A 103195-nucleotide genomic window follows, 5' to 3' on the forward strand; every position below is an offset into this window, starting at 1 on the left:
GACATGGCGAGCAGTCCGGTGGTCATCGCCAACGCCGAGACCGTGGCCGCGAGCTTCTTGTTCACGCGCATTCTCTGTCGTTCCCCCTTGCGAGCCCTGAGGCTCATGCGGTCGATGACGGAAGTCTCGACCGGGGGAGCGGGGTGCGACCATCCTGGACAACAGAGGTTGACCGGCCCGCAGAACGCCTGCTAGTGCCTGCCGGCGCCGGCGTCAGCCCTGGTAGACGGTCAGTACCGCGCCGCCCATCTCCACCCGGCGTCCCGCCCGCATCCCGTCCCTGCGCAGGGTGCGCAGGCAGGTGTGGAAGAGGGCCAGCTCGTCGGCGTCCAGGATCGCGGCGGCGAGGTCCACGAGTTCGGCGACCGACTCCTCGGTGAGCTCGTCGGGCAGTTCGCCGGAGAGCAGGACGACCGACTCGCCCGCGGGACCGCGGACCACGGCCGTGGCCGGTCCGCCGTGCACGAACAACACATTTCCCCCCGGACAGGCGCTATAGCCCGTGGTCGTGCGGCTCTCGCTCCTCGGGCAGGACGAGAGACTAGCGGGGGATCTCGGTGGTTTCGGGCGCAGTTGAATTCTTTTTCCGACTTGACGGAAGTGGGACCCACCCAGGTCGTCGGACGGCGCCGCAGGCTCCGGGAGCGGTCACTTCTCCGGTGCGCGGGGGGTGGAGCGGTCGAGCAGGGACTCGACGAGGGCGGCCACATGGCGGCGGTCGTCGGCCGACAGCTGCTGGACGCTGGCGATGAGCAGGTCGACCTCGGGGTCGGCGGAGCCGGCGGCCGTGCCGGTGGCGTCCGAGCCGGCCGGCGGGCCGTACACATGGATGCCGCAGGCCTCCGCGGCGGCGCGGCGCACGGTGTCCAACGGCAGTTCCAGGCCCTTGGACAGGCCTTCCAGGGTGGCCGACTGGGGCATGCGGACCACGCGCTCGGTGGTGGCCAGGTGGTGGACGGTGGAGCGCGGGACGCCACCGCGGCGCGCCACGTCACCGTAGGACCAGCCTCTTCGGTCGAGGCGCTCGCGGATCAACTGCTGCAGTGCGTTGGCCACTGGTGCGTCACTTCCTGCTTGCCGCTCACTGGATCCGTGCATGTCGGAGGCGATTCTACGGGCGGGTGTACGGGCCGCCGAAAGAGTGATTCCCCGAACGGGTTGCGGAGCGTGTCCCCGAGGGCCTAGTGTCCAATCTCGTTGGACAGCACGTCCGACCAGATTGGACGGAGTCTGGGGGGAACCTGACTCCGTCCGATCGGAACTGCTTATCCCTGAGGGGGAACTGATCATGATGGACGCCCACGAGCTTGAGGCCGAGTCCGCCGAGCTGCTGCCGGGCCGCGAGGCCCTCGGAAAGCTGAAGTTCAGCTTCAACCGGACCACGAACGTCACCAAGCACGTCGCCAACATCGAGGCGGCCAACCAGTCCGCCGCCGTCAACGACCACTCCTCGTGGTCGGCGGCCGACTCCGGCGCCGCGCAGAACATCACGGTCAAGCAGTAGCGCTCGCGCTCCACCTCGAGCAGAACCCGACATCCACCGACATTCCGAGAGGACATCCATCATGAGCATGGACATGCACGAGCTCGACACCGAGTCCGCGGAGCTGCTGCCGGGCCGTGAGGCGCTGGGCAAGCTGAAGTTCAGCTTCAACCGCACCACGAACGTCACCAAGCACGTCGCCAACATCTCGGCGTCCAACGAGTCGCTGGCCCTCAACGACCACTCCGCGTACTCGGTGGCGTCGTCCTCGGCCGCGCAGAACATCACCGTCACTCAGTAGCGGTACGGCCACGGGGGCGGACCGCACGTTGCCTGCGAGGCGGTCCGCCCCCGTGGCGTTTCAACCGGGGGGAACCCGCCGCATCCGGGGGGACGCGGCGCGGACTTGGGGGGAGAACCACAATGACGGTGCTCGGAGACGGGCCCACGGCGCTGTACGGCACCGGGCCCGTGCCCGGTCCGGGCGGCCGCCCGGTGACCTACGAACAGGTCGCCACGGGCAGCGTGCCGGTCGTCGGACAGTCGCTGGTACCGCGGCTGAGCGCGGGGTTGCAGCTGCACGGCGAGTACCAGGGCTCGGGTTTCACCGAGCCCAAGTACATCGCCCGTCGGGGGGACGGGCAGGTCGTGCAGCTGTCCCGGCTGCTGTACCTGGTGGCGTCGAGCGTGGACGGCGTCCGCGACATCGAGACGATCGCCTACCGGGTCAGCGCGCGCTTCGGCCGCGAGGTCAGCGGCGAGAACGTCCGCTACCTGGTGGAGAAGAAGCTCGAACCGCTGGGTGTGACGGTCCCCGACGGTCAGGAGGACGACGAGGTCGACGCCCCGCGCTCCGACCTGCTGCTCGCCCTCAAGGGCCACCGGGTGATCTTCAACGAGCGGCGTACGGCGGCCATCGCGAGCGTCTTCACCTGGCTGCACCGGCCGCCGGTCGTCGCGGTCGTGCTGCTGGCGGCCGTCGTCATGGACGTTTGGCTGTTCGGCTTCTTCGGGGCGATCGAGCCGGTGCTCGAAGTCCTCGACCAGCCGGTGCTCATCCTGGTCGTGTTCGTCCTCACCGTGGCCTCGCTCGTCTTCCACGAGTTCGGCCACGCCTCCGCGTGCAGATACGGCGGTGCCCGGCCCGGCTGCATCGGGTGCGGGCTGTTCCTGATCTGGCCGTCGATGTACACCGACGTCACCGACGTCTACCGGATCGGGAAGGCCGGGCGGCTCCGCACCGACCTGGGCGGGGTGTACTTCAACGTCGTCTTCATGCTCGCCATGGCCGGGGCCTACTTCGCGACGGGGCAGCCGTTCTTTCTCGCGGCGGTCTACCTGGGCCACTTCGAGATCCTGGAGCAGCTGATCCCGGCCGTCCGGCTGGACGGCTACTACATCCTGGGCGACCTCGCCGGCGTGCCCGACCTCTTCGGCAAGATCAAGCCGATCCTGCTGAGCCTGCTGCCCGGGGCGAAGGGGCGGGCGGCCCGCAAGGAGGTCGCCGGACTGAAGAGGTCGACCCGGCGCATCGTCTCCACCTGGGTGCTGACCATGGTGCCGCTGCTCATCGGCGAGCTGGGGTACGCGCTGTGGAACCTGCCGCGGATCCTCGCCACGATGACGCGGTCGCTGACCGAGCAACTCGTGGGCACCGGTTCGGCGTACGCCGACGGGAAGTTCGTGGAGGCGCTCGTCGGGACGCTCGGCAGCCTCATGCTGCTGTTCCCGATGGCCGGAATCGTCTATCTGTCCGTGAAGATGGGCGGCCGTCTGGTCCGCACCGCGAAGAAGTCCACGGCCGGCCGCCCGCGCCTGCGCATCGCCGTCTGCGCACTGGCGCTGACCGGCCTCGCGGGCCTCAGCTACGCGTGGACCTCGGGGATCGCGCCCCAGCCGCTGCCGAAGCGCCCGCCCATCGCGCCGATCCTGCAACCCGGGGTCTCCACGCAGGAGCCCGAGCCCCGCAACGCCTCGACCTCAGACGGAAGCGCTTCGAACGGCCCCTCGGACAGCGCCGGTTCGGCATCGCCGTCGACACCGGGCGCGAGCGCGGGCCCGGGCGCCGACCCGTCGCCGGGCGCGTCCGGGAGTACGAGCGTCTCGACGTCCGGCTCCCCGTCCGCACCGGCGTCGGCCCCGTCGTCCGGCCAGGCCTCCCCGAACCCGGCGGGCCCCAGCCAGGCCCCTTCGCAGGGCGACCCGGAACCGTCGTCCCCGGGCTCGGGCGGCGAACCCTCCACCCCTGAACCCACCCCGACCCCCTCGGAAAGCGTCCAGCCCACCCCGTCCGACGCCCCCTCGACCCCACCGGCCAGCGATCCGCCGACGTCCTGAGGGAGCGTCAAGCAGCGGCGGGGGCACGGCCGATGGACCGACGGCGACGGAACTCCGCCCGTGCGGCGGGCCGTTCGGCTCCGGCCGACAGCGAGAGCCGACAGCGAGAGCCGACGACGGGAGCCGGCCGGGAGGCGAGGCCCCGGGGGCGCGGTCCGGTTCGGCCGGAGACCGCAGGGCCGGCAGGGCAAGTCGGCGGTCCCGCAGGCGAGTTGCGCGGCTGGTTCTGGTCCCGGGCGCGAGACGCGCGCCCGGAAGTCCGTACGGACGATTCACTCAGCGAGGAGATGCCTTGAACAGCCATCGAAAAACCCGTACCCCAAGTCCACTCACCCGGCGAGCCGTCCGGTTCGGGCTGTTCGCCGCCGGGATCGCCGGGGCGGCGACCGCGGTGCCGGCGCAGGCCGCGACCGGGACGACGCACTTCGCGTTCGCCGAGGACCATGTGTTCACGCAGGCCAACCGGGCCCGCCACACCCAGGCGAAGGACTCCTTCACCGTCCGGCAGTTCGGCACGACGAAGGCCGCCGCCGTACGCAACCAGGCCAACGCGGCCTCGGTGGGCTGCTCCGTCGACGACCACTGCCGCTCGGTGGCGCTGTCCTTCCAGATCGTCACCATCGCCGGCGAGCAGACACGGCTGAACGCCGTGAACCTCAGTGACGCCGCCAACAAGGAATGCACCGGCTGCCAGACCCTGGCCGGCGCCTACCAGTTCGTGGTCTCCACGCCCAAGGCATTCGCTCTCGACGCCGGCTCCAAGCGGCAACTCGCCGACATCCACCGCCGGTTGGACGCGCTGACCCGGTCCAAGCTGCCCGCGACCGAGCTGAAGAGCCAGGCCGACGCCCTGGCCGCCGAGGTCACCGGCGTCCTCAAGAATGCCGTCGCGCACGCCCCGAAGGGCGAGGAGAAGCCCGACGTCACCATGCACCGCCACCTGGACGGCTGGCCGGGTCGCTGACCGCACCGCCGCCGTCCGGCCGAGCCGGTCGCCCCGCCCGAGATCGCCCCTTCGCGGGCAGGGGGACCGGCCACGGTCGGGTCCGCCGACACCGACGCGGACCGTTGACATCGGGAGAGCCTCGGCGCACACTCGCAGTGATCGAGTGAATAAAACTTCACTGTACGAACACTCGCGAACTCGTCGGCCGCACAGAGGCCCGCCCCGAAGGGAACGCCCGATGCGTACCACCGTCGGCATCATCGGAGCCGGCCCCGCCGGTCTCCTCCTCGCCCGCCTGCTGCACCGCGCCGGCATCGACTCGGTCGTCCTCGAAAGCCGCGACCGCGCCTACGTCGAGCAGCGCCAGCGCGCCGGGATCCTGGAGCAGGGCACGGTCGACGTGCTGCGCGCGGCCGGCGCCGGCGGGCGCATGGACCGCGACGGACTGCGCCACGACGGCATCGAGCTGCGGTACGCCAGGAAGCGCCACCGCGTCGACTTCCCCGGCCTCACCGGCGGCCGGTCCGTGACCGTCTACGCCCAGACCGAGGTCTGCAAGGACCTCATCGCCCTCCAGCTCAAGGAGGGCGGCCCGCTGCTGTTCGGGGCGGAGGCGGTGAGCGTCGAGGGGGCCGAGGGCGAGCGACCGCTCGTCGTGTTCCGGTACGAGGGGCGGGAGGACGTCCTCGACTGCGACTACGTCGTCGGCTGCGACGGCTCCTGGGGCGTGGCCCGGAAGGCGATCCCCGCCGAACTGACCCGCGTGTTCGAGCGGACGTACCCCTTCGGCTGGCTCGGCATCCTCGCCGACGTGCCGCCCTCGCACGACGAGCTGGTCTACGCCCGGCACGACCGCGGCTTCGCCCTGCTGTCCATGCGCTCCCCGTCCGTCTCCCGCCTCTACCTCCAGGTCCCCGACGGCACGGACGCCGAGGCATGGAGCGACGACGAGATCTGGGCGGAACTGGAGCGCCGCTTCGAGACCGCCGACGACTGGCGCCTCGAGCGCGGCCCGATCACCCAGAAGTCCGTCACCCCCATGCGGTCCCATGTCCACGAGCCCATGCGGCACGGCCGGCTCTTCCTCGCCGGCGACGCGGCGCACATCGTCCCGCCGACCGGCGCCAAGGGGCTGAACCTGGCCGTCGGTGACGTCGTGACCTTCGCGCGCGCACTGACGTACAAGAAGGAGACCGGTTCCGAGGACCTCCTCGACGCCTACTCGGCGACCTGCCTGCGCCGTGTGTGGCAGGCCGAGCGGTTCTCGTACGACATGACGACCATGCTGCACCGCGCTCCCGACGCCACTCCCTTCGACGATCGGCTGCAGCTCGCGCGGCTGGAGCGGATCGCGTCGTCCCGGGCCGCCGAGACCGACCTGGCCGAGGGATACACGGGCTTCGCCCTATAACTTCTCTGTCCCAGGTCTGTCATGATCGGGCCTCCCGTGGTGGCGGGAATCACCCGGCCACGTAGCGTGTTGCGCAGCACGAGCAGGGAAAGATCCTCCCCAAGCAGTAGGGTCAATCCTTTGCCTACCTATTACTCTTGAGCCAAGGCCCACGAAGGTGGCCATGGAGGAGTGAAATGAGGAGCAGAAACCCGGTCTTCTCGCGACGGGGGTTCAGCCGCGACAACGGCTACGCGGGCTTCAACGCCTCGCCGCAGGCCGGGGGTCCCGCTGTCGGCACGCAGGCCAACCCGTACGCGCAGGGGAACCCCTACGCGAACAACCCGTACGCCCAGACTGACCTGCAGAACGGCGCGCCGCCGCAGGCGCCGGCCACCACCGGCCGGATGACCATGGACGACGTGGTCCTGCGCACGGCGACCACGCTCGGCACCCTGGTCGTGACGGCCGCCCTGGCCTGGGCGCTGCTCCCGGTCGACGACGCCAACATCAACCGGTCCTACGGGATCGGCATCGGCGCCGCGCTGATCGGCATGGTGCTGGCGTTCGTCCAGTCCTTCAAGCGCAAGGCCTCGCCCGCGCTGATCCTGTCGTACGCCGCGTTCGAGGGCGTGTTCCTCGGGGTCGTCTCCAGCGTCGTCGACAACCGCATCGCGAGCGGCGCGGCCATGCAGGCCGTGATCGGCACGATGGCGGTGTTCGCCGGTGTCCTGATCGCCTACCGGGCGGGCTGGATCCGGGTCAACCGCCGCTTCTACGGCTTCGTGATGGCGGCCGCGCTCGGCTTCATCCTGCTGATGGTGGTGAACATGCTGTTCGCCGTCTTCGGCGGCGGTGACGGCCTCGGCTTCCGCAGCGGCCCGCTCGGCATCGTGTTCGGCGTCATCGGCATCCTGCTCGGCGCGTGCTTCCTCGCGCTGGACTTCAAGCAGGTCGAGGACGGCATCGCGTACGGCGCCCCGAAGGAAGAGGCCTGGCTCGCCGCCTTCGGCCTCACGCTGACGCTGGTGTGGATCTACCTCGAGTTCCTGCGGCTGATCGCGATCCTCAACAGCAACGACTAGTCGCCGACGGCCGTGCGGTAGTCACGCCACAGGTCGCAGCAAAGGGCCCCGGGTTCGCTCCCGGGGCCCTTTGGCGTGGTCCAGGTGCGCGCCTAGAGGAATTTGCGCGCGGCCCTCCTCAGGTCGTACTCGTGGATGAGCGCCTTCGCGTGGCCGTACGCGAGGTTGTGTTCGTGGCGGAGCCAGCTGACCTTTTCCTCGAAGCGGAAGAGGGCGGGGCCTTCGTCGACGGTGCGGAGCCAGTCGGACACTTCACGACCGGTGCAGTGAGGGATGCGGGCGAGCATGTTGCGGTGGGTCTCCTGGGAGAACACTTGGGACATCGGCGCCTCCGGACGCAAAGGGGATGTAAGCCGGTCCTTCACGTCACCGTGCCTGAGCGTTGGCGTGTTGGCAACAGTGCGGCGCCGCGTACGCTCGGTCCCGTGGTTGATACGACGCCTTTGACGCGAGCCGTGGATCACTTCGCCGACCGGCTGCGGGCGGCTCCGCAGAGCCGGTTGCAGAGAAGCGGTGCGGCGGAGGCGCTGGCGCTGGCCAGGGAGTTGGCACTGCGTGCCCAGCGGATCGAGGATCCCGCGTGTGTGCCTCGGGAGATGCCGGATGCGGGGATGTTCGCCGCGGCCGATCAAATCACCGTCGCCGTGCATGATTTGGCCCTCGTGCTGTCGGACGAGGGCCAGGTGGAGGAAGCGGTTCGGTTGGTCGAGGAGGCGCAAAAGAGGGCGGGGGTCTGAGGTGCGTTGGCGGGTGCGGGTTCGCTGTGGCTGGTCGCGCAGTTCCTCGCGCCCCTTGGGGGCGTTGGCCCTGGACGGCGTTTGAAGGCGTAGCCCCTAAAGCGACGCTATGACCCGGTCCGCCAGGATGTAGACGTTCTCCTCGCCGCACGCGAACGTCAACGTGTACGCGCCCGAGACTCCCGAACCGCCCAGCAGGATCGGGGTTTCGCCGGTGCGGAGGGCGGCGGAGAGGCGTTCCGCCGTTTCGCGGTGGCCCGGGGTCATGCACAGGGTCGTGCCGTCGGCGAAGACGTAGACGTCGAGCGTGCCCAGCGGCCCCGGGCGGACGTCGGCCAGTTCGACCTGGGACGCGGCGAGTTCCTCGAGCGTGGCGACCGTGCGTTCGTGGTCGTTCACCACCGGTGACTGGACCGGTACGAAGTCCGGGTGGGAGGGGTGACGGCGGCGGGCCGCGGCCAGTTCGGGGGAGTCGCCGGCGAACGTGCCGTCCAGGGACGTGCCGCCCGCGAACTCGTCCGCGTCGGCGCCGGCCTCGGTCACCGACTCCAGCGGCTCAAGGCCCACGAAGTCGCTCTGGCGGGGCAGGAACAGCTCGCTGTCCGGCAGGCCCAGCAGGGTCGGCGCATCGCCGTCACGGGCCTCCTGGGCGGCCCAGAAGGCGCGCGCCTCGGCCAGTTCACGCTCACGTTCCTCGGCGAGCGCCTCCGCGACGGCGGCGCGTATCTCGTCGGCCTCGGCCGAGAGGCGGGCGGCGGGCACGAATCCGCGCGCGGTGCTGTGCTCCGCGAGCTGGGTGTGCAGGACCGCGACCTCACGGCGCAGCACCAAGAGGGTGCGCAGCACGGCGACGCCCACGGCGCCGGTGGCGACCGTGGTGAGCAGCAAAGCGATCGGCATAGCGCTCACTGACGTACTCCCGGTTCAAAGTCGACCCCCGACTTCCTACATCAGCTTGAAGGGCGGACTAACCAGCTGTCAGTGCGTAACGTCACGAAACGGACAGGACTTTGGGCCTGGGGTTTGGTGCTGTAACGGCTCTGACCTGCGGAAAACCCTCCACTTGGGAGATAGGTCACATCCTGGGGGAGATTGGATCACAAAACGGCCCGGAGCCCGGCGAATTCCCGGACTCCGGGCCAGAGGCTCACCGTTGGTGCCTCGGCGGTTACGGAGCGGTTCAGCTCAGGCGCTCGATGACCATCGCCATGCCCTGGCCGCCGCCGACGCACATCGTCTCCAGACCGAACTGCTTGTCGTGGAACTGGAGGGAGTTGATCAGCGTGCCGGTGATGCGGGCGCCGGTCATGCCGAAGGGGTGGCCGACGGCGATCGCGCCGCCGTTCACGTTCAGCTTCTCCAGCGGGATGTTCAGGTCGCGGTAGGAGGGGATCACCTGGGCGGCGAACGCCTCGTTGATCTCGACCAGGTCGATGTCGTCGATGGTGAGACCGGCGCGGCGCAGCGCCTGGTTGGACGCGTCGACCGGGCCCAGGCCCATGATCTCGGGGGACAGGCCCGAGACGCCGGTGGAGACGATGCGGGCGAGCGGGGTCAGACCCAGCTCGCGGGCCTTGGTGTCGCTCATGATGACGACCGCGGCGGCGCCGTCGTTGAGCGGGCAGCAGTTGCCGGCGGTGACGAAGCCGTCGGGGCGGAAGACCGGCTTCAGGCCCTGGACGGCCTCCAGGGTGACGCCGGCGCGCGGGCCGTCGTCCTTGCTGACGACCGTGCCGTCGGGGGTGGTGACCGGGGTGATCTCGCGCTCCCAGAAGCCGTTCTTGATGGCTTCCTCGGCGAGGTTCTGCGAACGGACCCCGAACTCGTCCATGTCCTGGCGGGTGACGCCCTTGAGGCGGGCCAGGTTCTCGGCGGTCTGGCCCATCGCGATGTACGGGTCGGGGACCAGGTCGTCCTCGCGCGGGTCGTGCCAGCTGTCGGCGCCCTGCTCGGCGACCTGGGCGGTGCGGGCCTCGGCCTCGGCGAACAGCGGGTTGTGCGTGTCCGGGAGGCTGTCGGAGTTGCCCTTGACGAAGCGGGAGACCATCTCGACACCGGCCGAGATGAAGACGTCGCCCTCGCCGGCCTTGATGGCGTGCAGCGCCATGCGGCTGGTCTGGAGCGAAGAGGAACAGTAACGGGTGATCGTGCAGCCCGGCAGGTGGTCCATGCCCATCTGCACGGCGACGATCCGGCCGAGGTTGAAGCCCTGCTCGCCACCGGGGAGGCCGCAGCCGAGCATCAGGTCCTCGATGTCCTTCGGGTCCAGCTCGGGGACCTTGGCGAGGGCGGCCTGGATGATCGTGGCGGTGAGGTCGTCGGGCCGCAGGTCCTTGAGGGAGCCCTTGAAAGCGCGGCCGATGGGGGATCGGGCGGTCGAGACGATGACTGCTTCAGGCATCACGGCTCCATTGGCGTACGGAAGCGGGCAGGGCTTCTTTGGAAGTTACCCGTACGTACGGTCAGGGTCACGGGTGGCGCGGTGTGACCCTGACCGCAGTTTCCAAGCGCTTGCTTTCCGGTCGGCCTTCCCGGAGCCAGGATTCAGGCAGCAGCCACATGGAAGGTCACGGAGTCACCCGTGCGGAAGGAGCAGAGCTCGCCTCCGGTGCCGGTTCGTGCACCCTGCGCCTCTTGCGTCGCTTCAGCAGCGCCCATGGACCCCGCGGACCCGTCGGCATCGCCGCCGTGACCTCCGTACCCGCCTCCGACGCGGCCTCCGCGGCTGCTCGGGCCACCGGCAGGAAGCCCTCGCGGCGGGAGACGTCCGGGCGTTCCTCCTCGGCCGGCCACAGGCCCAGGGTCGCGCAGACCGTCGGGAGGACGGCCATCGCGGCGGTCGCGTAGCCCTCGGCGGAGGGGTGGTAGTGGTCCGGGCCGAACAGCTCGCGCGGGTTCGCCTCGAACTCGGGGCCCAGCAGGTCGCCCAGCGACACCGTGCGCCCGCCCTGCTCGACCGTACCGATGGTCTGCGCCGCCGCCAGCTGGCGGGAGGCGCGGCGGGCCAGCCAGCGCAGGGGCTGCTGGACCTGCTCCACCGTCCCGAGGTCGGGACAGGTGCCGACGACCACCTCGGCGCCGGCCGTGCGCAGCCGGCGGACCGCGGCCGAGAGATGGCGGACCGAGCGGGTGGCCGGCATGTGGTGGGTGACGTCGTTCGCGCCGATCATGATCACGCAGACGTCCGGCAGCCGGGTCGGGTCCGCCAGGACCAGCGCCACCTGGCGGTCCAGGTCGTCGGAGGTCGCGCCGGGCAGGGCCACGTTGTGCAGGGTCACCTGGCGTTCGGCGACCGCCGCGAGGCCCGAGGCCAGCAACGCGCCCGGGGTCTGCCCGGCCCGGTGCACGCCCTGGCCCGCGGCCGTGGAGTCACCCAGCATCGTCAGGCGCAGCGGCGGTTCGTCGGGGACCGTGTACGCCGTTCCGTACCGGCCGTCCGCCACCGGGACGCGCCCGCTCGTGCCGTTGCCCACCTGCCGCTTGGCCATCTGCACCTCGGCCAGCAGCAGACCGACGGCGGCCGCGCCGGCCAGCCCGATCCCGCCACCGCCGTAGGCCGCGCCGGCCGCGATCCGCCGGGCCACCCGGGCCCTCGACATTCTCGTCATGCGTCGCCGCCACCTCCTCTTGGTCGTACACCCACTCCTTGCCCCGTACAGACGGTCCGCCAATCTCAACGGGGAGTGAACGCCCGCTCTTCGTCAGCTGCGGGCCTTAGGCTGGCGGAACCAATGACGACCAGTCCTTATGCAAGCAACCGGAGACAACGGTGCATTTCCACGACTCGATGATCAGCCTCGTCGGCAACACCCCGCTGCTGAGGCTCAACAGCGTGACCAAGGGCATCCAGGCGACCGTTCTGGCCAAGGTCGAGTACTTCAACCCGGGCGGCTCCGTGAAGGACCGCATCGCCCTGCGCATGATCGAGGCCGCGGAGAAGAGCGGGGAGCTTCAGCCCGGCGGCACGATCGTCGAGCCCACCAGCGGCAACACCGGCGTCGGGCTCGCCATCGTGGCCCAGCAGAAGGGGTACCACTGCATCTTCGTGTGCCCCGACAAGGTGAGCACCGACAAGATCAACGTCCTGCGCGCGTACGGCGCCGAGGTCGTCGTCTGCCCCACGGCCGTGGACCCCGAGCACCCCGACTCCTACTACAACGTCTCCGACCGGCTGGTCCGCGAGACGCCGGGCGCGTGGAAGCCGGACCAGTACTCCAACCCCAACAACCCGCTCTCCCACTACCACTCGACCGGCCCTGAGCTGTGGGAGCAGACGGACGGGCGGATCACCCACTTCGTCGCGGGCGTCGGCACCGGCGGCACCATCTCCGGCACCGGGCGCTATCTGAAGGACGCCAGCGAGGGCCGGGTGCAGGTCGTGGGCGCCGACCCGGAAGGGTCCGTGTACTCCGGCGGCTCCGGGCGGCCGTACCTCGTCGAGGGCGTGGGCGAGGACTTCTGGCCCACCGCCTACGACCGGACCGTCGCCGACGAGATCGTCGCCGTGTCCGACAAGGACTCCTTCCAGATGACCCGCCGCCTCGCCAAGGAGGAGGGGCTGCTGGTCGGCGGCTCCTGCGGGATGGCCGTCGTGGCGGCGCTGCGGGTCGCGGAGCGGCTGGGCCCGGACGACGTCGTCGTCGTACTGCTGCCCGACAGCGGTCGCGGGTACCTCAGCAAGATCTTCAACGACGAGTGGATGGCCGACTACGGCTTCCTGGAGGACGAGGGCCCCAGCGCCCGCGTCGCCGACGTCCTCAGCGACAAGGAGCACGGCGCGATCCCCTCCCTCGTGCACATGCACCCCGAGGAGACCGTCGGCCAGGCCATCGAGGTGCTGCGCGAGTACGGCGTCTCGCAGATGCCGGTCGTGAAGCCGGGCGCCGGTCACCCGGACGTCATGGCCGCGGAGGTCGTGGGGTCGGTGGTCGAACGGGAGCTGCTGGACGCGCTGTTCAGCAAGCGGGCCTCGCTGGAGGACCCGCTGGAGAAGCACATGTCCGCTCCGCTGCCGCAGGTCGGCTCCGGTGAACCGGTCGGCGACCTGATGTCCGTGCTCGGCGACGCCGACGCGGCGATGGTCCTCTTCGACGGGCGGCCCACCGGGGTGATCAGCCGGCAGGACCTGCTGGCCTTCCTCGCCAAGGGCGGGAAGTAGCGGAAACGTCCGGTGAACGGGGCGTGACGGAGGCGAAGTTGCGGTGGCCGGCCCCGGGGTGGTCCGCGGGCCGGACTCCGGAGCGGACTCCGGAGCGGACTTCTCGGAAGTGGTACGAGGGCGTCACGTCCGCGCAGCACACGCTTAACACGGGTCCGGCACATTAGTGGGTGTCGGCAGGGCGGGAGCGGCTCCCCGCCTCGGCCGACACCAAAACGTCCAAGGACCTCCGGAGCGGCTCCCGGACCTCCATGGACGCTGGATGTGGCCCGGGCCTGACCCGACCACGTCCCTCGCGGGGACCGCCGTCGTCCCGCCCCCCGGCAACGGGGGTGCGGCGGTCCCCGCGACAATCTTTTCGGCGGGGTGTTGTGGCCCTCGCTTTGTCGCTCACCGGCGTTGGTGCTGGGGGCTGCCGCCCCCAGACCCCCGCTGTCGGCCTGAACGGCCTCGTCCTCAAACGCCGGACGGGCTGGTTCAACTACCGGCGTTCACCAGTGACCAGGCACGATTCCCTCAGTCCTCCCAGTCGTCCGCGGCCTTCTTGTGGCGCCTGCGGCCGAACAGGTCCGGGTTCACTCGCAGGGCCTGGAAGGCGTTGACGCCCACGATGCCGGCCCAGGTGACGAGGAGGCCGGGGAGGTGGGCCACTCCGCCGCCGATGCCCGAGAGGGGGATCGCGAGGACCAGGGAGACGATGCCGAAGCCGAAACGCTCGCCGAAGGAGTCCGTCGACTTCGAGGCCCGGGAGCCCCGGGCGACCACCATCTGCTGCTCGGCCAGCTGCCGGCGCACCCGGCGCTCCACCGCCCCGTCGATGCGCTGGTCGACCTTCTCCAGGAAGGAGTCGACCAGCGCGGACTCGTAGTCCTCGCCCAGCTCCCGGCGGGCCTGCAGAGTGGCGTTGAGTTCCTTTTTGAGCTCGGCGTCCCGCGCGTCCATCATGGTCTCCATTCCCGTCATGGGAAACCACGTTAAGGAGCCGGGGCGCCCGCCGCACTGGGGATAGCCCCCCTGTTGGAATTCGGGTTCGCAGCGACCACCCCCAGGGACTCCAGGACCTTGCGGTGACCGTGCTCGACGCCCGTGATGCGGACCTCGATACCCCGGCCGCGCAGCTCCCCCACCGCGTCCTTCAGCGCCAGCGCACCCGTCGCGTCCACCGCCGTGAGCCCGGACAGCCGCAGGTCGACCGCGCTGACGCCGTCCACGTCGGCGAGGCTGCGGCGGAACCGGTGCGCGGCGGCGAACAGGAGCGGGCCGTCGAAGCGGTACGTCACCGTGCCCGAGCCGGTGCCGGGGAGTTCGTCGGACGCGGCGGGGGTCAGGCGGGTGGCGCGGGTCGCCGCGTGCAGGGCGAGGAGGACGGCGACCCCGAGGCCGATCAGCACCGCCTTCACCAGGTCCAGGGCGAGCGTCGAGGCGGCGGTGAGGACCATCACCAGGGCGTCCCCGCGGGTGGCGCGCGCCATGGCCCGTACCGCGTCCGTCTCCACCATCCGTACGGCCGTCGCCAGCAGCACGCCCGCCAGTGCCGCCAGCGGGATACGGCCCACCAGCGGCGCCGCGACCGCCACGATCGCGGCGAGGATCACGGCGTGCGCGAGCGCGGCCAGGCGGGAGGCGGCGCCGGTGCGGACGTTGACCGCCGTCCGCGCGATGGCGCCCGTCGCCGGGACACCGCCGAAGAGCGGGGCGGCGAGGTTGGCGATGCCCTGGCCGAAGAGTTCCTTGCCGGGGTCGTGGCGTTCGCCGGGGCGCATCGCGTCCGCGACCGAGGCGGAGAGGAGCGATTCCAGGGCGGCCAGTGCCGCCACCGCCGCCGCGGGCAGGAGCAGGGTGGGGATCCGGGACACGTCCAGGAAGGCGAGGGAGGGCGCGGGGAGCGAGGACGGGAGCGTGCCGAGGCGGGTGACCGGGAGGTGCAGGGTCTCCGCCACGACCGTCGCTGCCCCGACTGCCGCCAGGGAGAAGGGGACCGTCGGCTTCCAGCGCGCCCCGGCCAGCATCAGCGCGGCCGAGCCGAGGGCGAGGAGCAGGGCCGCCCAGTGCGGGGTCGCGTCGAACTCCTCCGCCGCGCGCGCCGCGACCACCGCCACCTGGTCACCGCTCGGGACCGGCACCCCCAGCGCCGACGGCACCTGCTGGAGGCCGATCACCCCCGCGATCCCGATGGTGAAACCGGCGATCACCGGCGCGGGGACGTACGCCATCGCCGCTCCCGCGCGGGCGAAGGCGAGGGCGAGGGCGAGGAGCATGGCGCCGGAGAGCAGACCGACCGTCAGGACGCCGTTCGCGCCGTACTCGTGGACGATCGGGACGAGGACCACCGTCATCGCGCCGGTCGGGCCGCTGACCTGGCGCGCGGAGCCGCCGAACAGCGCGGCGAGCGAGCCCGCGACGATCGCGGTGACGAGGCCGGCGGCCGCGCCGAGGCCGGACGTGACCCCGAAACCGAGGGCCAGGGGGAGGGCCACGACCGCGACCGTGAGACCGCACAGGAGGTCGCGGCGCGGGGCGCGGGTCATGGTGCGGAAGTCGGTGGGGGTGGGCAGGACGGAGAGCACGCCGTTCATGGTCATGGGCTTCTTCGTGTGGGGGGGGAGGGTTACGGCAGCAAGGACACGAGGCCCGTGTCGAGGTCGAAGCGTGCCGCCGCCACCTGCGCGGAGGTGAAGGCCGGGTCGGCGCGGATCGCGTCCCGTACCCAGGCGGTGTGGGCCCGCATGGTGTGCTCGGCCCAGTCGCCGGGCAGGGCGCGGGTGCGGCGCGCGGCCGGGGCGATCTCGTCCACCAGCAGTTCCAGGTGGCCCGGGACCTCGGCGCCGGTGCGCAGCTGGTCGAGGGTCGCCGCCACCGCCCCGCAGCGCTCGTGGCCGAGCACCAGTACCAGGGGGATGCCCAGTTCCTCGACGCCGTACTGGATGGAGGCGAGCACCGCCTCGTCCAGTACCTGGCCGGCCGTCCTTATGCACAGCAGGTCGCCGAGGCCCTGGTCGAAGACCAGCTCCGGCGGTACCCGGGAGTCGATACAGCCGACGATCACCGCGAACGGGTGCTGTGCGGTGGCCAGTTGGTGGCGCAGCGGACGGCTTTCGTGCGGGTGGTGGGAGTGGCCGGTGGCGTAGCGCCGGTTGCCGGCGAGCAGGTCGGCCAGGGCGGTCCGGGCGGTGGGCTGGTGGGCGGGGGTCTTCGGGGCGGGGGCCGCCGACGCGGGGGCGGCGGCCAGCGCGCCGACGGCGGTGGCCGTCAGGAAGGCCCTGCGGTTGGAGGCCATGACGCATCCTCAGGGGTTGTGCTGATAGCGCCCGTTCACTGTACGCACGCGATCAGTCACCCTAAGTGCCCGTTTAACGACGCTTGGTTGATTCGTCGTCAGATCATCGCCCCCGGCATACCCCTGCTTGATCAGGCCAGACCGTGCTGCTTCGCGTACGCGTTCGCGACGTCCTCCGGGTCCTTCTTGTCCTTGTCCACCTGGCGGTTGAGCTCGGTGAGCTGGGCCGTGGTCAGCACGTTGCCGAGGCGGGCGAGGGCCTTGCGGACGGTGGAGTCGGCCTTGCGGTCGGCGATGAGCGGGACGATGTGCTGGCCGGGGATGAGGTTCTTCGGGTCGGTGAGGACCACCCAGTCGTTGGCCTGGATGTCGGTGTCGGTGGTGAAGAGGTTCGCCACGTCCACGTCGCCCTTCTTCAGGGCGCCCTTGACCAGCGGCCCGGAGGAGTCGAGCGACTTGAACTCCTTGAACTCCACCCCGTAGACGTCCTTCAGGCCGACCACGCCCACCTGGCGCTTCTTCACCTCGGGCGCCGCGCCGATGACGAGCCTGCCGTTCTGCTTCTTGAGGTCGGCCAGCGAGGTCAGGCCGTATTTCCTGGCCGTCTCCCGGGTGACGACGAAGGCGTCGGAGTCCTCGGCCATGCCGTACGGCAGGACCTGGAGGCCGGCGGGCAGGGCGATGGCGAGGGCGTTCTGCATCGCGCCCTCCTCGGTCGCCGTCGCCTTGGGGTCCAGGTAGTGCAGCAGGGCGCCCTGGTACTCGGGGAGCAGGTCGATGTCGCCGCCCTTGAGGGCGGGGATGAGGATCTCCCGGGTGCCGAGGTTCGGGCGGACCTTGGTCTTCACGCCGGCCGACTCCAGGACGGCCGCGTACAGGTAGCCGAGCACCTGGTTCTCGGTGAAGTTGGCGGTCCCGATGGTGACTCCGCTCTTGCTGGAGCCGCCGCCACCGCTGGTGGAGCCCTGGCTGTCGAGGGAGGTGATGCCACCCGCGCAGGCGGACAGGACGGGGACGGAGGCGACCGCGAAGAGGCCGCCGAGGACGGTACGACGATTCATTTCGGTGATCCCTACGCGGTGCGGTGGCGGAAGAGGAAGCGCTGGAGGCCGGACAGGCCCAGGTCGAGGACGACGGCCACGACGGCGACGAGCACCGCCCCGCCGAGCACCTGGACGAGGTCGCGCTGGGCGAGTCCGTCGAAGACGTACCGGCCCAGGCCGCCGAACGAGACGTACGCGGCGATCGTGGCGGTGGCGACCACCTGGATGAGTGCGAGGCGCAGGCCCGTCATGATCAGGGGGAGCGCGAGCGGCAACTCGACCTGGAACAGCACCTGGTGGCCGCGCATGCCCTGGCCGCGGGCCGCGTCCTTGACCTCCGGGTCGACGGCGGTCATGCCGGCGTAGGTGTTGGTGACGATCGAGGGGACCGCGAGGGCGACCAGGGCCACGTAGACCGGCAGCATCGACAGGCCGCCGGCCAGGAAGACCAGGACGACCAGGCCGACGGTCGGCAGGGCGCGGCCGAAGGAGGCGAGGTTGATCGCGACGAAGGCGCCCTTGCCGGTGTGGCCGATCAGCAGACCGAGCGGGAGGCCGATCGTGGCCGCGATGAGCGTGGCGAGCAGCGAGTACTGGAGGTGCTCGGCGAGGCGGTGGGCGATGCCGTCGGAACCGGCCCAACTCGCCCCGCTGGTCAGCCAGTCGCCGAGGTTCTTGAAGAGTTCGTACATCTCAGGCTCGCCTCCTGCGCCACGGGGTCAGGACGTACTGGAGGGCGACCAGCAGTGCGTCCGCGACCACCGCGAGCAGGATCGTGAGGACCACGCCCACGATCACCGGGGTCGGGAAGTTGCGCTGGAAGCCGTCGGTGAAGAGCTGGCCGAGGCCGCCGTCGCCGATGTAGGTCGCGACCGAGACCAGCGAGATGGACATCACGGTCGCGATCCGGACGCCCGCCATGATCACGGGCAGGGCCAGCGGGAACTCGACCGTGAGGAGCGTGCGCAGCGGGCGCGTGCCCATCGCCTTCGCCGCCTCCTTGGTCCTGGTCGGGACCGAGTCGAGGCCCTCGACCGTGTTCCGCAGCAGCACGACCAGCGTGTAGACGGTCAGGCCGATCACCGTGGTGGTGCGGGTCAGACCGCTGATCGGCAGCAGGAGCACGAAGATCGCGATCGACGGGATCGTGAACAGCACGTTCGACAGGCCCAGCAGGAAGCCGCGCAGGGGGCGGACCCGGTGGGCGACGACCGCGAGCGGGAGCGAGATCAGCAGGCCGAAGAAGACGGCGGACAGTGCGGCCTGGAGGTGGGAGACCGTGAGGCTGGTGAGGTCGTCGGTGTGGTCGCCTATCCACGACCAGTCGATGGTCATGCGGCGACCTCCGTCCCGGGCTCGGTGCGGGTGCGGGCCGCGGTGTGCGCCCGGCCCGCGTGCTCGTGGATGTCGTCGCGGGCGGAGACGCCGGTGAGCACGCCCGCCGCGTCGACGCGGGCTATCAGGCCGGTGGGGGAGGCGATCGACTCGTCGAGCGCGGCGAGCAGCGAATCGCCGTCGCGCAGCGGTCGTACGGGAATCTCGGCGCCCTCGGTGTCCTTCGGCGCCCAGTGCAGCGGCTTGCGTGCCTCGTCTAGTACGAGGGTCCAGGCGCCGCCTTCCGGTGCCGGGCCCTGCGGGACGTCGGCGAGGGTCTGCAGCGAGAGCAGCTTCAGGCCGCGCTCGGCGCCGAGGAAGTCGGCCACGAAGTCGTCGGCCGGGCGGGCGAGGAGTTCGGCGGGCGCCGCGCACTGCACGAGGTGGCCGCCGGTGCGGAAGATCGCGATGCGGTCGCCCAGCCGGACGGCCTCGTCGACGTCGTGCGTGACGAAGACGATGGTCTTGTTCAACTCCTTCTGCAGGCGCAGGAGTTCGTCCTGGAGCTGGGTGCGGACCACCGGGTCGACGGCGCCGAAGGGCTCGTCCATCAGGAGCACCGGCGGGTCGGCGGCCAGGGCGCGGGCGACGCCGACGCGCTGCTGCTGGCCGCCGGAGAGCTGGTGCGGGTAGCGGCGGCCGGACTCGGCGGTCAGACCGACCGTCTCCAGCAGTTCGGCGGCGCGGGCCCTGGCTTTTCGGCGGCCGTGGCCCAGCAGCAGCGGCACGGTGGCGATGTTGTCCAGCACCGTGCGGTGCGGGAAGAGGCCGGCCTGCTGGATGACGTACCCGATGGAGCGGCGCAGTTCGGCCGCGTCCTGTCGGGTGACGTCCTTGCCCCCGACCCGGATCGTGCCCGACGTCGGCTCTACCATCCGGTTGACCATCCGCAGGGTGGTCGTCTTGCCGCAACCGGAGGATCCGACGAGGACGGTCACGCCGCCTTCCGGGATCTCCAGGGAGAGATCGTGGACTGCTGTCGTGCCGTTGGGGAAGCGCTTGTGGACCGCATCGAACTGGATCATGAGTTGTCCCTTGCCCGGCTGTATAACGTCATGCAGAGTTCTTGGTGTCTGAATAGGTTGTCAACGGGTTGGTGTTAATCCGAGGTAACGGATGACCGAAAGGCAAGATCAGATGTCCTGATTGAGGGGAGTTTGAGCTTTATGTCGTCTCGGATCGTGGACACGCCGACGGGCGCGTCGGTCGGCGCATCGGTCGGCTCGGCGGTCGGCCACACCGGCCTGGTGGTCCTCGACGGCGTCGGGCTCGGCATCGAGGACGTCGTCCGCCTCGCCGACGGAGCCGCCCGGCCGGTGCCCGGCACCGACGCGATGAAGCGGGCGGGGGAGTCCTGGGACGCCGCCCGGCAGATCGCCGCCACCGGACGCGTCTACGGCCGCTCGACCGGCGTGGGCGCGAACCGGAACGAGGACGTGCCCACCGAGGCCGCCGCCGAGCACGGCCTGCGCCTGCTGCGCAGCCACGCCGGCGCCATCGGCGACGAACTGCCCGCCCGCCAGGTCCGCGCGATGCTCGCCGTCCGCGCCAACCAGATCCTCGCGGGCGGCGCCGGTCTGCGCCCCACCGTCGTCACCGCCCTGTGCGAGGCCCTGGAGAACGGCGTCTACCCACTGGTCAACGAGTTCGGCTCGGTCGGCACGGGCGACATCGCGGCACTGGCGCAGATGGGGCTGGCGCTGGCGGGGGAGCATCCGTGGCGGGGTGGGTCACCAGGTGGCGCGGCGGGTGGAAACGGTGCCGGGCCCTCGGCGGGTGCCGTGGCGGGGGCGGAGGCCGGTGGCGGGCCGGGCGCCGTGGCCGGAGCGGAGACCGCCGGCGCACCGGGCGATGCTCGCGGTCGACGGGGTGCCGCCGTCGGGGCGGGCGGGCGGGGCGGCTGGGATGCCGTCGCCGCAGCAGGCGCCGGTGGCGGGCCGAGTGCCGCCGCCGGGGCGGAGATCGCCGGCGTGCGGAGTGACGCTCGCGGGGGGTCGGGCGCGGGGGTGCGTGGCGGCTCGGCAGCCGTCGCCGGGGCGGGTGCCGTCATCGGCGTTCCCGAGGCGCAGTCGCTCGACAACAATGACGCGCTCGCCATCATCAGCAGCAACGCCCTCACGCTCGGGCAGGCCGCGCTCGCGCTGCACGAGCTGCGCGGTCTTGTGGAGGCCACGCAGGTGGTCGGTGCGTTGTCGATGCTGGCCGTCGACGGGTCGCACGAGCCGTACGCCGCGCCCGTGCACGCCGCCCGGCCGCACCGGGGGAGCAGTGAAGTCGCCCGGCGGATGCGGGAGTTGATCGGTGCCGCCGACCGGCCCACCCCGCCGCTCGGCCGGATCCAGGACCCGTACGGCTTCCGTTGTCTGCCGCAGATCCACGGTCCGGCGCACGACGCGGCCGACGCGCTGGAGGCAGTGCTTGCCATTGAGATCAACGCGGCCGCCGAGAATCCGTTGATCTCCCCCGAGGACATGGCCGCCTACCACCACGGCGGCTTCTACCAGGCCCAACTCGTCCTCGCCCTGGACCACTTCAGGCTCGCGCTCACCCAGGTGGCCCGGCTGTCCACGTCACGGCTCTCGTCGCTCAACGAGCCCGCGTTCACCCGCCTCAAGCCCTTCCTCGCCGACCAGGAACCCGCCTCCTCCGGCGTGATGATCCTGGAGTACGCCGCCGCGGCGGCCCTCGGCGACCTGCGGGCCTTCTCCGCTCCCGCCTCGCTCGGGCACGCTGTACTCTCCCGGGGCGTCGAGGAACAGGCCAGCTTCGCCTCGCTCGCCGCACGCCAGACGCTGCGCGCCTGTCGTGCGTACCGTCTCGTCGTCGGCTGCGAGCTCGTCGCCGCGGTGCGGGCGCTGCGCCAGCGAGGGCTGCGGCCCGAGCCGGACCTTCCGGTGGGCCGTGCGCTGGAGCTCGCCGAGTCGGTGCTGGCGCAGGACCAGGCCGACCGGCCGCTCACGGACGACGTGACGGCGGCGGCCGCGCTGCTGGACCGGTTCACGGACATCTGGAGGGGGAACGCGTGACGAACGCGGAGAGGGGCACGACCGTGACGGACACTCCGGCGGGGCGGCTGCAGACGCTCTTCGAGGGGCACCGGCTGACACCGACCCAGCGGCGCATCGCGCACAGCATGGTGCGGCGCGCCGCCGACGTGCCGTTCCTGTCCAGCGTCGAGCTCGCCGAACTGGCCGGCGTCAGCCAGCCCTCGGTGACCCGCTTCGCCGTCGCCCTCGGCTTCGACGGCTACCCCGCGCTGCGCAAGCACCTGCGCGAGGTCGCGCCCACCGAGCAGTCGGCCGACGCGGGCTCCTACAACGAGTACCAGCAGGCCGTCGAGGCCGAGATCGAGAACCTCAAGCACCTCGCCGAACTGCTCGCCGACCCGCGCCCGTTGCAGAAGGCGGGCCGTCTGCTCGCGAACTCCCGCCCGCTGCCCGTCCTCGGCCTGCGCGCCGCCGCCTCCCAGGCCTACGGCTTCTCCTACTTCGCCGCCAAGGTCCATCCGGACGTACGGCTGCTGAACGAGGGCGGCACGATGATCCACGACCGCATCGAGGCCGCCGTGCGCGCCGGGGCGACCGCCCTGCTCTGCTTCGCGCTGCCCCGGCATCCCCGCGAGGTCGTCGACACCCTCACCTTCGCCAAGGCCGCCGGCCTGACCGTGGTGACCGTCGCCGACTCCGCCTTCGCGCCGGTCGCCAAGGCCTCCGACCTCCTGCTGCCCGCCGCCGTCGGCACCGGCCTCGCCTTCGACACGGCCTGCGCCCCGATGCTGCTCGGCCGGGTCCTGCTCGAGGCCATGTGCGACGACCTGCCGGACGCCCAGGCCCGCCTGGAGGAGTTCGACGCGGGGGCGGCGGCACGGGGGCTGTTCGTGGAGTGAGACGGGCGGTCCAGCCAGTGGGTTCTCAGCTTCGTCTCACGTTCGCTCACTAGTCTCCCGGCCGGACGGGACTGTGCCGTGACGATGAGGAGGCGCGACGTGGCGCGCGGAGGTGGAGATCGCAGAGCCCAGGGTCTGACCCGGGTGGCTGTAGTCGTTCGGGCCGGGGCCGGCCCACTGTGGTGGTCCGGGGTGTTCGCGGCCGGTGTCGGCGTGCTGCCGCCGGGCATCACCGGGCGCCGGATCGGGGTGATGGCAGGGGCCGCGCTGTTCATCATCGCGGCGATCGTGGTGTCGTACGGGCGTCGTAAGCGTTACCTCGCCCTCGCCCGCGGAGCGGCCCGCGCCGGTAAGCACGACGTGCTCCAGGACCGCGCGGTCGGCGTGCGCAACTGGCGCCGCGGACACCGCTGGTGGCTGCTGCTGGCGTTCCTGCTCGCGGTGGGCGCGTCCTTCGCCGTGCCCGCGGCGGGCGGCATGCTGCTGGCCGGCGCCGGTGTCGGGCTGCGCCTGAAGGCCGCCTGGCTGGGCCGGCGCGAACGGGCCGAGGACGCCCTGCTGTGGGTCCGCGTCGACTGGCTCGCCGGCAACGGCGGCCGTCCGGCCGGCAAGTCCGTCAAGGCCTACCGCAGCACGGGCATCGCGGCGGGCGACGCGGCCCCGGGCGGGACCCGCCGCCGCACCGCGGCGCTCGTCTAGCGGTCGTAGGCCGAGCCGCCGCCCGTCAGATCTCCAGGTCCTCCTCGATCTTCTTCAACTGGTGGCGGGCCATCGCCAGGTTGGACCTCTTGGCGTCCAGCACCAGGTAGAGGAAGAGACCGTTGCCGCCGCGCCCGCTCATCAGGCGCAGCAGGTGGTACTGGTCGGACAGCGTGATCAGGATGTCCTCGATCTGGCCCTTGAGCCCGAGGTGCTCCATCGTGCGCATCTTGGCGCGGACGACGTCCGTGTTGCCGGCGGCGGCCACGCCCAGGTCGAAGCTCTTGCTGCCGCCCAACGTGCCGAGCGCCATACCGCTGGTGTAGTCGACGAGCGCGACCCCGGTCGCGCCCTCGATCGAGGCCAGGCACTCTTTCAGCGAGGTTTCGGTGTTCGCCATGACTCTGCTCCTTGGGTTCCTGTCAACTTTCCGTGGTGGTGCGCGCGCTGGTGTTCGTGGTGCGTGGAGCGCGCGCCGTTCTGGTCCGTGCGGGGGTGGCCGGCTTGAGGGCCGGCTTCGTGGGCTTGGGGACCGCCTTGGCGAGCGCGGCGGCCCGGGCGTCGACGAGTTCGCCGACGCGGACTCCGGCCCGGCGGCCCTCCAGCAGCAGCCGCCCGACGTTCACCCGGTCCTGGGCGAGCAGCGTCAGCACGGCCCCGCCGCCGGCCGCGTACGTCGCCACATAGCCGTACACACCGCGTACGAGCACCTCGCGGACCTCGCCCTGGCCGGTCGCGTCCGCCAGCCTGGCGGCGGCCGTGTGCGCGGTCGCGGCGAGCGCGGCCATGCTCTCCGGGTCGACGCCCGGGGTGTCCTGGGCGAGGACCGCCCCGTCGACGCCGGTCGAGAGAGCGCCGGTGAGCTGGGGGACGCGGGCCCTCAACCGGCGCAGCTCGTCCAGGATTTCGGGCTCGGCGGCCATCCGGTGTCTCCTCTCAAAGGGCCTCCAGCGCATCCCTGAGCCTCTTCAGCAGCGTGACGTGGGGATCGGGTGGAAGCTGTCCGGCGGCTGGGTCCTCGGCGGCGGCCGGCTCGGCGGGTTCGGGGCCGCGGCCCGGCCGGCGGGTGCCGACCGCGCCGGCCGCCGTCAGCCGCCGTACGTCCACCAGGGTGTGGAAGGCCGGCCGGCCCAGCGCCCGGGCGATGTCCGTCGCCGTGCGGACCCCGTCCACCAGGGCCAGCACCGACCGCTGGCGGCGGGTGAGCGCGGGCACCTCGGGGCGGTCGGCGCGGGTCAGCGGCGCCTCGTCGGGGCCCGGGTCCGGCCAGAGCCGGTGCAGCAGATCGCGCCGGCGCAGCGTCTCGCGCTCCAGGGCGGCCACCGGCACCGGATGGACGGGGCGCAGCTCGTGCGCGGAGCCGTAGCGGAACCGGCCCGGAGCGCTGCTGGGCCCCAGCGTGAAGTACGCCGCGTCGTACACCGCCGCCAGATGGCACAACTCCAGTGCTCCGGCGGCGAGTTGTCCGCTGTCGACCAGTCGGCGGCCCACGTGGTAGCGGTCGCCCGCGTCGGTCAGCGCCTGGTGCCAGACCTCGGGGGTGAGCGTCCCGTGCGCCGTCAGCAGGACGTCCAGACCGGGGGCGGACGCGCTCTCGGCGTGCACCACCAGGCCTTCGGCGAGGTAGAGCGAGCCGCGCTCGCGGACCAGGACGCCGGTGGCCCGCTCGGCCGCGAGCCGGGTCAGCATCGGTGAGACACCGCCCCACCCGCGGTCGCTCGCGGCCGCCTTGTCCCGTACCGGCAGGCGCGGCGGCTCGGTCGTGCTCACGGCGCTCACGCCAGCACCAGCCGTTCCGCCATCTCGGCGAGCCGGATGCGGGCCAGCGCCAGATTGCCCTCGGCGCGGGCCAGCCACAGGTGCAGGAAGACGCTGCCGTCGAAGGACGCGCCCACGAACCTGAGCACGTGGTAGCTGTCCCGGTTGCTGATGATCAGGTCCTCGACCGGCGGGTCCGCGTCGGCCGCCGGACCGGCCCCGGGGTCGTCGTCGGGTGCGAAGGCGTGCTGCTCGGCGGCGAGCCGGGCGAACTCGGCGGCCTCCACGGCGGCGACCTCGTGGTCGCCGCCGGGCGACTCGCCCACGGTGCCCAGGGCGAGCCCACTGGTCCAGTCGACCAGTGCGGCGCCCCGAGCACCGGGCAGTCGCATGGCTTCCAGCAGACACTCGTCGATTCCGGGCACCGTGGCTCCCCTCCTGCCTTGGTTTCGGCTGAGTGACGCCGAAACTACGCACCGTGTGCGTGAGGGGTGAGGGATCTGGCATTTTCCGGCGGAACATGCGGCGGGGGATTAGGGTGGGTCAACTGTGCCTGTTTTCTCCCCAGTTGAACATCATGTTCCTCGGGACACGTCAACCGCGCCCGGGTGCGCGCCGGGTGGTGAGCGCATCCACGTGCGCCCCTCCGGATTCGGCCACGATCTCGTCGAGGCGCTGCGCCGTCCGCACCGTCGCGAAGGAGACGCTCCCGCCGGGCCCGTCCTGCGTGAAGCCGTAAATGCCGGGCCGGGCCAGGGAGTTGTAGGCGTAGTGGTGCGCGAAGTAGTACGCGCCCGTGTCGAGCGCCGCCGCGTAGTCCCCCTGCTCCAGGAGGGGCAGCGCGCGCCCCTCGGCGAGCAGGTCGCCCGCGAAACAGGCCGGCCCGGCGACGTCCTGCACCACCGGCGCCCCCGTCCTGGGCCGCCCCTTCCCGTCGTACGCGGCGATCCTGAGCGGCCACGACCCCGGTACGTACACCGTCCGCGTCGCCACCTGCACGCCCGCGTGCGTGACCGCGACCGGCCGCCCGCCCGCGCTCTTGGCGTACTCCACCCGGGCCACCACCGTCCCGTGCTTGGCCAGCAGCGACCGCCCGAACTCGGTCACCAGCCCGTACCGCCCCGAGAACAGCCCCGGTACCGCCTCGCCGAGGAGCCGCGCGTACTGCGCGTAGGTCGGCGTCTCCTCGTCCGAGCCGAAGTTCACCGGCAGCCCGCCGCCGATGTCGAGCGTGTCGATCTGCGGGCGCCCGATGCGCCGGTTGATCTCCTCGGCCAGCGCGTACGTCTGTGCCACGCCCTGCGCCAGCAGCGAGAGCGGGATGCCCTGGGAGCCGGTGTGGGCGTGCAGCCGGGTCAGCCACGGGCGCTCCGCGTACGCCCGCACCACCCACTCGCGCGCCCCCTCGTCGCGCAGCGCCACCCCGAACTTCGAGGTCGCCGTCGCGGTCGAGGTCGCCCCGATCGACCCGCCGCCGACCTGCGGATTGACCCGGATCCCGAGCGGCGAGCGGCTGGTCGCCGACCGCATCAGACCGTCGATGCGGTCCAGCTCCTGCGGGTTGTCCGCGTTGACGGCGATCCCCAGCGCCAGCGCCTCGCGCAGCTCGGCCGGCGTCTTGGCGGGCGAGTCCAGGACCGTACGGCTCGGCGGCACCCCCGCCGCCCGCGCCAGCGCCAGCTCGCCCGGGCTCGCCACCTCCGCGCCGATGCCCTCCTCGAGCAGCAGCCGCAGCACCGGCACCAGCGGGGTCGCCTTCACCGCGAAGGCGTGCAGCACGGGCGTGCCGGGCGCGGTGACCGCGTCGAACGCCGCCCGCAGGGCCGCCGCCGACTCCCGGATGCCGGCGACGTCCAGCAGGCCCACGATGGGGGTGTCCGGCCCCAGCAGCCCCTGCTCCACGGCGGCCCGCACGGCCTCGTCGCGGCGCGCGGGCCGTCCCTCCTGGCCGTCGATCCGGTCCGACGGTTCCCCGCCGACCTCCCTGCGTGTATCCCTGTCCACAAGGTCCCCGTCCTGTCGTCGCCCGTGCCCGTGCATCCAGCCAAACATCCACAGTCCACCCGTAGTGACGCCGGGAGGTGTTGACTAGTTCTATTCAGGAAGTCAGGATGTGAATAACCGCAGTAAAGATGTGCCGTAGACATCCGCTGATCGCAGTCCGCTAGGAGGCAGACCATGTCAGGACCCCGCCCCGTACGAGCACCGCGCGGTACGGAACTGAGCGCCCTGGGATGGCAGCAGGAAGCCGCCCTGCGGATGCTGCAGAACAACCTCGACCCGGAGGTCGCCGAGCACCCCGACAAGCTCGTCGTCTACGGCGGCACCGGCAAGGCCGCCCGTGACTGGCGCTCCTTCGACGCCATGGTCCGCACGCTGCGCACCCTGAAGCAGGACGAGACGATGCTCGTCCAGTCCGGCCGCCCGGTCGGCGTGATGCAGACCCACGAGTGGGCCCCGCGCGTCCTCATCGCCAACTCCAACCTGGTCGGCGACTGGGCCAACTGGGAGGAGTTCCGGCGCCTCGAGGCCCTCGGCCTCACCATGTACGGCCAGATGACCGCCGGTTCCTGGATCTACATCGGCACCCAGGGCATCCTCCAGGGCACCTACGAGACCTTCGCCGCCGTTGCCGCGAAGAAGTTCAACGGCACCCTCGCCGGGACGATCACCCTCACCGCGGGCCTCGGCGGCATGGGCGGCGCCCAGCCCCTCGCGGTCACCATGAACGACGGCGTCGCGATCTGTATCGACGTCGACCCGCGCGCCATCGAGCGCCGCATCGAGCACCGGTATCTGGACGTGCGCGCCGACTCGCTGCAGCACGCCCTGCAACTCGCCGTCGAGGCCCGTGACGCGCGCCGCCCGCTCTCCATCGGCCTGCTCGGCAACGCGGCCGAACTGCTGCCGCAGATGCTCGCCGAGGGCGCCCCCATCGACATCGTGACCGACCAGACCTCGGCTCACGACCCGCTCGCCTACCTGCCGGTGGGCATCGCCTTCGAGGACATGGCCGACGCCGCCGCGAAGGACCCTGCGGGGTTCACCGTCCGCGCCCGTGAGTCCATGGCCACGCACGTCGAGGCGATGGTCGGGTTCATGGACGCCGGCGCGGAGGTCTTCGACTACGGCAACTCGATCCGTGGCGAGGCCCAACTCGCCGGGTACGAGCGGGCGTTCGCCTTCCCCGGCTTCGTCCCCGCCTACATCCGCCCCCTCTTCTCCGAGGGCAAGGGACCCTTCCGCTGGGCGGCACTGTCCGGCGAGGCGTCCGACATCCACAAGACGGACAAGGCGATCCTCGACCTCTTCCCGGAGAACGAGTCGCTCCACCGCTGGATCAAGCTGGCCGGCGAGCGGGTCCACTTCCAGGGCCTCCCGGCCCGTATCTGCTGGCTCGGCTACGGCGAGCGGGACAAGGCCGGCGAGCGCTTCAACGACATGGTGGCGAGCGGTGAGTTGGCGGCGCCGCTGGCCATCGGCCGCGACCACCTCGACTGCGGCTCTGTTGCCTCCCCGTACCGTGAGACCGAGGCCATGCTCGACGGCTCCGACGCGATCGCGGACTGGCCGCTGCTGAACGCGATGGTGAACGTCGCGTCCGGGGCGTCCTGGGTGTCCATCCACCACGGGGGTGGGGTCGGCATGGGCCGGTCCATCCACGCGGGGCAGGTCTCGGTGGCCGACGGTACGAAGCTCGCCGGCGAGAAGATCCGGCGTGTGCTGACCAACGACCCCGGCATGGGCGTCATCCGGCACGTGGACGCCGGGTACGACATCGCGGAGCGGGTTGCGGACGAGCGGGGTGTTCGGGTGCCGATGCGTGAGGGTGGAGAGGCGTGACCTTCCACAGCATGTGGGCGGAGTTGCTGCCGATCGGCCGTGACTCCGCCTCCGGCGGCTACCGCCGCTACGCCTGGACCGGCGCCGACGCCGAGTGCCGGGACTGGTTCAGGGCGCAGGCCGAGACGCGGGGTCTGGTCTACGAGCTCGACCGGAACGGGAATCAGTGGGCCTGGCTCGGGGATCCGGGCGCCGGGGACGCTGTTGTCACCGGGTCGCACCTCGACTCCGTGCCCGACGGTGGGGCCTTTGACGGGCCCCTCGGGGTCGTCTCGTCCTTTGCCGCGCTGGACGAACTGCGCCGCAGGGGGGTGCAGTTCGGGAAGCCCCTTGCCATCGTCAACTTCGGGGACGAGGAAGGTGCCCGGTTCGGGCTCGCCTGTGTCGGGTCGCGGTTGGCCGGTGGGCAGCTCACCGTCGAGAAGGCGCGCCTGCTGACCGACATGGACGGCGTCACCCTGCCGCGGGCCATGGAAGCCGCCGGGTACGACCCGGACGGCATCGGGCCCGACCCCGAACGGCTCGCCCGGATCGGCGCCTTTGTCGAGCTGCACGTCGAACAGGGACGGGCGCTGGACCTGAGCGGCGACCGCGTCGGCATCGCCAGTGCCATCTGGCCGCACGGGCGGTGGCGGTTCGACTTCCGTGGTGAGGCCAACCACGCCGGTACGACCAGGTTGGTGGACCGGCGGGACCCGATGCTCTCGTACGCCGAGACCGTGCTGGCCGCCCGCCGCGAGGCCGAACTCGCCGGTGCCGTCGCCACCTTCGGCAAGATCGCCGTCGAACCGAACGGCGTCAACGCCATCCCCTCCCTGGTGCGCGGCTGGCTCGACTCCCGTGCCGAGGACCAGGAGAGCCTGGATCAGGTGGTGGGTGGCATCGAGAAGGCCGCCCGCGCCTACGCCACCGCGCACGGCATCGACCTCGACATCGTCCGTGAGTCCTTCACGCCCGTCGTCGAGTTCGACCACGCCCTGCGCGACGAACTCGCCCGCATCCTCGGCAAGGACACCGACCTCAAGGTCCCCGTCCTCGGTACCGGCGCCGGACACGACGCCGGAATCCTCTCCGGGAGCATCCCGACCGCCATGCTGTTCGTGCGCAACCCCACGGGCGTCTCGCACTCCCCGGCCGAGTTCGCCGCCGAGGACGACTGCGTGGCCGGGGTGACCGCACTCGCCGACGTACTGGAAGGACTGGCCCGCAGGTGACCGGGACCCGCACGTACTGGCTGGAGCACGCCTGGCTCGACACCCACGTCGAGCCGGGCGTCGCCGTCACTGTGTCCATCAGCGGCTCCGCCGCGGGCTCGGACGGCAGGATCACCGCCGTCCGCACGGACGTCGCCGCGCCACCACCCGGCGCCGAGATCCTGCACGGCCTGACCCTCCCCGGCCTGGCGAACGCCCACTCGCACGCCTTCCACCGCGCCCTGCGCTCCACCGTCCAGGTCGGCTCCGGCACCTTCTGGACCTGGCGCGAGGTCATGTACTCCTTCGCCGACCAGCTGACCCCGGAGACCTACCACGCCCTCGCCCGCGCGGTGTACGCCGAGATGGCGCTGGCCGGGATCACGGCGGTGGGCGAGTTCCACTACGTCCACCACCAGCGCGGCGGCACCCCCTACGCCGACCCCAACGCCATGGGCGAGGCCCTCGTCGCGGCCGCCGCCGACGCCGGGATCCGCATCACCCTCCTCGACACCGCCTACCTCGCCGCCGGCATCGTGAGCGAGCACCGCGGCGAGCCGCCCAACGCCCACCAGTTGCGCTTCTCCGACGGCACCGCGGAGGCCTGGGCCGAACGCTGTTCACTTCTCAAGGAACGGGATCACGCGCGGATCGGAGCGGCCGTCCACTCGGTGCGGGCCGTGCCCGCCGGACAGCTCGCGACCGTGGCCCGGTGGGCCGAGGAGCGGCGGGCCCCGCTCCATGTGCACCTGTCCGAGCAGACCGCCGAGAACGACGCCTGCCTGGCCGCGCACGGGCGCACACCGACCCGGCTCCTCGCCGACCACGGTGTCCTGGGACCGCGCACCACCGGCGTCCACAACACCCACCTCACCGACGAGGACATCGCCCTGATCGGCGACAGCGGCACCGGCACCTGCATGTGCCCGACCACCGAACGGGACCTCGCCGACGGCATCGGACCCGCCGTCGCCCTCCAGCGCGCCGGCTCCCCGCTCTCCCTCGGCTCCGACAGCCACGCCGTCATCGACCTGCTCGAAGAGGCCCGCGCGATGGAGCTGAACGAGCGCCTGCGCACCCGCACCCGGGGTCACTGGACCGCCGCCGCCCTGCTGCGCGCCGCCTCCGCCGACGGCCACGCGGCGCTCGGCTGGGACGAGGCGGGCACCATCGAGGCAGGCGCGCTCGCCGACCTCACGACGATCGCCCTCGACTCGGTCAGGACGGCCGGGCCGCGGTCCAGGCTCGGCGCGGAGACCGCCGTATTCGCCGCGACGGCAGCGGACGTACGGCACACGATCGTGGGCGGACGGCACGTCGTACGCGACGGGGCGCACACCCTCGTACCGGATGTGCCGCAGGCGCTGGCCGCCGCTGTGGAAGCCCTCCGCGCCTGACACCACTGACCGTCACCGAAGCCCCCCTCGACGAGGACACGATGAGCAGCAGCACCGGCACCAGCACCGTCATCACCAACATCGCCACGCTGGTCACCAACGACCCCTCCCTGGGTGACAGGTCCCCCCTCGGACTGATCCAGGACGCGGCGCTCGTCATCGACGGCGACCGGGTCGTGTGGACCGGTGAATCCAGCAAAGCACCCGCCACTGACAACCGGGTCGACGCCGAGGGACGTGCGGTGCTGCCCGGGTTCGTCGACTCGCACTCGCACCTCGTCTTCGCGGGCGACCGCACGCAGGAGTTCAACGCCCGGATGTCCGGCCGCTCCTACACCGCGGGCGGCATCCGCACGACGGTCGCGGCCACCCGGGCCGCGAGCGACGAGGCGCTGGCGGCGAACCTCACCCGCTACCTCGCCGAGGCCCTGCGCCAGGGCACCACGACCTTCGAGACCAAGTCCGGCTACGGCCTGACCGTCGCCGACGAGGCCCGCGCCCTGCGCATCGCCGCCGCCCACACCGACGAGGTCACCTATCTCGGCGCGCACATCGTGTCGCCGGACTACGCCGACGACCCCGCCGGTTACGTCGCCCTCGTCACCGGCGAGATGCTCGACGCCTGTGCGCCGTACGCCCGTTGGATCGACGTGTTCTGCGAGAAGGGCGCCTTCGACGGCGACCAGGCCCGCGCGATCCTCACCGCGGGCAGGACCAGGGGCCTGCACCCGCGCATCCACGCCAACCAGCTCTCCTACGGTCCCGGCGTGCAGTTGGCCGTGGAACTGGACGCGGCCAGCGCCGACCACTGCACCCACCTCACCGACGCGGACGTCGACGCCCTCGCGAGCGGCGACACGGTGGCCACGCTGCTGCCCGGCGCCGAGTTCTCGACGCGGGCCCAATGGCCGGACGCCCGGCGGCTGTTGGACGCGGGCGTGACCGTCGCCCTGTCCACCGACTGCAACCCGGGCTCGTCCTTCACCTCGTCCGTGCCGTTCTGCATCGCCCTCGCCGTACGGGACATGGGCATGACCCCCGACGAGGCCGTCTGGTCCGCCACGGCCGGCGGCGCCCGTGCCCTGCGCCGCGACGACGTCGGCCGCCTCACCGCGGGCGCCTACGCCGACCTCACCCTCCTCGACGCCCCGAGCCACGTCCACCTGGCCTACCGCCCGGGCGTCCCCCTCGTCACCGGCGTCTGGCGCCGAGGCGTCCGCCAGGTCTGAGTCGGAGGCCGGCCGGGGCCGGTCTCAGGCCGCCCCCGCCCGCCACCGCTGCTCCGCACCCCCGCTGAGCGGCTCCATCCCCACCCCGTCCCCGCCCTCCGGCGTCACGGCGGTCAGGATGGCGATCGCCGGGCGGATCACCCCGTCGGAGTCCACGGTGAAGGTCAGGTTGTCGCCGTTGTCCCCGTCCACCGAGTCGCACTCCCAGATGCCCACGCCCTTGTCCACGTCACCCCGGTTGTCGAGGCAGAAGTCCGGGTCGGCGGCCGACTGCACGACCCCGCGCCCGGCGTCGACCCGCCAGCGCTGGGTGCTGGACCCGGAGCAGGGGGCCGTGATCACGTCCGTGCCCTTGGAGAGGTCGCCGTCGCGGATGTCCAGGCAGCGGCCCGAGGAGACGTTCACGACCTGCGCGTAGGTGCCGTTCGGGGCGTGCGCGGCAGGGGCGGTGGGGGAGGGGCGGGTCGACTTGGTGGGGGTCGGACTCGGCTTCGGGGACGGGGAGTTCGACGGCTTGCCGGTGGTGGCGGAGGGCGACGGCGTGGCCGACACCGTCGCCGTCACCGTGACCTGCGGGGCGCTGCTCGGCGTACCGGCCGCGCCCGCCGCCTGCCCGGACGTGGGGGACGACGAGGTGCCGCCCCGGGTGAGCAGCAGGACCAACAGCGGGGCCAGTGCAACCCCGAGGGCGGCCGAGGTGAGGACGATCCGCCGGGACGGTGGCCAGGAGGACGGCTTCACCAGGGCCTTGGGGCGCGGGGGCGGCTCGCTGCCGACGTACGCCGTGCCCGCCCACGGCAGCAGGCCCTCGGCGAGCGTGGTGCGCGGGGTGTCGCGCAGGGCGCACAACTCCTCGTGGGCGGCGGTGCAGTGCGGGCAGTGCGCCATGTGGGCGTGCAGGTCGGCGCTGTCGCGGGGGTGGGGCCGTACCGACTCCTCGATGAGCCGGCGGAAGTCGCCGCACCGCGGATCGTCGGAGGCGGCGAGCCGGGTGCGCAGACAGGCCTGGCCGAGGAGTTGGAGGGCCGCGTCGCTCTCGTACGCCACGTCTTCGGGGGTGATGCCGAGGAACAGGGCTGTCGTGGCGGCGGGTCGGCGTTCCACCAGGCCGTACCAGACCAGGCCCTGGGCCCGGGACGGGAGCGTCTGGAAGGCGGCGGTCATCGGGGGTACGAGGCCGCCGGGGCCGGTCGTGTTGAGGACCAGGAGGAGTCCGGCGTCCAGTCCCGCGGCCCGGTCGTCCGTGGCCCAGGACGCGGCCACGCGGGCGGTGAGCAGCAGCAGGTGGTGGCGCCAGGGGCCGCCGGGTTCGATGCCGCGGGCCGTCTCCCGGGCCGCCGACGTGAAGGCCTGGGCGGCGAGTTGGCGGGCGGAGGCGTCGCCGGAGGCGCACAGGCGGGCATAGGCGAGCACCGACTCCTGGTGGCGGGCGCGCAGTTCGTGCAGGGCCGGGTAGGCCGTGGCGGTGCTGGTGCGCAGCAGCTCGGTCAGCCGGGCGTCGGACGCGCCCGTGTGCACCCCGGTCTCCACAGAGTCCTCTTTTCCCGCCGGGCTCCTGACGTACCGGCCAGTTTGTGGGGACCATAGTGAGGCACGGGGACCGGTGGGAGAAGGGGTTTCTGTGGGTAACCCGGGAACGCTGCGGGAACGGCCCGAGGACTACCCGGGCGGCCGGGTGAACTCGTTGCGCAGGTCCGCGATCAGACCGTTCCCGTCGAGCGTCGCGTGCTCCACCCCCGCCACCGTCACGAGCCGGTCGTCGGCCGTGCGCGCCGCGCACACCCACTCGGCCCGCAGGGTGCCGTCGTCGAGCACGGTGCTGTTCCAGTAGTGCTTGGTGTCGGCGAAGGAGGCGAAGTGCGCGCGGTAGAACGCGACGACGGCCGCATGACCGTGGACCGGCTCCGGGCCGATCCGCACCGTCGCCTCGGGGGCGAACAGCGCCAGGAGTTCGGCCAGCGCCGACTCGTCGTGCACCGCGCGGTCGGCCAGACCGATGTAGCGGTCGATCGCGGTGCCGGTGCCGGTGGAGTCGGAGGTGGCGTCGGTGGTGCCGGTGTCCCTCACTTCGTCGAGCCCCCCTCGTTCGCCGCGACCGCCTTCGCCAGCAGGGCCGGGTCGGCCAGCGTGGCCGGGTGGCGCAGCATGTAGGAGACGTCGTGGAAGGCGCGCGTGACGTCCCCGTCGGAGAGGGTCGCGACGGTGATCTGTTCCATGGCCCAGCGCTGTCGCCGTACCTCCTTCGGCACCTCGGTGCCGTTGAGCGCGTCCAGGCGGGCCGCGTCACCCCCCGCGGAGACCATCCAGGCGGCGTCCACGACAACCTGCTGGAGCCGGAAGAACTCCCCTGCCGCCGTGCCGAGTTCGGGGCTGCCGCCGAGGTAGGAGGCCAGGCAGGAGGCGTGCAGCGCGGCGGAGCTCATGCCCTGGCCGCGGATGGGGTTGAAGGACGCCACCGCGTCGCCCACGCTCACCAGACGGGCGGGGAAGCGGTTCACCTCGGTGAAGTGCCGCCGTCGGCTCTCGGCCTGGTGGTAGGTCACCACGTCGCCGGTGACGGCGCCGGCGGTGGCGGCGGCGAAGACCGGGGGCAGTTCGGCGCAGGCCGCGCGGAACTCGTCGAGGGTCCGGCCGGGCCGGCTGTCCCCGTACCCCATCAGCATGACGAGCCACTGCCGGTCCTCGATCGCGTTCGCCGCCGCGACGGACACCTCGCCCGAGGGGAAGTCCGGCGTGAAGATCCCCAGGGCGCACGCCGTCTCCAGGTCGGCGAACTCCGCCGGCCGCTCGAAGAGGGCCGTGGCGTAGTTGATCGGTGCTTCCAGGCGCTCCAGCCGGGGATGGTCGTAGCCGCTCTCCTTCAGCCAGGTGGACAGCCTGCTGGAGCGCCCCATGGCGTCCACGACGAAGTCCGCGTCCAGCACGTCCGGGTCCCCGCCGGCCGGGACGTGGTGCACCCCGCCGACGGCGTTGTCGCGGTACCGCAGCCCGGTCGCCCGGCCGTGCAGGACGGACACGTTGGGCAGCGACGTGACCCGGTCGCGGATCAGGGACTCCAGCAGGGGGCGTCCGATCGCGAGCAGGTGGTGGTCCTCGCCGTCCCACGCCTGCGGTACGCCGTTGAGGGCGGTGACCTGCTTGTCGGGACCGGCGAAGGAGGCGCCGCGTGCCTGCGCCTCCTTCGTGATCCCCGGCAGCCAGCGCTCCACCCACCGCTGACCGGCCGGCAGCAGCGTGTGCACCTGCTGGTCCTGGGGCACGCCGGTCCGTGACCCGGTCGCCGTGGAGATGTCGTCGCTCTCGAGGACCACGACCCGGCGGGCCCGGTCGGCGAGCACCCGCGCCGCCAGCAGCCCCGCGATGCTGCCGCCGAGCACACAGGCCGTGTCGAACAGCACGGGTACGTCGTCGGGCGGGTCGGCCTGGACGAGCTTCTCGAAGAGCGCGATCACGGACTCGGTCATGGAACTTGCCCCCGTGGGTGAGGGCAGGGTGTGCGGACAGGACATCAGGACTGGGCGTGCGGAGACAGGGCGTGAGCGCGGGGCGAGGACACGTGCGCGACGCACGGCGCGAACCCCCGTGACGGCCACTCTCGCCGTCGCCGCCCGTCCGGGTCTTGTGCCGTCCGGCCACCTGTCCGGTACCTCCCTGCCAACCCCGCCGCCCCCGGGTCCCACGGGCGCGCCCCTTGGCGCCGCCCCGGCGCGCCCGCCTACCCTGGCCGCGTGGAGAGCGGCGGCATATCTGCCTGGCGGATCGGCGGTGACGGGCCGCCCCTGGTCGACGTCCGCGTGCCCTACGCCGACGAGAACCGGAACCATGTCCTGGTCAGCGAATGGCGACGCCAGTCGAGCGACATGGTGCCGCCGCCCCCGCTGCTGCTGCCCCGGCACAGCGAGGGGGCGTACCGGGTCCGCATCCGGGCCCAGCGGATGCTCGATCTCCAGGTCGAGGACCTGTCCAGCCACGCGATCTCCGGGAGCACCGGCGGTCCGGGCGGGCACCAGGGGGACGGGATCGTCACGCACGTCACGTTCGGCGGCGAGTGGCGGTTCGCGGCGCGGGGCCGACGGGGCCGGCAGGTCAGGGTGGGAGCCGGGACCCTGTGCGTCCGCAAGAACGTGGAGCCCTGGGACTTCGAGGTCGACCGGAGCACCCGGGCGCTGGCGGTGACCCTGCCCGCGAGCGCGCTCCGCTTCCCGGCGAACACCCTCTCCGTCAGCGCCGAACAGACCTCGCCCGCCGCGCGGTTGCTGCTCGCCCACCTCCGGCTGTTCGCGGAGACGGCCGACCTGCTCGCACCCGCGTCCGCCGCGTCGGCGCGCGAGGCGGCGGTCGAGCTGTTCCGGGGAGTGCTGAACGAACAGGTCGTCGACGACGCGGAGTTCGCGCCGGCGCTGCTCGCGGCGGCGACGGACTACATCGAGGACCGGCTGCTCGACGGCGGAGATCTGAGCCCCCGGGACATCGCGGACGCGCTCCATGTGTCGCCGCGCACGCTCTACCGGGTGTTCGCCCAGCACTCCGCCACGTCGTCGGTGATGGCGTACGTCCGTGAGCGGCGCCTGGAACGTGCCAGGGCGGAACTCGTCGCCACCCGGCTGACCGTGTCCGAACTGGCCGCCCGCTGGCGCTTCGCCGACAGCAGCCATTTCGTCAAGGCGTACCGCAAGCGCTTCGGCGAGACCCCGACCACGACCCGCCGCGGCTGACGGCCAGGCCCTGTCCGGCGGATCGGGTCGGCTGTGAGGTGCGGTGCTTCTTGGCCGGGCCGGGCGGGGTCTCGTGCACGCGGCTGCAAGGCGGAGGAGCTGACATCAGCCGCTGCCACGGCGGGCGACGCGATGGGAGGTTCCCGCGCGAGCGCGGCCGAGCGTGGGGGAGTGCGTGCCAGGGCCCGGCCGGCATGATCCGCCGGCCGGGCCCCGAACGCACTGAGAGCGGCGCACAAGCGCCGCGCTCCGTGGAGGTAACCGGGGCCGGGAAGTCAGTCAAAGGGCTTGGCGGCGGCGGGAGTTGTCACTCCTCGACGGTCAGCCCCTTGCGCAGTCGCACCAGGGTCCGGGTCAGCAGCCGCGACACGTGCATCTGCGAGATGCCGAGCTCGTCGCCGATCTCGGACTGGGTCATGCCCGCCACGAAGCGCAGCGAGAGGATCTGCCGGTCCCGGGACGGCAGCGCGGCGATCAGCGGCTTGAGCGACTCGACGTACTCGATGCCCTCGATGCCGTGGTCCTCGTAGCCGATCCGGTCCGCGAGGGCGCCCTCGGCGTCGTCCTCCTCGGGCTGGGCGTCCAGCGAGGAGGCGGTGTACGCGTTCGACGCGGCCATGCCCTCGACGACCTCGTCGTTGGAGAGGCCGAGCCGCTCCGCGAGTTCGCCGACCGTGGGCGCCCGGTCGAGCTTCTGGGCCAGCTCGTCGCCGGCCTTGGCCAGGTCGAGCCGGAGCTCCTGCAGCCTGCGCGGTACGCGTACGGACCACGAGGTGTCACGGAAGAAACGCTTGATCTCGCCGACGATGGTCGGCATGGCGAAGGTCGGGAACTCCACGCCCCTGGAGAGCTCGAAGCGGTCGATCGCCTTGATCAGGCCGATGGTGCCGACCTGGATGATGTCCTCCATCGGCTCGCTGCGGGAGCGGAAGCGGGAGGCGGCGAACTTGACCAGCGCGAGGTTGAGCTCGACGAGGGTGTTGCGGACGTAGGAGTACGCGTGGGTGCCCTCTTCGAGGGACTCGAGGCGAGCGAAGAGCGTCTTGGACAGCGCTCGTGCGTCGACCGGCCCCACCTCGTCGAACGGGGGGATCTCCGGAAGCCCGGCGAGCACATCCGTTTCGGTGCTCTCGATGGGATCCAGATGTTCCTGTTCCGGAAGGGGTGTCGACGTCGCCTGTGGGGTGTGCGGTGCGTCGAGCCGGGGTGACATGATGTCCTCCATCGTTCTCGGCATATGGCTGCCGAAGCCAGTGCGTGCACTGCGGTGTGCGGCGCCTCCAAAGCCGGCCGTGTCGGTTACGTACCTCTAGCCCTATCCGGTTTCGCACGCCTGCCGCAAGTGCTCTCTGTGTCGATATGTCCGCTTTCAGGCGGTTGTTCGGGTGTCGGAGAGTGTGAGGAAGGCGTAGTGTTCGAGGGCACATCAGTCAGCAGCCACCACGTCGGGAGACAAGACGGCATGGACCGCGGGACGGTCGGCAGCGCACAGTCCGGTCGGCTACTGGTCGAGGTGCGGGAAGAGGGCCACAGTGCCGTCGTGACCGCTGCGGGTGAGTTGGATCACCACACCGCCGACCTGTTGCGCGAGCCGCTGGACGATTGCCTCGACAAGGGATTCAACCGGCTCGTCGTGGACTGTTCACGACTGGAGTTCTGCGACTCCACCGGTCTCAACGTACTGCTCGGCGCCCGGCTGAAGGCCGAGGCCGCCGGGGGTGGGGTGCATCTCGCCGCGATGCTGCCGGTGGTGGCGCGCGTCTTCGAGATCACCGGCGCGGACGCGGTCTTCTCCGTCCACGACACCCTCGAAGCGGCCCTGGCCGGCGAGACGGGCTGAGGCGCGTGCGGGACACCGGCTGCCCGGCACGGGCGTTCCTGTCAGCGGGGGATTTTCCGGGCGTTACGCGTTCTGCGTCACATCGGGGGGTGTTCCGCCGGTTCCGTCGGGCAGGAGACATCCTGAACATGGTCTGCGGGCACAGTGACGGATCGGCCGTCGATGTACGTACTGACTTCTGAATCGTGAACTGGTGAATCGGTGAGGTGAAGCGCTGATGAGCACCACCCGGCCTTACCCGCCGGGCGACCGCGGCCCGGAGCCCGGCGGCGCTTCCGGGGCGTCCGACGGGGGCGTGGCGGCGGCGACCGGGGGAGATGGGGATGCGGCCGTGCCGCCGGCGGCGGCTGCGGCGGCCCCGGTGGGCCGGCAGGTCCGCACGCTGAACTTTGACGGCGCGAGCGGGGTCGTACCCCTCGCCCGTGACTTCGCCCGTCAGGCGTTGTGCGAGTGGGGCTGGCTGCCCGCCGCGTCGGCCGACCGGCGGGCCACCGCGGAGGACGTGCTGCTCGTGGTCTCCGAGCTGGTCACCAACGCCTGTCTGCACGCCGAAGGCCCCGACGAACTCTGGATCAGCGGCGACAGCAAGGTCATCCGCGTGGAGGTCTCCGACCGCGGCAGCGGCGAGCCGGCCCCCCGCACCCCGCACCGCGCGGGCCGCCCCGGCGGCCACGGCATGTTCATCGTGCAAAGGCTCTGCCTGGACTGGGGGGTCATGCGGACCCCGGGTGTGCCCGGCAAGAAGGTGTGGGCGGAGCTGGGCGCCCCGGCCTGACGCTCCCGCACCCAGGAGTACCCTCTCCACTCGAATCCCCTTGCGTGCGCGCCGGATCCCCACAACTCCGGCGCGCATCGTGTCTTCCTTCCTCACGACCCCGGGCGTACCTTGACGGCCGATCTGATGTGCCGTCAGGAATGAGGGGATCGTGTCGTACCACAAACGAACCGCCGCGCTCGCGTCCGTCGCGGCCCTGGCCGGCTCGGCGGTGCTGATGACCGCCCCCGCAGCCAACGCCGAGGTCGTGAGCGTCAACTACCAGTGCAAGACGCCGATCGGTGACAAGAGTGCCGTCTCGCCCATCGACATCAAGGGTGTCGAGAGCGGCAGCGGCTACAAGATCACCATGTCCTGGCAGAAGGGCGTCTCCTCCAGCCCGGTCGAGCTGGGCAAGGGTGCGATGAACCCGAGCGCCACCATCAAACTGGGCGGCGCCGACAGCGGGACGATGAACGTCACCGGACCCGCCAACCAGGCCGCCATCCCGGCCAACACCCCCATAAAGATCAACGACTTGACGGGTACGTACACCCCGAAGGCCACCGGGAAGGTCACGTTCACCCCGGCGATCCTCACCATCAAGGCGCTCGGCACCACCACCACGTGCACGCCCTCCAACAGCCCGGGCGCCGCGCTGACCCTCGACGTGACCGCGGCGGGCGGCTCCTCGTCCACGGGCGGCACCTCCCAGAGCGGTACGGACTCGGGCGGCTCGTCCCTCCCGCAGACCGGCCCGGACGACTCCGCCATCGCGCTCGGCACCCTCGGCGGCACGGTGCTGCTCGCGGGCGCGGCGGGCGCGCTGTGGCTGACCAGGCGGGGCCAGGCGGTACGCCGCTGACGACACCGTCCGTACGACCGCTGGAGCCGCCGGATGCGTGTCCTGTTCCTGTCCGCTTTGCTGCTGCTGGCCGCCGCCCCCACGGCGAGTGCCGCCGAGGGCTGGTCCCTCGCGCCCGCCGGCGGCTCCCGCCCCGCCTTCTACGCCGAGGGCGAGCCCGGCACGCCCCTGCGGGACACGGTGTCGGTGACCAACCGTGGTCAACGACCGGTCACCGTACGGCTGTCCGGCACGGGTGCCGGCGTCCGGATCGCCTTCGCCGAGAGCCGGGTACGGGTGCCCGCCCGCACCCGCGCCGACATCCCCTTCACGGTGACCGCCACCGGCGACCGCACCGGCGAGCTCGTCGCCCGCGACCGGGACGGCCGCCGTGCCACGGTCCCGCTCCGCCTGCGCGCGGCCGCCCCGGCCCTGTCCGCGCTGACCGTCGAACACGTCACCGTGCACGCCGACCACATCGCGTACGAGCTGGTCAACCGCGGTACGACCGTGCTGGTGCCGCGCCTGGCCGTGCACGCGGACGGCCTCCTCGGCCCGGTCCTGGACCGCGCCCCACGCACCCTGCCCGTCCACCTCCGCCCCGGCGAACGCCTCGACCTCACCGAACCCTGGCCCGACCACCCCGCCCTGGACGCGGTCGACGTCCGGCTCACGGCGACGGCGGCCGACGGAGCCCACGCGAGCGCGCACACCTCGGCCCGGTTCGTGCCCTGGGGCGCGGTGGCGGGGGTCGCGGGCGCGGTGGCCGCCGGGGGCGCCCTGATGGTCGTACGACATCGGAGGCGGCGGGCGCGGGCGGGCGGCGGGGTGGATCAACCCTCGCGTACGGAAGCCGAATTGACGGGAGCGGTGCTGTGAGCGGCAAGGTTCGGACACCTCGGCCCAGGGGCCGGATACCCGCGCTGGTCGCGGTGCTCGCGCTGCTGGTGCTGCCCTTGGCGGGCACCGCCGCGGCGGCGGACGGGCCGGTCGTGAAGCTGTCCAAGTCCCAGGCGGGGACCGGTGGTTCGATCACCGTCAGCGGCAGCGGCTGGCGGGCGAACGCGCTGCTGATGGTGCTGATCTGCGGCCAGGCCACACCGGCGCGGGGTGTCGTCGGCGGCACCAACTCCTGCGCCAACAGCGACGGCCGGGCCGTCACCACCGACGCGAAGGGCGCCTTCGGCAAGAAGCTTCCGGTCGCCGAACCGCCCGTGCCGTGCCCGTGCGTGGTGCACGTGGCGACCGTGACCGGCGCGAAGGCACAGGCCGACGCGGTCCTCCAAGTGGCGGGCCACGCGGTCGAACCGCTGCCCGCCGAGACCGCCGGCGGCCGGCTCTCGGTCCTCACCGACACCCGCCTCGACGGCTCCAGCGGGCTGCTCACGTGGTTCGGCGCCCCGCCCTCGCGGACCCTCGACTTCACCGTCGGCAACGTCGGCACCGCCGCGGTGAAGAACCCCGTCTTCCAAGTCGGCACCTCCCACGGCGTGTTCGCCCCGCAGTGGGAGGAACAGGAGTGGCGCGGCACGATCGAACCGGGCGGGAAGGCGCGGATCAAGCTCCCCGTCGACCTGGCCGCGGGCGCGCACGGCGACTACACCGTCTCCCTCAAGTACAGCGGGAAGGTGCTCGCCGAACAGCCCTGGGGCGTGGGCCGGCCGTGGGGCGTGACCGTGTTCTGGATCCTGGTCTGCATAGTCGTGCCGGCCGCGCTGTTCCGTATCGGCATGGCGGTCGTCGACCGGGTCCGCCCGCGCCGCGCGGGAGGCCTGCGCCACCGAGGCCTGCACCTCCCCGAACTCTCCCTGCGCCGCCCGAGGTTCACGATCACCCGGGCGCCCGCCGAGGAGCCCCTCGTCGCTTCGACCCTGCCGTGGTTCACCCCGGACTCCGATCCGGGCACGGCCGGTCGGTTCTCCGCACCGCACGACGACAGCCAGCCGAGTCCTACGGCTCCGGCGAGTCCCACGACTCCCGCGGGTCCGACGACTCCCACCAGGAAGGGATCCACGTGAGACAGCCGAGGAGAGTCACACCGGCCCGGAGAGCGGGGGCGGCGGGCGCCGCCCTGGCCCTGTGTTCGGCCGGCGTCCTACTGGGCATGGCCGCCGCGCCCGCGCAGGCCGCCGAGGTGTCGTACGCCACCCACTGCGTACCGCCCGCCGGAATCGATCCGGTCGACGGCACCACGAAGGTCGAGATCACCGCGCCGGCCACCGCGAAGGTCGGCGACACCGTCGACATCGTCTGGAAATTCACGCAGGCCGCGTCCAAGAACCCCGACATCATCGACCTGCCCGCGAACTCGGTGCAGCCCTCGGGCACGCTCAAGGCGGCCGGCGCGCAGACCGCGTCCGTCGCGATGCAGGGGCCGCGCGAGAACCCGGCCATCCCCAAGGGCGCCACCATGGTGCTGTCCGACATGAAGGGCTCGCTGAAACTGACGACGGCCGGGTCGGTCACCCTGACCCCGGACGCCTACAAGGTCAACGCCTTCGGCACCGACACCCAGTGCGCGCCGACGGTGACGGTGCAGCCGGCGGCGACGATCACGGTGACGGCGGGCGACGGCGGCGGCACGGACACGCCGACGCCGACGGACACTCCGACGGAGACGCCGACCGACACACCGACCCCTTCGGACACACCCACCGCCACCCCCAGCGAGAGCGACGGCACCGGCGGCCAGACCGACTTCACCGGCAAGGAGGTCGACATCCCGTACACCTGCCAGTCGCCCCTGGGTGAGAAGAAGGCGACCTCGCCGATCCAGATCAACGCCAAGAAGGACGGCGGCGACTTCGACCTCACGGTGCAGTTCAAGAAGTCGGTGATGGACAGCCCGGCCGACATCCCGGCGGGCTCGGTCAAGCCGTCGATGGACGTGATCGTGGCCGGCGCCGACTCGGGCTCGGTGCACGTGGAGGGCCCGCTGAACGCGGACGCCATCAAGACCGGCGACCCCATCGCCATCCCCGATCTCACCGGCACCTACAAGCCGGGCGCGAGCGGCTCCTCCACCCTCTCCCCGGGCATCCTCACGATCGAGGCCCTCGGCACGACCACGACCTGCACACCGGACAGGACCGAGGTCTCCCTGACCCTGGACACGACGGAACAGGCGAGCGGAGTGGCGGGCGGTTCGTCGACCTCGGGCGGCAGCACGTCGTCCGGCACGTCGTCGACGGACGGGGGCCTGGCGGCGACGGGCGCGGACGACCACGGCGCGCTGAAGGCGCTGGGACTGGTGTCCGGCACGGCGATCCTGCTGGGCGGGGCCGTCTTCACGTTCATGCCGGGCCGGAGGAGGACCAGGTAGGAGTGATGAAGGGTCACCGCGTCCGGCGAGGGAGGCGGTGACCCTTCGTGGATCTCTGATCCGGGCTTACGTCAGTGCACGTCGCCCATCAGCTCGCGGACCTTCCTGCGGTACATCCACACCGCCGTGCCCGCGATCACCGCGAGCACCGCTTCCAGGGCGACGATGCCCGTCTTGTTGAGGTCGACGCCGGCGATGGAGAGCAGGCCCGTGGTCGCGTCGCCGGCGGTGACCGCCAGGAACCAGACGCCCATCATCTGCGAGGCGTACTTCGCCGGGGCCATCTTCGTGGTGACCGAGAGGCCGACCGGGGAGAGGGTCAGTTCGCCGACGGTCTGGACGAAGTAGATGCCGACCAGCCACAGCGCGGCCGCCTTGTGGCCGCCGTCCGCGATCGCCAGCGGGGCCAGGAAGAGGAAGAAGGACGCGCCGATCAGGACCAGGCCCATCGCGAACTTCGTCGCCGTGCTCGGCTCCTTGCCGCGCCGGGCCAGCGCCAGCCACGCCCAGGCGAAGACCGGCGCGAGCGCCATGATCATGACCGGGTTGACCGACTGGTACCAGGAGACCGGGAACTCCCAGCCGAAGACCGTGTTGTCGGCGGAGGAGTCCGCGAACAGGGACACGGTCGAGCCGCCCTGGTCGTAGATCATCCAGAACACGGCCGCGGCCACGAAGAACCAGATGTACGCGGACATCTTCGACTGCTCGGCGCGGTCGAGGTCCTTGTCCCGCTTGATCCGGGCGATGACCAGCACCGGGATGACCAGTCCTGCCACGGTGATCGGGACCAGCAGCCAGTTCAGGGTGTAGTGGCCGGAGAAGCCGACGACCGCGTAGAAGACGATCGCGACGGCCGCCCAGAAGCCCGCCTTGCGCAGCGTGGCCGCCTTCTCCTCGGCGGACATCGGCGTGGGGACGATGTCGGAGCGCGAGCTGAGGTGGCGGGTGCCGAGCAGGAACTGGGCCAGACCCAGCGCCATGCCGAGCGCGGCGAGCGCGAAGCCCAGGTGCCAGTTGACGTTCTCGCCGACGGTGCCGATCACCAGCGGCGCGGCGAACGCGCCCACGTTGATGCCGATGTAGAAGACCGTGAAGCCACCGTCGCGGCGCGGGTCGTCCGGGCCGTCGTAGAGGTGGCCGACCATCGTGGAGATGTTGGCCTTCAGCAGGCCCGAGCCGATCGCGACCAGGCCGAGACCGCCGTAGAAGGTGCCCGCGCTCGGCAGGGCCAGGGTGAGGTGGCCGAGCATGATGATCACGCCCGCGACGGCGACCGTCCTGCGGGGGCCCAGGACCCGGTCCGCGAACCAGCCGCCCGGCAGGGCGAGCAGGTACACGAGCGACAGGTACACCGAGTAGATCGCGGTAGCGGTGGCCGCGCTCAGGTGCAGGCCGCCGGGGGCGACCAGGTACAGCGGGAGCAGGGCTTTCATGCCGTAGTAGGAGAAGCGCTCCCACATCTCGGTCATGAAGAGAGTGGCCAGTCCGCGGGGGTGGCCGAAGAAGGTCTGCTCGGAACCGGGGGTGCCCGGAGTCACCGAGTCCTTCGTCAGGCTGGACGCCATGGGTCGATCCTTGCTGATGGGGGACAGCCCGCACACAAAAGAGACCTTCAGCCGCAAAGCTCGCTAAAGGTCCCCGGTATCACTACAGGCATTCGCATCACCATACGGCAGGACACTGCCGGATATGGAAGGACTTGAGACACGGATCACAGGCGGCGGCGGAACCGCAAGCTTGTTTCCAAGGCCCCTCCCACGATCGCATCCCACAGACAGAGGTTCGCACCAGAACGCCCAAAGGTAAGAATCATGGGGGCCGATCACACCCCAGCTCAGGTAAAGAGCGGTCTACCATCACCTCATGACCCGTGTACTGCTCGCCGAGGACGACGCGTCCATCTCGGAGCCGCTGGCCCGCGCCCTGCGCCGGGAAGGCTATGAGGTCGAGGTGCGTGAGGACGGCCCCACCGCGCTCGACGCCGGGATCCAGGGCGGCATCGACCTGGTCGTGCTCGACCTCGGTCTGCCCGGCATGGACGGCCTGGAGGTCGCCCGCCGCCTGCGCGCCGAGGGGCACGCCGTGCCCATCCTCATCCTGACCGCGCGCGCCGACGAGGTGGACACCGTCGTCGGCCTCGACGCGGGCGCGGACGACTACGTCACCAAGCCCTTCCGGCTCGCCGAACTGCTGGCCCGGGTGCGGGCGCTGTTGCGGCGCGGGGCGGCGGAGCCGGCGCAGCCGCCCGCCACGCACGGCGTGCGCATCGACGTCGAGTCGCACCGTGCGTGGATGGGTGACGAGGAACTCCAGCTCACCGCGAAGGAGTTCGACCTGCTGCGGGTTCTCGTGCGAGATGCCGGGCGGGTGGTGACTCGTGACCAGTTGATGCGGGAGGTCTGGGACACGACGTGGTGGTCGTCGACCAAGACGCTCGACATGCATATCTCCTGGCTGCGGAAGAAGCTCGGGGATGATGCGGCGAACCCGCGGTACATCGCCACGGTGCGTGGTGTGGGGTTCCGGTTCGAGAAGAGTTGAGTGCGCTCTCGCCGTAGGGGCTGGTGTGCTTCGGCGAGTGCGGGTAGTTCGTGGCTGGTCGCGCAGTTCCCCGCGCCCCTAAAAGACAAAGACAGGGGCATCGACCCGCTGGCGCCCCTTGAAGTCACCGCCCGGAGGAGTTCGTGCGCCGTCGTCTGATCCAGTCCACCCTCGCCGTCGTGCTCGTCGTGATCGCTGTCTTCGGGGTGTCCCTCGTCATCGTCGAGACGCGGACCATCAGCAACAGCGCGCAGGAACGGGTGAGTTCCGAGGCGCAGCGGCTGGCGAGCATCGTGGACAGCCGGCTCATCGGGGCCGGGACCGTGAACGCCGAGGTGCTGCGGAGCCAGGTGACGCAGGATCGGTTCGCCGTGATCCGGATCCCCGGTGAGCCGGTCATCGAGGTCGGCACCCGGCCCGAGGGCGAGGTCATCCGCGGGCACGCCAAGGGGGAAGAGGGCGAGACCGTCGTCGTCGAGGAGCCCCGGTCGACCGTCACGCGCGAGGTCGGCCGGACGCTGCTGATCATCGGCCTGGTCGCGCTGCTCGCGGTGATCGCCGCCGTACTGCTGGCGATCCGCCAGGCCAACCGGCTCGCCTCCCCGCTCACCGACCTCGCCGAGACCGCCGAACGCCTCGGCTCCGGCGACCCGCGCCCCCGCCACAAGCGCTACAGCGTCCCCGAGCTGGACCGGGTCGCCGACGTCCTCGACGCCTCCGCCGAACGCATCGCCCGCATGCTCACCGCCGAGCGCAGGCTGGCCGCCGACGCCTCGCACCAGTTGCGTACGCCGCTGACGGCGTTGTCGATGCGGCTGGAGGAGATCACCCTCACCGACGACCCGGACACGGTGAAGGAGGAGGCCAACGTCGCCCTCACCCAGGTCGAGCGGCTCACGGACGTGGTGGAGCGGCTGCTGACGAACTCCCGCGACCCGCGCACCGGCAACGCGGTCTCCTTCGACCTCGACGAGGTCATCCAGCAGCAGCTCGCCGAGTGGCGCCCCGCCTACCGCAGCTCGGGCCGCGCGATCGTCAGCTCCGGCAAGCGGCATCTGCAGGCCGTGGGCACGCCGGGCGCGGTGGCGCAGGTGCTGGCGGCGCTGATCGAGAACTCGCTCATGCACGGCGGCGGCACGGTCGCGCTGCGCACCCGCGTGGTCGGCAACCAGGCCGTCGTCGAGGTGACGGACGAGGGGCCGGGGGTGCCCGCCGATCTGGGGGCGCGGATCTTCGAGCGGACCATCAGCGGCCGCAACTCCACGGGCATCGGCCTCGCGGTCGCCCGCGACCTCGCGGAGGCCGACGGAGGCCGCCTGGAGATGCTCCAGACCAAGCCCCCGGTGTTCGGGCTCTTCCTCTCCCGCAACCCTCTCAAGCGCCCCCTGGACCCGGACGACGACGAACCCACGACGGTCCGCTAGGGGCTGTCGTTTGGATCAGGCCGGCTGAGAGGCACAGTGCTTCTTGGCCGAGCCGAGCGGGGTCTGGTGCGTGCAGCTGCAAGGCGGAGGAGGGAGTCATGGCGGAGCCATGGCGAGTGACGACAACGCGGCAGATGTGCGTGCCAGACCCCGCGACGCCGGGCTGATCCAAACGACAGCCCCTAGGGGTCGTGGACGTGCCTCAGACGGCGCGCTGCTCCACAGCGGGCCGTACCGCGGTCTCCGCCTCCTCCAGGAACGACTCCGCGCTGGCGACGGCCTCGCGGGCCGGCAGGGCGCGGAAGACCCAGGAGCGGTAGGACCAGAAGCGGAAGAGGGTGGCGATGCCGATGCCGAGGAACTTGAAGATGTTGCTCTGCAGCGGGCTGTCCCAGCCGAAGCCGTAGGTCGCCGCGTACAGCACGCCGTTCTCGATCACCAGGCCGACCGCGCTGAACAGCAGGAACAGGGTCAGTTCCTTCGTCCGCCCGCCCTTGTCGCGGTCTCGGTAGGTGAAGTAGCGGAAGCCGACGTAGTTGAAGACGATCGCCACGACCGTGGCTATGACGCTCGCGCGGACCACCTGGAGGTCGGTGGAGTGCCGCATGAGGTTGAACACGCCGAGGTTGACGAGAAGCCCCGCGCCGCCCACCGCGCCGAATTTGGCGGCCTCGTGTACGAGCCTTCGCAGCCCGGAGGAACCACGTCCCATGGTCGTGCAGGCCCCCATCCGGTCGGTTTCGTCAACCCAGCCATGCTAACCACCCCCTCTTCGTAATCTCCTGTGTACGAGCTCACAGCTGGGGAACAGCTTGGGAAGAGCTGCGGAAATGCCAGGGAAAAGCCGGGTAAGAGCCGATGGAGAGCCGGTGGAGACCGGGAAGAACGGCCGGAAAACGGCGGCCCCGGTCCGGCCGATACGCTAGGAGCGTGACGTTCCCGGTAGTCGGCATGGTCGGCGGGGGCCAGCTCGCTCGTATGACACACGAGGCAGGCATCCCGCTCGGCATCAGGTTCAAGCTCCTCAGTGACACCCCTCAGGATTCCGCGGCGCAGGTCGTCAGCGATGTCGTCATCGGCGACTACCGCGACCTCGACACGCTGCGTGACTTCGCGCGGGGCTGCGATGTGATCACCTTCGATCACGAACACGTACCCGTCGAGCATCTACGGGCCCTGGAGGCGGACGGCATCCCCGTGCGCCCCGGCCCCGACGCGCTCGTGCACGCCCAGGACAAGGGCGTGATGCGGGCGCGGCTCGACGCGCTCGGGGTGCCGTGCCCACGGCACCGGATCGTGGCCGACCCGGCGGACGTGGCCGCGTTCGCGGCGGAGGGCGACGGGTTCCCGGTCGTCCTCAAGACCGTCCGCGGCGGCTACGACGGCAAGGGCGTGTGGGTCGTCGACTCGGTCGCCGAGGCCGAGGCGCCCTTCCGCGCCGGCGTCCCCGTCCTCGCCGAGGAGAAGGTCGACTACGTCCGCGAGCTCGCCGCCAACGTCGTCCGCTCCCCGCACGGCCAGGCCGTCGCCTACCCGGTCGTCGAGTCCCAGCAGGTGAACGGCGTCTGCGACACGGTCGTCGCGCCCGCCCCCGACCTCGACGAGTCCCTCGCCCTCGCGGCCGAGGAGCTGGCCCTGCGCATCGCCAAGGAACTGGACGTCGTCGGCCACCTCGCGGTCGAGCTGTTCCAGACCCGCGACGGCCGCATCCTCGTCAACGAACTGGCCATGCGCCCGCACAACTCGGGCCACTGGACCCAGGACGGCGCGATCACCAGCCAGTTCGCCAACCACGTCCGCGCGGTCCTCGACCTCCCGCTCGGCGACCCGCGCCCCCGCGCCAGATGGACCGTCATGGTCAACGTCCTGGGCGGCGACTACCCGGACATGTACTCCGCGTACCTGCACTGCATGGCCCGCGACCCCAAGCTCAAGATCCACATGTACGGCAAGGACGTGAAGCCCGGCCGCAAGGTCGGTCACGTCAACACCTTCGGCGACGACCTGGACGAGGTGCTGGAGCGCGCCCGTCACGCCGCCGGCTATCTGAGAGGCACGATCACCGAATGAGCCCCGTTGCAGGACCCGTCGTAGGCATCGTCATGGGGTCGGACTCCGACTGGCCGGTCATGGAGGCCGCCGCCAAGGCCCTCGACGAGTTCGAGATCGGGTACGAGGTCGACGTCCTCTCCGCCCACCGCATGCCGCGCGAGATGATCACGTACGGCGAGCGGGCCGACGGCCGCGGCCTCAAGGTGCTCATCGCCGGCGCCGGCGGCGCGGCCCACCTCCCGGGCATGCTCGCCTCGGTGACCCCGCTGCCGGTGATCGGCGTCCCCGTGCCCCTGAAGTACCTCGACGGCATGGACTCGTTGCTCTCCATCGTGCAGATGCCGGCCGGCGTCCCCGTCGCGACCGTCTCGGTCGCCGGCGCGCGCAACGCCGGTCTCCTCGCCGCCCGCATCCTCGCCACCCACGACGAGGAACTCCTCGGCCGCATGCGGGACTTCCAGCAGGAACTGAACGACCAGGCCACCGAGAAGGGCAAACGCCTGCGCGCCAAGGTCGAGGGCGGCGGCACCGGCGGCTTCGGATTCGGCAAGTGACGGCGATGACGTCCCTCGAAGAGGCCCGCGCCCTGCTCGCCGAGTTCCCCGTCGTCGACGGGCACAACGACCTGCCCTGGGCGCTGCGCAAGCAGGTCGGCTACGACCTGGACTCGCGTGACATCGCCGCGCACCAGAACGCCCATCTGCACACCGACATCCCGCGGCTGCGCGAGGGCGGGGTCGGGGCGCAGTACTGGTCGGTGTACGTCCCCTCCGACCAGCCCGAGCCGGTCGCCGCGACGCTGGAACAGATCGACTGCGTACGGCAGTTGCTGGCCCGCTATCCGGCGGACCTGGCGCCCGCGCTGACCGCGGCGGACCTGGAGGCGGCGCGTCGGGAGGGTCGTATCGCCTCGCTCATGGGTGCGGAGGGCGGCCATTCCATCGCCGGCTCCCTCGGCACGCTGCGGGGGCTGTACGCCCTCGGTGTGCGCTACATGACGCTCACCCACAACGACAACGTGCCGTGGGCGGACTCGGCGACGGACGAGCCCGGCGTGGGCGGGCTCTCGGAGTTCGGCCGCGCGGTCGTGCGGGAGATGAACCGCGAGGGCATGCTCGTCGACCTCTCGCACGTGGCGGCGACGACCATGCGGGACGCGCTGGACGCGACCTCGGCGCCGGTGATCTTCTCCCACTCCTCCTCGCGGGCCGTCTGCGACCACCCCCGCAACATCCCGGACGACGTCCTGGAGCGGCTGCCCGCGAACGGGGGCGTGGCGATGGTGACGTTCGTACCGAAGTTCGTGCTCCAGGCGGCCGTGGACTGGACGGCCGCCGCCGACGAGAACCTGCGCGCCCACGGACTGCACCACCTCGACACCAGCCCCGAGGCGATGAAGCTCCACCGCGCCTTCGAGGAGCGCAACCCCCGCCCGGTCGCCACGGTCCCGACGGTCGCCGACCACCTCGACCACATGCGCGAGGTCGCGGGCGTCGACCACCTCGGCATCGGCGGCGACTACGACGGCACGGCCTTCACACCCGACGGTCTGAACGACGTCTCCGGCTACCCCAACCTCATCGCGGAACTCCTGGACCGCGGCTGGTCGAAGTCCGACCTGGCCAAGGTGACCTGGCAGAACTCGGTACGGGTGCTGGGCGCGGCGGAGGACGTGGCGCGCGAGCTCCAGGCGACGCGGGGCCCGTCCAACGCCACGATCGAGTCCCTCGACGGCTGAGACGCCTGAGACGGCCGAGGGGGGCGAAGAGGGCGAGGGGGCGGCGGGTCGCTGAACCGGCCGACCCCCGAACGCCCCACCCACCAGGAAGGCCTCCGGCCCCCGTGCGACGGTGACGGTACCCCCACCGGGACTTTCACGACGTACGGAGCCCGCCATGGCAGACCTCCAGGACGAACTGCACCCCACCACCGAGGTGGGCGCGCTCGACGACCTCCCGGACCCCTTCGAGCCCGGCGAGCCGTACGCCCCCGTCTCCGATCCGGACACCGCGCCCCTGGAGCGCGCCCACGCCATCCTCGCCGCGCATCCCGTCGCCGACGGCTACAGCGGTCTGCCGTGGGCCCTTCGCCACATGCCGTGGTTCGACCTGGAGCTCGGCGAGAGCGCGGTCGACACGGACGTGCCGCGGCTGCGCGAGGGGCACGTCGGCGCGCTGTTCTGGTCCCTGCACCTGCCCGAGGGGCTGGCCGGGGACCGGGCGGTCGGCGCCACCCTGGAGCAGCTGGACCTGGTGAAGACCGTCGTGCACGGTCACCCCGAGGGACTGCGCCTGGCCCGCACCGCCGGGGAGACCACCGACGCCCGGCACTGCGGCCGGGTCGCCGTGCTGCTGGGGCCGGCCGGCGCCTCGGCCCTCGGCGACTCCCTCGGCATCCTGCGCGCCCTGCACGCCCTGGGCCTGCGCGTCCTCACCCTGTCCGGCGCGTCCTGGGCGAGCGAGGCGGGGCTGACCCGGTTCGGCGAGGAGGTGGTACGGGAGATGAACCGGCTCGGCGTGCTCGCCGACGTCTCCGGCGCCTCCGAGGAGACCGCCCGCCGTGCCTTCGCCGTATCCAAGGCGCCGGTCGTGTGCACCCGCTCCGCCGCCCGCGCCCTGCGCCCGCACCCGTCCAACCTCCCCGACGGCCTGCTCGCCGCGCTGGGCGCCGCCAAGGGCCTGTGCATGGTGCCGCTCACCGCCGAGCAGACCGGGCCGTCCGTCCGCGACGTGGCCGACCATCTCGACCACGTGCGCGAGGTCGCGGGGCCGGAGTGCGTCGCCCTGGCCGGGACCTACGACGCCGGCACCGCGCACCCGCAGGACCTCGGCGACGCCTCCTGCTACCCGTACCTCATCGCCGAGCTCCTGCACCGGGGCTGGACCGAGTCCGACATCGCCCTGCTCACCTGGGGCAACGTCCAACGCGTCCTGCGCGGCGCCGACTTCACCGCCCGCGCGGCCCAGCAGCGCCGGGATCCTTCGACGGCGAAGATCGCCGAGCTGGACGGTTAGGGCCTGTCCGGCGGATCAGGCCGACTGTGAGGTGCGGTTCTTCTTGGCCGAGCCCAGGGCCCGCGACGCCGGGCTGATCCGCCGGACAGGTCCTGGTCAGGGGTTGTCGGCCGGTCGCGGGTTCTCGATCCGGCAGAGGCAGAACGGATGCCCGGCCGGATCGGCGTACACCTGGAAGTCCTTCTCCTCGCGGTCCTCCAGGTCCAGCGGCCGGGCACCCAGCGCCATCACCCGCTCGTGCGCCGCGTCGAACTCCGCCCAGGTCGGGCCGGCGTCGAGGTCGAGGTGGAACTGCTGGCCGTTGTCGCCCTCGCGCGGCCAGGTCGGCGGCCGGTGACCGAGGTCCTGGCTGAAGGCGAGGCGCGGTACGCCGGGTGCCTCCAGGACGACCCAGTCCTCGTCCTCCACGCGGGGTGTGCCGCCCAGGATCGCCGCGTAGAACTCGGCGAGTGCGCGCGGGTCGGGGCAGTCGAGCACGACGGAACGGAAACGGGCCACGGGCATGACGGGTGCCTCCTGGTCGACGGTCGGTTCAACGGGCCTTGGAGCCTCTTCTCAGCACGCGCACAGGCAGAACGGGTGCCCCGCCGGGTCGGCGTACACACGGAACGTCCGTGAGCGGTCGTCCGCGTCCAGGGTCTTCGCGCCGAGCGCCAGTACGTCCGCCTCGGCCGCGTCCAGGTCCTCGACGGTGAGGTCGATGTGGAACTGCTGGGACCGGTCCGGCGCGGGCCACTTCGGCGGTACGTACCCCGGGGCCTCCTGGAACGCCAGCGACTGCCCGTCGGGCACCTTCAGGTCCACCCAGTCTCCCTCGCCCTCGACGGTGCCGCCCAGGATCTCGGCGTAGAAGCCGGCGAGCGCGCGGGGGTCGGGACAGTCCAGGACGACGGCGCCCAGCTTGGCGATGGCCATGACTACTCCTCACTAGTTGCTTGTAGCCGGTTACCTTTAGAGCGGTGCAAGAGGTAACGGTTACTGCATGCTCCCGTATTGGAGGTAACGTCGCAAGCATGAGTGAGAGAGTTCCGGCGCCCGGCGGCCTGGTCCTGGTCCAGGGGCTGGTGAACACGCTGGACCTCGAGGGGGGCGTCGACGGACTCGACACGGCGGACGGCCGGGCCCGTTTCGGACTCACGACGGCCGAGGTGCCCGGGGCCCGTGACCTGCGCGAGTCGCTCCGCGTCACCCTGCTCGCCCACGCGGGCCACCCGCCGCACCGCGAGGTCACCCCGCTCGGCGTCCTGCTGGCCGGGGCCCCGCTGCTCGTCACGATCGACACCGACGACGGCTCCGCGCGCCTCGCCCCCGCCGACGGGGACCCCCTGCTCGCCCGCGTCGCGGCGGCGATCGCCGACTCCCTCACGGCCGGCACCTGGACCCGCCTCAAGGCCTGCGAGGCCCCGACCTGCCACTGGGCCTACTACGACCGCAGCCCGGCGGGCCGCGGCCGCTGGTGCTCGATGCAGGTGTGCGGGGCGCGGGCGAAGATGCGGCGGTACCGGGCCAAGTAGCTCCCAAGGCCGAGTGGTTCCCCGCCTGCGGGTGGGTCCGGTGGTGCAGAATGCAGCCAGACGCCGGTTCGGCCGACTGAGCCTCGGCCGAACCGGCGTCGCCTGTGTCCGGCTGTGGGGTGGGGCGCTGCGACACGCCGTCGGGCGGGACCCGTGCCGGCTCCGCCGCGTCCGTCCCCTGGGGCGCCTGCGAGGCGGGTGTCTCGCGGCGCTGGTCGTTCCCGTCGGCCCGTTGTGCCGTCGGGCGTGCTTCGCGCCGTCCGCCGTCACGCCCCGGGACCGACGTGGCGCCGCACTCGTCGGCTCACCGCACAGGCCTTCCCGCTAAGCCGTCGGACGGCCCATCGCCCGGTACGTCCAGCCCGCCTTGCGCCACAGTTCCGCGTCGAGGGCGTTGCGGCCGTCGAGGATGAGGCGGTGGGAGGCGACCGTGCCGAGGGCCGCCGGGTCGAGGTCGCGGAACTCCTGCCACTCGGTCAGGTGCAGGACCACGTCGGCGCCGCGGACCGCGTCCAGGGCCGTGTCGGCGTAGCCGAGGGTCGGGAAGAGGCGGCGGGCGTTGGCCATGCCCTTGGGGTCGTACACCGTGACCTGGCCGCCCTGGAGGTGGATCTGGCCCGCGACGTTCAGCGCGGGGGAGTCCCGGACGTCGTCCGAGTCGGGCTTGAAGGCGGCACCGAGGACACCGACCCGCTTGCCGAGGAAGGAACCGCCCCCGAGCGCCTCCCGGGTCAGCTCCACCATGCGGCCGCGCTGGCGCATGTTGATCGAGTCGATCTCGCGCAGGAAGGTCAGCGCCTGGTCCGCGCCCAGCTCACCGGCGCGGGCCATGAACGCCCGGATGTCCTTGGGCAGACAGCCGCCGCCGAAGCCGATGCCGGCCCGCAGGAACTTCTTCCCGATCCGGTCGTCGTAGCCGATCGCCTCGGCGAGCTTGGCGACGTCGCCGTCGGCGGCCTCGCACACCTCCGCCATCGCGTTGATGAAGGAGATCTTGGTGGCGAGGAAGGAGTTCGCCGAGGTCTTCACCAGCTCGGCGGTGGGGAAGTCGGTGACCACGAACGGCGTCGCGTCGGACAGGGGCGTCGCGTACACCTCGCGCAGCAGCTTCTCCGCCCGCTCGCTGCGCACGCCGACCACGATCCGGTCGGGGTGCAGCGTGTCCTGGACGGCGAATCCCTCGCGCAGGAACTCCGGGTTCCAGGCCAGCTCGGCGTCCGCACCCGCCGGCGCGTTCGCGGCGAGGTAGGCGGCGAGCCGGTCGGCCGAGCCGACGGGCACGGTCGACTTGCCGACGACCAGGGCGGGCCCGGTCAGGTGCGGCGCGAGGGAGGCGATCGCGGCATCGACGTAGGACATGTCGGCCGCGTACTCCCCGTGCCGCTGCGGGGTGTTCACGCAGACGAAGTGCACGTCACCGAAGGCCGCGACCTCCGCGAAGTCCATGGTGAAGCGGAGCCGCCCGCTCGATCCCTCGATGCCGGCCACGTGCTTGCGCAGCAGTTCCTCGAGACCGGGCTCGTACATCGGGACCTCGCCCCGCTTGAGCATCTCGATCTTCTCGGGCACGACGTCGAGCCCGAGCACTTCGAACCCGAGCTCGGCCATGGCCGCGGCGTGGGTGGCGCCGAGATAGCCGGTGCCGATCACGGTGATCTTGAGGCTCATGGGGGCTCCCGAGAGGTACGGCTGCTGCTGCGGTGCCCGAGCATAACCGGGGCGTGGAAAGGGCCTTCGACGGGCACCTTTCCCTCTGTCGCCAAGCTCACGTATGCGTCCCGTGGGCGGGCCCCTAAAATTTGAGTTACTTAACGGTAATTAGCACCGTCACCACAGTGCGTCAGAAGCGTCCTTGGAGCGTGAGAGACCTTGGCCGGATCGGCTGACTTCGACCTGTACCGCCCGTCCGAGGAGCACGACATGCTCCGCGACGCGATCCGCTCACTGGCCGAGGCGAAGATCGCGCCGTACGCCGCCGCGGTGGACGAGGAGGCCCGCTTCCCGCAGGAGGCCCACGACGCCCTCGTGGCCAACGACCTGCACGCCGTGCACGTCCCCGAGGAGTACGGCGGCGGGGGCGCCGACGCGCTCGCCACGGTCATCGTGATCGAGGAGGTGGCCCGCGTCTGCGCCAGCTCCTCCCTCATCCCCGCGGTGAACAAGCTGGGCTCGCTCCCGGTGATCCTCTCCGGCTCCGAGGACCTGAAGAAGAAGTACATGACCCCGCTCGCCAAGGGCGACGGCATGTTCTCCTACGCCCTGTCCGAGCCGGACGCCGGTTCCGACGCGGCCGGCATGAAGACGAAGGCGGTCCGCGACGGCGACCACTACGTCCTCAACGGCGTCAAGCGCTGGATCACCAACGCGGGCGTCAGCGAGTACTACACGGTGATGGCGGTGACCGACCCCACCAAGCGCTCCAAGGGCATCAGCGCGTTCGTGGTCGAGAAGTCCGACCCGGGCGTCTCCTTCGGCGCCCCCGAGAAGAAGCTCGGCATCAAGGGCTCCCCGACCCGCGAGGTCTACCTCGACAACGTCCGCATCCCCGCCGAGCGCATGATCGGCGAGGAGGGCACGGGCTTCGCCACCGCGATGAAGACCCTGGACCACACCCGCATCACCATCGCCGCCCAGGCCCTCGGCATCGCCCAGGGCGCCCTCGACTACGCCAAGGGCTATGTCCAGGAGCGCAAGCAGTTCGGCAAGCCGATCGCCGACTTCCAGGGCATCCAGTTCATGCTCGCCGACATGGCCATGAAGATCTCGGCCGCCCGCGCCCTGACCTACCAGGCCGCCGCCGCCTCGCAGCGCGGCGACGCCGACCTCACCTACCTCGGTGCCGCCGCGAAGTGCTTCGCGTCGGACGCGGCGATGGAGGTCACCACGGACGCGGTCCAGCTGCTCGGCGGGTACGGGTACACGCGGGACTACCCGGTGGAGCGCATGATGCGCGACGCGAAGATCACGCAGATCTACGAGGGCACCAACCAGGTCCAGCGCATCGTCATGGCGCGGAACCTTCCGTAACAGCCGCGGAGGGGGCCGGCGAGAGCCGGTCCCCCGTCAGTCGTCCAGGCCCTCCGCCGCCCGCTTCTCCCGCAGCTCCATGATCGCCCGCCGCCGCGCCAGCCGGTGCGTGCGGCGGATCTGGGCCTCCTGGTTGCGGCGCTCGTCGCGCTCGGTCTCCGGAATCACCTGCGGCACCCGCCGCGGCCTGCCCTCCGCGTCCACGGCCGCGAACACCAGGTAGGCCGAGCCGACCTGGGTGGCCGGGGTCGACTCGTTCCAGCGCTCGGCCAGGACCCGTACGCCGACCTCCATGGAGGTCCGTCCGGTCCAGTTGACCTGCGCCTTCACATGGACCAGGTCGCCGACGCGGACCGGCTCCAGGAACGCCATCTCGTCCATGGACGCGGTGACGGCGGGCCCGCCGCTGTGCCGCCCGGCCACCGCGCCCGCCGCGTCGTCGACCAACTTCATGATCACGCCGCCGTGCACGGTGCCCAACAGGTTGGTGTCGGCGTTGGTCATGATGTGGCTCAGCGTGGTCCGGGACGCCGAGGTGGGCTTGCCGGGGATGCGCGGAGTGTCCGAGGTGTCCGGGGTCTCCGGGCTGTTCGACTCCGCGGTGGGGACCAGATCTGTCATGACCGTCACCCTATGCCGAGGTGACTTCCGGGGACTTTGTGTCGGGTTGGCAACAGCAGTGCCCTGATTTTCCGACGACCCTTGTAAAGGACATGGCCGCGGACGGCACACTGGGCCCCATGAACGATTGGCCCGAGGAATGGTCCGACAACAACCGCGGCGGCGGGTACGGACGAGGCAGCGCCAGCGCACAGCCCGACCCTGCACGCGTCATGCGGCAGGTTCGTCGGCCCGCCTCGGGCGCCTATGGCGCCTCCGGCCCGTCCGCACCGCCCTACGGCGGCTCCGTGCCGCAGCAGCCGGGATACGGCGATCAGGGGTACGGCGACGGCCAGGGGTACGGCGACCAGGGCTACGGCCAGGGCTCCGCCAACGACGGCTACAACACCGGCCAGGTCTACGGCGGCGGGGGCTCCGGTGGCGGTGGCTACCAGGGCGAGCGGCCCCGGCCGAACTGGCGCCGCCGCATCAAGTGGACGGCCATCACGCTGGTCACGGTGCTGGTGGTGACGTCCGTCGCGACCTACTTCTGGGCCGACTCCAAGCTCAACCGTGACGTCGACCTCTCCAAGGTCATCGACCGCCCCTCGGGCGGCGACGGCACGAACTACCTGATCGTCGGCTCCGACAGTCGCGCGGGCCTGTCCGACGAGCAGAAGAAGGACCTGCACACCGGCTCCGCCGAGGGCAAGCGCACCGACTCGATGATGATCCTGCACGTCGGCGACAGCGGCGACACCCTGATCTCGCTGCCCCGCGACTCGGACGTGGAGATCCCGTCGTACAAGGGCTCGACCTCCGGCAAGACCTACCCGAGCACCGGCCGGCACACCAAGCTGAACGCGGCCTACGCCGAGGACGGCCCGACCCTGCTGGTGCGCGCCGTCGAGTTCAACACGGGGCTGCGCATCGACCACTACGTCGAGATCGGCTTCGCCGGCTTCGCGAACATCGTGGACTCGGTCGGCGGTGTCACCATCGACATCGACAAGGCCTTCAAGGACAAGTACTCGGGCGCCGACTTCAAGGCCGGCAAGCAGAAGCTGAACGGCGAGCAGGCCCTGGCCTTCGTCCGCACCCGGCACGCCTTCGCCGCCTCGGACCTCCAGCGCACCAAGAACCAGCAGAAGTTCCTGTCCGCGCTGGCCCACCAGGTGGCGACCCCGGCGACGATCCTCAACCCCTTCAAGCTCTACCCGACCCTCGGTTCGGGCCTCGACTCGCTGAGCGTCGACAAGGACATGAGCCTGTGGGACCTGGCGTCGATGTTCTTCGCGATGAAGGGCGTCAGCGGCGGCGACGGCACCTCGATGAACATGCCGATCTCCGGCTCCAGCGGCGGCAACCTCCTCTGGGACAAGGCGAAGGTCAAGACGCTGGTGAACGAGTTGAACAACGACCAGAAGGTCACGGTGTCGAGTGACTGACACCGTGACCGGCAGACCGCCCTTCGGGGCGGTTCTGTGCGATGTGGACAACGTGATCCGGTCCTTCGACTCCGGGCGCCTGGAGGCGCTGGAGCGGGTGGCCGGGATAGCCGAGGGCACCACCAAGAAGCTGGCGTTCGCGCCGGACGCGGATCTGCCGCTGCTGCTGGGCGAGATCACCTCGCAGGAGTGGGCGGAGGCGATCGCGGCGGACCTCGCCGACCTGGTGCCCGAGCCGCAGACGGCGTTCGACCTGGCCCGCGCCCTGCTCGAGTCGCCCTTCCACGCGGACGACGAGGTGGTGGGCCTGCTGCGCCGGGCCCGCGTCCGGGTGCCGCTGGTGCTGGTCTCCAACGCGGCCCTGGAGCTGGAGTCCGACCTGGACTCGATGGGCCTGAGCGACCTCGCCGACCACGTCGTCAACAGCGCGCGGGTGGGCCTGGCCAAGCCCGACCCGCGCATCTACCGGCTCGCCGCCGACCTGGCCGGCGTCAGCCCCGACCGCTGCCTCTTCGTCGACGACAGCGAGGAGAACGTGACCGCGGCCGCCGCCCTCGGCATGCACACCGTCCACTTCCGCGAACCGGCGGACCTGGAGCGGGCGTTGGAGCCCCTGTTCCGCTGACGGACTACGGGCACACCACCTGGTCGCCCGTCACCACCCCGAACTCGCCCTGGTACGGGTCGTCCGCGCGGACCTTGCGCACCTCACGGAAGTCCGCGCCCGCGATCACCTTCAGGGTCGGGCCCAGGCCCTTGACCGCCCGTAGCTCGCTGCCGGGCAGCGCGGCGGCCAGGGACTTGGCGGAACGGTCCCAGCGGGGGTCGTAGGCCACCACCGTGCGCCGGACGGTCCGGTCGGCCGCGTTCGACGGCGCCCGGGTGGTACGGAAGCCGGTGGCGGCCAGTTGTGAGTCCACGCGCTTGCCGAGGCCCGCGGTGGGCGTCCCGTTCTCGACCTGGACCCGGATCTGCTGCGGGGCCACGTCCACCCGTACCGCCTTGCTGACCGGCCGGTGCGCGGTGAGCGGCTTGTCGTCGTTCAGGGCGCGGAAGAGGCGGTCCGCCTTGGCGGTGTCCCACTTGAGGGTCGAGCCGACGCCCTTGACGGCGTATCCCATCCGGCCGATGGGGACCGTCGTGAACTCCGAGGAGGAGGGGGAGAAGTCGCGCATCGCCCGGCCGAGGTCGAGCAGTTCGTCGGTGCCGAAGCCCTTGTCGGCGCGGACCGAGCCGAGCACGGCCCGGGTCACGTCACGGAACTTCATCGGGTTCAGCAGGATCCCCGAGGACGTGGCGCGGTCGATGAGGGCCGCCAGGAAGCGCTGCTGACGCTTCATCCGGCTGAGGTCGGAGGCGCCGTCGACGTGCCGGGCCCGGACGTACTGGAGGGCCTGGCCGCCCATCAGGGTGTGGGAGCCGGCCGGGAGGTTCAGGCCGGTGTAGGTGTCCTTGAGGGGGGCGGCCGTGCAGACCTTCACCCCGCCGAGCACGTCCACCGTCTTCATGAAGCTGGTGAAGTCGACCTCCAGATAGTGGTCGACCTTCACATGGGTCATGTCCTCGACGGTCCGCACGGTGAGGTTCGGACCGCCCTCCGCGTAGGCCGCGTTGAGCTTGATGGGGTGGCCCTTGTGATGGTGCCCGGTGGTCTCGTCGACGTGCGGGGGCGTCATGGCGTACGAGTCGCGCGGCAGGCTGACCACGCTGGCGCGCTCCCGGTCCTCCGAGATGTGCACGATCATGATCGTGTCGGTGCAGTGGCAGGGCGCGCCGCCCAGGCGGTAGCGGCGCCGCTCCTGCTCGCTGATCTTGTCGCGGCCGTCCGTGCCGACCAGCAGGACGTTCATGCCGTGGCCCGCGCGCGGGCGGTTCTTCATGTCCTTGAAGGGGTCGACGCGGGCGATGTCCGCGTCCAGGCTGGTGACCACCGCGTGCCCGATCCCGGCCGAGGCGAGGACGACGACGGACAGCGTCGTCACCGCCCGCATGGCCCAGCGCGGCTTCTTGCGCCGGACGGGTGGCCGCGGCGAGCGCCCCTGTGGCGCGCGGGGCGGCTGGGGGCGGCGCTTGGGGCGGGCGGTGGCGGCGGACCGTGGCGGCGTGGGCAAGGGGGACACCTCCGGGCGACGGCCGTACGTGGGATCCGTGAGCACCGTAGGTCCATACGATCTGTGGCCCGGTCCGCCGCCCCGGCGGGGCGCGAACGTGTCCCCCGTTCGCGGTAACGTGAGCACCGATGAACGCCAATTCCGACGTGCGCCTCCCCGCCGTATCTGTGATCATGCCCGTCCTCGACGAGGAGCGGCATCTGCGCGGAGCTGTCCAAGCGATCCTCGCGCAGGAGTACGACGGCGAGATGGAGGTCGTGCTCGCCCTCGGTCCCTCGAAGGACCGCACGGACGAGATCGCGGCCGAGCTCGTAGCCGAAACCGCATCCTTCGAGAACAAGCGCGTGCACACCGTGCCGAACCCGGCCGGCCGCACGCCCGCCGCCCTCAACGCCGCGATCAAGGCCTCACGCCATCCGATCGTCGTCCGCGTCGACGGCCACGGCATGCTCTCGCCGAACTACATCGCCACCGCCGTACGGCTCCTGGAGGAGACCGGCGCGCAGAACGTCGGCGGCATCATGCACGCCGAGGGCGAGAACGACTGGGAGCACGCCGTCGCCGCCGCGATGACGTCGAAGATCGGCGTGGGCAACGCCGTCTTCCACACGGGCGGCGCCGCGGGGGAGGCCGAGACGGTCTACCTCGGGGTGTTCCGGCGCGAGGCGCTGGAGCAACAGGGCGGCTACAACGAGGAGTTCATCCGCGCCCAGGACTGGGAGCTGAACTTCCGCATCCGCGAGGCGGGCGGCCTGATCTGGTTCTCGCCGGAGCTGCGGGTGTCGTACCGCCCCCGTCCGTCGGTGAAGGCCCTCGCCAAGCAGTACAAGGACTACGGCCGCTGGCGGCACGTCGTCGCCCGCTACCACGAGGGCTCCATCAACCTGCGCTACCTCGCCCCGCCGACGGCCCTGCTCGCCATCGTGGCCGGCATCGTGGTCGGCGCGGCCCTGACGCCCTGGGGCTTCGTGATCCCCGGCGGCTATCTCGCGGCGATCGTGCTGGGTTCCGTCCCGGCGGGCAAGGGCCTTCCCCTGAAGGCACGCCTCCAGATCCCGGTGGCCCTCGCCACCATGCACCTGTGCTGGGGCTGGGGCTTCCTGACCAGTCCCAGGTCCCTGGCCAAGAAGGTCATCGCGTCCCGCCGCCCGGCGGTGGTGACCGCGAGCTGAGCGGTGCCGGGCGACGGCCGACGGTGGGCTACCGCCGGGCGCGTCGCTCGGCGCGGGCGCGGCGGTACTGGTGGGCCAGGACTCTCAGGGAGGCCGTCGCCGACGGGTTCGCCGCGCGGTGCAGCAGCTCTCCTCCCGTGCGCCGTACCGCGGCGAGACGGAGGTCCTGGACGGCGATCAGGGCGTCCAGGAACGGGCGGTACTCGGGCGCGACGAGGCCGGGCAGGGACCGGCCCTCGGTGAGCGCGGCCTCGGCGCGGTCGGCCTGCGCCCGGACCAGCGCCTCCAACGCGGGTACGCACTCCTCCGACTTGCTCAGCAGGTCCCCGAACTTCAGCCCGTGCAGGGCCAGTTCGTCCTTCGGAATGCCGATCCGGCCCCAGCCGGCGTCCTCGGAGAGGTCGGCCAGGAAATCGGTGCGCTGCATGCCCTCGATCAGGGCCCGGCAGCCGGCGACGAACGGTTCGTCGTCCCCGGCGTCGGGATCGGGCGCGATCAGCGACGCCGTGAGCATCAGCGCGGGCAGCGCGTAACCGTCCACGTAGGCCTGGAAGTCGGCCTCCGTCCCGAAGCCCGTCCAACTGGCCTCCACGGGCGCGCCGTCGAGGAAGGCCCGCACCCGCGCGGCCAGGTGCGGATGGCGGTCCACGGCGTCCCGGAGCGCCGACAGGGTGCCGTTCGCGGGTGGTTCGTCGCCGTCGAGGGCCGCCACGGTGTCGGCCTCCCAGACGCGCAGGGCCGCGTGGCGGTCGCGCACGGCGCCGGTGTCGATCAGCTCGTCGGTCGCGTGCATGTAGGACACCGCGGCCACCACGGGCGGATGCAGGCGGGCCGGCAGCAGGAGCCGGGTCGCGACGTACTCGTGCCGCGCGAATCTTCGGACCAGCGTGCGCTGGGCGTCGTAGGTTCTGCGCAGACGCGGGTCGGTGATTCCCGCCTGAGTCAGGGCGGTGGACCAACGGATCACGGCTCTCCCGTCGAGCTGCGTTCGATTGTCAGGACCAGGTGTAGTCCGGGTCCACGTGCATACAGGCCTTGCTGTCCGCCCCGTTGAGCGCGCTCGCCGAGGCCGGCGTGGTGTCGTCCTCGGCGGTGTACCTCGCCCCCGAACGCCAGTCCGCGCCGACCACCAGTGTGACACCGGAAACGGCCGTCGACTTCTTCACCGAACTCACCGGAATCCCCAGCGACTTGGCGACCCGCTGGGCGTCGGCCCGGAGGTCGGCCGACGGATAGCGGACGACCGTCTCGTCCTGGCTGAGTAGCGCCGAGGAGTCCGCCTCCGCCTTGTCGAAGCCCTTGGAGACGAGCAGGTCGGCGACCGTGCCGGCCCGGCCCGTCACCGCCGGCTCCGCGTCGGACTTCGTACCGTTCTGCACCCGCACGGCGATCTCGTCGTCCGCCGCCGCCTTGTCGGTCGTCGCGGTCGACGTGCCGGTCTTCTTCTTGTCCTTGCCGTCCAGCGCGATGTCCTCGCGCACCAGCCGCCACAGCTGCTCCGCGTCGCCGGCCTTGGGCAGCACCCGGTTGCCGTCGGCCGAGTACACCCACGGCATCGTCGTCATCGTGATGCGCGCGGTGGGCACCTTCTTCAGCTGGGTCGACACGTCGTAGAGCTTGGCCACGGTGCCGAGCCCGTCGTCCACCGTCAGCGCCTTCGTGGCCGTCTCCGCCAGGTTGCGCAGCTTGCCCGGGTTGCTCAGGGTGGCGTTGGCACGCAGCTCGCGGACCATCGAGTTCATGTACATGTGCTGGGCCTCGGTGCGCGCGATGTCGCTGCCGTCCTCGAAGCCGTACCGCGTGCGCAGCCACTGCAGCGCCTGCTCGCCCTTGATGGACGTGGTGCCCTTCTCCAGCTTCAGGCCGCTGCCGTGGCCCGAGGAGGTGTGCGAGTAGATGTTGGCGTCGACGCAGACCGGGACGCCGCCTATCGCGTCGGCCATGGAGACCACGCCGGCGAAGTCGACCATCATGAAGTGGTCGATGTGGATGTCGGTCAGCTTCTCCCAGGTGGCCACCGAGCAGCCCGGACCGCCGCGTTCCAGGGTGGTGTTCGTCATCGCCGAGGTGCTCGCCGCGTAGACCTTGCCGGTGTCGGGGTCGGTGCACTCGGGGATGTCGACCAGGGTGTCGCGCGGCATGCTGACGACCGACATGTTGGTGCGGTCGGCGGAGACGTGCAGCAGCATCTGGACGTCGGCGCGCGGGGCGGTGTTGTACGTGTCCTTGGCGCCGCCCAGCTTCTGGTTCTCCGCGGAGTCCCGCGCGTCCGAGCCGATCAGCAGGATGTTCAGCGGCTTCTGCCCGGCCGCGTTCGCCTCCGACTCGGCCGCCCGGTCCTTGGCGTCGCCGATGTTGAGGGCGTCCTTCTGGATGTTGGCGTTGAGGTGCCGGTAGTAGAGGTAACCGGCGCCTGCCGCCCCCACGGTCACCAGCGCGGTGACGATCGCCGTCCAGCGCAGGATCCGCCGTCTGCGCCGCCCGCGGTCACCGCCCGCACCGCGCCCGCGCCGACCGCCGAGCTGCGGTGTCAGGGACATCGTGTCCTCGACCGCCGGAACCTCGGCGCGCACGCTGTTCTGCGTCAACTCAGTGCCCTTCCACCCCTGCGCCTGACGGCGACCGACCGAGCCGGGCTCATCATTCGGGAGAGAGTTAGGAGTTCGCTGTGGGTCCTGACGGGGAAGCTTCGACCGCCGGCTCGGGACCACGCGGCCCCGAAGCTCAGGACCGCGCGGCCCCGAGGCTCAGGACCACGTGAATCCGGGACTGACGTGCATGCACGCCTTCTCGTCCGCCCCGTTGAGCGCCTCCGCTGTCTTCGGCGTCTTGTCGTTCTTCTTGGGCGCCTTGTACACGCTGCCCTCGCGCCAGTCCGCGCCCACGACGAGCGTGACCCCGGAGACGTCCGCCGACTTCTTCACCGAACTCAGCGGAATCCCGAGGGACTTGGCCACCGCCTGGGCGTCGCCCTCCAGATCGGCGCTCGGGTAGCGGACCACCGTCCGGGCCTCGCTGAGGATCGTGCCCCGGTCGACGGCGGCCTTGGTGTAGCCCTTCTCCGCCAGCAGGCCGACGACCGTGCCCGCCCGCCCGGAGGCCGCGCCGAGGGAGTCGGTGCGAGTGCCGTTCTGCACCTGGACGCCGATCGCGCCGGGAGCCGCCGCGGGGTCGTCCGAGGTCTCCTCCGCCGTGGTCTTCTTCTTGTCCTTGCCGTCCAGCGCGATGTCCTCGCGCACCAGCCGGAACAGCTGGTCGGCGTCCTCGGTGGGCTCGACGCGCGCGCCGACGTATCGATTCGGCATGGTCGTCATCGTGATCCGCTTCGGCGCGGGCTTGCGCAGCTCGTCGCTGAGGTCGTAGAGCTTCTTCACGGTGTCCAGGCCCGGGTCGACCGTGAGGGCCGCGGTGGCCTTCTCGGCGAGGGTGCGCAGCTTGCCGGGGTTGCTGAGGGTGGCGTTCTCGCGCAGCTCGCGGACCATCGAGTTCATGTACATGTGCTGGGCCTTGGCGCGGGCGAGGTCGCTGCCGTCCTCGAACCCGTAGCGCGTGCGCAGCCACTGGAGCGCCTGCTCGCCCTTGATGGACGTGGTGCCCTTCTCCAGCTTCAGCCCGGAGCCGTGGCCCGCGCTGTCGCGGGAGTGGATGTTGGCGTCGACGCAGACCGGGACGCCGCCTATCGCGTCGGCCATGGACACCACGCCCGAGAAGTCGACCATCATGAAGTGGTCGATGTGCACGCCGGTCAGCTTCTCCCAGGTGGCCACCGTGCAGCCCGGACCACCGCGCCCGAGGCTCTGGTTGGTCATCACCCGTCCGTCGCTCGCCGGGTACACCTTGCCGTCGTCGGGGTCGGTGCACTTCGGGATCTTCAGGAGGGTGTCGCGGGGCATGCTGACGACCGACATGTTGGACCGGTCGGCGGACAGGTGGACCAGCATCTGGACATCGGCGAGCGGGGTGGAGCCGAAGGTCTCCCGGGCGCCGCCGAGTTCCTGGTTCTCCTTGGTGTCCCGCGCGTCCGAGCCGATGATCAGGATGTTCAGCGGGGTCTGCCCGGCCGCGTTCGGCGTGGGCGCGGCGACCTTGTTGTCGCCGAGGTTGAGGTCGTCCTTCTTGAGGTTGCCGTTCAGGTGCTCGTAGTAGAGGTAACCGGCCCCGGCCGTGCCGACTATGAGCACCGCGAGCGTGAGCGCGAACCACCTCAACAGCCGGAATCTCCGCGCCGATCGGCCGCCCCCGCCGTGCCGCCCGTCGCCCTCGGCCGCGCCGGTGTCGTCACCGGCGCCGTCCCCCGCGGCGGCAGACTCGGCCTCCCGCACAGTCCCCTGCGTCACTTACCCGTCCTCCCAGCGGTCCCCCGTACGTTCTGGAGACATGCGACGGGCCCGTGAGGTTGCCCTGATCCGCGTTACCGCCCGGTTAACCGGTGCACGGACCCCTTAACCGGCGCACTGGACCTTGTCGGCCGTGGACTTGTCGACGTCGACGTTCGCCGCGGCGGAGGAGTTGAGCTTGATGCCGGCGCCCTTGAAGTCCTTGCCGAGGGTGAGCGTCATGGCGGGCAGGCCCTGGGAGTTGGTCACGCTCTCGCCGGGCTTCAGCGCCGAGCCCGACAGGCCCATGATCGCGGCCAGGCGGCGGGCCTGGTCGGCCTGGTCGGGGTCGTATTCGAGAGTGGTCTTCGCCAGCGCCGCGTCCGCGTTGCCGGCGTTCTCGGACTTCTCGACGCCCTCGTCGTTCTGGAGGTGGTTCAGCTCCGCCTGCGCACTGCCGCCGGCCGCGCCGCCGTTGAGGATCCGCACCCGCACGTCCGCGGCGGCGGACTTGGTGCCCTTCAACCGGGCGGCCACGGCGGCGGCTTCCTTCTTCTTCTCCTGCTTGACCGCGGTGAGCGAGACGTCGTTCTTGATCAGGTCGAAGAGCTGGGGGCCCTTCGACTCGTTCACCACGACCGTCGCCTTGATCGTCTCGGCCGGGTTGTCCAGCACCGGCACCGTGGTGAAGGAGATGTTCTTCGGCGGCACCTTCTTCAGCTCCAGGGCGATGTCCTTGAGCGTGCCGACCTTGCCGATGGCGCTGTCCACGGTGAGCGCCTTGGTGGCGGCCTCGGCCAGCTTCAGCAGCTTGGTGGGGCTGGTGAGGGTGTCGCCGGAGGACATCTTGCGCATCAGCGAACCCAGGAACTGCTGCTGCACCTTGATCCGGTCGAGGTCGCCCTCGTTGCCGAAGCTGTGCCGGGTGCGCACGAAGGCGAGGGCCTGCTCGCCCTCCACCTTGGACTCGCCCGCGGGCAGGTCGAGCTTGGACTGCTTGTCCTTGACGGCGTGTTCGAGGCAGACCGTGACGCCGTCCACCGCCGTCGTCAGCGTCTTGACCGCGTTGAAGTCGGCCATCATGAAGTGGTCGACCGAGATGCCGGTGTTCTCCTTCACCGTGCGCATGGTGCAGCCGGGGTCCCGGCCGCTCTCGCCCAGGCTCCGGTTGAAGCGCACGCCCTGCTGCCCGGGGACGACGGTCTCGGTGCCGTCGGTCTGTTTGGTCGGGCAGTCGGGGATGTCGACGATGAGGTCGCGCGGGATGCTCAACGCGGTCGCGTTCGTACGGTCCTTGGAGACGTGCAGCAGGATGTTGGTGTCGGCGTGACCGACGCTGCCCTTGTCGCCGTAGCCCTCGTTGCCGTCGCCGGTGCGCTTGTCGGTGCCGATGATCAGGATGTTGAAGGCCTCGTCCTTGCTGAAGCCGCTCTTGCCCGCGTCGCCGATGTCGGTCGTCGCCACGTTGCCTTCGAGGTGCTTCAGGTAGAAGTAGGCACCGCCGACGGTGGCGACCAGGACGAACGCCATGGTGCCGCCGGTCCACAGCAGGACCTTCTTGGCCCGCGACGCCTTCGCCTTCTGCGGCACCGGGCGACGGCCGCGCCGCCCCGCACCCGCCCCGGGGGACGGCGTGCGGGTGTCCCGCGGGGCGGGGTCACGGGGTGCGGGGTCCCGGGGGGCCGGTCTGCGCGGGCCCGGGACCGCCGACGGAGGCGTGGACGGCGTCAGACGCAGTTCGTAGTCGCCCGTGTTCGGGTTGAGGACCCACTGGTCTGCGGGGTCGATGCCGTCCGCACGGCCACGGCCTTGCACGTCCACGGTGTATGAGTCCTCCGTCAGGCGCGGCGCTGGGTCGCCCACACTAACCGCACAGCTCCGCCTCAGGTGTCGCCACCGGGGAAACGCGACCCCCTACAAGTGGTCATTCCCTCTCAATCCCGAACACGGATCCGCTACCAGCGATAGGGCGCGTACACGTCCATGCACTGGCCCTTGTCCGAGCCGTTGATGGCGTCGGCGTTGTCCGGCAGGTCACCGGCCTGCGGCGCGGACTGCTTCGGATACGCCGTGCCCTCCCGCCAGTCGGCGCCCACCACGACCGTGACTCCCGACACATCGGTCGACTTCTTCACCGAACTCAGCGGAATCCCGAGGGACTTGGCGACCGCCTGGGCGTCACCCTCCAGATCGGCGCTCGGGTACCGCACCACCGTCTTCTCCTCGGCGAGCGTCGCCGTGGTGTCCGCCGCGGCCCGGGTGAAGCCCTTGCCCGTGAGCGTCTGGGCGATGGTGCGTGCCCGGCCGGAGACCGGCGCCCGGTCCGAGCTGCGGGTGGCGTTCTGCACCAGCACGCCGAGCGCGCCCGCGTCGACCGAGGGCGCCTCGGTGGCCGTACTCGTGCCCTTGCTCTTCTTCTTGGCGTCCGACGCCTTGCCGTTCTTGTCGAGCGGCACGTCGTCGCGGAGCATCTGCCACAGCTTGTCGGCGTTGGTGGCGTCCGGCACCACGTGGTCGCTGTTCTGGGCGTCCGCGACGTTCGGCATCGTCAGCGACGTGATCCGGTCGGACGGCACCGACTTGAGCTGCATGCCCAGGTCGTAGAGCTTCTTGACGGTGCCGATCTCCTCGGACACCGTCAGCGACTTGGTGGCCGCCTCGGCCAGGCCGGTCAGCCGCCCGGTGTCGGTGAAGACGTTCTGCTTCGTCAGCGTGCGCATCATCGAGTTGAGGTACATGTGCTGGGCCCTGGCCCGCATCAGGTCGCTGCCCCAGGCGTGCCGGGTGCGCAGCCACTGCAGCGCCTTCTCGCCCTCGACCTTGTGCGTGCCGGCCGTCAGCTTCAGCCCCGAACCGCCGGGTACGGCGGCCGTCGGGTGGTCCCACACGTTCTGCCGTACACAGACGTCGACGCCGCCGATGGCGTCCGCCATCCGCACCACGCCGGCGAAGTCGATCGTCATCCAGTGGTCGATGTAGACCCCGGTGAGGTTCTCCCAGGTGGCCAGCGTGCAGCCGGCGCCGCCGCGGGCCAGCGACTCGTTGATGATGGTGTTGGTCGCCGGGTACACCTTGCCGGTGTCCGGGTCCTTGCACTTGGGGATGTCGACCCGGGTGTCCCGCGGGATGCTGACCATCGCGGCGCTCTTGCGGTCCGCGGAGAGGTGGATGAGCATCTGCACGTCGCCGCGCGGCGGGCTGCCCACGTCGTTCTTCGAGCCGCCCAGCTTGAGGTTCGCGGCGGAGTTACGGCTGTCGGAGCCGATCAGCAGGATGTTCATCGGCGTCTGCCCGTCCGCGTTCGGACCGGTCTTCCGCGCCTTCGAGTCGCCGCTGCTGCGCTGGCCCTTCTCGATGTTGCCGTTCAGGTGCTCGTAGTAGAGGTATCCGGCGCCGGCCGTCCCGAGTATCAGGACCGACAGGGTCAGCGCCGACCAACGCAGCACCCGGTGACCGCGTTTGGGCGGTTGTCTGCGTCGGCCGGACCCCTCCGGTTCGGCGGGGCCACCGGCGCCGCCGTCCTCCGGATCACGAGCGTGCCGGACGTCGTCGAACGTCCCTTCCCCGCGCACACTGCTCTGCGTCATTCCTCTGTCTCCCCACCCCTGCGCCTGAAAGAAGCCGAAAAATCCGAAATGGAAGCGAACAGGCCTGCCGTGCATCTAGTGAGATGCACGGCAGGCCCTTCAGGATCGCTTCGAGCCCTTGCGGATTACTTGGCGCACTCGACCTTGTCCGCGGTGGACTTCTGGACCCCTTCCGGAGTGGACCCGGAGGCGGCGTTGATCTTGACTCCGGCGCCCTTGAAGTCCTTGCCGAGGGTGAGCGTCATCGTCGGCAGGCCCTGGGAGTTGGTCACGCTCTTGCCCGGCTTCAGCGCCGAGCCGGACAGGCCCATGATGGCGGCCAGGCGGCGGGCCTGGGAGGCCTGGTCGGGGGCGTACTCGAGAGTGGTCTTCGCCAGCGCCGCGTCCGCGTTGCCGGCGTTCTCGGACTTCAGTACGCCCTCGTCGTTCTGCAGGTAGTTCAGCTCCGCCTGCGCGCTGCCGGCCGCGGCGCCGCCGTTGAGGATCCGCACCCGGACGTCCGCGGCGGCGGACTTGGTGCCCTTCAACCGGGCGGCCACGGCGGCGGCTTCCTTCTTCTGCTGCTGCTTGACCGCGGTGAACGACACGTCGTTCTTGATCATGTCGAAGACCTGCGGTGCCGTCGTGTCGTTGAGGACGACGGTCGCCGCGACCTTCTCGGCCGGGTTGTCGACCACCGGGACCGTGGTGAAGGTCAGGTTCTTCGGGTTGAGCTTGCCCAGCTCCAGACCGAGGTCCTTCAGCTTGCCGATGCTGTCGAGCTTGGAGTCGACGGTCAGCGCCTTGGTGCCGGTCTCCGCCAGCTTCAGCATCTTCGTCGGGTTGGTGAGCGTGGAGTTGGACTTCAGCTTCCGCATCAGCGCGCTCAGGAACTGCTGTTGGAGCGTGATCCGGCTCAGGTCACCGCCGAAGCCCACCGAGTGCCGGGTGCGCACGAAGGCCAGCGCCTGCTCGCCGGAGATGTTGTGGGTGCCCTTGGACAGCTTCAGATGCGAGTCCGGGTCGTCGATGTCCTTGGCCAGACAGACCTCGACCCCGCCGACCGCGTCCGTCAGCGTCTTCACCGCGTTGAAGTCGGCCACCATGAAGTTGTCCGGCGTGATCCCGGTCAGCTCGGTGACGGTCCGCATGGTGCAGCTGGGCGTCCGTGAGTCCTGGCCCAGGCTGGTGTTGAAGCGGACGTCGGTCGAGCCCGGGATGACCTTGGAGGAGCCGTCGTCCTGGGTGGTCGGGCAGTCCGGGATGTCGGTGATCAGGTCGCGCGGGATGCTCAACGCGGTCGCGTTGGAGCGGTCCTTGGAGACGTGCAGCAGGATCGTGGTGTCGGCGTGGCCGACGCTGCCGGCGTCGCCGTACTTCGTGTTGCCCGCGCCGGTGCGCTTGTCGGTGCCGATCAACAGGATGTTGATCGCCTTGTCCTTGTTGAAGCCACCGGTGCTCGCGCCGTCGTCGGAGACGGCCGTGATGTTGTCGTTGAGGTGCTCGATGTAGAGATAGGCGGCGCTCGCCGTGCCCACGAGCACGAACGCCATGATGCCGCCGGTCCACAACAGGACCTTCTTGGTCCTCGACTTCTTCTTCACCGGCCGCCGGCCGCGCCGCCCCGGCAACGGTTCCTCGGGCGCCCCGCGCCGCCGACGCGAGGGCTGCGCCTCGCGCTCGGGAGCCTGCGGTGCCGCCCGTCCCGCCGCCCGCCCGGGCGCCGCCGAACGGACCGCGCCCTGCGAGGCGGACCTGCGCGGCCCCGGCACACCTGATTGCGGTGCGGAAGGGGTCAGTCGCAGTTCGTATTCACCGGTGTTCGGGTTGAGTACCCACTGGTCTGCGGGGTCGATGTCGTCCGCCCGCCCACGGCTTTGCGCGTCCACGGTTGTCCGAATCCTCCGTCGGGGCCACGCAAGCGCCTTCCCCCCTGCAAGGCGCTCGTCGGTCACACAGTGCACGACGCCAGGAAGCACCTCGCGGCCGAACGCACCGGATCGCTCACACTATCCGCCCTGTTCACTGCCGGGGGACCGCGGTGACGAATTGCACGTGCGGGCAACCGGTCAATTCGCCCATTTTCTCGGACATTAGTGCGCCGATTTGGTGAGCGCTTTACCCGCACAAGTCTTCGGCGGCGGTGTTGCCGCGGAACGTCGGCCCGGGAGAAACATCGACCACGGGCTCGTCGGGCCGCTTTCCGTCTGCCTTTCCGTCGTCGTCCCCGTACTCGCCGTAGTCATAAGCGTCTTCGTACGACCCCTCGTACGAAGACTCCTCCCCGTCCCCGTACGAGTTCTCCTCGTCGTCGGACACCGAATTGCGGCTCTTTGCGGCGGAATCCCGCGGAATTTCCTTCGCCACCGCGAGCGGCGCGTCCGTGCGCAGCCGTTCGAACAGTTTCTCGGCCTCGGGTTCCACGAGCTGGTCGCGATTGGCGTTGTAGACGTACGACTCCCGCGGCACGGTAAGGAATTGCACACGTTCCGTGGGGATGTCGCGTACCCCGCGCACGAGTTCGTACAACCCGCGCAGGCTCGCCAGATCCGGATCGGTCGTCAGCGACGAAGTCGCCGCGTCCAGCACGGGATAGAGCTTCACCGGATTCAGCAGTACGTCATTGCCGCGCACCTTGTTGACCAGCGCCCCGAGGAACCGCTGCTGACGGTCCATCCGGTCGGTGTCACTGCCGTTGCCCAGCGACTTGCGGGCCCGTACATAGCCGAGCGCCTGCTCCCCGTCGAGCGTCACCTTGCCCGCGCGCAGGTTCAGCTTGGCGGCCTTGTCGTGAATGGGCCGACGCAGACAGATCTCCACCCCGTCCACGGCGTCGACCATCTCCTTGAACCCGTGGAAGTCGACGACCATGTGATGGTCGATCCGCACATCCGTCAACTTCTCCACGGTCCGGATGGTGCAGGCCGAACCACCCGTCTGGAACGCGTAGTTGAACATCGCGAACATCGGTTCGGTCCGGGTCCCGTCCGGCCGCAGACAGGCCGGCACGTCCACCATCAGGTCGCGCGGCAGCGAGACGGCGGTGGCGGCGCGCCGCCCGGCGGCCAGATGCAGCAGGATCGTCGTGTCCGACCGCTCGGTCCCCGAGTCCCGCCCGTAGCGCGCGTTCCCGGCCCCCGACCGCGAGTCCGACCCGATCAGCAGGATGTTCTGCGCGTCCTTGACGAGCGAGGTCGGCCGCTCCTTCTCGTACCGCGCCAGCTCGGCCGCCGCCGCGTCGTCGGGCGTGATGTTCCCGTCGAGCTTCGCGTAGAGCACCCACCCGCCGCCGGCGGCCACGACCACCAGGACGGCGACCCCGAGCCCCCCGTACTTGACCCACTTCCGCCGACGCCGCCGTATGAGCCCCTTACCGCTCGCCGACGACCCGGCGCCGGGCCCGAGGGTGCCTGCGCTGTCGGTCACGGCGGATCCCCCTCATGGCATACGAGCATGCGGCGCGGTCTGCTCCTACGACCATGGCGTGGATGGCGGCGCAGGGGTGAGTGGAGGTGGGCCGAACGGGGGAGTCGGCCGGTCACCCACCAGTGGCCCTACCTCGCCGTGGCGCTGACGCGCTCGCTCTCGATCCGCTTGGCCAGGGCGTCCTCGCCGAGTTGGTCCAGATTCCGGCAGAGCACCACGGACCCGCCGGTGGCGAGCGGCCCGTACAGCCCGGCATTGAGCCCTTCCCAGGTGTCGTACGAGAGCCCCGACAGGATCCGCGACCCCGGCCCGGTCAGCCCGAGCGCCGTCGCCTCCTCCCGCGCCCGCTCGACGACCTCGGCCCCGCTGAAGCTCCGCCCGGCCACGATCAGCGCGGGCTCCTCCGGGTCCACCGGGGAGAACGGCGCGAACCGGTCCCCCTGGCTCGGCACCTCGACGGCGTAGTCGGCGAAGCCCTCCGGAGCCTGCGGGAACCGTCCGCCCAGCGGCCGCAGCGCGAGAGCGACCCGCTCGCCCCGGCACGCCCGCGCCGCGTCCAGCGAGTCGGGCCCGCTCACGACCACGTCGGCCGCCCCCGCGTCCCCGCCCACGTCCGCGACCACGCCGACCGACGCGCACGCCAGCAGCCACACCGCCGTCTGCCAGTGCGCCGGCAGCAGCAGCGCGACCCGGTCGCCGGGGGCGGCGGCGAGGTCGCTCTGGAGGAGGTTCGCGGTCTTGGCCACCCAATTGGCGAAGGTGGCCACGGACAATTCCACGCGCTCGCCCGTGGCGTCGTCGTAGAAGGTCACCAGGGGGCGTCCCGGGTCCGCGGCGAGCGCGGAACGCAGCAGGTCGGCAGGGGTGCGGTCGGTGGCGTTCACCCGCGCAAGGGTACGCGGGAGGGACGGTGCGCGGCCGGGTGCGGGGCCACCGGTTCGGCGCAGCGGGAGCCGACGGTCCGTCAGTTCCCAAATGGACAGATATATATGACTATGTCCAACATCGGATGCATGCGTGGATTCCTTGCTTCCTCGGTCGGCGTCGCCTGTGCGGCCGCCCTCGCCCTTCCGCTGACCCCGCCGGCGTCCGCCGCGGCGAGTCCGGCGTCGAGCCGCACGGCGTCCATGCCGGCGGCCCACCCGGCCGGCCTCTCCGGCGGCACCCAGTCCCTGCCCCTCACTCCCCTCACCCGCGCCCGCGTCCTCGGCTCCGCCGCCTCCGAACAGGGCCTGGCCCGCCGGGACGTACGCCACTTCTCGATGGTCGGCGTCATCTGGGACGACCCGGACACCGCCCTGCACGGCAGCGTCCAGGTCCGCACCCGCGCCACCGACTCCGGCACCTGGTCGGACTGGCAGGACCTCGGGACCCACAACGACGACGCGCCCGACCCCGACTCCGCCGAGCGCACCTCGGGCCGCGTCCACGGCTCCACGGCGCCGCTGTGGGTGGGCGACTCGGACGGCGTGGAGGTCCGCGTCCGCGCCGAGAGCGCGAGCCGTACGGAGGACACGGCCCGCGGCACCCGCACGCTGACGTCCGCGACCGGGCTCCCGACGGGCCTGCGTCTCGAACTGGTGGACCCGGGGGAGCCGGGTGCGGGGGAGCCGGCCGGGTCGGAGCCGGTGACGCGGGCGGGGACCCCGCCCGAGGCCACCGAGATCCCGGCGCTGGACCTGCGGGCCACCGAACAGGAAGTACAAGCGCTCTACGGCAGCGAATTGACGCGGAGTCAGCGGGTGAAGCCGTACATCGGCCCTCGTCCGCGCATCATCACCCGGCGCGGCTGGGGCGCGGACGAGAAGCTGCGCGAGAAGAAGTTCGTCTACACGAGGAACGTCAAGGCGGCTTTCGTACACCACACGGACACCGGCAACGGGTACAAGTGTTCGCAGGCGGCCTCCGTCATCCGCGGTATCTACCGCTACCACGTCCAGAGCATGGGCTGGCGGGACATCGGCTACAACTTCCTCGTCGACAAGTGCGGAACCATCTACGAGGGCCGGGCCGGGGGAGTGGCGAAGCCGGTGCTGGGCGCCCACACCCTCGGGTTCAACACCAAGAGCATGGGGATCGCGGTCCTCGGCAGCTTCGGCTCGGCCAAGCCGCCGACCGCCGCGGTGAAGGCGATCGCCCGCCTCACGGCCTGGAAGCTCGGGATCTGGGGCGGCAATCCGAAGGGAAAGACATATTTGAAGTCCGGGGGTGGCAATCTCTACCGAAAAGGAAAGAACGTACGACTGAATGTGATCTCCGGTCACCGTGACGGCTTCGCCACGGACTGCCCGGGCCTGCAGCTCTACCGCAAGCTCGGCACGACCCGCACGACTGCCGCTCGCTTCCAGGGCCGCTGACCGGCGGGCGGGACCGGGGACCGCACGCACCGCCATCGGGGGGCACTGGGTGGAATCGCGGGATGCCGCACGGCCGTCGAAGGCGCCGCACAACGGTCTGCATACACTTGCCGGTCGAAAGTCAGTTCGGCCGGTCCCGGCAGGAAGCAGAGACGACAGGTGACAGAAGCGATTCTCCTGGTCGGCGGCAAGGGCACGCGGCTCCGCCCGCTCACGGTGCACACGCCGAAGCCCATGGTCCGGGCGGCGGGTGTCCCCTTCCTCACGCACCAGTTGGCGAGAGCGAGAGCGGCGGGGGTCGAACACATCGTCCTCGCCACGTCCTACCTGGCCGAGGTCTTCGAACCGCACTTCGGTGACGGTTCGTCCCTGGGCCTGCATCTCGAGTACGTCACGGAGGAGGAACCCCTCGGCACGGGCGGCGCCATCCGCAACGTGGCCTCGCGCCTCCACTCGGGCCCCGACGACCCGGTCCTGATCTTCAACGGCGACATCCTGACGGGCCTGGACATCCGTCGCCTGGTCCACACCCATGAGGAGACGGGCGCGGACGTGTCCCTCCACCTCACGAAGGTGACGGACCCGAGGGCGTACGGCCTGGTCCCGACGGACGAAACGGGCCGAGTCCTCGCCTTCCTCGAAAAGCCCCAGACCCCCGAGGAGATCGTCACCGACCAGATCAACGCCGGGGCGTACGTCTTCCGCCGCTCGATCATCGACACGATCCCGGCGGGCCGGCCCGTGTCCGTCGAACGCGAAACGTTCCCCGACCTCCTCTCCGCGGGCGCCCACCTCCAGGGCATGGTCGACTCCACGTACTGGCTCGACCTGGGCACCCCCGCCGCCTTCGTACGCGGCTCCGCGGACCTGGTCCTGGGCCACGCCCCGTCCCCGGCCATCCCGGGCCGCTGCGGAGACCGCCTGGTCCTCCCCACGGCAAGGGTGGCCCCGGACGCGAAACTGACGGGCGGCACGGTGGTGGGAGAAGGAGCCTTCGTGGCCGAGGGCGCGAGGGTCTTCGGCTCAACGATCCTCCCCGGCGCCGTGATCGAACCCGGCGCCGTCATCACCGACTCCCTCATCGGCACCCGGGCCCGCGTGGGCGAACGCTCCGTCCTCACCGGCACGGTCATCGGCGACGGCGCGATCATCGGCGCCGACAACGAACTCCGGGACGGCGTCAGGGTGTGGTGCGACGCCCGAATCCCGGCGGGCTCGGTGAGGTTCTCTTCGGATCAGTAGGGGCGGGCCGGTTCCCTCCGGGGGAGGGACGATCGCTTCCCGGACCGGCATCCAGCGCGCTCCGCTCGGCGCGAGCTGGATGCCGGTCCGAGTCTTTGACCCGATCCGGCGTTCGGGCCACGCCTCTCGGATGCTGGCCCGCATCTCGTTGAGCCTGTCGGGCGTCCGGGGTCGGGGCTGTGCCGTCCCGATCCCCTACCCACCCCCAGGGGGTTCCGTCTCATGGTCCCTGGTCCGCATCTTTGAGCTCGTCCGGCGTCCGAGGCCAAGGCTCTGCCGTCCCGATCCCCCACCCACCCGCAGGGGGCTGCGCCTATCGGATGTTGGCGCGGGCGTCTGTTTTTCATCTCGTCCGGTGTCCGGGGCCGAGGCTGTGCCGTCCCGATCCTCCGCCTACCCGCAGGGGGCTGCGCCTCTCGGATGTTGGCGCGGGCGTCTGTTTTTCATCTCGTCCGGTGTTCGAGGTCGAGGCTGTGCCGTCCCGAACCCCCACCCACCCCAGGGGGCTGCGCCTCTTGAACCCCGGTCCGTATCTTTCAGCCCGTCCGGTGTTCGAGGCCGAGGCTTTGCCATCCCGAACCCCCACCCACCCCAAGGGGCTGCGCCTCTCGAGCTCCGGTCCGTATCTTTTAGCCCGTCCGGCGTTTGAGGACGAGGCCGTTCAGGCCGAAGCGGGGTCTGGGGGCGCAGCCCCCAGTGGGGTCGAAGGGGCAGCGCCCCTGGGGATGGGACGGGTAGGGGCGGCGGGGGCGAAAAACGCCCGTCAGTACACAGCCGTACGCCTCAAAGCCGCCCAATGTCCCCGACAGGCATCCGCGGAGCCCGCCGCGCCGGCCCCCGCCCACTCAACAAGATCAACCGAGCCGCCCGATGCCGCTGCCCCGCATACGGCTCCAACAACTCCAACATCACGGAGTCGTCCGCATCCCGATCCCCCGCCAACACCCACCCCACGATCCCCGGCAGATGCAGATCCCCCACAGTCACCGCATCCGCCGCCCCATGACTCCGCTGCACCACCTCCGCCGAGGTCCACGGCCCCACCCCCGGCACCACCTCCAACCGCTCCCGCGCCGCCTCCGGAGACATCACCACCGCCTCCTCCAACCGCCGAGCCACCCGAACCGCCCGCAGAATCGTCGACGCCCGCTTGTCGTCCACCCCGGCCCGATGCCACTCCCACGACGGAATCAACGCCCACGCCCGAGCCCCCGGCATCACCCACAACCGCCCCCGCACCGCCGCCGCAGGCCCCGGCGCCGGCTCCCCGAACCTCCGCACCAACAACCGCCACGCCCGATACGCCTCATCGGTCGTGACCTTCTGCTCCAACACCGACGGAATCAACGACTCCAGCACCAACCCGGTCCGCGTCAACCGCAGCCCCGGCCGCCGATGCCGCGCAACCGCCACCACCCGATGCCGAGGCGCGAACGCCTCAGGATCATCGGCAGCGCCAAGCAGTTCGGGCAACCGCTCAAGCAGCCACGCACCCCCCGGCCCCCAGGCCTCCCCCCGCACCTCATCGCCCCGCACGGAGACCCGCAAGGTCCCCGGCCCACCCGGCGTCCGGCAGGCCCGCCACACGGACCCGTCCGACATCGCCCGAAACGTCGGATCCCCGGGCCCCCGCCGCAACGGCCCGAGCACCAGCCCGAGATCCACGGGCCACCCCGGCACCCAAGTCCGCACCAGCCCGGACTCCTCGCTCTGCCGAGGCACTCCGGACGGCACGACGACATGCCCACCGCGCACAGACGTACGGGTGGGCCGCGGAGCGAAACGTCCTGCCACGAATGAAGTCCTATGAAGTCCTGGGAAGCGCCTGGGAAGCGAAAGTCGGAAACCAGAGCCTAGGCGCTCGTACGACGAACAGACGGCGAATCGAACCACGCACCCCCGCCCCGACTCACCGCACCTCGACGAACGCCCCCACATCCCGCTCCGCCCGAGCCCGCGGCTCCTCCGCCGCATGCCCGACCGCCACCGCCCCCATCGGATCCCACCCCTCCGGCAACCCCAACACCTCACGCACCACATCCCGGCAGAACATCGTCGAGGAGACCCACGCGGACCCGAGCCGCTCCCCGGCCAGCGCCACCAGGAAGTTCTGCACACCCGCCCCCACCGCGACCACGAACATCTCCCGCTCGGCCCCGTCCCGCCGCGCGTCCCCGTAGTCGTGCGACCCGTCCATCACCAGACAGGGCACCACCAGATACGGCGCGTTCCGCAGTACGTCCCCCCGCCGCACCCGCTTGGCGATGGACTCCTCCGACTTCCCGTCCCGCCGCAGATCGCCGATCCAGGCATCCCGCATCGCGTCGAGCAACCGCGTCCGCGCATCCGCCGACTCCAGCAGCACGAACCGCCACGGCGTCGTGTGATGCGGCGCCGGCGCGGTCACCGCCGCGGCCACCGCCCGCCGTACCGCCCCGCCGTCGACGGCCTCGTCGGTGAAGGCCCGTACCGTACGGCGCCGGGTCACCGCCTCCCGTACCGCCTCGGACGTGCCCAGCCGGAACATGTCGTCGCGCGCGTCCCGCACCATGGCCCGCGCCCCCTCCCCGTGCTCGCGCCGGTCGGTCACCACGTGCGCCAGCCCGCGCACGACGGCGACGGGCAGCCCGGCGGTCTTGCCCTTGACCAGGTCACCGGCCGCGGCGAGCTCGTCCGCCGTCGCCACGACCGTCGCGCTGAGCGGATTGCCGTGGGTGTCCGTGCCGCCGCGCAGATCGTCCACCACGCGCACTCCGGCGGCGCCGATCGCGACGTCCGTGAGCCCCGAGCGCCACGGTCGCCCGAAGGTGTCGGTCACCAGGACCCCCACGTTGACGCCGAGGGCGTCCCGCAGCCCGTCCCGGATCGCCCGCGCGGACGCGTCCGGATCCTCGGGCAGCAACAGCACCGTCCCGGCAGGGGTGTTGGAGGCGTCGACCCCGGCGGCGGCCATGACGAGCCCCTGCCGGTTCTCCACGATCCTGAGCGGCCCGCGCCGGGCCACGACCCGGACGGTCTCGGCGTCGATCGCGGCCTCCCGGTCGTCCGCCTCGACGACCCGCCCCTCCGCCTTGGACACCACCTTCGAGGTGACGAGCAACACGTCCCCGTCGACCAGCCCGGGCTCGGCCTCGGCGATCAACTTCCCGAGATCGTCCCCCCGCTGCACCTCGGGCAACCCGCCCACGGCCCAGACCCGGAACCCCTCGACGCCCGCGCCGCTGCCCGTGCCTGCGCCGCTTTCCGAGCCGCCGCCGCTCGCAGCATCCGCGCCGACACCAGTGCCACTCCCCGAATCCGCGCCCCGCGCGGGACCCGCCCCGCTCACCGCACCCGCCCCGCTCACGCCCCCCGCACCTCCTCCGCCAGTGCCAGCGCCTCTCGCGCCATCTCCGCCGTCGTGTCCAGGTCGGTCATCATCAGCGGCACCGCCCGGCACCGGATCCCGGCCGACTCCACGCGCTGAACCGCGTCCGCGTCCACCGTGTCGACCAGCCAGCCGTCGAGCAGTCCTGAGCCGTAGTGCTCGGCCACCGCCGCGGCCGTGGACTCCACGCCGACCGCCGCGAGCACCTTGTCGGCCATGCCGCGCACGGGCGCGTTCCCGACGATGGGGGAGAGGCCGACCACCGGCACGCCCGCGTCGGCGATCGCCTCGCGGATGCCGGGCACGGCGAGGATCGTGCCGACGGAGACGACCGGGTTGGACGGCGGGAAGAGGATGACGTCCGCCTCGGAGATCGCCTCCAGGACACCCGGCGCCGGCTTCGACAGCTCGGCGCCGACGGGCACGACCGCCTCGGCCGGCACGGAGGCCCGCAGCCGCACCCAGTACTCCTGGAAGTGCACGGCCTTGCGCTCGCCGTCGACCTCCACGGCCACATGCGTCTCGACCCGGTCGTCGGTCATCGGGATCAGCCGTACGCCCGGCTGCCACCGGTCGCACAACGCCTCCGTCACGGCGCTCAGCGGAAAGCCCGCCCCGAGCATCTGGGTCCGCACGATGTGCGTGGCGAAGTCCCGGTCGCCGAGCCCGAACCACTCGGGCCCCACGCCGTACGCCGCGAGCTCCTCCTTCAGATGGAAGGTCTCCTCGGCCCGCCCCCAGCCCTGCTCCTCGTTGATACCGCCACCGAGCGTGTACATCACCGTGTCGAGGTCCGGGCAGACCTTCAGCCCGAAGAGGTGGATGTCGTCCCCGGTGTTGCCGATGACGGTGATGTCCGCGTCCGGCACGGCCTGCTTGAGACCGCGCAGGAACCGGGCACCGCCGATGCCGCCTGCCAGAACCACAATGCGCATGGGGCAAGTCTTGCAGGCGGGTACGACAACGCGTCAGGCAGTCACCGCACGCGGCTCGGTCCGGGCCTCGCAGTGCGGGGAGGTGTGCATCGGCATCTCGGTCAGGCCCGGGTAGTAGACGTGCAGGCTCACCGCCGGCTCCAGCGCGTCGTTCACGACCTCGTGCACGTACCCCGGCGCGAACACCCGCTGCGCGCCTGCGTCCAACGCGCGCGTGGTCCGCTCGGTGCGTTCGGTCAGCGTGCCCTCCAGGACGGTCAGCACGCCGGAGGACCGTCCGTGGTCGTGCGGTCCGCTGCCCTGACCGGGCACCCAGGACAGCAGCCACACCTCGTAGCCGGGCCCGGTGCGCAGCCGGTGGTACCAGCGCGCCGTGGCGTCGTAGCGGACGAGGTGCGCCCACTGCGTGCGGTCGGCGGCGATGGAGCGGGCCATGCCGACGAACTCGGCCACGGTGGCCGGGTGCTCGCGCGGCGGCTGCAGCAGATGCGGGACCTCGAGGATGTCGCCGGCGATCTGGAGGTCGTTGTCGCTGTTCATTCGGTGCGCTGGTTCCTCAGTGAAAGAAGGTCAGAGGGAACGGAAACAGAGAACGAATCGTGGTCGACTCGGTTTCCAGCTGGAGCGGGGTGTGGCTCAACAGCTGGAACAGCAACAGCTACAGCGAGCGCGGGCAGCACCGTGGGACCCGGCGGTGCGGGTCGAGGTGAGTGCCAAGTTCGCGAGCATGCCCACAAGGACATCGGTTCACACCTTCAGTGTCAACTCGACGCCCGGATCGTGGGACGTGGTTCACCCCATCCGGTTCATGTCCGAGGCGAAAGGTTTGTCCATGCGCCCACCGGGACACATGGCGCACAACCGGGCGCACAAACCTCGTTGCGTTCCCGTGATCCGAATGTGATCCGGTTCGCCCCGAGGTGCGCGTGGAACGAGATCGGATCTCTGGGCGTCCTTCCCCGTACAGGCTCTGCGCGGGGCCGGAGGTCCTTCCGGGCCTCGTCTGCATGTCAAGGTTTATGCCGATTTGAACACTTTCCGCATGGCCTTGGTTCCGCAGAGTGAATAAGGGGCCCAATAGCAGATCTCGGCTTGACTCGCCCGGAGCAGCACACTTGTAATTTCACTCGTGTCGTTCAGCCGAAATCGGTAACGGCTACATCACGGGGACGCGAAAGACAGACGAGGGGCGCACATGACCGAGACGGTGCAGCAACTGCTGGTCGACGACGCGGACGAGGAACTCGGCTGGCAGGAGCGCGCACTGTGCGCCCAGACCGACCCCGAGTCCTTCTTTCCTGAGAAGGGCGGCTCGACCCGTGAGGCCAAGAAGGTCTGTCTCGCCTGTGAAGTCCGCTCCGAGTGCCTCGAATACGCCCTCGCCAATGACGAACGCTTCGGCATCTGGGGCGGTCTGTCCGAGCGCGAGCGCCGCCGGCTGAAGAAAGCCGCGGTCTGAACCGCACGGCGCACGACCACACGGGCAACGGCCCGTCGCAGGTGGGTTGTCCACAGGCGGCGGGCCGCAATCATGCCCAGCCGATAGTGTGGCTGCTCGTCCGAGACGCCTCGCCGCCACCAGCGGGCGCGGGAGTCCACCGCAGTCCATCGAACCGGGGCCCGTACCTCGATGTCCGTGCACAGCCATACGGCAGCCCAAGCAGACGCTGCCACTCCTGAGTTCCCGCGTCACGTGGTGACGGCGGTGATCGTCTCCCACGACGGCGCCCGCTGGCTGCCCGACGCGCTCGCCGGGCTGCTCGGCCAGGAACGCCCCGTTCAGAGCGTCATGGCGGCCGACACCGGCAGCGCGGACGCCTCCGCCCAGCTCGTCACCGACGCCCTGGGCCCCGACCACGTGTTGCATCTGGCCCGGCGCACCGGCTTCGGCCAGGCCGTCGAGGAGGCCAATCGCACGGCACCGCTGCTGACGCCGGACGAGCTGACCTACCTGAAGCGGCCCAGCGGCTGGGACCCCGTCACGCGCTCGTGGCGCGACGACGCGTACGACATGCCCGAGCTCCCGTACGGCGAGCCGGTCCAGTGGCTGTGGCTGCTGCACGACGACAGCGCCCCCGAGCCCGACGCCCTGGCCCAACTGCTGCGCGTCGTGGACAACGAACTGGAGCTGGGCCGCGACGACGTGGCGATCGTGGGCCCCAAGCTGCGCGGCTGGTACGACCGGCGCCAGCTCCTGGAGGTCGGCGTCAGCATCGCCAACTCCGGCCGCCGCTGGACGGGCCTGGACCGCCGCGAACAGGACCAGGGCCAGCACGACCACGTACGGACCGTGCTGTCGGTGTCCACCGCGGGCATGCTGATCCGGCGCGACGTCTTCGAGCAGCTCGGCGGCTTCGACAAGCGGCTGCCGCTCATGCGCGACGACGTCGACCTGTGCTGGCGCGCCACGGCCGCGGGCCACCGCGTCCTCATCGCCCCCGAGGCGGTCGTACGCCACGCGGAGGCCTCCTCGCGCGAGCGCCGGACCGTCGACTGCGTGGGCCGCGCCGCCACATCCCCGCACAAGGTCGACAAGGCGGGCGCCGCCTACACCCTCCTGGTCAACACCCGTACGGCGGCGCTGCCCTGGGTGCTGTTCCGTCTCGTGCTCGGCACCGTCCTGCGCACCGTCGCCTATCTGGTCGGCAAGGTCCCCGGGCAGGCCCTCGACGAGATCCGCGGTCTGCTGGGCACCCTGCTGCGGCCCGAGCGGATCATCGCCGGACGGCGCAAGCGCGGCACCCCGCAGATCGACAAGGGCGAGCTGCGCCCGCTCTTCCCACCGCCCGGCGCGACCGTGCGGGCCACCGTCGAGCAGGTCGCCGGCGACCTGTTCGGCAGCTCCGACCCCGAGGCGGTCTCCGGCGCGGGGCGGCACGGCGGCGCGGTCGAGTCCGGACCCGGCGGCGACGACGCCGACTTCCTGGAGATCGAGCAGTTCGCCCGCCTCAAGCGCATCGCCCGCAAGCCGGGCCCGATGCTCTTCCTGGTGCTGCTGTTCTTCTCGCTGGTCGCCTGCCGAGACCTGCTCGACAGCGGCGCGCTCTCGGGCGGCGCCCTGCTGCCCGCCCCGGCCGACTCCAGCGAGCTGTGGTCGCGCTATCTCGACTCCTGGCACCCGGTCGGCGCCGGCGGCAGCCCGTCCGCGCCGCCCTACCTCGCGCTCGTCGCGATGCTCTCCTCCACGCTGTTCGGCTCGACCGGCCTGGCGATCACCCTGCTGCTGGTCTGCTCGGTGCCGCTGGCCGGCTTCACCGCCTACTTCGCCTCCCGCCCGCTCGTCGAGTCCCGCCTGCTGCGCGCGTGGGCGGCCGTCGTCTACGCCTTCCTGCCCGCCGCCACCGGCGCGCTCGCCGGCGGCCGCCTGGGCACCGCCGTACTCGCCATCCTGCTCCCGCTGCTGGCCCGCGCGGGCATCGCCGCCAGCGGCCTCACACACGCGTCCGGCGCACGTGGCAGCTGGCGCGCCACCTGGGCGTACGCCCTGCTGCTGACGATCACCACGGCGTTCACGCCGATCGTGTGGCCCCTCGCGCTGGTCCTCGGCGTCGCGGTCCTGGCCGTGCGCCGGGGCGACATCACCGCGTACGGCCTGCGCTTCCTGGCCCAGCTCGGCACACCGCTGCTGGTCCTCGCGCCCTGGTCGCTGTCACTGCTCCCGTTCGGCTTCTTCCAGGAGGCCGGTCTGGAGTACGGCTCCTCGGCCGCCTCCGCCCTCGACCTGCTCGGCGCGAGCCCGGGCGGCCCGGGCACGGTCAGCGGGCTGATGCTCATCGGCATCGTCCTGGCCGCGCTGGCCGCCCTGCTGCGCTCCGAGCGGCAGTTCGGCATCTGGGCGGCCTGGCTGGTCGCCCTGGTGGGCCTCGTCTTCGCGGTCCTGTCGAACAGCTCCACCTGGGCGGGCCCCGCGACCCTCGTCTACGGCATCGCCCTGCTGGCCGCCGCCGTCCTCGGCGCCGACGGCGCACGCGCGCGTGTGGCCGAGCAGAGCTTCGGCTGGCGCCAGCCGGTGGCCGTACTGATCGCCTTCGCCTCGCTGGCGGGCCCGCTGCTGGTCGCCGGCGGCTGGATGATCGGCGGCGCCGACGGGCCGGTCGAGCGACGCGACCCCGTGCAGGTGCCCGCGTTCGTCGCCGAGGAGAGCGGCACCCGCGACCAGGCCCGCACGCTGGTCCTCGACAGCGACTCCACCGCGCGCGTGGGCTACACCCTCGTACGCGGCTCCGGCGCCCGCCTCGGCGACGCCGAACTCGCGGCCGCCGACGGCGAGAACAGCCAACTCGACAAGGTCGTCGCCAACCTGGTCGCCGGCTCCGGCGCCGACCAGTCCGACCAGCTGGGCAAGTTCGCGGTGCGCTACGTCCTCATCCACAAGGGCGCGCCCCGCGAGGTCACGCGCGTGCTGGACGCCACCCCCGGCCTCAGCAGGCTCAGCCAGCAGGACGGCGGCGGCGCCCTGTGGCGGGTCGACCAGGAGGTCGCGCGCGCCACCATCGTGTCCGCCGCAGGCACCGGTACCCCGCAGCCCGTCGCCGCGGGCCCCGTCGACATCCGCACCACGGTCCCGGCCGGCGCGGACGGCCGCGTCCTGCGCCTGGCCGACACCGCCTCCGAAGGCTGGACGGCCACCTTGGACGGCAAGCCGCTCACCCGCACCACGGTCGACGGCTGGGCCCAGGGCTTCCGACTCCCCGCCTCCGGCGGCACGTTGGCCGTCACCTACGACGACCCGATCACGCACACCGCGTGGTTGTGGGCCCAGGGCTTCCTCGCCCTCGTCCTCGTCGTGCTCGCGCTGCCCGGCCGGCGCCGCGTCGTCGACGACGACCTGCCGGACGAGCCGGCCGTCATCCCCGCGCAGCCCGTGGCCGGCGAGGGCCGCCGCGCCCGCCGCCTGCGCGCCCAGGCCGAGTCCGAAGAGCCGGACCAGGGCGAGGAGTTCCCGGTTCCGCCCGCGGAGGACATCCCGGTCGCGGTCCCGCAGCAGCAGTCCTACGACGAGTGGGACCCGGCGCAGTACCCGAACGCGGAGTACGGCACCTACAACGAGCAGTACCAGGACGCCCAGCAGTACCAACAGGGCGCGTACGACCAGACGTACCAGGCCGATCCCTACCAGGGCGGCCAGTACGACCCGTACGCGTACGGCGGCCAGCCCCAGGGCGGTTACGACCAGGGCTACGACCCGTCGTACCAACAGCCGGGCTACGACCCCGCGTACGACCCGCAGCAGCACCCGCACCCGACCGAGCGCCCCGACGGGAGCCAGCAGTGAACCGCACCACCCTGTCCCTGATCGCCGGCACGGCGGCGCTCGCCGCGGTCACCGGGTTCGCCACGCTCAAGTCACCGAGCGACTCCGGTCAGGACACTGCCAAGGCGGCCGCCGTGCTGCCCGTGGAGCGCACCAGCCTGCTGTGCCCGCAGCCCAGCACCTCCGACCTCGCCGACACCTCGTTCACGTCCTTCACACCCGTCACGAAGGGCACGGCGGCCACCGGCAAGGCCGAACTGGCCGCCGCCGACGAGCAGTCCGACGACGGAAGCGCCGACTCGGGCAAGAAGAGCGGCAAGAAGAAGACCGCCAAGCCGGTCCTCACCCCCAAGGACCCGGGCACGCCGGTCACCGGTGACACCTCGGGCGGCGAGACCCCCGCGTTCGTCGGCACCGCCGAGGGCAAGTTCGCGCCAGGCTGGGCCGTTCAGGAGACCACCGAGGTCGCCGCGGGCCTGGGCCGCGGCCTCCTGGGCGTCAACTGCTCAGCGCCGGACACGGAGTTCTGGTTCACCGGCGCAAGCACGTCCGCCGACCGCACGGACTACGTCCACCTCACCAACCCCGACGACTCCGCGGCCGTCGTCGACATCGAGCTCTACGGCAAGGACGGTGCCCTGGACTCCACGGTGGGGGAGGGCATCACGATCGCGCCGCACTCCAGCGACCCGATCCTGCTCTCCACGCTGACCGACGAGAAGCAGACCGACCTCTCCGTGCACGTGAACGTGCGCAGCGGGCGGGTGGGCGCCGTCGTGCAGGCCCTGGACGAGAAGGTCGGCGGCGACTGGCTGGCCGCGACCACGGACCCGGCCGGCAGCCTGGTGCTGCCCGGCATCCCGAAGGACGCCACGGCCGTGCGCCTGATCGCCTTCACGCCCGGTGACGCGGACGCCGACCTCAAGGTGCGCCTCGCCTCCCCGTCCGGGCTGATCACGCCCGCCGGCAACGAGACGCTGCACGTGAAGGCGGGCATGACGACCGCCACCGACCTCGGCGACGTCACGCGCGGGGAGGCGGGCTCCCTGGTGCTCACGCCCACCGACCAGTCCGTGCCGGTCATCGCGGCGGTGCAGGTCGTGCGCGGCAAGGGCGCCAAGCAGGAGTCGGCGTACATCCCGGCCGTCGGCCCGGTCGGCACGCGCGCGACGTCCGCCGACAACAGCGCCAAGGGCTCCACCCTGTCCCTCACCGCCCCGACGGCCGGTGCCCAGGTCAAGGTCACCGCGTCGGCGGGCAGCGGAGGCGGCGCCGCGGTCTCCAAGACGTTCACGATCAAGGCGGGCACCACCGAGAACGTCGAGGCCCCGACCCCGACCGGCCTGAAGGGTACGTACGCCCTGACGGTCGAGACGCTGTCCGGCGGCCCGGTCTACGGCGCCCGCACGCTGGCCGCCACAGAAGGCGGCGTACCGGGCTTCACGATCCAGACGCTCCCGGACGACCGGGGGACGGTGGCGGTACCGCAGGCGGACCAGGATCTGTCGGTGCTGCAGAAGTAGACCGGTGCCGCGGAAAGCAGGGCGGCACGCGCGCGTAGGCGGGGCTCAGTCCTCGCCGTAGCGCGGATCCACCGTCTCCGGGGTCAGCCCCAGGAGTTCGGCGACCTGCTCCACGACGATCTCGTGCACCAGGGCGGCGCGTTCGTCGCGCCCCTTGGTGCGGATCTCCACCGGGCGCCGGTAGACGACCACGCGGGCCGGCCGTCCCTCGCGCGAGGGAATCGTGCCCCCCAGGGGGACCGCCTCGTCGTTCCACGCCTGACCGGGGCTGTCCAGCCGCGGCACCTCCAGGACGAGGAAATCGATGTCCGCGAGCTGCGGCCAGCGTCGCTCCAGGCGCTCCACGGAGTCCTGCACCAGATCCGCGAAGGCCTCGGCGCGGCTCGCGGCGAGCGGCACCTGGGGCGGCGCGATCGGGCCGCGCATGCCCCGGCCGTGGCGATCACGACGGCGGGGCCCGGGGGCGGCGGCACGGGGCGGTACAGGGTTGTCCATCACTGGTGAAGCGTAGTCCCCGCAGGGACCGCGTGCCCGACCCCACGCGCCGTCACGGACACCGTCGGACCGCCTCGGAAGGCATGTCGCCGGATGACCATTCCAGCCAAGGTTGGGCTCGATTCCGTATCTCTCCGAGACCGCCACCGACGAGGCAAATGACTGTGTTTGTACGGGTAGTTGATCGGTTCCGGGAGTGGGTGCGACCCTGTGAACGGCCGTTCGTGCAGGTCAACACCGTGTGGCGGGAGGGGTGTGTGGGGTGATTCACACCACGACACGGTGGAGTGACCTGAGGGAGAGTCGTCGCGGCCCGCTCAAGAGTGCGGTACCGTCCAACGTCGTGAGCCCTGTACGTCGCTGTTCGCGCACCGCTTGCGGCCGCCCCGCCGTCGCGACGCTGACGTACGTCTACGCCGACTCGACCGCGGTCCTCGGCCCGCTCGCCACCTACGCCGAACCCCACTGCTACGACCTGTGCGCCGAGCACTCCGAGCGCCTCACCGCGCCGCGTGGCTGGGAGGTCGTCCGGCTCCTGGACAGCTCCGCTCCGGCCCGCCCGAGCGGCGACGACCTGGAAGCGCTTGCCAACGCCGTGCGTGAGGCGGCCCGTCCGCAGGAGCGGGCGGCCGGGGCCGGCGGCGGGGGACGCGGAGCGGACCCGATGGAGGTCGCGCGCCGGGGCCACCTGCGCGTACTGCGGTCCCCGGACAACTGACCGTTCCGGTCGGCTGATTGATCCCCTCGTTGACGACCCCGTTCGTGTGCGTTCCGTGCACGTTCCGGCCAGTGACGCACGCCCATTGACGCGGACTTGTCGCGGACACGACCATTCCGTAAGTCGAAACGAGAAATCGCTTTCCGCATGCCGGAAGCGTGTGCGGAGTCGTCATCGGATCGCATCGGGGAGGCGTCCGTGTACGTCCAGCAACTGGAACCCGTCGCAGACTCACTGGGCCTGTCCGCCCTCGTCGCCGCCCTGCCCCTCGTGATCGTCCTGATCCTGCTCGGCGGCGTCCGCCTGAAAGCGCACCTCGCGGGCCTCATCGGCCTTCTTGCGGCCGTTCTGGTCGCCTGGCTCGCCTACCGCATGCCACTGGGTCAGACGCTCTCCAGCGCCGCCCAGGGAGCCGTCTTCGGGCTCTTCCCCATCCTGTGGATCGTCGTCAACGCCCTGTGGGTGTACCGGATGACCGTCCGCACCCACCACTTCGACATCCTGCGCCGCTCCTTCGGCCGGCTCTCCGACGACCCGCGCATCCAGGCGCTCGTCGTCGCCTTCTGCTTCGGCGCGCTCCTGGAGGCACTCGCCGGATTCGGGGCACCGGTCGCGATCTGCTCGGTCATGCTCGTCGCCCTCGGCTTCGACCCGGTGCGCGCGGCCGTGGTGTCCCTGGTGGCCAACACCGCGCCGGTCGCCTTCGGCGCGATGGGCACGCCGGTCGTGACACTCGCGCAGGTGACGGGACTTCCACTGGACACGGTGGCCTCCGTCGTGGGCCGCCAGACACCGCTGCTGGCCCTGGTGGTGCCCCTCGTGCTGGTCGGCCTGGTGGACGGGCGGCGCGGCCTGCGCGAGACCTGGATCCCCGCCCTGGCCTGCGGAGTCGCCTTCGCCATCGCCCAGTTCGCCGTCTCCAACTACGTCTCCGCGCAACTCGCCGACATCGCCGCCGCCTTGGCGGGCGCGGGCGCCCTGGTCGCCGTACCGCACGCGCGTGTGCCCGCCACCGAGTCCGTACGCGCGTCCGTGCTGACCGGCGCGCGCAGCGAGGAGTTGGACGAGGAGGACCCGCCCCGTGAAGTCCTGCGCGCGTATGCCCCGTACGCGCTGATCGTGGTGATCTTCTCGGTCGCGCAGATCCCGGCGGTCAAGGACTGGCTGGCCCGGGCGACCCGCCTGTACGACTGGCCGTTCCTGAACGTCGTGGGCGCGGACGGGAAGCCGGTCGGCGCGAACGTCTTCACCTGGCCGATCGTCTCGACGGGCGGCACGCTCGTGCTGCTCGCCGGGGTGTGCACGGCCGTGGTGCTCGGGGTGCACGCACGCGTGGCGGTCGAGGAATGGATCGCCACGGTGCGCGAGTTGAGGTTCGCGATCCTGACCGTGACGTCCGTGCTGGCACTCGCCTACGTCATGAACCTCTCCGGACAGGCCGCCACGATCGGCCACTTCGTGGCGGCGGCCGGGGCCGGACTGGCGTTCCTGTCACCCGTCCTGGGCTGGTTCGGCGTGGCCGTCTCCGGCTCGGACACCTCCGCCAACGCGCTGTTCGGAGGCCTCCAGGTGACCGCCGCCCGCGAATCGGGCCTGTCGCCCGCGCTCCTGGCCGCCGCCAACAGCTCGGGCGGAGTCCTCGGCAAGATGATCTCCCCGCAGAACCTCACCATCGCGTGCGCGGCCGTGGGCCTCGCGGGCCGCGAGGGCGATCTGCTGCGCAAGGTGCTGCCGTGGAGCCTGGGCCTGCTCCTGGTGATGTGCCTGATCGTGGTGGGCCAGAGCTCACCGGTCCTGGGCTGGATGCTGCCGTGACCCGTCCCCGCCCTGAACCCGTCCACCCCACCCTGACCTGAGGTTACGTCTGGAAGTCGACTCAGCGTCCACACAGCGCACTGTCAGTGAGGGCGGGTAGTTTGAGGCGACCGACAGGACTTTCAGATGGGGTGGACCGTGGCTGCTGATCTGTCACAGATCGTGAAGGCGTACGACGTGCGCGGAGTGGTCCCGGACCAGTGGGACGAGCCGCTGGCCGAACTCTTCGGGGCCGCCTTCGTCCGCGTGACCGGCGCCGACGCGATCGTGACCGGCCACGACATGCGCCCCTCCTCGCCCGGCCTTTCGCGTGCCTTCGCGCGCGGGGCGGCCGCACAGGGCGCCGACGTCACCGAGATCGGCCTGTGCTCCACGGACCAGCTGTACTACGCGTCGGGCGCGCTGAACCTGCCGGGCGCGATGTTCACGGCCTCGCACAACCCCGCGCGGTACAACGGCATCAAGATGTGCCGGGCGGGCGCGGCACCGGTGGGCCAGGACACGGGCCTGGTCGAGATCCGCGAACTCGCCGAGCAATGGCTGGAGTCGGGCGCTCCGGAACCCACGGAGAAGTCGGGAACGATCACTCAGCGAGAGACGTTGTCGGATTACGCGGCCCACCTCCGCTCCCTCGTGGACCTGACCTCGATCCGCCCCCTCAAGGTCGTCGTCGACGCGGGCAACGGCATGGGGGGCCACACGGTCCCGACGGTCTTCGAGGGTCTGCCCCTGACTCTCGTCCCGATGTACTTCGAGCTGGACGGCACCTTCCCCAACCACGAGGCGAACCCCCTGGACCCGGCGAACATCGTCGACCTCCAGCTGCGGGTGCGCGAGGAGAACGCCGACCTCGGCCTCGCCTTCGACGGTGACGCGGACCGCTGCTTCGTCGTCGACGAGCGCGGCGAGCCGGTCTCCCCGTCGGCGATCACGGCCCTGGTCGCCGCGCGCGAACTCGCCCGCAACGGCGGCGAGGGCGTCGTCATCCACAACCTGATCACGTCCTGGTCCGTCCCGGAGGTGGTCCGGGAGAACGGCGGCACCCCGGTCCGCACCCGCGTCGGCCACTCCTTCATCAAGGCCGAGATGGCCCGCGCGGGCGCGATCTTCGGCGGCGAGCACTCGGCCCACTACTACTTCAAGGACTTCTGGAACGCGGACACGGGCATGCTGGCCGCGCTCCACGTCCTGGCGGCCGTCGGCGGCCAAGAGGGCACTCTCTCCGCCCTGGTCGCCCAGTACGACCGCTACGTGGGCTCCGGCGAGATCAACTCCACGGTCGCCGACCAACAGGACCGCCTGACGGCGATCAAGTCCGCGTACGAGTCCCTGGACGGCATCACCGTGGACACCCTCGACGGCCTCACCATCACGTCCACCGACTGGTGGTTCAACGTCCGCCCCTCCAACACGGAACCGCTCCTGCGGCTGAACACGGAGGCGAGGGACGAGGCAACGATGACGAAGGTACGGGACGAGGTGTTGGCGCTGATCAGGGGCTGAAGCGGAGGGGATAGGGAGACTGCGCTTCTTGGATGGCAGTCCGTATCTTTCAGCCCGTCCGGCGTTTGAGGACGAGGCCGTTCAGGCCGATGCGGGGGTCTGGGGGCGCAGCCCCCAGTGGGGTCGAAGGGGCAGCGCCCCTGGGGATGGGACGGGTAGGGGCGGCGGGGGCGAGAACCCCCCGGCCCCATTCACACGGCGGTACCCTGACCAGGCACATCCCCACACCACCCCGCACACGCAAAGCCAACGCACGTGCACCCGCCCGAAGGGACACCCCATGCCGCTCGAAGCCGGCCTCCTGGAGATCCTCGCCTGCCCCGCCTGCCACGCCCCCCTCAAGGAGCAGGACACCGAGCTGATCTGCACAGGTCAGGACTGCGGCCTGGCCTACCCCGTCCGCGACGGCATCCCCGTCCTCTTGGTCGACGAGGCCCGCCGCCCCGCGTAAGACCCCACGGCACGGCCCGTACCGCGACAGCCCGCGCAACGCAGGCCCACGCACCAGGACCAGCCAGAACAAAGACCAAGACACAGGACCGGCACAGCTATTCGGAGGCTGCCGCCCATGCTCGACGAGTCGCTGCTCGACACCCCCGAGGCACTCACGGAGGCAGACCACCGCGGCCTCCTACGCGGCGCCGCCGAAGCGGGCGCCCGCGTCCGCACCGCGGCCCGCCACGCGGTGGAGGCCGGCATCCCGGAACTCAAGCCCGACGGCCGCCCCCGCGCAGTCCTCATCGCGGGCCCCGGCGCCGCCGCGACCTGCGTCGCCGACCTCCTGGGCACCCTGGCCGGCGCCGGCAGCCCCGTCACCCGCCTCGCCCCCACCGGCGTCGCCCCCGCGGCCGGCGCCCTGCGCTGGGACCTCCCGGGCTGGGCCGGCTCGGTCGACCTGCTCCTGATCGCCACCCCGGACGGCACCGAACCCGGCCTGTCCCTGCTCGCCGACGCGGCCTACCGCCGCGGCTGCTCGGTCGCCGCCGTGGCCCCCGCCCGCACCCCGCTCAGCGAGGCGGTGGACGGCGCGCACGGCCTGTTCGTACCGATGGCGACGGCTCCGTACGAGCAGGAGGGCCCGCTCACCGCGTCCGCCCCCGGCGTCCTGTGGGCGCTGCTCACGCCCCTCCTCGCCCTCCTCGACCGCACCGGGCTGCTCTCCGCCCCGCCGGAGGACCTGGAGAAGGTCGCCGACCGCCTCGACCACGTCGCCGAGCGCTGCGGACCGGCCGTCGCGACCTACAGCAACCCCGCCAAGACGCTCGCGGCCGAACTCGCCGAGTCACTGCCCGTCGTATGGACCGAGGGTGTCTCGGCCGGTCCGGCGGGCCGCCGTTTCGCCGCCGCCCTCGCCGAACTGTCCGGCACACCCGCGGTGGTGGCCGAACTCCCCGAGGCGCTCGTCGCGCACAACGTCCTGTTGGCGGGACGGCTCGCCGCCAGCGCGGACCCCGACGACTTCTTCCGCGACCGCGTCGACGAGGCGCCCGCGCTGCACGCACGCGTGGTGCTGCTCCGCGACCGCCCGATCGGCGGCCTCACCGCGGCCCCGGCAGCCCGTGACCTGGCCCTCGGCCACGACACGCCGATCAGCGAGCTGGAGCCGGAGGAGGGCGGCGAGTTGGAGACCCTCGCCGAACTGATCGCCATGACGGATTTCGCCGCCGTTTACCTGGCGCTCGCCTCAGGGGCCTGACCTGGACGCCTGCGCGGCGACCGTCGTACCCGCGCACCGACACCCGTAGACGCACGCGCGCGTGAGCGCACACGCACGCACCGAGAACCGGCAGAGAGAACCGCATGGACCGCCTCGACAACACCGTCCGCCCCTACGCCTGGGGTTCCACCACCGCCATCCCCGGCCTCCTCGGCGTCGAGCCGAGCGGCGAACCCCAGGCGGAGATGTGGATGGGCGCCCACCCGGGCGCACCCTCGCGCACCGAACGCGGCACGCTCGTCGAGGTGATCGACGCCGACCCGGAACGCGAACTCGGTCCGGCGGCCGTGGCCAAGTTCGGCCCCCGCCTGCCGTTCCTCCTCAAGATCCTCGCCGCCGGCGCCCCCCTCTCCCTTCAGGTGCACCCCAACCTCCAGCAGGCGAAGGAGGGTTACGAGGACGAGGAGCGCCGCGGCATCCCGATCGACGCCCCGTTCCGGAACTACAAGGACGCCAACCACAAGCCCGAACTGATCTGCGCGCTCACCGAGTTCGACGGCCTGTGCGGCTTCCGCGACCCGCTCCAGGCTGCCGGCCTGCTCGACGGCCTCGGTGTCGACTCCCTCAAGGCGTACGTCGATCTGCTGCACGCGCACCCCGAGGAAGCCGCCCTGCGCGAGGTCCTCACGGCGATCCTCACCGCCGACCCCGAACAGATGCGCCATACGGTCGCCGAAGCCGCGGCCGCCTGCACGCGACTGGGCGGCACGTACACGGCCTACGCCGACATCGCCCACCACTACCCGGGCGACCCGGGCGTCATCGCGGCGATGCTCCTCAACCACGTCCGACTCCAGCCCGGCGAGGCCCTGTTCCTCGGCGCCGGCATCCCGCACGCCTACCTCACCGGCCTCGGCGTCGAGATCATGGCCAACTCCGACAACGTCCTGCGCTGCGGCCTCACCCCCAAGCACGTCGACGTGCCCGAACTCCTGCGCATCGTCCGCTTCGAGGCCGGCGACGCGGGCGTCCTGCGCCCCGAGGCGTCCCCGGACGGCGAAGAGGTCTACGAGACGCCGATCGACGAGTTCCGGCTGTCCAGGTACGTCCTGCCCGACGGTGGCACCGCGCCCGACCTCACCCGCGAGGCACCGCAGATCCTGCTCTGCACGGCGGGCTCGGTGCGCGCGGGTGACCAGCAGCTGACCCCGGGTCAGTCCGTCTTCGTGCCGGCCGCCGAGCGGGTCGAGGTGTCCGGGGCGGGCACGATCTTCCGCGCCACTGTGATCGTATGACCGGGGCTGTGGATACCTGACGCGCCGTTCGCGGACGGGGCTGCAAGAATGGCCCACCGGCAAAGGACGGGCAAAGCGACGGCCGCGGCGACTGCGGAGCCCGGCCGACGTAGACGCACGAAGGCGAAGGGACAACGCGGACACATGAGCGCGTCAGGCGGCACCAGGGCGATCGTGGCAGCACTCGGAGCCAACCTCGCGATCGCGGCATCGAAGTTCGTCGCGTTCGCGTTCAGTGGCTCGTCGTCGATGCTCGCCGAGGGCGTCCACTCGCTCGCCGACTCCGGCAACCAGGCCCTGCTGCTGATCGGCGGCAAGAAGGCCCAGCGCGAAGCCACTCCCCAACACCCCTTCGGCTACGGCCGCGAGCGGTACATCTACGCCTTCCTCGTGTCGATCGTCCTCTTCTCGGTCGGTGGCATGTTCGCCCTGTACGAGGGCTACGAGAAGATCAAGCACCCCCATGAGATCGAGCACTGGTACTGGCCGGTGGGCGTCCTGGTGTTCGCGATCATCGCCGAGAGCTTCTCCTTCCGGACGGCCATCAAGGAGTCCAACGAGCTGCGCGGCACGCATTCCTGGTCGCAGTTCATCCGCCGCGCCAAGGCGCCCGAGCTGCCGGTCGTCCTCCTGGAGGACTTCGGCGCGCTCATCGGCCTGGTCCTCGCCCTGGGCGGCGTCGGCCTCGCGCTGCTCACCGACGACGGCGTCTGGGACGGCGTCGGCACGCTCTGCATCGGCATCCTGCTCATCCTGATCGCGCTCGTCCTCGCCGCCGAGACCAAGTCACTGCTGCTGGGCGAGGCCGCCGGCATCGAGGACGTCAAGAAGATCGAGACCGCGATCGTCGACGGCGACACGGTCACCGGCATCATCCACATGCGCACGCTCCACCTCGGCCCCGAGGAACTCCTGGTCGCCGCCAAGATCGCCGTGGACCACGACGACACGGCCGGCCAGGTGGCCACCGCCATCAACGCCGCCGAGGCCCGCATCCGCGAAGCCGTCCCGATCGCCCGCGTCATCTACCTCGAACCGGACATCTACAGCGAGACCGAAGCCGCCAAGGGCCCGGACCTCGAGGCGACCCCCGGCGGACCGGCCCAGCACCCGACTGCCGAGCACTGAGGGAAACGGGCCCGGCAGCCGCCGTCGGCATCCCGTCGACGCTCCCTGGCGCACACCGTGATCGGCTCGATCTGTTCGTAGGTGGACTGGGGACGGCCGGGTCGCCCGGTGTAGCTTGGAAACAGAGCCAGACGTCGCTGCTGATGGCGGTCGGGCGGTCCCGACGCGGACCGACCGAGGGAGAGAGGGCCTCCGACGGACTGCGCTGCGCGTACGCGGGCATGCCTGTGTCCTCCTTCGGGGCACCCCTGTGTCCGCCGCCGCGCAGATCAGCCGTAGCCCCAACCCCGAGGAGCAGCTCCCAATGACCACTGTCGACAACCGACAGGACTTCAAGGTCGCCGATCTCTCCCTGGCCGAGTTCGGCCGCAAGGAGATCACCCTCGCCGAGCACGAGATGCCCGGCCTGATGTCGATCCGCCGTGAGTTCGCCGAGGCGCAGCCGCTGGCCGGCGCCCGCATCATGGGCTCGCTGCACATGACCGTGCAGACCGCCGTCCTCATCGAGACCCTGGTCGCCCTGGGCGCCGAGGTCCGCTGGGTGTCCTGCAACATCTTCTCCACCCAGGACCACGCGGCCGCCGCCATCGCCGTCGGCCCGAACGGCACGCCCGAGAACCCCCAGGGCGTCCCGGTCTTCGCCTGGAAGGGCGAGACCCTGGAGGAGTACTGGTGGTGCACGGAGCAGGCGCTGACCTGGCCGAACACCCCCACCGGCGGCCCGAACATGATCCTGGACGACGGCGGCGACGCCACCATGCTCGTCCACAAGGGCGTCGAGTACGAGAAGGCCGGCAAGGTCCCCTCCCTCGACACCGCCGAGTCCGACGAGCACCGCGTCGTCCTCCAGGTCCTGCAGCGCACCATCAGCGACGGCTCGCAGAAGTGGACCCAGGTCGCCTCGGAGATCCGCGGCGTGACCGAGGAGACCACGACCGGCGTGCACCGTCTCTACGAGATGCACCGCGACGGCACCCTCCTGTTCCCGGCGATCAACGTGAACGACGCCGTCACCAAGTCGAAGTTCGACAACAAGTACGGCTGCCGCCACTCCCTGATCGACGGCATCAACCGCGCCACCGACGTCCTCATCGGCGGCAAGACCGCGGTCGTCTGCGGCTACGGCGACGTCGGCAAGGGCTGTGCCGAGTCCCTACGCGGCCAGGGTGCCCGCGTGATCATCACCGAGATCGACCCGATCTGCGCGCTGCAGGCCGCGATGGACGGCTACCAGGTCACGACGCTGGACGAGGTCATCGACAAGGCCGACATCTTCGTCACCACGACCGGCAACAAGGACATCATCATGGCCGCGGACATGGCCAAGATGAAGCACCAGGCGATCGTCGGCAACATCGGCCACTTCGACAACGAGATCGACATGGCCGGCCTCGCGCAGATCCCGGGAATCGTCAAGGACGAGGTCAAGCCGCAGGTCCACACCTGGACGTTCCCCGACGGCAAGGTCCTCATCGTGCTGTCCGAGGGCCGCCTGCTGAACCTGGGCAACGCCACCGGCCACCCCTCGTTCGTGATGTCCAACTCCTTCGCGGACCAGACCCTGGCCCAGATCGAGCTGTTCACCAAGCCCGAGGAGTACCCGACCGACGTCTACGTGCTGCCCAAGCACCTCGACGAGAAGGTCGCCCGCCTCCACCTGGACGCGCTCGGCGTGAAGCTGACCACGCTCCGCCCCGAGCAGGCCTCGTACATCGGCGTCGAGGTCGAGGGCCCGTACAAGTCGGACCACTACCGCTACTGACGCCACCGCACGACTCGGCGCACACCCTGGGGAGACGAGCGCGTCGGTGCGCTGACACGCTCACCTCACCAGCAGCAGATCCTCCGAGGCAGGCCCCCGCACCCCCGTGCCGGGGGCCTGCCCCTTTGGCCCTGTAGCCCCGTCGCCGGACCAGCCCGTCAAGATCCAGGACCCACATGCCCCGCGGCCGTTATTCGCTCCACGATCCGCACGATCACACCCCCCTCGCCGAAGAACACTTCCACTGCGCCCCCGGCCCTTCGGGCTGGCGCTATGTTTCCCAGGTGACCACCCCGTCGGGCGACCACAGCGGCTCCGTCGACCTCACCCTCGACGAACTCGGCCGCCCCATCCGTCTCGAACTCCATGCCGCGGGCTGGCAGGTGCGCGGTGCCGCCCTCGACGGAGTCACCTGGGTCCGCACGGACCCCACCGGAGCCGAGGCCGCCGAAGGCAACGTCCCCGCTCACGCCTTCACGGGCACGTCTCCCGCGTTCCTCATCGCCACCGCTCGTCTCCTGCGCCTCACCCCTTCCGCCTCGGCAACCCGCGTACGCCTCGTCACCTTCACCGACCCCGTCCTCGCCCCGCGCACCGTGGACCAGTCCTGGGCCTTGCTGAAAAGCCAAGCACACGCCACTGACAACGGCCCTCTGCCCGTGGACGAATACCAGGTCACAGCCCTGGACACGGGCGAGCAGCACGCCGTGCACATCGCCGGCGACGTGGTCCTCGCGGCGCCCGGGATCGAGCTGGAGGACCTTGAGTCACCGCCGTCCGTGTTCGCGTGAGGCGAGGCTGTGGCGGCGCGGACAGGGGGCGGCTATGCCGGGGGTGCGAATCCAGTGCTTCCGGCGGGGCCGGTGGGCTCGGCGGTTTCGTTGGTCTGGGTTGCTGGGGTTGCTGGGGTTGCTGGGGTTGCTGGGGTTGCTGGGGTTGCTGGGGTTGCTGGGGTTGCTGGGGTGCTCGGGTAGACGGGGAAGGCTGGAGGCGCGGCTCCGAAGGCCCCGGCGACCGGTGCTCCGGGCCTAGGCGGGCTGGCCACGGCAGGGCCGCGCAGTCCCGATCCGTTCGCGTAGGACCGTCGTACCTCCCGGGCCTGCCGTTCCTGAACGACCGCCGCCAGATACGCCGCCGGCGGAACGCCGTGCGGAGCCGGAGTCCCCGTACGAGCCGCGAGATCGGAGGCGAGTCGCTCCGCCATGGTCCAGCCGACCTGTGGGTCGAGTTGCTGCATACGCGTCAGGTACTGGCGGATGGCGAGCCACAGCCCATCAGGAACCGCGGACAGATCCAGCTCCGCGAACCGACCCGCCAGCCAAGGCGGCGGCGGAGGCAGGAAGCCGGAACGAGCGAGCGGCACCCTTTCCCGTACGACGAGTGTCCCGGCGAAGACGTCGCCGAGCCGCCGGCCGCGAGCGGAGACCAGGGACGCGATGACGGCGACGGACCCGAAGGTCATCAGGATCTCGAACACTCCGATCCCACCGCGCACCAGCGCATGCCGGAACCGGATCGGCCCGCCGTCGTCCCGCACCACACGCAGTCCGCAGGCCATTTTCCCGAGGGACCGCCCGTGACTGAGCGTCTCGACCGCGATCGGCGCACCCACCAGAACCAGCACGAAGCTCGCGATCGTCACCGCGATCTGCGCAGCATCGTCCAGCGAGGCGGTCGCGGCGACGAGAGCGATGGTCAGCGCGGTGTAGGCGAACACGGCCACGATCAGATCGAGCAACACCGCAAGCGCCCTGCTGGGCAGCCTCGCAGGGCGTAGCTCCAACGCCACAGCCTCGCCCGTCACCAGCTCACTCACGCTCGTCGTCCTTCCCTGGCCTGCCCCGTGAACGGCCAGTCTGCCAAGCTGAGGGCACATTGCGCCGCAGTACGACAAGCTGACATCAACGACGAGCCGCCGACGACCAGCCGAGGAGCAGGCACACCGATGGACCTCGACGTCTTCGTCACCGCCCACCGAGCCGAGTGGGACCGCCTCGAAGCCCTCCTCGGACGTCAGCGCCGTCTCACCGGCGCCGAGGCGGACGAACTCGTCACCCTCTATCAGCGCACGGCGACCCATCTCTCCCTGATCCAGTCCAGCGCCCCCGACCCGCAACTGACGGGCCGCCTCAGCCAACTGGTGGCACGCGCGCGTAGTGCCGTGACAGGCACCCGACGAGCCTCTTGGCGAGACGTCACGCGCTTCCTTACGTACGGGTTCCCCGCGGCGGTCTACAGATCGCGGTACTGGTGGGTCCCCACGGCACTCCTGTCCACGCTGGTGGGAGCGCTCCTGGGGTGGTGGATAGGCACACACCCCGAGGTGCAGGCCAGCATCGCGGCCCCCAGCGAACTGCGCGAGCTCACCCGCCCCGGGGGCGAGTACGAGACGTACTACTCCAGTCACCCCGCGGCCTCTTTTGCCGCTCAGGTCTGGACGAACAACGCCTGGGCCGCCGCACAGTGCCTGATCCTGGGTGTCTTCCTCGGCCTGCCCGTCCTCTGGATCCTCTTCCAGAACATGCTCAACCTGGGTGTCGGTTTCGGCCTCATGTCGTCGGCCGGCCGACTCGACACGTTCCTCGGTCTCGTCCTCCCGCACGGACTGCTGGAACTGACGGCCGTCTTCGTGGCCGCGGGTACCGGACTCCGACTCGGCTGGACCGTGATCGACCCCGGCCCACGCTCCCGACGCACGGCGCTCGCCGAAGAGGGCCGCGCGGCTGTGGGCATGGCGATCGGCCTCGCGTTGGTCCTCTTCGTCTCCGGCGCCATCGAAGGCTTCGTCACCCCGTCCGGTCTGCCCACCTGGGCCCGGATCGCCATCGGAGTGGGCGCCGAACTCTCCTTCCTCGCCTACGTGTTCATCCTGGGCGGCCGAGCGGCCCGGACCGGCGAGACGGGCGACGTGGAGGCGGCCGAACGCAGCGCCACGGTGCCCATGGCTGCCTGATGTGCAGACACGTCTGTTGAGCTGTTAGTCTCTCCTTCGCCCCACAGGAGCCGTTGACTCGGAGCCGGTGGGGAGGTAGATTCGAACAGTTGCCTAGAACTGGATCTGATCCGGTCGGCAGTAGTGAGTGTCTGTCTACTTCTTCAGAACGGCGATAGCACGTCGATTACGAAGAAGTTCTCCCGATAAATCGGAAACGAGCGGCCGGTCAGTCCGGCCCGGAACTTCTGATAAAGTCGGAGTCGCCGGAAAGGGAAACGCGAAAGCGGGAACCTGGAAAGCACCGAGGAAATCGGATTGGAAAACGATCTGATAGAGTCGGAAACGCAAGACCGAAGGGAAGCGCCCGGAGGAAAGCCCGAGAGGGTGAGTACAAAGGAAGCGGCCGTTCCTTGAGAACTCAACAGCGTGCCAAAAGTCAACGCCAGATATGTTGATACCCCGTCTCCGACCGCATCTGCGGTTGGGGCGTGGTTCCTTTGAAGAACAAAACACAGCGAGGACGCTGTGAACGGTCGGGCTTATTCCGCCTGGCTGTTCCGCTCTCGTGGTGTCATCCCGATTACGGGAGAACATTCACGGAGAGTTTGATCCTGGCTCAGGACGAACGCTGGCGGCGTGCTTAACACATGCAAGTCGAACGATGAACCACTTCGGTGGGGATTAG

Annotated in this window: 92 protein-coding genes and 1 rRNA gene (1 of these 93 cut by a window edge); 49 read left to right on the forward strand and 44 right to left on the reverse strand. The window is 71.2% G+C overall.

The annotated features are described in order from the left end of the window. From ACIP6U_RS15070 to ACIP6U_RS15080, 3 genes are all read right to left on the reverse strand, one after another. A protein-coding gene (locus ACIP6U_RS15070) for a glycosyl hydrolase (protein ID WP_401716741.1) crosses the window boundary here: on the reverse strand, window positions 1-65 show its start. It extends 352 nt beyond the left edge of the window; only the first 65 of its 417 coding nucleotides appear in the window; the start codon lies at window positions 63-65; its stop codon lies off the left edge, out of view. 148 nt (window positions 66-213) lie between these two features. After that, window positions 214-465 (reverse strand): hypothetical protein, encoded by a 252-nt coding sequence (locus ACIP6U_RS15075; RefSeq protein WP_401716744.1) that lies wholly within the window; start codon window positions 463-465, stop codon window positions 214-216. Window positions 466-648: 183 nt separating this feature from the next. After that, the gene (locus ACIP6U_RS15080; RefSeq protein ID WP_401716747.1) at window positions 649-1056 is read right to left on the reverse strand and encodes a helix-turn-helix transcriptional regulator; all 408 of its coding nucleotides are present in this window, start codon (window positions 1054-1056) and stop codon (window positions 649-651) included. Between the two features lie 232 nt (window positions 1057-1288). Here ACIP6U_RS15080 and ACIP6U_RS15085 point away from each other — a divergent pair, with 232 nt between their 5' ends. From ACIP6U_RS15085 to ACIP6U_RS15110, 6 genes are all read left to right on the forward strand, one after another. Then, entirely contained in the window at window positions 1289-1504 is a 216-nt protein-coding gene (locus tag ACIP6U_RS15085) for a hypothetical protein (protein WP_185146437.1), read from the forward strand. Window positions 1505-1565: 61 nt separating this feature from the next. Beyond that, window positions 1566-1784 carry a hypothetical protein gene (locus ACIP6U_RS15090; protein ID WP_124003754.1) on the forward strand — a complete coding sequence of 73 codons (219 nt, stop codon included), beginning with the start codon at window positions 1566-1568 and terminating at the stop codon, window positions 1782-1784. A 122-nt stretch (window positions 1785-1906) separates the two neighbouring features. After that, window positions 1907-3820, forward strand: a complete 1914-nt coding sequence (locus tag ACIP6U_RS15095) for a hypothetical protein (RefSeq protein WP_401716750.1) — start codon at window positions 1907-1909, stop codon at window positions 3818-3820. Window positions 3821-4112: 292 nt separating this feature from the next. Next, window positions 4113-4784 carry a hypothetical protein gene (locus ACIP6U_RS15100; protein ID WP_401716753.1) on the forward strand — a complete coding sequence of 224 codons (672 nt, stop codon included), beginning with the start codon at window positions 4113-4115 and terminating at the stop codon, window positions 4782-4784. Window positions 4785-5004: 220 nt separating this feature from the next. Further along, window positions 5005-6177, forward strand: a complete 1173-nt coding sequence (locus ACIP6U_RS15105; RefSeq protein WP_401716756.1) for a 4-hydroxybenzoate 3-monooxygenase — start codon at window positions 5005-5007, stop codon at window positions 6175-6177. 176 nt (window positions 6178-6353) lie between these two features. Next, the gene (locus tag ACIP6U_RS15110) at window positions 6354-7241 is read left to right on the forward strand and encodes a Bax inhibitor-1/YccA family protein (protein ID WP_401716759.1); all 888 of its coding nucleotides are present in this window, start codon (window positions 6354-6356) and stop codon (window positions 7239-7241) included. A gap of 92 nt (window positions 7242-7333) precedes the next feature. Here the strand turns inward: ACIP6U_RS15110 and ACIP6U_RS15115 are convergent, their stop codons facing one another. Then, window positions 7334-7564 (reverse strand): DUF4287 domain-containing protein, encoded by a 231-nt coding sequence (locus tag ACIP6U_RS15115; protein ID WP_124003749.1) that lies wholly within the window; start codon window positions 7562-7564, stop codon window positions 7334-7336. Window positions 7565-7666: 102 nt separating this feature from the next. Between ACIP6U_RS15115 and ACIP6U_RS15120 the strand changes: the two genes are divergently transcribed. Then, the gene (locus ACIP6U_RS15120; protein WP_401716762.1) at window positions 7667-7978 is read left to right on the forward strand and encodes a hypothetical protein; all 312 of its coding nucleotides are present in this window, start codon (window positions 7667-7669) and stop codon (window positions 7976-7978) included. 96 nt (window positions 7979-8074) lie between these two features. On the opposite strand, the gene ACIP6U_RS15125 is transcribed toward ACIP6U_RS15120, so the two are convergent. From ACIP6U_RS15125 to ACIP6U_RS15135, 3 genes are all read right to left on the reverse strand, one after another. After that, complete coding sequence (locus tag ACIP6U_RS15125) at window positions 8075-8878, reverse strand: hypothetical protein (RefSeq protein ID WP_401717017.1); 804 nt, start codon at window positions 8876-8878, stop codon at window positions 8075-8077. Between the two features lie 280 nt (window positions 8879-9158). Continuing rightward, window positions 9159-10379 carry an acetyl-CoA C-acetyltransferase gene (locus tag ACIP6U_RS15130; protein WP_401716764.1) on the reverse strand — a complete coding sequence of 407 codons (1221 nt, stop codon included), beginning with the start codon at window positions 10377-10379 and terminating at the stop codon, window positions 9159-9161. 166 nt (window positions 10380-10545) lie between these two features. After that, window positions 10546-11586 carry an SGNH/GDSL hydrolase family protein gene (locus ACIP6U_RS15135; protein WP_401716767.1) on the reverse strand — a complete coding sequence of 347 codons (1041 nt, stop codon included), beginning with the start codon at window positions 11584-11586 and terminating at the stop codon, window positions 10546-10548. A 161-nt stretch (window positions 11587-11747) separates the two neighbouring features. Here ACIP6U_RS15135 and ACIP6U_RS15140 point away from each other — a divergent pair, with 161 nt between their 5' ends. Further along, a complete protein-coding gene (locus tag ACIP6U_RS15140; RefSeq protein WP_124003745.1) occupies window positions 11748-13136 on the forward strand; it encodes a cystathionine beta-synthase in 1389 nt (462 codons plus the stop codon). A gap of 516 nt (window positions 13137-13652) precedes the next feature. Here ACIP6U_RS15140 and ACIP6U_RS15145 read toward each other — a convergent pair. The 7 genes from ACIP6U_RS15145 to ACIP6U_RS15175 form a co-directional block, all read right to left on the reverse strand. Further along, complete coding sequence (locus ACIP6U_RS15145) at window positions 13653-14078, reverse strand: hypothetical protein (RefSeq protein ID WP_401717020.1); 426 nt, start codon at window positions 14076-14078, stop codon at window positions 13653-13655. 32 nt (window positions 14079-14110) lie between these two features. Beyond that, window positions 14111-15718, reverse strand: a complete 1608-nt coding sequence (locus ACIP6U_RS15150; protein WP_401716770.1) for a SulP family inorganic anion transporter — start codon at window positions 15716-15718, stop codon at window positions 14111-14113. A gap of 26 nt (window positions 15719-15744) precedes the next feature. Next, on the reverse strand, window positions 15745-16413 hold the full coding sequence (locus ACIP6U_RS15155) for a carbonic anhydrase (protein WP_401716773.1): 669 nt from the start codon (window positions 16411-16413) through the stop codon (window positions 15745-15747). 131 nt (window positions 16414-16544) lie between these two features. Next, the gene (locus ACIP6U_RS15160; protein WP_401716776.1) at window positions 16545-17474 is read right to left on the reverse strand and encodes an ABC transporter substrate-binding protein; all 930 of its coding nucleotides are present in this window, start codon (window positions 17472-17474) and stop codon (window positions 16545-16547) included. An 11-nt stretch (window positions 17475-17485) separates the two neighbouring features. Further along, complete coding sequence (locus tag ACIP6U_RS15165; protein WP_401716779.1) at window positions 17486-18148, reverse strand: ABC transporter permease; 663 nt, start codon at window positions 18146-18148, stop codon at window positions 17486-17488. A gap of 1 nt (window position 18149) precedes the next feature. After that, on the reverse strand, window positions 18150-18791 hold the full coding sequence (locus ACIP6U_RS15170) for an ABC transporter permease (RefSeq protein WP_401716782.1): 642 nt from the start codon (window positions 18789-18791) through the stop codon (window positions 18150-18152). Then, window positions 18788-19855 carry an ABC transporter ATP-binding protein gene (locus tag ACIP6U_RS15175; RefSeq protein ID WP_401716784.1) on the reverse strand — a complete coding sequence of 356 codons (1068 nt, stop codon included), beginning with the start codon at window positions 19853-19855 and terminating at the stop codon, window positions 18788-18790. Before ACIP6U_RS15175 ends, ACIP6U_RS15170 begins: the two co-directional genes overlap by 4 nt. A gap of 141 nt (window positions 19856-19996) precedes the next feature. On the opposite strand from ACIP6U_RS15175, the gene ACIP6U_RS15180 reads away from it, so the two are divergent. The 3 genes from ACIP6U_RS15180 (at window position 19997) to ACIP6U_RS15190 (ending at window position 23415) form a co-directional block, all read left to right on the forward strand. Next, the gene (locus ACIP6U_RS15180) at window positions 19997-21856 is read left to right on the forward strand and encodes an aromatic amino acid ammonia-lyase (protein ID WP_401716787.1); all 1860 of its coding nucleotides are present in this window, start codon (window positions 19997-19999) and stop codon (window positions 21854-21856) included. A gap of 23 nt (window positions 21857-21879) precedes the next feature. Further along, window positions 21880-22716 (forward strand): MurR/RpiR family transcriptional regulator, encoded by an 837-nt coding sequence (locus ACIP6U_RS15185; protein ID WP_401716790.1) that lies wholly within the window; start codon window positions 21880-21882, stop codon window positions 22714-22716. Between the two features lie 84 nt (window positions 22717-22800). Beyond that, window positions 22801-23415 carry a hypothetical protein gene (locus ACIP6U_RS15190; RefSeq protein WP_401717023.1) on the forward strand — a complete coding sequence of 205 codons (615 nt, stop codon included), beginning with the start codon at window positions 22801-22803 and terminating at the stop codon, window positions 23413-23415. A gap of 25 nt (window positions 23416-23440) precedes the next feature. Here the strand turns inward: ACIP6U_RS15190 and ACIP6U_RS15195 are convergent, their stop codons facing one another. The 5 genes from ACIP6U_RS15195 to ACIP6U_RS15215 form a co-directional block, all read right to left on the reverse strand. After that, a complete protein-coding gene (locus ACIP6U_RS15195) occupies window positions 23441-23815 on the reverse strand; it encodes a hypothetical protein (RefSeq protein ID WP_124003737.1) in 375 nt (124 codons plus the stop codon). 22 nt (window positions 23816-23837) lie between these two features. Beyond that, window positions 23838-24338, reverse strand: coding sequence for a roadblock/LC7 domain-containing protein (locus tag ACIP6U_RS15200; RefSeq protein WP_401716794.1), 501 nt, complete (start codon window positions 24336-24338; stop codon window positions 23838-23840). Between the two features lie 13 nt (window positions 24339-24351). Continuing rightward, window positions 24352-25194, reverse strand: coding sequence for a transcriptional regulator (locus ACIP6U_RS15205; RefSeq protein ID WP_401716797.1), 843 nt, complete (start codon window positions 25192-25194; stop codon window positions 24352-24354). Further along, complete coding sequence (locus ACIP6U_RS15210) at window positions 25191-25598, reverse strand: hypothetical protein (RefSeq protein ID WP_401716800.1); 408 nt, start codon at window positions 25596-25598, stop codon at window positions 25191-25193. Before ACIP6U_RS15210 ends, ACIP6U_RS15205 begins: the two co-directional genes overlap by 4 nt. Window positions 25599-25767: 169 nt before the next feature. Then, window positions 25768-27225 carry a diaminopimelate decarboxylase gene (locus ACIP6U_RS15215; RefSeq protein WP_401716803.1) on the reverse strand — a complete coding sequence of 486 codons (1458 nt, stop codon included), beginning with the start codon at window positions 27223-27225 and terminating at the stop codon, window positions 25768-25770. A gap of 126 nt (window positions 27226-27351) precedes the next feature. Here ACIP6U_RS15215 and hutU point away from each other — a divergent pair, with 126 nt between their 5' ends. The 4 genes from hutU to hutI are packed head-to-tail and all read left to right on the forward strand — an operon-like array spanning window position 27352 to window position 32835. After that, window positions 27352-29016, forward strand: a complete 1665-nt coding sequence (hutU, locus tag ACIP6U_RS15220; protein ID WP_401716805.1) for a urocanate hydratase — start codon at window positions 27352-27354, stop codon at window positions 29014-29016. After that, on the forward strand, window positions 29013-30230 hold the full coding sequence (locus tag ACIP6U_RS15225) for an allantoate amidohydrolase (RefSeq protein ID WP_401716808.1): 1218 nt from the start codon (window positions 29013-29015) through the stop codon (window positions 30228-30230). The genes hutU and ACIP6U_RS15225 overlap by 4 nt, the downstream gene beginning before the upstream one ends. Continuing rightward, entirely contained in the window at window positions 30227-31606 is a 1380-nt protein-coding gene (locus ACIP6U_RS15230) for a formimidoylglutamate deiminase (protein ID WP_401716811.1), read from the forward strand. Before ACIP6U_RS15225 ends, ACIP6U_RS15230 begins: the two co-directional genes overlap by 4 nt. 41 nt (window positions 31607-31647) lie before the next feature. Then, a complete protein-coding gene (gene hutI / locus ACIP6U_RS15235; protein ID WP_401716814.1) occupies window positions 31648-32835 on the forward strand; it encodes an imidazolonepropionase in 1188 nt (395 codons plus the stop codon). Between the two features lie 24 nt (window positions 32836-32859). On the opposite strand, the gene ACIP6U_RS15240 is transcribed toward hutI, so the two are convergent. The 3 genes from ACIP6U_RS15240 to ACIP6U_RS15250 form a co-directional block, all read right to left on the reverse strand. Beyond that, complete coding sequence (locus ACIP6U_RS15240) at window positions 32860-34365, reverse strand: ricin-type beta-trefoil lectin domain protein (RefSeq protein WP_401716816.1); 1506 nt, start codon at window positions 34363-34365, stop codon at window positions 32860-32862. Window positions 34366-34494: 129 nt separating this feature from the next. Further along, complete coding sequence (locus ACIP6U_RS15245) at window positions 34495-34902, reverse strand: nuclear transport factor 2 family protein (protein WP_401716818.1); 408 nt, start codon at window positions 34900-34902, stop codon at window positions 34495-34497. Further along, window positions 34899-36299 (reverse strand): FAD-dependent oxidoreductase, encoded by a 1401-nt coding sequence (locus ACIP6U_RS15250; protein ID WP_401716821.1) that lies wholly within the window; start codon window positions 36297-36299, stop codon window positions 34899-34901. Before ACIP6U_RS15250 ends, ACIP6U_RS15245 begins: the two co-directional genes overlap by 4 nt. 264 nt (window positions 36300-36563) lie before the next feature. On the opposite strand from ACIP6U_RS15250, the gene ACIP6U_RS15255 reads away from it, so the two are divergent. After that, on the forward strand, window positions 36564-37550 hold the full coding sequence (locus tag ACIP6U_RS15255) for a helix-turn-helix transcriptional regulator (protein WP_401716823.1): 987 nt from the start codon (window positions 36564-36566) through the stop codon (window positions 37548-37550). Window positions 37551-37857: 307 nt separating this feature from the next. On the opposite strand, the gene ACIP6U_RS15260 is transcribed toward ACIP6U_RS15255, so the two are convergent. Beyond that, the gene (locus tag ACIP6U_RS15260) at window positions 37858-38763 is read right to left on the reverse strand and encodes an RNA polymerase sigma factor SigF (RefSeq protein WP_401716826.1); all 906 of its coding nucleotides are present in this window, start codon (window positions 38761-38763) and stop codon (window positions 37858-37860) included. A gap of 249 nt (window positions 38764-39012) precedes the next feature. Here ACIP6U_RS15260 and ACIP6U_RS15265 point away from each other — a divergent pair, with 249 nt between their 5' ends. The 6 genes from ACIP6U_RS15265 (at window position 39013) to ACIP6U_RS15290 (ending at window position 44310) form a co-directional block, all read left to right on the forward strand. Further along, window positions 39013-39390 (forward strand): STAS domain-containing protein, encoded by a 378-nt coding sequence (locus ACIP6U_RS15265; protein WP_401716828.1) that lies wholly within the window; start codon window positions 39013-39015, stop codon window positions 39388-39390. A 217-nt stretch (window positions 39391-39607) separates the two neighbouring features. Next, window positions 39608-40165 carry an ATP-binding protein gene (locus ACIP6U_RS15270; RefSeq protein ID WP_401716831.1) on the forward strand — a complete coding sequence of 186 codons (558 nt, stop codon included), beginning with the start codon at window positions 39608-39610 and terminating at the stop codon, window positions 40163-40165. Between the two features lie 151 nt (window positions 40166-40316). Further along, a complete protein-coding gene (locus ACIP6U_RS15275; RefSeq protein WP_401716834.1) occupies window positions 40317-41009 on the forward strand; it encodes an LPXTG cell wall anchor domain-containing protein in 693 nt (230 codons plus the stop codon). A 33-nt stretch (window positions 41010-41042) separates the two neighbouring features. Continuing rightward, window positions 41043-41867, forward strand: a complete 825-nt coding sequence (locus tag ACIP6U_RS15280) for a hypothetical protein (protein WP_401716837.1) — start codon at window positions 41043-41045, stop codon at window positions 41865-41867. Continuing rightward, window positions 41864-43006, forward strand: coding sequence for a hypothetical protein (locus ACIP6U_RS15285; protein WP_401716840.1), 1143 nt, complete (start codon window positions 41864-41866; stop codon window positions 43004-43006). Before ACIP6U_RS15280 ends, ACIP6U_RS15285 begins: the two co-directional genes overlap by 4 nt. An 86-nt stretch (window positions 43007-43092) precedes the next feature. After that, a complete protein-coding gene (locus ACIP6U_RS15290; RefSeq protein ID WP_401716842.1) occupies window positions 43093-44310 on the forward strand; it encodes a hypothetical protein in 1218 nt (405 codons plus the stop codon). 71 nt (window positions 44311-44381) lie between these two features. Here ACIP6U_RS15290 and ACIP6U_RS15295 read toward each other — a convergent pair whose 3' ends face one another. Then, window positions 44382-45878 carry an oligopeptide:H+ symporter gene (locus tag ACIP6U_RS15295; protein WP_401716845.1) on the reverse strand — a complete coding sequence of 499 codons (1497 nt, stop codon included), beginning with the start codon at window positions 45876-45878 and terminating at the stop codon, window positions 44382-44384. A 298-nt stretch (window positions 45879-46176) separates the two neighbouring features. Here ACIP6U_RS15295 and ACIP6U_RS15300 point away from each other — a divergent pair, with 298 nt between their 5' ends. Then, window positions 46177-46854, forward strand: a complete 678-nt coding sequence (locus ACIP6U_RS15300) for a response regulator transcription factor (protein ID WP_124003719.1) — start codon at window positions 46177-46179, stop codon at window positions 46852-46854. A 143-nt stretch (window positions 46855-46997) separates the two neighbouring features. Further along, a complete protein-coding gene (locus tag ACIP6U_RS15305; protein WP_401716850.1) occupies window positions 46998-48278 on the forward strand; it encodes an ATP-binding protein in 1281 nt (426 codons plus the stop codon). A 202-nt stretch (window positions 48279-48480) separates the two neighbouring features. On the opposite strand, the gene ACIP6U_RS15310 is transcribed toward ACIP6U_RS15305, so the two are convergent. Continuing rightward, complete coding sequence (locus tag ACIP6U_RS15310) at window positions 48481-48990, reverse strand: GtrA family protein (RefSeq protein ID WP_401716853.1); 510 nt, start codon at window positions 48988-48990, stop codon at window positions 48481-48483. 218 nt (window positions 48991-49208) lie between these two features. On the opposite strand from ACIP6U_RS15310, the gene ACIP6U_RS15315 reads away from it, so the two are divergent. The 4 genes from ACIP6U_RS15315 (at window position 49209) to ACIP6U_RS15330 (ending at window position 53344) form a co-directional block, all read left to right on the forward strand. Further along, the gene (locus tag ACIP6U_RS15315; RefSeq protein ID WP_401716856.1) at window positions 49209-50348 is read left to right on the forward strand and encodes a 5-(carboxyamino)imidazole ribonucleotide synthase; all 1140 of its coding nucleotides are present in this window, start codon (window positions 49209-49211) and stop codon (window positions 50346-50348) included. Then, a complete protein-coding gene (purE, locus tag ACIP6U_RS15320) occupies window positions 50345-50884 on the forward strand; it encodes a 5-(carboxyamino)imidazole ribonucleotide mutase (protein WP_401716859.1) in 540 nt (179 codons plus the stop codon). Before ACIP6U_RS15315 ends, purE begins: the two co-directional genes overlap by 4 nt. A 5-nt stretch (window positions 50885-50889) precedes the next feature. After that, on the forward strand, window positions 50890-52068 hold the full coding sequence (locus ACIP6U_RS15325) for a dipeptidase (protein WP_401716861.1): 1179 nt from the start codon (window positions 50890-50892) through the stop codon (window positions 52066-52068). Between the two features lie 157 nt (window positions 52069-52225). Then, on the forward strand, window positions 52226-53344 hold the full coding sequence (locus ACIP6U_RS15330; protein ID WP_401716863.1) for a dipeptidase: 1119 nt from the start codon (window positions 52226-52228) through the stop codon (window positions 53342-53344). A 96-nt stretch (window positions 53345-53440) separates the two neighbouring features. Here the strand turns inward: ACIP6U_RS15330 and ACIP6U_RS15335 are convergent, their stop codons facing one another. Beyond that, window positions 53441-53848: a VOC family protein gene (locus ACIP6U_RS15335; RefSeq protein ID WP_401716864.1), complete on the reverse strand. Its 408-nt coding sequence runs from the start codon at window positions 53846-53848 to the stop codon at window positions 53441-53443. A 51-nt stretch (window positions 53849-53899) separates the two neighbouring features. Then, window positions 53900-54259, reverse strand: a complete 360-nt coding sequence (locus ACIP6U_RS15340; protein ID WP_401716866.1) for a VOC family protein — start codon at window positions 54257-54259, stop codon at window positions 53900-53902. Window positions 54260-54357: 98 nt separating this feature from the next. On the opposite strand from ACIP6U_RS15340, the gene ACIP6U_RS15345 reads away from it, so the two are divergent. Further along, window positions 54358-54858 (forward strand): CGNR zinc finger domain-containing protein, encoded by a 501-nt coding sequence (locus ACIP6U_RS15345; protein WP_401716869.1) that lies wholly within the window; start codon window positions 54358-54360, stop codon window positions 54856-54858. A gap of 324 nt (window positions 54859-55182) precedes the next feature. On the opposite strand, the gene ACIP6U_RS15350 is transcribed toward ACIP6U_RS15345, so the two are convergent. Further along, window positions 55183-56526, reverse strand: a complete 1344-nt coding sequence (locus ACIP6U_RS15350; RefSeq protein ID WP_401716872.1) for a UDP-glucose dehydrogenase family protein — start codon at window positions 56524-56526, stop codon at window positions 55183-55185. A 201-nt stretch (window positions 56527-56727) separates the two neighbouring features. Between ACIP6U_RS15350 and ACIP6U_RS15355 the strand changes: the two genes are divergently transcribed. After that, window positions 56728-57885: an acyl-CoA dehydrogenase family protein gene (locus tag ACIP6U_RS15355; RefSeq protein WP_401716875.1), complete on the forward strand. Its 1158-nt coding sequence runs from the start codon at window positions 56728-56730 to the stop codon at window positions 57883-57885. 36 nt (window positions 57886-57921) lie between these two features. Here ACIP6U_RS15355 and ACIP6U_RS15360 read toward each other — a convergent pair whose 3' ends face one another. Continuing rightward, a complete protein-coding gene (locus ACIP6U_RS15360) occupies window positions 57922-58506 on the reverse strand; it encodes an acyl-CoA thioesterase (RefSeq protein WP_401716878.1) in 585 nt (194 codons plus the stop codon). A gap of 119 nt (window positions 58507-58625) precedes the next feature. Between ACIP6U_RS15360 and ACIP6U_RS15365 the strand changes: the two genes are divergently transcribed. Both ACIP6U_RS15365 and ACIP6U_RS15370 read left to right on the forward strand, forming a co-directional pair. Further along, window positions 58626-59933, forward strand: a complete 1308-nt coding sequence (locus tag ACIP6U_RS15365) for an LCP family protein (protein ID WP_401716880.1) — start codon at window positions 58626-58628, stop codon at window positions 59931-59933. After that, the gene (locus tag ACIP6U_RS15370) at window positions 59926-60558 is read left to right on the forward strand and encodes an HAD family hydrolase (protein WP_401716882.1); all 633 of its coding nucleotides are present in this window, start codon (window positions 59926-59928) and stop codon (window positions 60556-60558) included. Before ACIP6U_RS15365 ends, ACIP6U_RS15370 begins: the two co-directional genes overlap by 8 nt. Window positions 60559-60562: 4 nt before the next feature. Here the strand turns inward: ACIP6U_RS15370 and ACIP6U_RS15375 are convergent, their stop codons facing one another. Then, a complete protein-coding gene (locus ACIP6U_RS15375; protein ID WP_401717026.1) occupies window positions 60563-62053 on the reverse strand; it encodes an LCP family protein in 1491 nt (496 codons plus the stop codon). Window positions 62054-62172: 119 nt separating this feature from the next. Between ACIP6U_RS15375 and ACIP6U_RS15380 the strand changes: the two genes are divergently transcribed. Then, entirely contained in the window at window positions 62173-63216 is a 1044-nt protein-coding gene (locus ACIP6U_RS15380) for a glycosyltransferase family 2 protein (protein WP_401716885.1), read from the forward strand. Window positions 63217-63244: 28 nt separating this feature from the next. On the opposite strand, the gene ACIP6U_RS15385 is transcribed toward ACIP6U_RS15380, so the two are convergent. The 8 genes from ACIP6U_RS15385 to ACIP6U_RS15420 form a co-directional block, all read right to left on the reverse strand. After that, complete coding sequence (locus tag ACIP6U_RS15385) at window positions 63245-64183, reverse strand: squalene/phytoene synthase family protein (protein ID WP_401716888.1); 939 nt, start codon at window positions 64181-64183, stop codon at window positions 63245-63247. Window positions 64184-64211: 28 nt separating this feature from the next. After that, entirely contained in the window at window positions 64212-65756 is a 1545-nt protein-coding gene (locus ACIP6U_RS15390; RefSeq protein WP_401717029.1) for an LCP family protein, read from the reverse strand. A 207-nt stretch (window positions 65757-65963) separates the two neighbouring features. Further along, window positions 65964-67553, reverse strand: a complete 1590-nt coding sequence (locus tag ACIP6U_RS15395) for an LCP family protein (RefSeq protein ID WP_401716891.1) — start codon at window positions 67551-67553, stop codon at window positions 65964-65966. 105 nt (window positions 67554-67658) lie between these two features. Further along, window positions 67659-69353, reverse strand: coding sequence for an LCP family protein (locus ACIP6U_RS15400; protein ID WP_401716894.1), 1695 nt, complete (start codon window positions 69351-69353; stop codon window positions 67659-67661). A 134-nt stretch (window positions 69354-69487) separates the two neighbouring features. Next, complete coding sequence (locus ACIP6U_RS15405) at window positions 69488-71119, reverse strand: LCP family protein (protein WP_401716897.1); 1632 nt, start codon at window positions 71117-71119, stop codon at window positions 69488-69490. A 125-nt stretch (window positions 71120-71244) separates the two neighbouring features. Further along, window positions 71245-72987: an LCP family protein gene (locus ACIP6U_RS15410; RefSeq protein WP_401716900.1), complete on the reverse strand. Its 1743-nt coding sequence runs from the start codon at window positions 72985-72987 to the stop codon at window positions 71245-71247. A 229-nt stretch (window positions 72988-73216) separates the two neighbouring features. Beyond that, window positions 73217-74524: an LCP family protein gene (locus tag ACIP6U_RS15415; protein ID WP_401716902.1), complete on the reverse strand. Its 1308-nt coding sequence runs from the start codon at window positions 74522-74524 to the stop codon at window positions 73217-73219. Between the two features lie 128 nt (window positions 74525-74652). Beyond that, the gene (locus tag ACIP6U_RS15420) at window positions 74653-75408 is read right to left on the reverse strand and encodes a TIGR03089 family protein (RefSeq protein WP_401716905.1); all 756 of its coding nucleotides are present in this window, start codon (window positions 75406-75408) and stop codon (window positions 74653-74655) included. A 129-nt stretch (window positions 75409-75537) separates the two neighbouring features. On the opposite strand from ACIP6U_RS15420, the gene ACIP6U_RS15425 reads away from it, so the two are divergent. Then, a complete protein-coding gene (locus ACIP6U_RS15425) occupies window positions 75538-76881 on the forward strand; it encodes a peptidoglycan recognition protein (RefSeq protein ID WP_401716908.1) in 1344 nt (447 codons plus the stop codon). Window positions 76882-77040: 159 nt separating this feature from the next. Next, entirely contained in the window at window positions 77041-78123 is a 1083-nt protein-coding gene (locus ACIP6U_RS15430; protein ID WP_401716910.1) for a sugar phosphate nucleotidyltransferase, read from the forward strand. Window positions 78124-78906: 783 nt separating this feature from the next. Here ACIP6U_RS15430 and ACIP6U_RS15435 read toward each other — a convergent pair. The 4 genes from ACIP6U_RS15435 to ACIP6U_RS15450 form a co-directional block, all read right to left on the reverse strand. Then, window positions 78907-79917, reverse strand: coding sequence for a DNA-3-methyladenine glycosylase family protein (locus ACIP6U_RS15435; RefSeq protein ID WP_401716913.1), 1011 nt, complete (start codon window positions 79915-79917; stop codon window positions 78907-78909). A gap of 115 nt (window positions 79918-80032) precedes the next feature. Further along, window positions 80033-81469, reverse strand: a complete 1437-nt coding sequence (locus tag ACIP6U_RS15440) for a coenzyme F420-0:L-glutamate ligase (protein ID WP_401716916.1) — start codon at window positions 81467-81469, stop codon at window positions 80033-80035. Then, on the reverse strand, window positions 81466-82425 hold the full coding sequence (gene cofD, locus ACIP6U_RS15445) for a 2-phospho-L-lactate transferase (protein ID WP_401716919.1): 960 nt from the start codon (window positions 82423-82425) through the stop codon (window positions 81466-81468). Before cofD ends, ACIP6U_RS15440 begins: the two co-directional genes overlap by 4 nt. Before the next feature lie 33 nt (window positions 82426-82458). Further along, a complete protein-coding gene (locus ACIP6U_RS15450) occupies window positions 82459-82965 on the reverse strand; it encodes a cysteine dioxygenase (protein ID WP_401716922.1) in 507 nt (168 codons plus the stop codon). A 655-nt stretch (window positions 82966-83620) separates the two neighbouring features. Between ACIP6U_RS15450 and ACIP6U_RS15455 the strand changes: the two genes are divergently transcribed. The 3 genes from ACIP6U_RS15455 to ACIP6U_RS15465 all read left to right on the forward strand — a co-directional run bounded on the left by ACIP6U_RS15455 (window position 83621) and on the right by ACIP6U_RS15465 (window position 89202). After that, window positions 83621-83884 (forward strand): WhiB family transcriptional regulator, encoded by a 264-nt coding sequence (locus ACIP6U_RS15455; protein ID WP_010034659.1) that lies wholly within the window; start codon window positions 83621-83623, stop codon window positions 83882-83884. 171 nt (window positions 83885-84055) lie between these two features. Then, window positions 84056-87700 (forward strand): glycosyltransferase, encoded by a 3645-nt coding sequence (locus ACIP6U_RS15460; protein ID WP_401716923.1) that lies wholly within the window; start codon window positions 84056-84058, stop codon window positions 87698-87700. Beyond that, window positions 87697-89202 carry a DUF5719 family protein gene (locus ACIP6U_RS15465; protein WP_401716926.1) on the forward strand — a complete coding sequence of 502 codons (1506 nt, stop codon included), beginning with the start codon at window positions 87697-87699 and terminating at the stop codon, window positions 89200-89202. Before ACIP6U_RS15460 ends, ACIP6U_RS15465 begins: the two co-directional genes overlap by 4 nt. Window positions 89203-89247: 45 nt before the next feature. On the opposite strand, the gene ACIP6U_RS15470 is transcribed toward ACIP6U_RS15465, so the two are convergent. After that, on the reverse strand, window positions 89248-89697 hold the full coding sequence (locus tag ACIP6U_RS15470) for a metallopeptidase family protein (RefSeq protein WP_401717032.1): 450 nt from the start codon (window positions 89695-89697) through the stop codon (window positions 89248-89250). Window positions 89698-89989: 292 nt separating this feature from the next. Here ACIP6U_RS15470 and ACIP6U_RS15475 point away from each other — a divergent pair, with 292 nt between their 5' ends. From ACIP6U_RS15475 to ACIP6U_RS15515, 9 genes are all read left to right on the forward strand, one after another. Beyond that, a complete protein-coding gene (locus ACIP6U_RS15475; RefSeq protein ID WP_401717035.1) occupies window positions 89990-90415 on the forward strand; it encodes a DUF3499 domain-containing protein in 426 nt (141 codons plus the stop codon). Between the two features lie 198 nt (window positions 90416-90613). Continuing rightward, entirely contained in the window at window positions 90614-92230 is a 1617-nt protein-coding gene (locus ACIP6U_RS15480; protein WP_401716928.1) for an L-lactate permease, read from the forward strand. A gap of 138 nt (window positions 92231-92368) precedes the next feature. Next, window positions 92369-93733 (forward strand): phosphomannomutase/phosphoglucomutase, encoded by a 1365-nt coding sequence (locus ACIP6U_RS15485; protein WP_401716929.1) that lies wholly within the window; start codon window positions 92369-92371, stop codon window positions 93731-93733. Window positions 93734-94013: 280 nt separating this feature from the next. Then, window positions 94014-94184: a Trm112 family protein gene (locus tag ACIP6U_RS15490; RefSeq protein ID WP_007382472.1), complete on the forward strand. Its 171-nt coding sequence runs from the start codon at window positions 94014-94016 to the stop codon at window positions 94182-94184. Window positions 94185-94301: 117 nt separating this feature from the next. After that, window positions 94302-95429, forward strand: a complete 1128-nt coding sequence (locus ACIP6U_RS15495) for an SIS domain-containing protein (protein WP_401716932.1) — start codon at window positions 94302-94304, stop codon at window positions 95427-95429. Window positions 95430-95533: 104 nt separating this feature from the next. Further along, entirely contained in the window at window positions 95534-96685 is a 1152-nt protein-coding gene (gene manA / locus ACIP6U_RS15500) for a mannose-6-phosphate isomerase, class I (protein ID WP_401716934.1), read from the forward strand. A gap of 144 nt (window positions 96686-96829) precedes the next feature. Beyond that, window positions 96830-97813 (forward strand): cation diffusion facilitator family transporter, encoded by a 984-nt coding sequence (locus ACIP6U_RS15505; RefSeq protein WP_401716935.1) that lies wholly within the window; start codon window positions 96830-96832, stop codon window positions 97811-97813. 304 nt (window positions 97814-98117) lie between these two features. Further along, a complete protein-coding gene (ahcY, locus tag ACIP6U_RS15510; protein WP_401716938.1) occupies window positions 98118-99575 on the forward strand; it encodes an adenosylhomocysteinase in 1458 nt (485 codons plus the stop codon). A gap of 176 nt (window positions 99576-99751) precedes the next feature. Further along, window positions 99752-100366, forward strand: a complete 615-nt coding sequence (locus tag ACIP6U_RS15515) for a hypothetical protein (protein ID WP_401716941.1) — start codon at window positions 99752-99754, stop codon at window positions 100364-100366. Between the two features lie 32 nt (window positions 100367-100398). On the opposite strand, the gene ACIP6U_RS15520 is transcribed toward ACIP6U_RS15515, so the two are convergent. Continuing rightward, window positions 100399-101391, reverse strand: a complete 993-nt coding sequence (locus ACIP6U_RS15520; protein WP_401716942.1) for an RDD family protein — start codon at window positions 101389-101391, stop codon at window positions 100399-100401. Between the two features lie 129 nt (window positions 101392-101520). Here ACIP6U_RS15520 and ACIP6U_RS15525 point away from each other — a divergent pair, with 129 nt between their 5' ends. Continuing rightward, complete coding sequence (locus ACIP6U_RS15525; protein WP_401716945.1) at window positions 101521-102528, forward strand: stage II sporulation protein M; 1008 nt, start codon at window positions 101521-101523, stop codon at window positions 102526-102528. 575 nt (window positions 102529-103103) lie between these two features. Next, a 16S ribosomal RNA gene (locus ACIP6U_RS15530) occupies window positions 103104-103195 on the forward strand; the annotation flags it as partial.

Origin of the sequence: Streptomyces sp. NPDC088794 (genome assembly GCF_044750545.1) — a bacterium.
Taxonomy (GTDB): domain Bacteria; phylum Actinomycetota; class Actinomycetes; order Streptomycetales; family Streptomycetaceae; genus Streptomyces.

Bases quoted from the DNA above. Each gene is read 5' to 3' on its own strand.
- ACIP6U_RS15470 (WP_401717032.1), bottom strand. From the start codon at position 89,697: ATGGACAACCCTGTACCGCCCCGTGCCGCCGCCCCCGGGCCCCGCCGT.
- ACIP6U_RS15390 (WP_401717029.1), bottom strand. From the start codon at position 65,756: ATGTCCCTGACACCGCAGCTCGGCGGTCGGCGCGGGCGCGGTGCGGGC.
- ACIP6U_RS15525 (WP_401716945.1), top strand. From the start codon at position 101,521: ATGGACCTCGACGTCTTCGTCACCGCCCACCGAGCCGAGTGGGACCGC.
- ACIP6U_RS15190 (WP_401717023.1), top strand. From the start codon at position 22,801: ATGAGGAGGCGCGACGTGGCGCGCGGAGGTGGAGATCGCAGAGCCCAG.
- ACIP6U_RS15330 (WP_401716863.1), top strand. From the start codon at position 52,226: ATGGCAGACCTCCAGGACGAACTGCACCCCACCACCGAGGTGGGCGCG.
- ACIP6U_RS15290 (WP_401716842.1), top strand. From the start codon at position 43,093: ATGGCCGCCGCGCCCGCGCAGGCCGCCGAGGTGTCGTACGCCACCCAC.
- ACIP6U_RS15260 (WP_401716826.1), bottom strand. From the start codon at position 38,763: ATGTCACCCCGGCTCGACGCACCGCACACCCCACAGGCGACGTCGACA.
- ACIP6U_RS15110 (WP_401716759.1), top strand. From the start codon at position 6,354: ATGAGGAGCAGAAACCCGGTCTTCTCGCGACGGGGGTTCAGCCGCGAC.
- ACIP6U_RS15150 (WP_401716770.1), bottom strand. From the start codon at position 15,718: ATGACCATGAACGGCGTGCTCTCCGTCCTGCCCACCCCCACCGACTTC.
- ACIP6U_RS15295 (WP_401716845.1), bottom strand. From the start codon at position 45,878: ATGGCGTCCAGCCTGACGAAGGACTCGGTGACTCCGGGCACCCCCGGT.
- ACIP6U_RS15455 (WP_010034659.1), top strand. From the start codon at position 83,621: ATGACCGAGACGGTGCAGCAACTGCTGGTCGACGACGCGGACGAGGAA.
- ACIP6U_RS15265 (WP_401716828.1), top strand. From the start codon at position 39,013: ATGGACCGCGGGACGGTCGGCAGCGCACAGTCCGGTCGGCTACTGGTC.
- ACIP6U_RS15215 (WP_401716803.1), bottom strand. From the start codon at position 27,225: ATGTTTGGCTGGATGCACGGGCACGGGCGACGACAGGACGGGGACCTT.
- ACIP6U_RS15325 (WP_401716861.1), top strand. From the start codon at position 50,890: ATGACGTCCCTCGAAGAGGCCCGCGCCCTGCTCGCCGAGTTCCCCGTC.
- ACIP6U_RS15360 (WP_401716878.1), bottom strand. From the start codon at position 58,506: ATGACAGATCTGGTCCCCACCGCGGAGTCGAACAGCCCGGAGACCCCG.
- ACIP6U_RS15105 (WP_401716756.1), top strand. From the start codon at position 5,005: ATGCGTACCACCGTCGGCATCATCGGAGCCGGCCCCGCCGGTCTCCTC.
- ACIP6U_RS15495 (WP_401716932.1), top strand. From the start codon at position 94,302: ATGCTCGACGAGTCGCTGCTCGACACCCCCGAGGCACTCACGGAGGCA.
- ACIP6U_RS15180 (WP_401716787.1), top strand. From the start codon at position 19,997: ATGTCGTCTCGGATCGTGGACACGCCGACGGGCGCGTCGGTCGGCGCA.
- purE (WP_401716859.1), top strand. From the start codon at position 50,345: ATGAGCCCCGTTGCAGGACCCGTCGTAGGCATCGTCATGGGGTCGGAC.
- ACIP6U_RS15095 (WP_401716750.1), top strand. From the start codon at position 1,907: ATGACGGTGCTCGGAGACGGGCCCACGGCGCTGTACGGCACCGGGCCC.
- ACIP6U_RS15085 (WP_185146437.1), top strand. From the start codon at position 1,289: ATGATGGACGCCCACGAGCTTGAGGCCGAGTCCGCCGAGCTGCTGCCG.
- ACIP6U_RS15380 (WP_401716885.1), top strand. From the start codon at position 62,173: ATGAACGCCAATTCCGACGTGCGCCTCCCCGCCGTATCTGTGATCATG.
- ahcY (WP_401716938.1), top strand. From the start codon at position 98,118: ATGACCACTGTCGACAACCGACAGGACTTCAAGGTCGCCGATCTCTCC.
- ACIP6U_RS15195 (WP_124003737.1), bottom strand. From the start codon at position 23,815: ATGGCGAACACCGAAACCTCGCTGAAAGAGTGCCTGGCCTCGATCGAG.
- ACIP6U_RS15365 (WP_401716880.1), top strand. From the start codon at position 58,626: ATGAACGATTGGCCCGAGGAATGGTCCGACAACAACCGCGGCGGCGGG.
- ACIP6U_RS15460 (WP_401716923.1), top strand. From the start codon at position 84,056: ATGTCCGTGCACAGCCATACGGCAGCCCAAGCAGACGCTGCCACTCCT.
- ACIP6U_RS15170 (WP_401716782.1), bottom strand. From the start codon at position 18,791: ATGACCATCGACTGGTCGTGGATAGGCGACCACACCGACGACCTCACC.
- ACIP6U_RS15515 (WP_401716941.1), top strand. From the start codon at position 99,752: ATGCCCCGCGGCCGTTATTCGCTCCACGATCCGCACGATCACACCCCC.
- ACIP6U_RS15350 (WP_401716872.1), bottom strand. From the start codon at position 56,526: ATGAGCCTCAAGATCACCGTGATCGGCACCGGCTATCTCGGCGCCACC.
- ACIP6U_RS15270 (WP_401716831.1), top strand. From the start codon at position 39,608: ATGAGCACCACCCGGCCTTACCCGCCGGGCGACCGCGGCCCGGAGCCC.
- ACIP6U_RS15450 (WP_401716922.1), bottom strand. From the start codon at position 82,965: ATGAACAGCGACAACGACCTCCAGATCGCCGGCGACATCCTCGAGGTC.
- ACIP6U_RS15280 (WP_401716837.1), top strand. From the start codon at position 41,043: ATGCGTGTCCTGTTCCTGTCCGCTTTGCTGCTGCTGGCCGCCGCCCCC.
- ACIP6U_RS15300 (WP_124003719.1), top strand. From the start codon at position 46,177: ATGACCCGTGTACTGCTCGCCGAGGACGACGCGTCCATCTCGGAGCCG.
- hutI (WP_401716814.1), top strand. From the start codon at position 31,648: ATGAGCAGCAGCACCGGCACCAGCACCGTCATCACCAACATCGCCACG.
- ACIP6U_RS15425 (WP_401716908.1), top strand. From the start codon at position 75,538: ATGCGTGGATTCCTTGCTTCCTCGGTCGGCGTCGCCTGTGCGGCCGCC.
- cofD (WP_401716919.1), bottom strand. From the start codon at position 82,425: ATGCGCATTGTGGTTCTGGCAGGCGGCATCGGCGGTGCCCGGTTCCTG.
- ACIP6U_RS15310 (WP_401716853.1), bottom strand. From the start codon at position 48,990: ATGGGACGTGGTTCCTCCGGGCTGCGAAGGCTCGTACACGAGGCCGCC.
- ACIP6U_RS15160 (WP_401716776.1), bottom strand. From the start codon at position 17,474: ATGAATCGTCGTACCGTCCTCGGCGGCCTCTTCGCGGTCGCCTCCGTC.
- ACIP6U_RS15250 (WP_401716821.1), bottom strand. From the start codon at position 36,299: ATGACCGAGTCCGTGATCGCGCTCTTCGAGAAGCTCGTCCAGGCCGAC.
- ACIP6U_RS15155 (WP_401716773.1), bottom strand. From the start codon at position 16,413: ATGGCCTCCAACCGCAGGGCCTTCCTGACGGCCACCGCCGTCGGCGCG.
- ACIP6U_RS15335 (WP_401716864.1), bottom strand. From the start codon at position 53,848: ATGCCCGTGGCCCGTTTCCGTTCCGTCGTGCTCGACTGCCCCGACCCG.
- ACIP6U_RS15125 (WP_401717017.1), bottom strand. From the start codon at position 8,878: ATGCCGATCGCTTTGCTGCTCACCACGGTCGCCACCGGCGCCGTGGGC.
- ACIP6U_RS15115 (WP_124003749.1), bottom strand. From the start codon at position 7,564: ATGTCCCAAGTGTTCTCCCAGGAGACCCACCGCAACATGCTCGCCCGC.
- hutU (WP_401716805.1), top strand. From the start codon at position 27,352: ATGTCAGGACCCCGCCCCGTACGAGCACCGCGCGGTACGGAACTGAGC.
- ACIP6U_RS15490 (WP_007382472.1), top strand. From the start codon at position 94,014: ATGCCGCTCGAAGCCGGCCTCCTGGAGATCCTCGCCTGCCCCGCCTGC.
- ACIP6U_RS15340 (WP_401716866.1), bottom strand. From the start codon at position 54,259: ATGGCCATCGCCAAGCTGGGCGCCGTCGTCCTGGACTGTCCCGACCCC.
- ACIP6U_RS15165 (WP_401716779.1), bottom strand. From the start codon at position 18,148: ATGTACGAACTCTTCAAGAACCTCGGCGACTGGCTGACCAGCGGGGCG.
- ACIP6U_RS15200 (WP_401716794.1), bottom strand. From the start codon at position 24,338: ATGGCCGCCGAGCCCGAAATCCTGGACGAGCTGCGCCGGTTGAGGGCC.
- ACIP6U_RS15405 (WP_401716897.1), bottom strand. From the start codon at position 71,119: ATGACGCAGAGCAGTGTGCGCGGGGAAGGGACGTTCGACGACGTCCGG.
- ACIP6U_RS15175 (WP_401716784.1), bottom strand. From the start codon at position 19,855: ATGATCCAGTTCGATGCGGTCCACAAGCGCTTCCCCAACGGCACGACA.
- ACIP6U_RS15505 (WP_401716935.1), top strand. From the start codon at position 96,830: ATGAGCGCGTCAGGCGGCACCAGGGCGATCGTGGCAGCACTCGGAGCC.
- manA (WP_401716934.1), top strand. From the start codon at position 95,534: ATGGACCGCCTCGACAACACCGTCCGCCCCTACGCCTGGGGTTCCACC.
- ACIP6U_RS15135 (WP_401716767.1), bottom strand. From the start codon at position 11,586: ATGACGAGAATGTCGAGGGCCCGGGTGGCCCGGCGGATCGCGGCCGGC.
- ACIP6U_RS15145 (WP_401717020.1), bottom strand. From the start codon at position 14,078: ATGGACGCGCGGGACGCCGAGCTCAAAAAGGAACTCAACGCCACTCTG.
- ACIP6U_RS15130 (WP_401716764.1), bottom strand. From the start codon at position 10,379: ATGCCTGAAGCAGTCATCGTCTCGACCGCCCGATCCCCCATCGGCCGC.
- ACIP6U_RS15090 (WP_124003754.1), top strand. From the start codon at position 1,566: ATGAGCATGGACATGCACGAGCTCGACACCGAGTCCGCGGAGCTGCTG.
- ACIP6U_RS15345 (WP_401716869.1), top strand. From the start codon at position 54,358: ATGAGTGAGAGAGTTCCGGCGCCCGGCGGCCTGGTCCTGGTCCAGGGG.